This is a genomic window from Paenibacillus sp. 01T424 (assembly GCF_056398745.1).
The window spans coordinates 1-96,156 of record NZ_JBFTPZ010000029.1; the positions used below are offsets into that span (position 1 = coordinate 1).

A 96,156-nucleotide genomic window follows, 5' to 3' on the forward strand; every position below is an offset into this window, starting at 1 on the left:
GTATCACTGTATCACTCTGCATGCTCGTTTTCCATCAAAAAAAATAGATAATTCGCATAAAAATACAGTTAGTTGAATACAACAGTTTTATTATTATGCACGATTACACGATCTTCAATATGCCATTTCACAGCTCTTGCGAGAACGACCCGTTCAATTGTCCGACCGATTCTTTTCAAATCATCGACGTTGTCACGGTGGCTGACGCGTTGAACATCCTGCTCGATAATCGGCCCGCCGTCTAATTCTTCTGTTACATAATGCGCTGTCGCGCCGATAATTTTTACGCCGCGTGTATATGCCTGCGCATAAGGCTTGCCCCCAACGAAAGCGGGTAGGAATGAGTGGTGAATATTAATGATCCGATTTGGAAATTGTTCAATGAACTTAGGCGAAATGATTTGCATGTAACGCGCCAATACAATGATATCCGCTTTATCTGCAACAACTTCCATTTGCTTGCGCTCGGCTTCTTCTTTTGTAGTCGCTGTAACTGGGATATGGTAATACGGAATGCCAAAGGATTCGACCAGTTCGCGCATATCAGGGTGGTTGCTTATAACCATTGAAATGTCGGCATCAAGATCCCCTGCCTTCCACTGCCAAAGCAGCTCTAGCAAGCAGTGATCCTCTTTCGAAACGAACACAGCAAGACGTTTCTTGCGGCTGGCACGGAATGTATGCCATTTCATATCAAATCGATCGGCTACTCTGGTGAAGTCCTCCATAAGAAGTGGAAGCTCCTTGTCCAGATCAACTAGATCAAATTCAAAACGGATGAAAAACATTCCGCCTTCCGGGTCCATCGTATATTGATCCGATTGAACGATGTTAGCCCCGTGCTCATATAAGAAATGAGAAACAGCAGCTACGATGCCCGGGCGGTCCGGACAAGAAATAAGCATGCGCGCACGCCCGCTCTTTCCACCTGCTTCAACGGTTATTTCAGATGGGGTGGATGGTGATGACATGGACTTCAAACTTCCTTTCGCAATGATCTATATGAATTAATGTTAACTTTAATTAAAGTCTAGCAAGCAGCTCTTTGCCGCCAAACCAAGCCGTAATACGCTGATTGATTTGTTCTTCTGTTAGTCCTGCCGGCAATGCTTCGCCTGCCATTACAAGATCGTACAGACGCTCCATCGGCTCGCGCGGATCTGCTTTTTTTGCTTTTGCGTCATTTTTTAGCAAATCCCAAGTAGAGAGTACAAAACCTCTGGAATCAATTTCTTGCTTGCCGAAGAAATGATGCAGGCGCTCCACATCTTCAAAGAAGCTTTCACCTAAGCGAGCTCTGCCATTGCCGCTCAGCAAAGCGATCTCCGCTTCATACATCGGACGTTCAGTCTTGTCTTCCTTGCCAATCCAAGGCGTTTCCAGTATAAATGGACGCCCCTTAAGGCCCTCATGTTCAACGATTCTTTGAATGGCATCGTGACCAAGCCAGCCTGCGCCAACTGGAGCATGTCTGTCTTTACCAGCACCGCGTGAGTTCTTGCTATCGTTCACGTGAACAACGGCAACGCGGTTTAATCCAACAACACGATCGAACTGCTCAAGAACGCCGTCCAGATCATGAACAAGGTCGTAACCAGCATCATGCATGTGGCAAGTATCCATACATACAGTTAACCGTTCGTTATCCTGAACTTTGTCAATAATCGCCGCAAGCTCTTCGAAGCTGCGGCCAATTTCTGTGCCTTTGCCTGCCATCGTCTCTAGGGCGATGTTAACATTCGTTTCTTTTGTGCCTGCAAGCACTTCATTCAAGCCTTCAGCTATACGAGCGATGCCATATTCTGCATCCTTGTCCGTATAGGCACCTGGATGAAGAACAATATTACGTACACCGATGTAATCGGTACGGCGAATTTCTTCTTGTAAAAAAGAAACCGCAAGCTCGTACGTAGAATCCTTATATGAGCCAAGATTCACAATATAAGGCGCGTGAACCACGATCTCATTAATACCGGATTGCTCCATAAGCGCTTTTCCTTCTTCAATATATAACGAATCGATCGGCTTCCTTCTTGTATTTTGAGGTGCGCCGGTGTAGATCATAAATGTACTTGAGCCATACGATACTGCTTCTTGTGCTGCAGTGAGCAGCCCCTTGTCCGAAAATGATACATGGGAACCTATTTTCAACATAAATATTACGCCCCTTTCGGTTGATCAAACCTTATTTTACAAGGAATGTCGAAATAAATCTAGGAATACGGTATAATTCATTATTGAGGTGAAAGACACGTATGAAAGTTGCCCCCGACTGGTTTATGTATTTTATCGTTTTTTGGGCGGTCGTCATGGTTGCGGCTATGTCGATTGGCGGATTTTTCATGTTTCGAAAATTTCTCAAGGTGCTTCCGATGCGAGACGGCAAGTCTAAGCTCGATTGGCAAAACTACTGGGTAGATCGCAGTCGCAGCATGTGGAATGATGATTCCAAAAGTTTGCTGGACGAGCTTGTTTCCCCAGTGCCAAGCGCTTTTCGTGATATAGCTAAACATTCTATCGCAGCCAAGATTGGTCAAGTGGCGATTGAACATGGCGCATCATCCGTTACGCGCGAGCATTGTATCGAAGGTTACATACGAGCAACTCCTAAACGTGATTACCGTAGTCTTGTTACTTTTCTTGACCGTCAAGGAATCGACTATACTCCCTATAAGCATCTACTTAATAAATAAGTTTAAGCCGCATCAGTGCGGCTTAAACTTATTTATATTTAATCATCAATTAATGCCCCCCTTAAATACATGCTTCATACTCGTATTTTATGGTTATATATAAAAATGTAACCTAATACTCATCTATTTCGTTATTAATTACAGGAGGTGGTTCTCATGATGAACTCATCGAAGCGAAGAAGAAACAAAAAAGCAGCTACAGCAGGAGCCGTTCTTCTCGCTGTTATGCTCGCAACATCCGCATGTGGCGGTGGCAATACTAATGCAGGAAACGAACAGCAAGGCAGTCCAACCGACGGACCAGTTATTACTCAGTTGCCAGAAGATAATGGTGTCATTGATCCTGATCTTTCTTCACCGGAACCGACAGATACTGCAACAAACAATAACGGTACGATCGAGGATCCAGCAGCGCCAAACAAAGTGAATGAAGGTATTTATAGCGGTCTAAGCGACTCGCACTCTATAGAAATAGAAACAGCTGCCGGTGCAATTGCACTTCAAGTAACAGATGACCAAAAAAGCACGTTAGAAGCATTACCGGACGATGCTAAAGTGAAATTTGAGTATTCGGAAAAAGCCATTGAAGGTGAAGCGACCCTCAAACAAAATTGGTTAGTTAAAATTGAAGAAATAAAGTAATCAATGAACTGAAGTAATGGGTGAATTGAAGGAGCGAACGAGGATGCGGGTTGCAATAGCTGGAGGAACTGGGTTTATCGGAAGTGCGCTTACCAAGGCTTTGCTTGAGAGAAATGATGAGGTATGGATTATTTCCAGAACTAGTTCTAAAAATCAATCCAATCGCACTGGGTTTAACCAATTAACTTGGGATGAACTCGAAGTTGCTCCTGCTTTGCTGGAAGGCATAGATGCCATAGTCAATCTCACAGGTGAATCCATTAATCAAAGATGGAATCAAGCTGCCAAGAAGCGTGTCATGGACTCAAGACTAACAGCAGCCGCCCGCATCTCAAAGCTTGTACAATCGCTCGAGCACAAGCCGCCGCTTGTCATTAATGCATCCGGCATTTCTGCGTATGGCATATCAGCAGACGGTATTTTTGATGAATCAAGCCCGACTAAAGTTACCGATTTTTTATCCGAAGTCGTTCAGAAATGGGAACAGGCCGCAGACAGCATACCAGCTGAGCGGCTTGTTAAGCTTCGTGTGGGCGTTGTTCTAGACAAAAAGGAAGGCGCTTTTCCTTTAATGGCTATGCCTTATCGCTTGTTCGGCGGAGGTAAGATCGGCAGCGGCAAACAATGGCTGTCTTGGATTCATCTCGAGGATATGATTCGGCTAATCCTATTTATTTTGGACAACAACTTTATTGATGGACCCATCAATGCTTCTTCACCTGAACCTGTAACAAATGATTCATTTGGTCGAGCCATTGGCAAAGCAATGGGCCGGCCTCATTGGTTCCCGGTTCCAGCTTTTGTGATGCGAACTTTATTTGGTGAAATGTCCACACTTCTATTAGACGGACAGCGAGCTTTGCCAAGCAGAGCGCTTGAAAACGGGTTTGTGTTCCGCTATCCAACGGTAAATAGTGCAATGGAAGAACTTGTAGGACAAGGTTAGCTTCATTTCTTATTCCGATTTCAGCACATACGCTGGTCCTTGCTCGCCTGCAAGATGGATGACATCTCCTATCGATAGCTTATAGCTTTTATAAGGGATCATCATTTGTCCATTTAGCAGGCTTCCATTCCGGGAACCTAAGTCTTTCGCTTTATATTCACCCTCTAAGATTTCAATTTCCAAATGAAGCCGCGATATACCGCTTGCCCCCTCTGCATAACTTACCTGCTCTCCCGAACGCCCAATTTTAAAGCTTCCTTCTTGTAATTCTATCCTGTTCTCCTGACTCTTCCACCTCCTTTGGAGCCATACTGACGATTCACCTAAACCCTCCAATGACTGATTATTTCCTAGCAATACTGTTGGTTCTGCTATATGAGAAACGGGATTTGCTGCAACAACATGCAGCGAGGCCGCCGACTGAGACTCGAATAATTCGCTCTGATCCTCTGGCGGTTTAATAGCTGGCGCCTCGACAGAATCATCATTTGCATGAGCACGATTAAGCCCTGGAAATAGTCCAGAGTGGAACGATGACTCTTCTATCATTTTTTCCGATTCGTCGTAGTCTGCTTCGTCATTTGTTTTCTTTTTCCAAACTAGCATAACGGCTGCTAATAACAGCAAGGAAATGCCCGAGCTGATCAATAAGCTCTGCCTACCAGCAGCTTCAAAATAAACAAATCGCCAAACACATGCAAGTGCTACGACAATAATTGCTGTTCCGATCCATTTTTTCTTTGTTTCCGGTTCATCGTCTTCCCTATCCAAAGGGTCAGCATACTGTTTTGAAAATAATTCATGATCCTTAAACTCTTCCATTATAGGGGCGGAGTATGAACGCAATGAAGGGTTTGGTATTTGAACCCGCCCTTTTTCATCGCTATTCGTCAACTCAGATCGCTGCTGCCAATCTAATAGTGGATTTTTTTGCGTTGGAGCAGGTTTTGCTGCTTGCTGCATCTCCGGCTTCTCTATTGCCTCGTATCGCTGGTTCGATGAAGATGAAGCTTCCCCTATGAGTTCCAACAGCGTCGCCCGCAGCTCTTCAAGAGGCCATCTCTTGCCGAAATGCTGAAGCACACGCTTTAATCCTTCCCCATCAATGCGGTCTACATAAGAGGTGAAACGCACAATTAACGCCAAGAGATCGCCCGCTCCTTTTGTTTGTTCAGCAGTCCCCTCCATTATTGGAATATAAGCAAGCCGTATATCATGAAGCTTTTCTCCAATAAAAATATATTGTTCATCAAGCAGACAGCCCTCTGGCCGCAGCATATAATGCCTGCATTCGAATAACGCATCCGCAACGCCTAATATTAGCATGTAGTATTGCTCCATCGAGAGCTGCTGTTGCTGCAGCCTGTGCAAAAGCATTCTCATTCCTGAAAGCTTGTATCGGAATGTAACCTTGCTATCCAGCTCGAACCAATCAATAGGCAGCAGATAGGGAATTCGTTCGCTATGAAGCATATGAAGCTCAATTTCATCAAGTTCGCTTCTATACAAGCCACTCTCTCGATCAATAATCATCTCATGCGACTGATCCATAGCAAAATCAATCCGAAAGCTTTTCATTTCTCAAATTCCCCCCTTGTAACATGAAAACTTAGCTGAAAATGGACCATACGGTAACAGCAGCGGGTGCAACCGCCAACATAAACGGAAATTTTTTGCCTGATTCCGCCCATTGCAGCCACTGAAGCTTCCTATACCCTGCCACTGGCACGACAAATGCGGTTACATCAGCAGCCATTCTTTTCCCGAATGCACGATTTACAATGACAAGAAACACGCCAATTGCACCAGCATATAAGATGGCATAAAACATCATCTGCAACACCAACCATACTCCCACCCAAGCTCCCAATGCGCCAAACAGCTTTACGTCGCCAGCACCTATTCCTCGGGCAAGATGAAGCAGCAGCAAAGGAATAAATCCGGTTAAAGCGCCAACTGCTGCAATTGCAGCTCCTTCCAAACCGCTGATAGCAGTATGATAAATAAATGCAGCGGAGAAAAAAGTCACAGTCAGCCAATTCGGTATAATTTGAGCCTTTAAATCCGTATAGAGAGCAATCATTAAAAACACTGCAACAACAGCTATTACAATAAACTCCATGGCGACTCCCCTCCAAGGCGGCTAAGTCTTTCCTTACTTTCTATCGCTGCTCTTCTCAACGACAAAATGCATCGACACTTGATTGTTTTCCTTATTCACCTCTGAAGCTTTAAGCTCCCATGTGCCAGGAGTTGTATTTCCGGATACATGCCAGGTCCATTTGATATAGCCATCTGGATCGGCAACTGCTTCACCAAGATGTTTCGCTTTGCTTGAGCCGCTTTTATAAGTAACACCCAAAGAAATCGCAGCACCCGGCAGCGTTTTCACTGTAACGGCAGCTTTCTTGCCAGGTCGGAGCGGATTTGGCTCAATAGAAACGATTTGTATCGGAATGTTTTCTTGATCATTTTTGTTTTCACCATATCTTGCTGGTGCGGCGTCACTTATCCAAACACGTTCGGAGGCTTGCTCTTTAAGGACAATCGGTTTACCGTAAAAAGGCAGCTTTAACGGAAAGTCATATTCCACCTCGATAGCTAGATTCGGCTCATGCTCTTTATTTAGATCCGGAAGCGATAACCAGCTCAGCCTTATCTTCTGGGGATCAATAATGGCTGCATCAGAAAGTTCACTTATTAACGGCTGAATAACAGATCTGCCTATTTCAGTAGCGGCCATATTTTGAATCGGACGAAAATCTCCTCGCAATGTAGATGAAACCAAAGCTCCTGCGGGTGAAGGCAGCCATTCAGCCGCTTCTGCGGCAATCTCACTCCATGAAGATAAAGGAATATTTCCTTTGGAAGGCAGCGGAACGACGGCTGATGCCTGCTGCCAAGCAAGTTCTACTGGATAGATATGTGCCGCCATTTGCCTTACGGTCTGAGAAGCAGCAGAATGCAGTGCCAACTGTACCGCACATAAACGAATGAGCATGACGAAGACTAGCAGCACAACAATAACCATAGGCATAACTAATGCAGCTTCTACGACTATCGAACCTTGTTCCTGCTTAAGGCGTCGACATTTAATAAGACCAGCCCATCGTTTGTGTCGTTTCATAACGGTTGCCTACAACCTTTCCTTCCAGAAGTCCGACTGCTCCCAGCGTCCGAATTAATCCGGGTATGAACCAAAGCTCCATCGAAACGGCTGCTTCTCCTGTCACTCCGCTCGGGACTGCAGAGAGAATCGTCCCACTGTTTAGTTCGATGGCTGCAATCATCCGGGCCAGACTTGCCCCATCATCGGCACCATGCATCAGTATAAAAAGACGTAAATAATCCGTATATGAAAGCTCTACTTTTATGTATTTGGAAAGTGGGGCAGACCCTCGTTCAGTGAAAGCAAGCATATCCTCGATCGATTTCTCTAATCCATAAATAAGCGCAGCTGATAAGATAAGCAATGGATGGCCTAATGATTTGCTTTCAAGCAGCCCCTCCATCGTTCTCACAGCCAGTCGAGCCGCAAATAATTCACCATATGCAGCAGCTATATTCCCTACTGGATTGTTGAAGCCATAAATAATATATTCCGCTTCCTGATTATGAAATGAAATGGCATGTGACAACTCTGAAATTTCTCCTCCAGTCATCATCGAACGTAAATGCTGAGGAGCAAAAGAAGTGAAGCGTTGAATAACGTATTCACCAAAGTATAATGAATCTCTCGTTTTCTCTAGCATCCCGGCCATACCTGAGAACAATCCACCCATAAGCGTATTAGACTGCTCTGCTGCCATATGCGCATCACTTGCCTTCTCCATGTCGACAGTCTCTATTGCTACATCAGTCTGCTCATTGAATAATAGGTTATCGTTATAACGAAGCTGTACCTGTTCGAACACCTTTTGATGTTCTTCCATTTGCGGGATACTTGTCAGTCCATGCAGCAAGCTGCGTGCCTGATTCCAGAGAGAACCGGCTTGCTCCTTTTGCTGTTTAAGCTGTTTCGATATCTGACCCTGATCGAGTGCTTTCTGTCGATCAACGATGATACTAGCAGGTCGAATATATTTCTGTTCATATGCCCCATAAGCAAGACGCAGGCTTGTGACGCTTTCAAGCAATGTATCAGCAGTTATGCTCTTAACAGGCTTAACTATAGAGGCAAGGCTGCTGGACTGATATGCCCCTGCTTCCATATCGATTGAAGCAGCAGACGAGCCCTGCGCCTCCACCTCCTGACGGTACTCCGTGAACCATCCATCCGTCTTTACAAGCTCATCCGCAGCTTTCCTTACCTGCTCAATGTCGGAAGCAGCATCAGCGGGAACCTGATGCTGTTCAGTATTTGTTGCCTTATGCTTGGACACCGTATCATATCCACTATGCTGAGGCTGTTGATTAGCTTGTTGAACAATTCTCAGCATATCGTCATTAAATGCTCTTGCAGCTTCCAGCTCCTGTATTGCTTCTCCCTGAAGCTTCACATGCTGTCTATGTATTTCATCACTCACTTTGCGCAGCTCCATAGCAAAAGCTCTCACTTTCTCCTCGTATGCTTCTATTTCAGCTGTATACATTATTTTCTGCCCGGCAGTTAACGATTGATTATATATAACTTTGGCTGCATATGAGCTGTATTCCCCCGCAATGCTCAGAGCAGAATTCCCCTCTATTGCTACTACATCTGGCTGGACAGGAATTAACATAGAAATACTGCTTCCACTTATCGTCGAAGCCATCTGCTTTTGCAATTGAAGTACATTCGCTAGATGAATTTCCCGTTTCTCATAAAGCTTCCGCATACTCTCCAGCAAACTTATTGCAATCGATGCCTCCTTCATTGCACCTGCCATAGGTACAAACCTTGCTGCGAGATCCAATGTAAAATCTACTGGCGCCTTATACTTCATTTCTTCGAGCACCTGTCTTGAGAATACATTATGGCTGCCTAGAAACGTCGCTGCGTGCAGTGCGGCAGCATCTGACTTAGCGCGAACCAGCTTTATCCCTGATCGACCCGAGTCATCTGCTGTTTCTGTATTCGCCGTCATCATTTCCTCGAATATGATTTGACCGTCTGTACCACCACGGCCGAATAAACCATATCGCTCATATAGAACAGCATCATAAGCAGAGAGTACAGATCTTACGCTTGACCTTACAGCATCCTCTGTTAACTTATGCAGAGCCGCAATTCGGGCATAATCAATAAGCAAAGAGAAAAACAAAAGCAGCGAGGATAAAACAATAACCGAAAACACGGTCACTGCCCCATTTTCTCGAAAGAAAAGCTTGCAAACAAACTGCCGATAACGATGCTTCAAATCTTTTTTTATGCTCACTGCTGCCTGCACCTCCATCGGAACCTTTCAAGCCTTATCTGTTCCGCTACATTATGGCTTTGTCGCCTTCCCCTTACCTTTATAAGTATCCAGCACTTGACCAGCCTGAGACTTTGCTTGCCCCGCTCCTCCAGCCCGATTTGCAAACCTTGATGAATAATAGCGTACGAGATTAACACTCCGAATAAACTCAGTTGGATCAACAACCGTGGAAGAGGCTGCACTTTTGGGTTCACGCTTCAACCAGCTTTTCTCAATGGATTCAGCCGATAAAGGCTCCTTCAGTTTGACTTTGATCACTCTTCTCAGAATGCTGCTTGAATAGCTGATTTCTCCTTCGTATGTTAGGCCTGCTTGTCCCAACCATCTAGCAGACTGCTCTATTTTCCGAATAGCTAAAGCATTCTTTTCTCCATCACCCGTCTCTGCAAGTGGGAGCACGACTTTCGCTGCATCATTTTCTCCTCTCAGTCCAAACAAGCTGCTGAGCACGCCATCCTCGCCAATACGCCAATATAAACCATCATAACTTGGCTCATTGAGCATGCCACTTCTTGCATCTCGATTACTGTTATCCCAGCTGAAAGCCGCACGCTCTGCTGTTGAAGACGCTGCATAATAGACAATGACCTTCTCGTACATGTACATTCCAAATAAAATAAACAACAATATAAGCCCGAACAGCATTGGAAATACGATCGTAGACTCCAGCGTAAAGCTGCCTTGCTCCTTCTTAAGCAAGCGAAGCAGCCCTGCATTTATTCGCAATCTGTTCAAAAGCCTCACCCGCTAACTGAAAATTTTGTCCGCCTCGTCATCTGCTTTGCCCATCAAGCGCTCAATCAGCTCAATAATCCAGTCTTTAAACAACAGTGCAATAATGATGACAACCGCAATAATCAAAATAATTTCAAGCGTCCCTAAACCATCCTCCTCTTTCCAAAATGAACGTAGCGATTGGCTTATTTTTCTCATCCTTCATCTTCCTCCCTAATTTAAGTTAAGACATGAGCAGTACTGCGGGTGCAGCTACCAAAATCATGAGTACTAACAAAATACCTACAAGCGGAAATACAAGCTTTGAGGAGGCTTGCTCCCCGCGCGATCTAGCGATTGCCTTGCGCTTCTCCCATAAAGTGTAAGAGAGCTCTCGCAATGCAAGAATAAAATGCTCTCCACCGCGGCGATAATTCAATAAGAGCACCGTTGTAAAGATCGAAACCTCCTGCACCGCACATCTTCTATTAAACCGCTCCATTACCGTACTGAACGATTGACCGTTGCGAAGCATAGATACCGTCTCTCCCCATTCCTTGTAGAGAGGATGCTCGGTAGCCTCCTTTCCCTCCAAGCATCTTGCTAGCGCTTGCTGTACTGTCTCACCGGCACCGACCAGCAGCATTAACTTGCTGAGCATAACGGGGAGCTCCATAATGATTTGCTGCTTTCGTTCCTCAACTTGCCGCCTTGCATCTACGAAAGGGCGTATCGTTAGCACGATGCTGAACACTACCCCCATGACTAACAGTGTAGGCTCCTGTCCAAGTAAACTCATCCAAGCACAACCTGTTAAAGCAGCATATCCCGTACCTAGAGCAGCAGTTGCTTCACCTTTTGTCCGCTCGATTGACCAGCTGCTATCCTTCAATAAGAGGAGCTTCATATGGTAGCTGCCCATAGGCAGATGCAGCGTATCAAAAAGCTTGAACCGTTCTATCACACGCATAAAAGGGTCAATCAAACTTAGCTGCATAAGCTGCTGCCGCGTTTGGTCATTCGTTTGTTTTCTACCCATTAGCTGACGCCATATGGCATACAATGCTCCTTTTCCTGCCAAGTACACCCAAATCACCGTTAAAGTAACCGGTGCAATTGCCGCGAGCATGCTTTGTCCCCTTTCATCTTACATTCGGATACTCATCATCTTTGCCATCAACCAAAAGCAGAGAAGCAAAAGCAGCAGCGCTCCCGTCAATAGCAAATATCCGATTCCTCCATATAAAGGAGCCATATAGTCGGGTGCAGCTAAGCTTAAAAACGCTAAAAAAACAAAAGGCACCGCCATCATAATTCGACCTTCGAATTTTTTTTGAGCAACCATAACTGCAATTTCCTGCTCAATTTCTAGTTTCTCTCCAATGATGATCGAGGTTTGTTTCATCACCTCAAGCAAATCTCCTCCAGAGCGCTTGCAAGCAGCTAATGCATCAACGAACTGAGTAATCTCATCAATTCCTGCACGATTAGCAAAGTTGCGCAGCGCATATTCTAAGGGCTCGCCGTTATCTAGACGAAAGTGAATGATTTGAAACTCCAGCAGCAGCTCCGTTCGAGCATCAGGGTAAATTAGCTTCAAATCATCGTGAGTAGATAAAAATGCATTTTCAAGAGAGCGCCCTGCTGCAAGCGAGGATGTCAGTGAAAATAAAGCTTCTTTAAATTGCAGCTTCAGTCTCTCCTTGCGCTGTTCCAGAAGAAATTTTCGTCTAATTCTAGGAGCGAGTATACCGAAGCTTGCCGCTGCAAATGAAAGGAACACAGAATGATAAAATAAAAAGACAGCACCATAGAAAATCACAGCTGCGATTAAGGACGTAGTGATAAACTGGTTTCGTTTAAGTGGGTATTGTTCATAATTGGTAAGGGTTCGGCCAGCTCGAAGATTCGCTAGCGTCGCATCGCTTTCCCAGCCGCACCATAAGAGCATTCTCTCTATCCGTCCCCCATGCTGACGATGAAGGCTGCTGCTTTTATTCACGCCGCTTGAATTGTTCATATCGCCACTCCTTCGACCGTTCTTTTCCCAGCAAGCGTCAATTTGTCCATTCTCATTACCGGATTCGCTGTACGTTTTAGCCCGCCAAGCACTCTGCCATTCCGCTCTCCCTCCTCCTCAAAAATAAACAGTGGATTAAGCAATATTTCTCCATCTTCAACGCCAATGACCTCGCATATCTCCGTCACTTTGCGGGTGCGATCACGGAATCTTGATAGATGGATAACAATATCGATGGCTGAGGCGATTTGCTGGCGAATAACGATCACTGGCAATTCTGCTGCACTTAGCACCATCGACTCCAGCCGAGCCATCATATCCTTCGCGCCATTACTATGGCCCGTTGACATGCTTCCGGCATGGCCGGTATTTAATGCCTGCAGCATATCAAGAGCCTCTCCTCCCCGCACCTCACCGACGATAATGCGATTGGGACGCATCCGAAGCGAGGCACGTATGAGGTCGCGAATCGTAATCTCCCCTTTCCCCTCCGTATTCGCATTGCGCGTTTCCATCGCTACTAAGTTAGGAATGGAGCGAATTTGCAGCTCAGCAGAATCCTCGATCGTAACAATCCGCTCATCCGGCTGGATAAACTGCGACAATGCATTTAAAAAAGTTGTTTTGCCTGTTCCTGTTCCGCCGCTAATAAACATATTGTATTGAGCCCCGACGAGCTCTTTCAAAAACGATGCCGCTTCTTGCGAGAGCGAATGGAAGGCTACTAGCTCCTCCATCGTTAGAGGCTGATCTGGGAACTTCCGAATGGTCATGCATGGTCCTTTGAGCGCAACCGGCGGCAATACAACATGTACCCTAGAGCCATCCTTCAGACGGGCGTCAACAATTGGCGTAGATTCGTTAACGACACGATTCACACTCGCAACAACAGTCTGGATCAGATCCTCGAGCCGTTCTCTGCTTTCAAAAGAAACCGGCAATAGTGTCATTCGCCCTCTTCGTTCCACAAATATTTCCGCATGATGATTAATCATAATTTCACTAATGGAGGCATCCTCCATGAGCGGCTGCAAAATATCAAGACCTCGAAACGAATGGAACAGCCTCCGTACAAGCTTCACTTTCTCGGTTGCGGTAAGAGGATGAAGATCGCACCATTCGAAAACGATTTCTTCTGCTATTCTCATCAGGCTATCATCTGACAGTGATCCGCTAAAATCAATTTTGGCTCGTACCTTGTTGCGCAGCTCAAGCACCGTTTCATCGCTCAGCAATTGATCCGCCTCCTTCCATATAAAGCTGCTTGAATAATTGATCTGCAGCTGCTCGGTATAACGGCGATGACAGCAGAGCAACATGGCTTGCTCCTCGCCATTCTGGAATTTCCGGCAGCCCCACCTTAGCGCATGCCATGCCATCAATCTCGTTATGAACGGTTTGCTTCGGATTAACCACATGGTTTTTTACGCATTTGAATTTATTGGACAAAGAGCTAAAGCGATCACTCCACTTTTGCGCTCCATAACGCAGGGCCATTTTTTGTTTATCCCTCACAGACGGATTATCGCTTGCAACCCAAAGCACATGATTTGATCGTTCAAAAATAGCAAGGTGCAGCTCATCCAGACCGCCCTCCAAATCAACAATAATGAGATCATACTGCCCGCTTCGAGCAATCGTACTCACTATTCCCGCCGCATCTTCCTCATTAAGCGTCAATCTATCCTCCAAATTGGTGCACGGGGCTAAATAATCACCCTTAAGCTGCGAATCCCGTTTTCGATGCTCCATAAGCCAATTGACCGACTGCCCCGGCTGTGCCTTGAGTCCATAAAGCAGTTCTGACAACCCCTCCTCTCTCACCCCTCCTTCACTGAGGCCATCTGTATATTGCTGGTTGTGCAGCCAAGCTTCAGAAGAGTTCCACCGCTCAAGGTTCAGATAAAAGGTACGACATTGATGCACACTTGCAGCATGTACCAAATGCAGCGCCAAAGCCGTCTTCCCAACTCCCCCCGATGCCGAATAAACAGATATAATATTCATGCCAGACGGCCTCTCGTAAGCGCCTGACGAAGAGGCCGCATGTCCTATCGCTTGGGAATGAATCTCCGAAAAACGCTTCAGCAGCTGGGGAATGGGTTGATATTGCAAAAGCTCATGCTTCTCCTTGCTCTCTCCCAGCTGTAGTACTAGAGCAATTACAGGAATACCCGCTTGCTCTGCATCCATTTCTGCAAGCAGCTCAGGCTGAGCAGCCACTAAGTCAATCTTGTAGCCTTGCTTCACATAGAGCTTCCAAGAATCTGCGTGCGTGAACGCGATAATCTGCCATTGCTCGCCAAGCTTGCTGCCTTGCATATAATCAGCCAGCCGCTTCAAGTATTCCGGCTCTCTTACCGCCACAGCAAGTTGATATTTATTCAGCCCCTTCACCTTCCTTCCGCTTAGAAAACACAAAAAAAGCACCGTAGAAGGCGCAGATATCTGCGTCCTTATACGGTGCTTCCGTGTTTGATCATTAACTTTGTTTAAAATTTACCATACCCATATTCCATTCGTCAACTAAGGAATTTTCTGCTGTTTATCTTATTTCTTTAACTTACAATTCCGTTGACTATTGGAAAAAGTTTTTGATCTCGCGCTCTGCGCTTTCGATAGAGTCAGATCCATGAATAATATTGCTAGCTACATCGATTGCAAAATCTCCACGGATTGTACCTGCAAGGGCTTCAGATGGATTCGTTGCGCCAATAAGACTCCTTGCGTTTTTAATAGCGTCTTTGCCTTCCCATATCATAGCAAATACAGGCCCCGAAACGATAAAATCGACCAACTCGTCAAAAAACACTTTTGAGCGCAAATGCTCATAATGTGTCTCGGCTTGCTCTCTTGAAAGGCGCATTACCCTTGCATCTACTAGTTTAAAGCCCTTCTCTTCAAATCGAGCAACAATACGACCTACTAAACCACGCGCGTAACCATCTGGCTTTACCATTACAAACGTTTTATCCATGTTGAATCCCCCTTTGTCTCTATCGGTATAGCCATTTATTTGTTAAGCCATTCAGTAATAATACCTGCAGTCTCTTCAATAGCACGATTTGTAACATCTATAACAGGACAATTCAATGATTTCATGACGGACTCTGCATAATCAAGCTCTTCTTGAATACGCTCGGTTGTCGCATACTGCGCAGATGCCGGAAGTCCCAGCGTCTTAAGCCGTTCAGAGCGGATCTCCAGAAGATGCTCAGCTTGCATCGTTAAACCTATAATGAGCCTGCCAGGTGCAGGCTTCAATTCTTCGGGAGGATTAACCTCGGGCATTAACGGCAGGTTAGCCGTCTTAATTCCTTTATGGGACAAAAAGATGCTCAGCGGCGTCTTCGACGTTCGAGATACGCCAATCAGGACGACCTGCGCTTGTACAAATCCTCGAGCATCCTTGCCGTCATCATATTTCACAGCGAACTCAATAGCATCCATCCGGCGATGGTAAGCATCGTCAATGGAGTGCAGCAGCCCCGGCTCACGCTTCGGGAAACTCCCAAACGTATCAACGTATGCTTGCATCATCGGTCCCATGACATCAACAGCTCTAACTCCAGCTCTAAAAGCCTCTTCCTTCATTTGCTCCCGAAGCTCCGGCTGGACGAGCGTGTAGCTTATAAAACCGCCAGTACTAGCGGCCTCAGCCACGATACGAATAATTTCATCCTCGGATTTAATATGGCCGTAACGCTTTATTTTCACTTGTTCTGAGGAGAATTGACGTAAAGTCGCCTTTGCAACTGCTTCCGCCGTTTCTCCAACAGCATCGGAGCATACATAAATGATCTGCTGTTTCATAACTCTGGCTCCCCCAATTTCCCATCCATCGCGATGTCCGCCATAAGACGTATAATGTTCGACTTCGATACCCAGCCAGTAACCTCTGGATCAGTCACCTGATCCTCGCGCGGAATGATAACTGGTAAACAATCTACTTGATGAAGCGACATTTTGCGAATCGCTTCCATCACAGATTCGTCGGGCATTAGCGTCACAATATTAGGATAACGGGTCATCACCATACTGATAGGAATAGATGCAGCACCAGCGTTGCCAAGCGTTATTTTCAGCAAATCCTTCGGTGTTACGATTCCTACAAAACGTTTCTGCTCATTAACGATCAGAAGAGTATCTGCATTTTCAGTAAATAACGTAATAACAGCGTCATGCACGGACAACGAGTCCGGAACATTAACGGGAACACCTTGTACTTCTCTCACCTTCATATTGTTCAATTGCTGCAAAGGCTCGCTGCTTGAGCGATAGGTGTTGCCTAGAAAATAACCAACTTTGGGCTTCGCATCAAGCAATCCAAGCATGACGAGAAGTGATAAGTCCGAGCGTAGTGTGGGCCTGCTGACACCTAGAGATTCTGCCAACTGCTCACCTGTAATCGGCGCATGCCTCTTCACAAGCTCAAGAAGCTCCAATTGCCGCGAAGATAATTGAATCGCACTCTCCCCCGTCCTCTATATGAGTCATACTTGTATTATATAGTACTATTATTTAAAAATAATATATCATATTAATAATTAATGTACAATATATGGTCGTCCTACTCGTTAAAAATAACTTTATATAACGCTTGTGTACCGCTATTTTCTTCACCAAGTGAAATAAGTTGCTCATATAAAGAACGAGCTAACGCTAGTCCTGGCAAAGGAAGACCCATCTCATCAGCTGACTCGATGGCGATTTTAATATCTTTCACAAAATGTTTTACGTAAAAGCCCGGAGCAAAATCTCCATTGATAATGCGTTGTCCTAGATTGGACAAGGACCAGCTTCCCGCAGCACCGGCTTCAATGCTTTTCAATACTTTGCTAGGTTCGAGCCCCGCTTTTTTGGCATAGGCAAGAGCTTCGCTCACGCCAATCATATTGGATGCAATCGCGATTTGATTACACATCTTAGTGAATTGACCCGCCCCTGCTTCACCTTGATGAACGATGTTTTTACCTATGAGCATAAATAATGGCAATATCGCATCATAGGCTTGCTCCGAGCCTCCAACCATGATTGACAGTCTAGCCTCCTTCGCGCCTACATCGCCGCCAGAGACTGGGGCATCCAGCGCCATAAGCCCTCTTGTGCCAGCCTCTGCTTCTATGCGTTTGGCAAGAGCAGGACTTGAGGTAGTCATATCAATAAGCACTGCACTGGACCTAGCATTTTGCAATAAACCATCAGCTCCAAAATAAACCTCTTCCACGTCGGCCGGATAACCTAGCATCGTAATAATAATATCCGATTGCTCCGCAACCAACTTCGGCGAATCCTGCCAAACAGCCCCCTTTGATACCAAGAGGTCTGCTCTTGATTTCGTTCGGTTAAACACATTCACTTCATATCCGTGATCAAGCAAATGGCCCGCCATGCTTGCGCCCATAATACCCGTTCCAATAAATCCGACAACTTTTTTGTTTGCTTGCTCTTTCAATTTCATTCCGCCTCTCTGTGTTTCTCAATAATCGAACATAATCTTATTATAATATAATCTGCCTCGCTTCCCGCAAATCAAAGAAATGCACTCCTGTTTTACAGAAGTTTTTGCAGTAGCTAGAATACTATCCATCCCAATTCCATATAAAAAAAGCCGTAGACCAATGGTTTCCCATGCCTACGGCTACTGCTAATGCTACTACAGCACTTCTGAAGAAGCGCTTTACTTGTTTGTCATTTCGATGAACTGATCTACATCAACAGCTGTCAATGCAACCGCCTCGCGCCAGAAGTCCATCTCTTCCACATTTACGCCAAGATGCTCTTTTGCAAGCTGCTCTACGGTCATGCGGCCAGTGTCACGAAGCAATGCAACATACTTGTCTTTGAAATCTGAACCTTCCTTCAGTGCCCTTGCATAAATACCCGCGCTGAATAGATAGCCGAATGTATAAGGGAAGTTGTAGAAAGGAACATCCGTTAAGTAAAAATGTAGCTTCGATGCCCAGAAATGAGGATGCACCTCACCTAGCGTATCGCAATAAGCTTCCCGCTGTGCATCTTCCATTAAGGAATTAAGCTCTTCAACGGATACTAAACCTTCGCTGCGACGCGCATAGAAACGAGTCTCGAATAAAAAGCGCGCATGAATGTTCATAAAAAATGCAACAGACCGCTGAATTTTATCTTCAAGCAATCCAAGCTTCTCCTCGTCCTCCGTTGCTGTTTTAAGTGCTTGATCCGAAACGATCAGCTCTGCAAACGTCGAAGCGGTCTCAGCTACATTCATCGCATATTCTTGCGACAACGCTGGCAGATCGTTCATGACATGCTGATGGTAAGCATGACCCAGCTCATGCGCAAGCGTCGAAATATTCGAAGCCGTACCTGAATACGTCATGAATACACGAGTTTGACCACTCTTTGGAAAAGCGGTGCAGAAGCCGCCTGGACGCTTCCCTGGACGATCCTCAGCCTCAATCCAGCCATCTTTGAAGGCAAGCTCCGAGAATTCCGCCAGATCGGGACTAAACGTCTTGAACTGCTCGATTATAAAAGCTGCCGCTTCGTCATAAGGAATTGTTTTTGTCGCAGCTCCGATTGGCGCTTCTACATCATGCCAGTCCAGCTTCTCCACACCAAGCAGCTTCGCTTTACGATCTAAATAACGAACTAGCACCTGTTTGCTTTCTTGGATTGCAGACCACATCGCTTGCAGTGTAGCTTCGCTCATCCGGTTCATTTGCAGCGGCTCCTGCAGCACCGAATCCCAGCCGCGCTTGTCGTACAGCTTTAAACGAAAGCCTGAAATTCGGTTTAACGTCTCTGCACATAAATCCGCCTGCTCTGCCCATTCCCTCTCCCACTCTGTGAATGCAGCCTTCCGAACATTGCGGTCTCCATCGGATAAGCGGTTATGCATTTGACCAGCGGATAAAACTTTTTTCTCCCCGTCTTTTCCTACATCGTTAAATTTCGCTCTGGATACAATGACGTTGTAATAATCGCCCCAGCCATGGTAACCGTCTACCGCTAAATCTCCAGCCAACGCTTCCAGCTCAGGAGCCATTTTCTGCTTTGCAAGCTCGCGGCGTTCAGTTAGGCTGAACGCTACCTCAGCGAGCTGTGGGTGCGTCAGCAGCTTTTCCCATTCACTATCATCAAGACCTCGCAGTACGTTGTCAAAGCGGGTAAGCACCCCTAGAAACTTCGCAGCAAGCGTCTTTACGCGATCGCTTTGTGAGTTCGCGGCTGTGTCTCGCATATTCTGAGCCAACAAGCATGAAACAAACGACTCTGTTTCACGCAGCCTAATGATGATGCTTTGCAGCAGCTCCGTCATCGCCGCAATTTCAGAAGCTCCAATGCTTGCTTCCGTTAAAAGTGCGGCATCGAGCTTCTCAATGTCCTCATCCATGCCCTTCAGCTCCTGCAAGAACGCTGCTGAGCTTGAGCCACCCTCATAAAAAACTTCTAAATCCCAACTTTGCGGATATCCCGTATTCATTGCTCTCATCCTCTCTTCCATAAAAAAAGCCAAGATGCGGCCGCGTTTTTATTTGCGCAAACCTTCTCGGCAGTGTATAACTTAATTATATCCAGATTGGAGGAATTACACCATGTCTAAACCGTTGCAGATTTCTGCTGATACAGCTGTTAAGCTTTCCGAGCAGCTTGGCGTCCCAATAGAGCACTTAATGCATATGCCGCGCCATATATTATTGCAAAAGCTCGCCGAGCTTGCTAAGCCTAACGCTGCACCTGAGAGCGAAAACAAATCATGATTCCGTTCGAAAAAGCATGGCCTTATGACATTATTATGGGCGACCTTTATGTATCGAGCTGTCCCTTCTGCCATGCAGAAAACGTGCTGCTTCCAATAAAACCAGAAGAGCTCCAAGACATACAAGACGGTACGAAACGATTGCTCGTTTTCCCTTGCTGCCATAATAAAGTGACTATTGTTGATGCAGACCGCGATTATTTGCTGACAAACCGTGTTCTAAAAAAGGCGCTCCGCTAAGCGGAAGAAGAGACCGACTGCTTCAATAAATCTGTGCCATCGTCAGGAGAAGTGTTGCCGGATGCATGTTTCGATCTGGCTTCCATCTCCTCGCGTATAAGCTGCCACTGTTCGCGGCTCGCACGAATCATTGCAGCATCCACGATTTTTTTATCATTCACCACGCGGGAAAACCAACGTACAGCATCGTTTAATTCTCCGATACGACGATTCAGCTCCCCTATTAAAAACATTAGCTTCGCATTGTTAAGCGCAACACCCTCTGCCTCATATACACGAATATAGGCTTGAAGTGCAAACGTAAGAAATCGTTTCTCGTCTTTCTGATTGTCTTCATAACGATACAGCCAAGCAATGTGATGCAAAATACCAGCAAGCACGCGATCCTTCTCGTCAATGGCTTGGGCTGATAAAAGCGCTAGCTTGTAGCTGGCCATCGCCTTCTTCAGATCGCGCTCCCCGCCATAATCTTGATTGTTCCAATGCATTCCGATTTCATCATGATATTTCTTTTTTTGCCGATCATTCAACCGCTCCATCCCGTTCTCAGTTGAGGCAAAGCCGCAATTAGGACAAACCCGTACAACATAATAATCAGGGTTTACGTCCGTTTTATAATATCCGCAAAAGTCAGAGTCCATTCTAGCTGCTCTTTTGAAGCTTGGTCTAACGCGCGAAGTCATAAAAGTCTTTTCACAGCAAATGCATATGATTTTGGATAGGTAGAGCGGTTCCATACAATCACGTCTCCTCTTCAGATGTGTTTACAAAGTGGTGTGCAGGTCCGGATAGTCTGTTGATAACGATCTCTTGCAGCTCGTCATTTATGCCTACCTCTTGCAATGCTCTTTGCATGCAGTCAAGCCATGCGCCAGCATGTTCAGGGGTTATTGGAAAATGCATATGTCTTGCTCTCATCATTGGATGTCCATATTCATCAGAATATAAAGAAGGCCCGCCAAAAAATTGCGTCAAAAATAAATATTGTTTTTCTATAACAGGATCAATATCTTGCGGGAACAAAGGCCCAATTAACGGATGGGCTTGTACCTTAGGATAAAAAGAGTTAACAATCAGCCTTAAAGTCTCAGATCCACCTAAAGCCTCATAAAGGCTTATATTCCTATTCATCGTCAAATTCATCTCCATTGTGTAGGTATTTAGTATTATATCACAAATAAAAGTACGGACTTAACAAAAAAAAGCCCGCKGGATGCTTATCCGGGGCTCATCATATAGTGCGTATTACCCATCAACCTTCATAGTCCTCTTCCCCTGGTGCTGTAAGAGATTCTCGAATGACATAGACGAAAGCACAGACCAAGATGCCAGCGATTATACTCATACCCATCACTCCAACCGTTTCAAAGGTAATTCCATTGTACCATAAAAAAAACAGGAATCCAGCGTTTTGCAAGCGTTTTCTTTGTCAAACTTAATTATTTTTAAAGCATATCCAGTGATGGATATCCTTATTCCTACATATACGTTTAGGAGGGGTTGTACAGCATCTTATGGCATCTGCTCGGCTCCCCTTTCTAATTATTTGAGGAGGCGGTCTATCTGCTGCGAACGATCATTCATCCCTTATCTATAACCGCGCTTGGCGCAATTATAATCATGCTTTTAATGACTGTCTTTCCTACAGAAACCCTTCACTCCTCGCTCCGTGGGCTATCTATTTGGTGGGAGGTGCTTTTTCCAGCGTTGTTCCCTTTCTTCGTCATATCGGAATTGCTGCTCGGCTTCGGTATTGTACATTTTTTCGGCAAGCTGCTTGATCCGCTCATGAGACCTATATTTCGGCTTCCCGGCATCGGGGGTTTTGTCGTGACAATGGGTTACATTTCCGGTTATCCGGTAGGCGCAAAGCTAACAGCACAGCTCTTTGAGCAGCGGCTCGTTAACCGAGCAGAGGGTGAGCGGCTTGTTGCCTTTACGACTACTTCTGATCCTATTTTCCTAATTGGTGCCGTGTCCGTTGGTTTCTTCCAAAATGTAGCGATTGCTCCTATACTCGCTGCTGCGCACTACGGAGGCGGTCTTCTTATCGGTCTTCTCATGCGCTTTCACGATAGACATGCCCCTTCATCTGGAACCAAAAAAACGGTGATTGCAAGGGAGGGGTTCAGAAAACGACGGCCCTCTCGCATCTCCGAAGCACTCAAGGCGATGCATGAGGCTCGATTGCTGGATGGGCGCGGACTAGGACGGCTGCTGCAGGATTCAATTCAATCGGCGCTGCGGCTAATGATCGTCGTTGGCGGACTCGTCGTTTTTTTCTCCGTCGTGATGGAGATGCTGACGCATGCAGGCATCATTGAGGCGATGGCTGAAGCTCTGCGATTTTTGTTTGGTTTAATCGGCCTGCCTAAGCCGCTTGCAGACGCTGGGATATTCGGATTGTTCGAGGTCACATTAGGCTCTCGTTCGGCAGGTACAGCTGGTACTGGACTCATGCATCAAGCTGCAATCGCTGCTTGGGTGCTCTCTTGGGGCGGCTTATCAGTCCATGCCCAAGTAGCAAGCCTGCTCAGCAAAACAGATTTGCGCTATCGTCCTTTTTTTATAGCTAGAATGGTTCATGGTTTAATTGCAATGACTCTCGTTTACTTGTTATGGGGGTGGCTTGGGCCATGATTAGAGCCGCTCATTGAATTTAAACACAATTTCCTTTATCATCTTAAGTACTATGGAGATCGGAAGGAGATTTACTTTTGAAGTATGCGGTAATTGATCGAGGCGATGATCTATCTAAATCGTTAGCAGAAAAATTTCATAAACTAGCCGGGGAGCGAGGCTTCACTCGGAATGATGAATCACCGGAAATCGTTATATCCATCGGAGGTGACGGAACACTGCTCCTCGCTTTTCATAAATATGTAGATCAAATTACGAATGTTGCATTTGTCGGCATTCACACCGGCCATCTTGGATTTTATGCCGACTGGAAGGCAGACGAGCTTGAAGATCTCGTCGCAATGATGGCAGAGGAAACACCACGAATCGTTAGGTATCCACTTGCCGAGATTGAAGTTGAGACACCAAGCGAGACCCGTCATTACTTATCATTAAATGAATTCACATTAAAAGGCGTTGACGGAACGCTCGTCGCCCAAATCAATATAAATGATGAGATGTTTGAAATGTTCCGCGGTGACGGCATTGTCATTTCGACCCCTTCGGGAAGCACCGCGTATAACAAAAGCTTAGGTGGAGCGATTGTCCATCCATCGATAGAATCGCTGCAAATTGCGGAAATCGCTTCGATCAATAATCGTGTATATCGTACACTTGGATCATCCGTGCTGCTGCCGCAGCATCATCACTGCGATATTATCTCTAAGAAAGAGCAGCGGCTGCAGCTCGCAATTGATCACATCAGCATCATGAGCAGCGATATTCGTTCCATCCGCTGCAGTGTATCCAGCCGTAAAGTAAGCTTTGCACGATATCGGCCGTTTCCTTTCTGGAACCGAGTACGTGAAGCATTCCTTGGTTACGACGTCCGATAAGATTTGTTACCATCATTTAAAACCAAAAAAAGACACAGAGCGTATTATACGCGCTCTGTGTCTTTTTTGTTTGGTCGATTCGTTTCTGCAGATGAAGCCGCGGTTTCATTGGCTGCAAGGCGGAACGGTTTCTTGGAGCGGTTATCGTTATTGCCTTTATAGCCGCCTTTACGCTGCTGTTGCTGCTCACGTTTCCCACTGCCCTGCTGCTGCTCGCTGCTATTTTTACCTTCGCCAGCACTATTCGCGCTGTCGTTGCCTTTATCCGCGTCGTTTTTATTGCGATTGGAGCTTCTATGGSGATTTTCCCTTGTGTGATTGCGAGTATGCCTTTCATGTGTTGGAGCGGCGCTTTCTTCCTTTGCACTCGCAACCTCATCATGTTCAAGACCTTCAGAAATATCCACAAAACCGGCAGCTGCTGCAAGAAGATCAGCTGCTTCTATACGCGGACGCTCTTCGTCTGCATCCAAGTCATAGTCGTCTGGCTCACGAACGGTACTGTTTGTTTTTTCTAAAATAAAATAAGCGCAGCCAAAGTTGCAATACTCATTGATGTAATCCGGCATGCCAGATAGATTGCTTTCCTTCGTAGCTTTCTGATGGCTGTCACGAAAAAAACCTTTCAGCCGCAGCTGGCTATAGCCCCAGTCACCAACAATATAATCGTAGCGCTCAAGTACTTCGCTGTATCGATCACGAAATGCTTCAGGATTCCAGCCATTCCTATTTTCAAGCACAATTTCATAAGATTTTCCGCCGATATGAATCAAAGCCATATTTTCCACCTCATCTTGAGCGTCAGTTACAAGCTGCTCGAGCAAGCACCGGAAGAAATCTCACGGCTCGCTTCGGCTTCCGCTGCCATTGCTGCGTGTGCCGAATCGGTCTGCTCATGTGCATGATAAGAGCTGCGTACTAATGGTGCCGATTCTACATGCCTAAAACCGCGCTTCAGCCCTTCTTCTTTTAGTTTTGCAAATTCGTCTGGGTGGACATAACGTACGACCTTTAAATGTTTCGGCGTTGGCTGCAAGTATTGACCTAATGTCAAAATATTTACATCGTTTGCGCGAAGATCATCCATCGTCTGCAAAATTTCATCCCATTCCTCACCTACGCCAAGCATAATGCTCGATTTGGTTGGAATCTTAGGCTTCATTTCTTTGGCGCGCTTCAACAGCTCCATCGTACGGCTGTATTTGGCTTTGGCACGAACACGATCCGAAAGCCGCTCCACCGTTTCGACGTTATGATTTAGAATATCCGGATTTGCATCCATTACAATTTGAAGCGCATCTTTATTTCCCAAGAAGTCAGGAATAAGCACTTCAACTCGGCAAAACGGCATACGTTTGCGAATCGCATGTACAGTAGCTGCAAATATGGATGCGCCGCCATCCTTAAGATCGTCACGAGCAACCGATGTAACAACACAGTGCTGAAGATTCATTTGCTCTGCTGCCTCTGCTACCCGTTCTGGTTCGTCCAAATCCAGTTCAGTCGGCATACCTGTCTTAACCGCACAAAAACGGCAAGCGCGCGTGCAAATATCACCCAATATCATAAATGTGGCTGTTCGATTCGACCAGCATTCATAAATGTTTGGGCAACGTGCTTCCTCACAAACCGTATGTAGCGTTTTTGAGCGCATCATATTTTTAATTTCGGCAAAGTTACCGTCTGTCGCTAATTTTATTCGAAGCCAATCAGGCTTTTTGAGTGTTTCTTGTTGTTTCATTAGGGATTACCTGCTTTCAAGTTCATTTATAATTCCTAAACTCATGCGTTTATTATAACATGTTTCGTATAAAAACCAATGATTTGCAAAACATAACGTTATAACCGTCATGCTTTTGGAAGGGTGAGACGTTTGAAACTGACTATTCCTATTGTTGCAGCAATAACCGCAGCTTCTCTGTTCATTGTCACGCCCGTCAGTTCTGTAAGAGCAGCTCCTGCTGTCAAACAACAAACTGATAAGGCCCATGAGCAAACAGTCAATGCTGAGACCGATCCCTTTTCCGTTAGAAGAGGGTTGTATGACAAATTAAGCTTATTTACCGAAGTGCCTTGGTTCTGGATCGCAGCCATCGATCAGTATGAGCGATCCATGTCTAAAGCACGTCCAAAGGCTCGTCCAATGCTTGGTAACACCGTTGGCGTGTTTATCGACCAGGAACGCTGGGTCGGCCCGCTCAATCCGAATACGGATGACAGCTCGCCGGTATCGATCAACTTTTTTAACGGGATTGGCCGTGATGGTGACGGGAATGGACAAGCGGAACGAACAAGCGACATCGATCTTCTCTATTCACTTGTTAGCCGCGTTGCCGCGTACGGTATCTCCAATGATGATTTCGCAATCGGACTTTGGGAGTATTATCAAAATAATCGTTCAGTGCAGCGCATCCAGCAGTTCGCCCGAATCTATGAAGCATTTGGCCAGCTTGATTTGTTCGAGCATGCATTCCCGCTGCCTATCAGCACTCATTATGCCTATAACAGCACCTGGGGAACCGGGCGAAGCTGGGGCGGCAGGCGTACCCATGAAGGTACCGACATTTTCGTAAGGCATGGTGTCCCTGTTCGGAGCACCTGTTATGGCATTGTTGAGGTGCAGGGCTGGAATCCATACGGCGGATGGAGAATTGGCATTCGTGATCTAAACAATTTTTACCACTATTACGCACATTTGTCCGGCTTTGACAAAACCGTTAATATAGGCGATGTCGTAAAGCCTGGACAGGTTGTTGGATGGGTAGGAAGCTCTGGTTACGGCAAACCCGGGACGCAGGGAAAGTTTCCTCCTCACCTGCATTATGGCGTATACAGCGACCGCGGTTTAATTGAATGGTCGTTTGATCCATATCCGATGCTGCGCCGCTGGGAGCAAGCCGAGCGTAAACGAATGCGTTCCGGAAATTAAAGCAAAAAATATAAAACGACTTTATCGTCCTCTTTGCTGAAGACAATAAAGTCGTTTTTATATGTATGCTATTCAGAGGATGAATTGCCCGAACTATTTGATCCTTGGTTAGAACCTTTAGAATGATTAGTGCCTTCGTTCGTTGCTTCTGTTGACGGTCCTGTATTAGAGGCTCCAGTGCCTGAAGACTCTCCATTATTGTTGTTTTGCGGACTGGATGTAACTCCGCCTCCCGCACCTTCGCCGAGCGGAACCGAAATGTTTGGCGCCTGCGCAGCCGACTCGCCTACAGGTTTGCCCGTATTGTCGTAATAGTACATCGGCACGTCGCCAACTACTAGCAAATATGAAATCGGGATATCCGTTTCGACCAGCTCCGGCTCGGTATCAAACGGAATAATGATCGTAACCTCCGCTATTATGCGAATGTATACCTCAACCAAAATCATATTGATGCCGGCATCCTTCTGACGTGTGCTAAGATCTACCTTAACAGCCCCAACCGGCTCGAATTTGACGGGTACTCTTGGTCCGTATGAGGAAATAATTGCACTATTGAGCGCATGCCCGATCGGAATATGCTCCGGTATATCCTTCATTTCATTTAATGTATTTTGTACGGTGTTTATCGTTTGCGATGTAATTTTCATATGCTCCGCGTAATTAAGCATGAAACCAGATATTTTCCCATTGCTGTTCATCTTCCAGTCAATAAGGTTACTGCTGTCCGATCGGCTCGCTACCTGCTCGGTTATCGCTTTATTGATAGCCTGCGTGGCGATTTGCTTTACTCTGATTTTCGCTATATTCATCAGCGGCGGCCGCAAATTTTTCTCAATATAGACAAAGGATTGGATCGAAAAAACCATAAAAACAAGCAGGGCTATAATAAAGATTGTGCGTCGTCTTATACGAGGCTTTGCAGGGCGAGAGCCCCAAATGCCGCCTGATCCGCCATTGCCGCTGCTTCGGCTGCTGCTGTATTTTACTGCTGGACGCCTAATGCCCCATTTTCCGCTGCTTGCGCTTGAACGAGCTCCTGAACCCCATTTCTTTGGTGCTGGCCTTGATGAAGCTGAGCTCCCACGACTGCCCCAAGTGACTGATTTTACTTTAGAGAATGGACGGCCAGACCAAAGCTGCATACGGCTGCCGCCAAATCCTCGAAAATGCCAGCCTCGCCTTCCCCATTTCGCCAATCCGATCCCCTCCCGCACCAAGCTGCACACTCTTTATTACCCATACTTATGCAGAACTTGGTCAAAAAAGAAGACGACCTCAGCAAGTTGCAGCCTTATTGACATTATGGAAACGATATACATAATTGTAACTAAGGGAGATGAATCTAGTTGAGTGAACGCAATATTAGCACAACCGTTTCAGGAGATTTAATTGTTACTCGTCTGATTGGAAAAATAAGCACAGATGACGTTAATGACTGGTTTAATGGTTTCGAGCAGGTGTGTCAGCCATTCATTAAAGAGGGGCGAAAATACCGTTTGTTAGTGGATCGAAAAGGCTATACACCCGACCATTTTTCGGTTCAAAAAGCATGGAAAGATAAATTTTTTAATGAAAGCATTTTGAGTCATAGCAAAGCCATCGCATTCCTCTTGGAAGATGGTGAAATTCTGAATCACTTGCAGCAAACCAATACCAAACCGTCTGTACAATTTTTTAGTGATGCTGAACAAGCCTTCCACTGGTTAAATAATTAAATAACTATAGCGTACCGGAATAGTCTATTTAATCCGTCTAAATCGTGAGCCGATACCCTGCGCCCCAAATGGTTTCAATATATTGCGGATTCGAAGGATCCGCTTCTATTTTTTCTCTTAACCTGCGAATATGAACGGTTACCGTCGCAATCTCGCCCAGTGAATCCATCCCCCACAGCTGCTCAAACAGCTCTTGCTTGCTGAATACATGATTGGGGTTCAACGCTAGAAAGGACAGCAGATCAAATTCCTTTGTCGTGAACTGCACCTCTTGGTCGTTGACGTAAACGCGCCGGGATGAGGTATCAATCTGCAAGCCGCGTATTTGGATCTTATTTGAGGCTTTGGTATCGCGGTTTCCCATCAATCGCTTGTAGCGCTGCAAATGTGCTTTCGCCCGGGCGACCAGCTCACTTGGACTAAACGGCTTCGTTATATAATCATCCGCCCCTAAGCTTAACCCGCGAATTTTATCGATCTCTTCTTTTTTGGCAGATACGATAAGGATAGGAACCTCCTTTACTGCACGGATTTGACGACAAATCTCATACCCATCCATGCCTGGCAGCTGCAAATCTAGTACGATCAAATCATATTCACCTTCTACAGCAGCGCGGAGCCCCTCTGTTCCTGTTAAGCATATGTCCGCAGAAAAACCATGCAGCTCAAAATAATCCTTTTCCACCTCAGCTATCGACACTTCATCTTCAATAATGAGAATTCTCGTCATGTTCGTCCTCCTATGCTCCTCGCGAGCGGCAGCTTGATGATCATACTAGTTCCTGCTCCAAGCTTGCTCTCAGCATGAATGCTGCCGTTATGCCCTTCGATAATTTGTTTCGTAATCGCAAGTCCTAGGCCGCTTCCACCAGTCTGCTGGCTGCGTGAGAGATCCTCGCGGAAAAAACGTTCAAAAATAAACGGGAGAGCTTCCTCCGATATTCCTGAGCCGCTGTCGCTAATCATTAATCTAACAAAATCAGTCTCCACACTAAGCGATATCGCTATTTGCTTTGGCTCGTCCAACATAAATTTCATGGCGTTGTCCATAATGTTGGTTAGTACCCGCTTCAGCTTATCTCGGTCGGCAAGCACATTGGTAGATTCCGAATGAACAATGTCCCAGGTCAGCGCAACGCCTTTGTCTTGCAAATCAAAATGCAAATCCTCGGCATAGTCCTCTATGAATTGCCCCAAGCTGATTTCCTCGAATGTAAATGGCAGCTGCTTCAAATCAAGCTTCGAGTAAAGAAACAGCTCGTCAATCAGTTGATCCATATGCTCGGCCTTCGTCAAAATCGTATTCACATAACGCTCCATCTTTTGCTTCGTATCCGGTACACCGTCCCGAATGCCTTCAATGCTTGCTTTAATCGAAGTAATCGGCGTTTTCAGATCATGCGTAATGTTCGCGACAAGCTCCTTGCGATTTTGCTCATATTGCAGCTGCTTCTCTACCGATTGCTTCAGCTTCATTCTCATATCTTCAAAGGCTTCGCTTAACCTTGCAATCTCATCGCTGCCTACCGCTTGCAGCTCAAACTCCAAATCGCCTTCCTTAATACGCTCTGTCGACTTCCGAAGCAGATCAAGCGGCTTAATAATACTGCGCGTCAAAAAATAATAAAGCAGCATATTCATGAGCAAAAGCACGATAAACAGCACGCCTAATATAATAGGCAAAAGTGTACGAACAACCTCTGCAAATGGACTGCGCTCCCTTACAACGAGCACGCTTCCCTTGGATTGATCTGGAAAACGAAAATCAAATTTCGCATAAGCATAAAAATGGTCCCCTATTTGCAGGGTGTTGCGGATTGCATTGTTTTCCATCTCATAGTCAGGCAAAAACGTGATGAATTGGGGCTGTTTTACGGACAAGGACGAATATATCGCCTCGTCGCCTTTTCTTATAACCAGCTCCGCTTGTACCGAACGAAGCTTGTAATTATATTGATCGAGCAGTGTAGGATCAAGAAGCGAGTCGGGTTCATTTTTCGCCAAATACTTTAGATCAAGGAAAATCGTTTCCTCCTGCTCAGACAATGGATTAACGGAATAATGAATATTGTAAAAGTCCTTTACGCTTCGCACATCGCCTGTTATCGCTACCACAAAGAGCAGAGCAGCGGCAAGAAACAATACGATCGTAACGATAAGTATACAGCTGTAGGACAATAGCAGCCGAACGCGGATGGACATACTCGTATCTCCTTCTCCTTTTGACAATTCGTTTTTCGTGAATACAATGTAACATAGGTTGCCCTGAGGGGACAAAGAGAAACAAAGACAACTTTGCAACACGATCTAACATGGGATAGACTATAAGAAATCATTTTCCGTATTAAAGGAGTATATATGGCCATTAATCGACGACTCAGCACCGATCAGGACTTTGAAGAGGTTATCGAACTGCAGCAGCGCATTCGCGTGTTTCAAGACAATCAGCTCATCGATGCCAGCTCGCTGGTTGTGCGGTTTGATGATAGCACGATTGTGACCCAATCGGGGGTAAGCGATATTGCCTATCATAACCGAAAAGAATGCGAGTTTTTTCTACTTAGAAAACGCTAAGTTATACAAAAAAACGGTGTCGCCCTGTTAGCCCTCGCGGGACAGGTTGACACCGTTTTTCATTGCATATTACTTATCCAGCAGCTCTACGAACTGCAATAACCGTGTGATCATCGTTGCTGCTTCGGCGCGGCTTGCTAGATCTAGAGGCAGGAATGATTGATTCCCTTTGCCCTCCAATATACCTGCTGCTGCAACCCGAGTAACCGCACCAAGCGCCCAGCCATGTATAGCTGCTTCGTCTTTAAAGCTGACAGCTTCATTAACTTCTTTCTTGACATTAGCTCCTGCTGCTTCCGCAAATTTTAATGCGCTTGCTGCCATTACTGCCATTTGCTCGCGCGTAATGGTCGTATTCGGACGGAAGGTTCCGTCCTCGAAGCCTTTAATCAGTTCAAATCTTGCAGCTGTTGCAATCGCATCCGCATACCAAGCGCCCGGCGCAACATCGCTGAACGCCGACGCCTGCTTGCCTCCACTATTTTGAAGACCAAGCGCTCTTACAAGCATTGCCGCAAATTCGGCGCGCGTAACTGTACGGTTAGGAGCAAAGCTCGACGCCGTTGTACCACTCACAATTTGTTTGGAAGCGAGCAGCTCAATATTCGATTTTGCCCAGTGGCTGCTAATGTCTGCAAAAGTTTTGGGATTTAAAGCGACTACATAGCTGCTGTTGCTAGTACTCAAAATGGTGACAGTTGTTTTCCCTTCAGCTGATCGGAACAAAGCCGGAACGTAACGGAAAGCTCCCGTTGCCGGATCAAATACGAGCGCTGTTGCTGTTTTGGCATCCAGTTTACGGTATACTGTCATCGTACGCTTCACATATTTGCCGCCAAAGCTGTGTACTTCTGCTGATGTGCTTCCATCCGAGACGGAAATAATAAAATCAACAGGATCACCTGCAAGCTCAAAGCCTGCGGCTTTGGCTTTAGCTCGAATGTTATCAAGCACCAGTTGACTAACCGGCTTGATTGAGAAAGTTACAATTAGCTTGCCGTTATTCGCAAGCTTTGCCTCCTCCAGAACGCCGTTTACAAGCGCCAGCGGGAACTCATACGACGCTGTACCCTGCTCCATGACGACTACCGCATTTGGACTGCTCTTAAGCGCGTCAAGAAGAGCTTGTGCGGAGAAGGAGAGTTCTCCATTAGATGTTAACACACCTTTGGCGAAGATGATCCGCTCAAGCTTGCTTGCGGCATCTGTCTTCAGCTTGCTGTCATTTTGCGCTGTATTAATCGCACCGCCGATTTGGCCTGAACCTAAACCGCCAGTGCTGCCTTCATTTCTTTCCTCTGGCACAACGACCGCCTTCACTTCCAGCGTATAGATTCTGCTTTGCGAACCATGAGTCACAGTAAATGTCGTCTGGCCGATCTTTAGCGCACTAAGCTGTTTATCTTCACTAATTGCTGCAATGTCTGATTGGGCCATCGTTATGATCGCATCCGCTGTGACATCGACGCCTGCTTGATCAAACACCTTTATGGCTTTTGTATCACCCACAGTCAACGACAGCGGTCCTCTATCGCCATTCTCAAGAGCTATGCGGAATGGCTTCGGACGATTGGCAAAACCTTCATTTTGCTCGGTGAACGATAATTGATCATTTGAGCTTGCTAGTGTCGCTATCCGCTCACCACGCACAATCACATTGTCCACCTGAATATTGCCCGACACCCCGCTTGTCACATCTATTCCGTTTGTACCCATTCCGTCAAGCACGATATTTTGCAGCTTCACATGAGCAATGCTGAATCCGCCGCCGTGTACAATTAAACCGGCATACGTACTGTCGAGTGCGACGTTGTCCCGTACAATGACCTCGCCGTTCAAATCCTTCTCGCCAGCAAAAATCCAGATCGCACCTAGATTAATGTTGTACGCAGAGTCAGCGCTGCCTGTACGAATCAGTGTATTTCGCTCCACTACCGTTGTGCCGCTGAATGCCACAGGATTAAAGCGTGTCGATACGGCAATGCCCGCTCCGTTCGTAATTGTATCTGTACCGATGTTATCTTGAAGCTTATTGTCTTGCCCGCCAAAAATAACGAAGTTATCGGCCAGCCAAGGCAAAGCCACCGTATTAAAACGCGCCGTATTGTTAATGCTTGCGCGCCCTTCTGCCGACCACATCGCCAAACCATCGTCACCTGGATAGCGGATATCCGATTGCTCCATCACACTATTGCTCGTGCCTACGGAGAAGTTGATGCCATCGGCCATCAAATTGCGCAAACGAAGGCCAACCATATGCAGGCCATCCGTTATTTCGTCGCTGCCCCTTACCTTGGACAGCCATAACCCTGTTTTTGAATGCTCGACCCAAACATTCTGAATGACCGAGCCTTTGCCGAAGCCGCCATAAAAAGCATGGGTCAACGCTTCATCATCACGGATATTCAGGTCGCCGTCGATGAGTAGATCATATACGCCAATATTAGCGCCTTTGCCAATAAACCTCGCACCGATCAGCGATGTATACCACATCCCTGCACCGCGAATTGTGATTTGATCCAATTCAATCACATCAGTCTTAAGCTCAAATACCCCTTGAGGGAACCATACGCCTTTCCCTTGTTCTTTGGCTGCATTCATTGCAGAATGGAACGCTGCCGAATCATCAATGCCATCGCCAGGTACAGCTCCGTATTCGGCAACTGACAGGAATCCATCAGGCTTTGCAAACGGACCTTCCACCTGCTCCATATCGACAAGGTCAATAACATAATAATCTGCCGCATTCTCCGCATTCTTCTGCAGACGGATCGTAGCTCCTGCGGGAATATCACCGATCAAAGCATGTATTTCATCGAAGAAACGATGTGCATTGCCCTGCTTTGGATCATTAGACCATGGATAGCTGCCGTACTCCCAGCCATGCTTCGAGCTGAGTTCTAAATTTTGCTTAAATTCTCCGTTTACGTAGAGGCCTAACGTTTCGTTTCGACCAGCCCCGTCTGCGCTGTCTGGGATGACATAACGCAGCACAAGTGAATTAGCCGCCTTTGCTAATGTAAATTGTACATAATCACCTTCATCTACCAGCTTAACCGCCTGCCTGCCCGATGCCTCAGAAGCGATTTCACGGTAGCTGCGCGACGGTCCAATCAGCTCACTGTTCGTTAATCCATGTTCCGCTTCATAGGTAATGTATGGAACTGTCGCTCCGCGGTAAGCAATGCCGATGCTTTGTCTGACTAGAAGGCTACCCAGCCATACTTGCCCTGAATCCGCTGAATCCTTTTGCAGCGTAATCGTATTAATTCCGCTGCGCAGCTGCATTTCAATAACCGCTTCGGACCAGCTTTGTTTTTCTCCAGCTGCATTAAACGCCACTTGTTTGATCCGTATGCCATTCACATACAGGCTAAGCTGGCTTGGCGCATCGGTGACGTTCAAGTAACTAAGCTCCGTTAAATAGCTGCCTGCTGCCCCAGCATGAACGGTAAAGCTGATTTTATCTCCTGTTTCAGTGAAGTTCCCAGCGTACCCAGCACCTTTAAAGCCTGTTAACTCCTTACTTACTTTAATGCCGCCAGACATAAAAGCGTTCTCTGCTTCATATCGCTGATTGGAGGCAACAGGCTCAAACTGCCAAAGTGCCTCATCCGCTTGACTCGGCGTACCGTATTGCAGCTTGCCAGCCGTTAGCAGCAGCAATCCGTCTTTCTGCGTAGCATTTATAATCCGTTTATAGCCAGCACGATCCTCAATCGTCCATTGTGCCGCATCAATGCCTCTAGCCTCACCTGCGATTGCCGCCAGACCATCTGCATGTAGCGTCAATAAATGTCCGGTAGCTTTGTTTTTCAACAGCCTCCGGCCGTTGAAATCCTGAAGCAGCCATTGGGAGCTCGCGTTATCTGCCCTCACTGAGCCGCTGAGCACCTTGCCGCTGTTTTCATATAAATACCCTGTGCCTGACTTTTCTTTAATACGAATATAGTTCGTGTCGTCAAATGTTGGGGTAGCCGTGTCATTCGTCTTCTCCTCGCCCATTGGCGGCGTCTCGAATTGCTCCGACGCACTCTCAAACGTCCACTGCACCGATCCAAATGATGCTGGGTACAATCCACGTTCTGCGTAGCCTGCATTATTTTGAACATGAATGAGCTCATCATCGTATTTCCCATTCAAGCTGCGAATCATATATTCCGCACCGCTCGGCGTGCTTTCAACTGCCCACTCTAAGAACGCATCGCCTTGAATGGCTTGCTTGCTCTCAATAAAGGCATAATCCCCGGTCATTGTCATGTAATGTCCTGTAGCACGGTTTTTCAACCTTTGTTTCCCGCCCTCTGACTCTATAATCCAATGACTGTAGCCGTTGTTCTCTGCCAAGTTGCCATAAAGAACAATTCCTCCATTGTTTTCATATAAAAATTGGCCGTTCGCCTTGTTTTTTATACGAATCGGAGCCTCTGGCAAAGGTTTCGCTGGAAGTGCTAGCGGCTCAACTGCATATTGTGCGCTATCCGAATCAGCAACAAGCTTACTCACTTTCGTATATCCCTCACCATCTGAATATAGAAAATGACGAGCCCACCCACTCCGCAGCACTACAAATTTATCAGAAGATCCAGGCTCCATGTTCCACTTCACGCTGCCCCAGCTCTCGTGAATGCCGCCTTGTGCAATAATTTGCTGAGTCGGGGCATCCTTTTCAACATCCCCGCCTACGTGCTCCATTGACACATAGTGGCCAGTCTTGAGGTTTTTCAGCCGCACCGAGGTCGGTCCATCGCCCGTGCGCTCCAAAAACCAAACTGAGCTAAGATCCGTTTCTGGAAGATCACCATACTTAACCTTGCCTTGATCATCACCCTCAGCGGTCACTTCATACAAATAACTGCCGGTTTGCTTGTTCTTAAGTCTTACATTCGTTAACGCCGCGTCTGTCACAGGTATAAACTTCCATTTAGGGCTTCCCCATCCTGGATTAATTACGCCGTATTCCGCGTATTTCGTCAGATTTTGCAAGCTAATATACTTTTGTTGTCCAATAACATCATTAGCATCCTGCAAGCTGTGAATGAGCTTTGAGCCGCCGGCATCTTCGATGACCCAAATCGCACTCGTCCAGTCATCAGCTACCTCAGTCACATCAATGCGTCCATCCTTCATATTTTGCAAATTAATGTAGTGGCCTGTTGCTCTATTCTGGATGCGTTTGCGACCGTTAAAACGTTCAACTAACCATTGTCCCTTATAATCGCCTTCAGAGACATTGCCGTATTTCAGCTGTCCTGCTGCATCCTCATATAAGAAGAAATTTTGCCATTCATTCTGAATTCGAATATATTGCGGCGAGCCATCCCCGCTAAATGCCGGGTCTTCAAACAACCATTGCGCCGCATTCTCATTTGGCTGAATTGCACTTGCTTGGGCTGCGCCCGTATTGTCTTGAATATGCAAATATTCGCCTTGACCAACATAGCTCTGAATGCTTTGATAGTCATCATAAATGGCTGATTTGCTAAAGGACCATTGATCCTCTGCAGAGCTTTCCGTTAATGAAGATACCTTAAGCGGATCACTGATCTCATTAACTCCTGCACGCGTAACATAATGACCAGTTGCTAGGTTGCGCAGCCGTTTTTTGCCGTTAAAATCTTCCCTTACCCACTGGTAAAATGACTTCTGGCCTGCCTGTGTTGTCAGTGCGCCAACCTTTGCCAGCCCAGCATCTTCATACAAATAAGCAGTACCTACCTTCTCATTTGTAAAATTCACGATACGGTATGGCTGCGTATCCGGCGCCAGCTCTATTCGCCAGTGTGCATTGTCTCGATCCAGGACGGACCAACTGTTCGAGCGTACATGTTTGTCATCAGGAAACTGCGTATTCAATACGTAAATGGTCGAAGGAACCTCCTGATAAGCTGCAACGTTCTGAAAGGTGATAAAATCTCCACCCGCTGTGTTAGCTACCAGCCACTCGCTTTTATTCGTATTGTCCAGCCCTATCGCTTTAATAGGCTCTTTGTCTATTCCTTGCGTAATGTAATGACCAGTTGCACGGTTTTTAATCCGATAGGAATCCGGCGTTGCTCCCGGGACAAGCACCCAATGAGATTTGCGATCCGCAGCAGGCACCTCGCCAAAATCAACGAAACCATTAGCTCCCTCGTACAAATATTGTCCTGCTCGGAACTTGTTGGCAAGACGAATTGGAGCAGCAGACTCCACCGGCTCGAGCGCCCACTGCGGACTCTCGAATGTTATATTGATGTCATTGCTTACTTCTGCAAAGCCGAGCAAATCCTCTTGATGAATAACGAGATTGGCATTCTCCGGCACAGTTGCACTTTTAATGACCACATAACCCTCGCGGCTGGACGCATGAATGGTCCATTGGTCTGCAAGCGTACTCTCCGTTATCTCGCGGCTGGTCAGTGCATCGCGCCTCTTCCCAACCTCTGAGACCGTAATGTAATGTCCGGTTGCACGGTTTTGAATTCGCTTATTGCCATCATGCTCCTCGATGAGCCATTGCGAGGACTCATCTTCATAGCTTGGAAAACCGTACCGTACGATACCATTTTCATCCTCATACAAATAATTGCTTTGCCATTTGTTCTGGATACGAACATAGGTTGATTCCGTTACGGATGACACAGCCGCCTCGGGCTGCCCCCCGCCTTCCGATACCACTGCCAACTCATCCGCATAGACCGGAACCGCCATAAGCATAAGCAGCAGCGCCAGCATGAATGCCAATATAGACCTTGCACGTTTCATTGCACAAACCTCCCCAAAGGTATACAAGTGCAAACGCATCTCGGAAGCACTCGCTTATGTAAATCCTTCATTCTCTTTCATCATAATTTGGAATCGCTTACATATCGATGTGCATTTCTAGAAATAATAGGTGTTATATTACGAAGTGTAGAGGCATGCAAAAACCCCTCTGTCTTAGACAGAGGGTTTCTATACTTATATGGGTAACCTGCTGATGGCTGTGAAGCACTCGCCTTCTAATCGAATGGTATACTATTCTTCTTCTACTACGCCAAGCTCCCGATTTTTCTCCTTAAAACGCTCGTTATGAGAAGAAACATAAGCCATCTCTGGAGCTTCCGGATCCATATACAGCTTCGCGCTGTTGAGTGCCAAGACGCCATCCGTAAACGTTCCTGCAATAAGTCCAACCTTGCTGCCAAAACTCGCGAAATCGCCTGCGCCGAAGATGCCCGGAATATTAGTAGTCATCCGCTCCCCAACGTTCGCATTCCATACTCCCATATCAAGACCCCAATCACGGATAGGTCCAAAATCACTCTTCATTCCATGATTGACGATGACAGCATCGACTTCAATCTGCTTGCTTTCCTCCGTTTCCATATGTGCAATCGTTACCTTCTCGATACTTTCCCCATTACTGCTATGAAGCGCAAGCACTTGATATGGCGTAAGAACATTTACAGAGGATTGTTTCATCCTGGAAACATTTCTCTCGTGCCCGCCGAAGCTGTCGCGGCGATGCACGACCGTTACGCTGGCTGCAATGGATTCCAGCTCATTAGCCCAGTCTACTGCGGAATCGCCGCCGCCAGAAATGAGCACTCGCTTATCGCGGAATTTTTCCAGCTCCTGTACGGTGTAGTACAAGTTCGTTACTTCATAGCGGTCAGCCCCTTCAATCTCCAGCTTCGCTAATTTTTTTATTCCGTAACCGATTGCCATAATGACCGTTCTTGTATGATGCTTCTCGCCAGTTAATGAAGTCAGCATAAAAGTTCCATCAGCCAATCGTTCATAGTCCGTAATTTGCTGTCCGAGCACGATCGTCGGGTCAAAGGTTTTGGCTTGTTGGATCAATTGCGCAATTAATTGTTCGCAGCGAATCGGTGTTACCCCGCCTACATCCCAAATAATTTTCTCAGGATAAGTGAGCATTCGCCCGCCGAGTTGATCCTGCGCTTCAATTAATTTCGTTTTTAAATCGCGCATGCCGCTATAGAAAGTGGTATATAACCCACCTGGGCCACCACCAATTATCGTTACATCATAGAGTTCCAATTGTTCGTTCATCGTTTGCCTCCAAACGTCAGTCATGATCAATTTATTTTTGATATTGATTATCACTATCACTTATTAAAGTTTAGGATACCATCCTCATTGTGACAATGGACAAAAGTCACCATTTTTTTGTACAAAACTGACTTTTGTTATCTCTATCAATGCTATCAACGATTCGTTTATTTCGCACCTGCGAGCCAATTAGCTAGTTCCTCTGTCTGTGATAGCGTAGCAATCGGATCAAAATACCATGAGCGTTTCTTACTCCAAATATAGACGCGATCATTTTTAACTGCATCAATCAGCTTCCAAATCGGCTCGGTTTTCAAATCTGCAAGCGTTAGCGTATCAGACGTTAATATAATATAATCGCCAGCAAAGTCAGACAGCTTCTCTCCAGAAACCTCAACAATTTGCTCCTTCATCAGCTGCTCCGCTACTTTAGCTGGCGGCTTAAGCCCAAGTGCTTGATAGACTGCTTGTCCGCCCCTGCCGAAATTATCGCCGAATACGCCCGTATTCCCTTCCCAATCCTGCATGACTGAAAACACAGCATCGCTTGGAATGGCACTTTCAACCTTTGCTTTGGCTGCTGCAATACGCTGGTCGTAATCAGCTAACCATGCTTCCGCTTCTGCCTCTTTCCCTAACAATTTGCCGAAATAGGTCAATTCTTCATGCGTATTTTTTAGTTCGCCATAAGGAACAACGATCGTCGGAGCAATTTTGCTATACAGCTCATAAGCTGCTTCATTTCCTGTAACGATCATATCCGGCTGCAAATCTATTATTTTCTCTAGCGATACACTCTCGTATTCTCCAATATTCTCCACACCTGCAAGCGCCTCTGAAAAATACGGATTTTTCAAATTCAATTCTGGTGTTCCGATTGGTTTGACATTAAGTGCAATAAAGCTGCCCAAGTACAGATCAACAACGATCCGTTCGGGATGCGAAGGAATTTCGATATCACCTTTTATCGTTGTGATTACTCTAGTCTGAGCTTCTGTTTGCGGCTTATTGGAAGGAGCTGCTTCCCCCTTCGTCGTTAATTTTGATTCCACGGTTGCCGTATTTGTATTTAACGCCCCCGTAGAACATGCACTCATAAATAAAGCAAAACAAAACAACAGGGTTGCCGCCATTGATAATTTCAATCCTTTGTACATGGGCAATTGATTCTCTCCTTTGTATTGATAATGATTATCATAACGATACACATTGTAACGCCGGAGCCTCCCTGGAACAATGGACGATCGGCTCGATTTATATAGACGATCTGCGCCGCTTCTAGTATTTTTCAAACGGTCCTTATACCTGCCTGGCGAAACGCCAGCAACCTTTTTGAATATCCGTGTGAAATATAAGCGATCGGAATAACCAACGCTTTCCGCAATTTCCTGAATGGTCGCGCTTGTATTTTTCATTAGCTCCTTCGCATGATCAATTCTCACCTGAATGACATAATCAATGAGACTATGCCCTGTTTCCTTTTTAAACACCTTGGACAAGTTTTTGGCGCTATAGCTTAAGGTCTGCGCCAACTGCTCGAGCGTAATCGGCTCCATATAATGATCATGAATATAACGAAGCGCTTGAGCTGCTAGGTCGGGCTTCGATAGAGATATGTCTTGCTTTTGCAGCTGAATGAATACCTCATAAACAAATTGATGAAATAACGTATTGACATGAAACCTCTCCAAAGAATGCGATATTTGCCACTCTTGTGCCATTACGTTAACAATTCGAAACAGTGGGATCGGGTATTGCGGGGCGAAGCCATATTGCATATGGAACGGGTTGTTATTTTCAATAAGAGATAAAATCTCTTGCCTGCAAGGATGCGGGATAAGTGCTTTATAGAAGATTAAGTAATAATCAAAATCCTCCTCCAGCCTGTCTATATCCAAGCACATTCCTTTGCCCCCATGCAGCACATGAAATCGCTCCGCCTTATATGGATGACCGTCCAAACATACATTTGAGCTGCCAATTGTCGTATATAAAAATCCGCTTGCTGGAAGACGGTAGGATTGCAGCCTATCGCCAAGTTTCATCCTATGGTGACGAACATCCAACACCTTAATTGAGGCGTGGTTCCAAAGCCTAATAAGATCATTCCACTCCACTTTCCGAGTTCAGCTCCTCTAGCGTTTACTTTGTGCTGCTCACAGATCGACCGAAGAAAAAGCCGACTACTTGATCATGATGGTTCATCCTTTTATGTATGGTTCCTTGCAGAGCATATTAACAAGCATTCTAATGATAACCATTCTCATTGTCAATTCCTTTCTTACTAGTACCTGGTACTACAATAAGTTGGTACTTTTGCGTTTTGGCATATGATGTAAACTAAAGACATGAACAACAAATCGATTCGGGAGGCTTTCTCAAATGGAAAAAATGGAAACGATGCAAGTACGCAAACCAGCAAATTTTTATCGCCGCCGCAATACCCCAACGTATACCTTCATGGCTTGGGCAGCTTTTCTTATAGCATGTGGCTTCGAATTCATCGGTATTTACACGCTTAAACAACCAATGTCTGTGCAAGGGTATTACGCTGTAACCGGCATACTTTTAATTATCACTTCATTTCTTCTGCAGAAGGTTGCGCGCGACAACGACGAGGATAAGTTTCTCAAAGACTACAACCCGGGCTACAGAAGCCGCAATACCTCCGCCTTTTCATTCATGGCTTGGGCCGGCTTTATCATTGCCATTCTTGCTCAATATATAGGTATTTACACGCTTGAGGAGCCGCTTTACGTCAAAGGCTACTACGCGATTGCCGGTGCTTTCTTAATCGTTTCTTGCCTCGTTTTGCAAAAGACCATTCGGGATAATGAAGAAGACAGCGTGCATACGAAAACAGAAGATTTAGAAAGCTAGAAAATAATAAAAAGCCTCCCCATTAAAGATGAATTGGGGAGGCTTTCTTTCGATCAATCCGTTTAGCTATTCGACTTTAATAGAATCAAAATACTTCTCTTGCACGACCTTGGCAGACTTGTCGAGCAAGCCTTGAAGATCTGAACCTTTTTTGGAGAAAACCTCTTGCAGCACATTCGTTACTTCGCCGTAGTAATCCTGCGTGTTGTATTGCGCTTCAGGTTTGCCGTCAAGCAAAGAATCGGATTCTGCGTTATATTTGTAGACGTTATCGTATTTATCAAATATAGCCTGTGCTTTTTGTCCATATTCCGATGAAGGGCTGTAATAGTTCATTTGTGGCGGAATATAATACTTTCCTTCTGTTTGGCGTTTTTGAATATCGGTTTCAAGAGACTCTAGACCTTTATCGGTAAAGTAATCGAATGTAATATAGCGGAAAGCAATTTCTTGTTCGTCCTTCGTCGCATTTGGATTGATGACGAGGTAATCGCCGCCAAGCACGCCTGTATGCTTGCCGCCTTTCTCTGCTGCCGGCATCGGGAATGTCAGTACATCCTCTGGCTTCAAGCCGCCTTGGTTGAGTGCCTGCTCAAGTACACCCTCAGCTCCCGCTATAACCATAGCCGTACGGCTTTGTCCGAAAGCGCCGACAGCATCGCCCCATCCAAGTGCCCAGTCCTGCGGAATTGCATTTGCTTCCCATCTAAGCTTGTTGTAAAACTCTAGCGCCTTCAAGCCTGCCGCAGAATTAAAGGCTGCTGTTACTTTGCCGTCAGCGATCGTCTGAACATCGCCGCCTGCCTCAAACAAGAAGTTGGTCCAGTTCCAGCCTGCTTCTGTACCTTTGCCCATTGGCGCAATACCTGCAATGCCTTTCTTCGGATCAGCTACTGCTTTCGCAGTGTTGTACATATCGTCCCATGTCCAGTCATACGATGGAATCGGTACACCTTTCTCGTCAAGCAGCTTCTTGTTTACAACCGTAGTTGTAACATAGGCTTTCTGGGATACCCCGAACACCTTGCCGTCAATGATAAATTGGCTTTGCAGCACAGGGTTGATTTGATCCTTGAATGGATAACTGTCCCACAGCTCCGTAATATCGGCTACCCAGCCGCGCTCCTGCAAAAACTTAGCTTCTGTTGCCCAAGTGTTGAAAAATGTCGGCGCTTCGTTTGCTGCCATTTTGATGCCGATTTCGCTTGGGTTGTAGTGCCAGTCGCTTTTTACGATTTCCACATTAGGATAAACCTCGTTAAAACGTTTGATTTTGTCATCTTCCAGCTTGCGGTTCTCAACCTGATCCGGCAATGGATAATAAATGCTGATCGTAATTTTTTTGTCTTTAATATCTTCCTTCGGAGGGTCTGTTTCCTTGCTGCCTGCATTGTTTGTCGCTGCATTCGTTGGTTTATCGGTTTCTTTTGGATCGTTGGTCTCCTTGCTGCCACCGCTGCAAGCTGCAAGAATTGAGCATATCATGACCAAACAAATCAACACTGCCACGTTTTTCTTTAGCATCGATATTCCCCTTCACCATTCGTATTTTCACTACATCCTCATCATAAAGGAGACGTTTTCATTTGGGCGAGGTGTATTCTTATTCTGATCATGTGTATGTCTACGAACTGCTTATCCCTTAACCCCGCCAAGATGAAGTCCGCGCATAATGAACTTTTGGAACGCCAGAAACACGAGAATCGGCGGCAGCATCACCATCGTAAGGATAGCGAAACGAATATTCAGATTGAGCCTTTGCGCACTGATGACGTATTTATATACGGCTGTCGCAAGCGGATATTTCTTATCGCTGTGCATCACAAGCGAAGGCCAGAACCAATCGTTCCATGCCGTTGAGAAAACAAATATTGCGAGCGTGGAGAAAATAGGAATGGAAAGCGGAATCGCGATAAGGCTGAAGCATTTCCAGTCTGACGCACCGTCGATTCGAGCCGCTTCAATCATTTCATGATGGATACCATCGAAAAAATTTTTAAGCAGCAGCAGATAGAATGCACTCGCACTGGCAGGCAGCCAGAAAGCCGCATACGTATTAAGCAAACCAAGATCCTTCAAATTAAGAAAGTTTGGAATGATATAAGTGCTCGGCGGTATGAAAAGAGTAATCATGAAAAAAAAGTAGATTCCCTTCTGATACGGAACATTAAGCTTGGATAGGCTAAAGGCTGCTAAACCGAGCACGACGATGGTCATAATCATATTGCCGCCAAAAATCATAAGCGTGTTTTTCAAAAACTGCGGCAGGTTAATAAAATTCCAGCCTGTTCGGTAGTTGTCGAAATGCCACTCCGAAGGCAAAAAGTGCGGTGGAAACGAGTTCACTTCGGTGTTTGCTTTCAAACCGTTAAACAATGCAGTAGCAATGGGATAAAGCATCGAGGCAACCATTGCAATAATGACAAGGATAATAAGCAGAAAACCTACCTTGTTTTTATTTCTGCGCAAATCGTGACTGGATAATATCCCTCTGTCTAAGCTCTTCATCACTTGCTCGCCCCCCTGTTGTTCAGCCTGAATTGTAACAGTGCCAATCCGCCAAGGACGACGAACATAAGTACACCCAGCGCAGAAGCTACCCCGTAATCAAGCTTCGTAAATGCATATTTGACGATAAACAGCGAGTAAGTGAGCGTTGCTTTGTTCGGACCGCCGTCAAGCAAGGCCAGCTGAGATTGGAAACCTTGCGTCGTTGCAATCAACTGCAAGAGGAACAGAAGCAGAATCAAGCCGCGAATCGACGGAAGCGTAATATGCCAGATACGGCGGAATATGCCTGCGCCATCAATTTCTGCTGCCTCATACCAGTCCCGCGGGATACTAAGAACAGCAGCCAAATAAATGAGCATGCCTGAACCGAACTGCTGCCATGTTTCCATGACGACAAGCGAAATCATCGACCAGCTTTTATTCGTTAGGAAGGCTATTTGATCAAGCCCCGCTTCCGTCAGCAATCCGTTAATCGGACCTACCGGATCATAGAACCATCTCCATAAGCCGTATAACACAACAGCAGGCACGACGTTCGGCAAATATGCCGCCACGCGAACGAAGCCTTGAAAGCGACGCAGCTCTGATATCGCGATTGCAAACAGAATAGGAACCCAAAAGCCGATAACCATACATAAAAACATGTAGTACAGCGTATTTTTCACACCAATCCATACATCAGGATCGTTAAAAATCGTCTTGTAGTTATCAAACCCCACGAACGTATTTCCCTTTACAAAATCGATCGTATAGAAGCTGTAAATAATGCCTTTCGTTATCGGCACCCACAAAAATAAAATAAAAATGATAGCTGCGGGCAGCAGAAACAAATAGCCCGAAATATGTCTTTTCCACCTGCCAGCCTTCCTCTGCACCTTGCTATCGAGCGGCTCGCCTACTACAACGGATTGTTCCATCTGAGTTTCCCTCATTTCTTTTCTATTGCTCTATACCATTCTAGAAGCAAGGCGGCTAACTGGTAATGTGCAAATCTAAGACAATGATAGCTATTTTTACTTCTTCTTATTTCTTGTCGTCCTTCTTAAGCTCGCTTGGGCTCATCCCATAATATTTTTTAAATATTTTGCTAAAATGCTCAGGAGATTCATAGCCGACACGCTCCGAAATCTCGTATCTTCGCAAATCGGTAAACAAAATAAGCTTCCGACTCTCCTCCATTCGAAGCTTTATTACATACTCCCATAAGTTATAGCCTGTATCCTTCTTGAACAAATAGCTTAAGTAATTCGGGCTGACATGATTTTTCTGTGCGACCTCATGCAGCGTCAGTCCCTTTTGAGCAAAGTTGCGATCGATATATGCYTTCGACTTCTCTACAATGAGGCTATTTTGTTCGCTTAGCTCTTCGGCAGTAGGATCCTGCGTATAGGTGCTCCAATTAAAATCACCGTAATAAAAAACATAATGATCACGATGCTCACGGTTCCACAAGATCGCTTTGCGCGCTTGTTCGCTGAGCATGCCCACGAAACCAATGCCTCTCACAATTTGACTAATGCCTATGACACAGTGCAGCCCGATAAATTTATGAATGTTGTAATGGAGGCTGCGCCCGATCATATCCAATTGATTAATTTTGTTGACACTAGCTTCTCCAAACTCGTTCTCGTCCCATTGAATTAGTACACTAATCTCCTGATTGGGGGAATAGAAGGCCACATGATTCCATTCCTTATCCAGCAGCTCGTTCGCAATGTTCAATGCAGCATATTGCAGCAGCAGTGCATCCCTATTTGGGATCTGCCGATCCTTATCCGATAAATTCAGGCGCAGCTTAATGACCGCATAATAAGGCCCGTTCAGCTTGATTGCGTAGCGCTCATACAGCTTCTTCGCTATTTCCTCGGGTGTCTCCTCGGAGCCTGACAGCAGCTGATTAAACAGCTCCGTTCGCTTCGGGAGCGGCTCCTCCATATGGAAATGCTCTTGCAGCTTGGATAAGAACTGATCCTCCGTTGCCGCAGGCTTATTCATTTTGAGCAGTACATTTCGGACGGAATCCAGAAATTGATCGTTATTAAGCGGTTTAATCATATAATCCTTTGCACCGAGTCGTATCGCCATTTGAGCATATTGAAAGGTTTCATATGCGGAAATGATGATCGTCTGAACCCAAGGCTTCAGCAGCTTAGCCTGATGCATTAGCTCAATTCCATTCATCGAACCCATTTGAATATCTGTGATCAGCAGGTCAATTTCTTCAATTCTCAAATAATCGAGCGCTTCATATCCGCTGTGCGCCATATAAACATTTGCTAAACTAATGCCGGAAGCAGACAATAAACTGCATAAACCCTCACATATTAAAGGCTCGTCATCTACGATCAATATATTGTACATTTATAATCCTCCCCGTCCGCATCCCAATGCTCACTTTGTCTCATCATAGCTCGTTGGCAAAATAATCGTCACCGTCGTGCCGCCGTTGTCTCCGCGCTTGTAGCTCATTCCATATCCATTGCCAAAATGAAGTTGAATTCGTTGTTGGATGTTACGAATCCCATAACCTAAACTATGATCCGACTTGTCATTGCTTAATAAACGCTCAATTGAGGCATAATCAACTTCCTTATGTCCGTTGTCCTCCACCTTGATCGTAACCCGCTCGCCCTCAACTACGGCCGAAATTTGGATTTCGCCATCCTCGCCCATAAATTTAACGCCATGGATAATCGCATTTTCGATAAGCGGCTGCAGCGATATTTTCGGAATCATAATCATTCTTGCGGCATCGGAAATGTTCCAGTGCACTTGAAACTCATATTTGTATCGCTTTTGCTGCAAGCTGACATAAGCGGATGCATGCTCAAGCTCCTCGTCCAGCGGAATGAGCTCTCTTCCTCTGCTTAGGCCAATTTTCATCAGCTTCGATAAGTCCTTAATCATTTCTGCGGATTCCGTATTTCCTTCAAGCGAGCTCTTCCAGTAAATACTCTCAAGCGTGTTGTACAGTAGATGTGGATTAATTTGCTGGTAAAGCAGCTGAAGCTGCGACTCCTTCTGCTTGATGTCCATATGGTATTTATAATGAATAAGCACATTCAGCCTGCGGGCCATGTCATACAAAGCGGCAAAGAGTACGCCGACCTCGTCATTCCGGCCTTTTCCCGGCGTCTCCGGCACTAGCCTTCCTGGCTCATAGGTGCGAACAAATTGCGCCAGCTTCTGAAGCGGCGTCATAAGCGATCGCCAGAAATAAACAACAACGACGCAGCCGAACAATATATAAGCTATAGAAATGAGCTGGATGACATGCTTGAGCTCGCTTTGCTGCTTTAATAACGAGCTGATCGGAATTTGATAGACAAGTTTATTGTTCAAGTTGCGGTTATAATTGACCACATAGATGTAATCAGAGGTCATGACATCAAAAGTGCCCACCGCTTCCATCCCATCCTTAATCTCTGTTGCAGGCGGCAGTACATACGTCTTCCCCATCAGACTTGAATCAGTCGCTGCGAGCACGCGGTTCGACCAATCCATAAACATGATCTTGCCGTCTGGCAGTGAAACGGATTTCAGCGATTCGCTAATTTTCATATCCATCTTTGTTGCGACCAAAACGCCAATGATACCGTTTCCAATAGATACATTGCTAACGGCACGAATATAAGCAAGCGTGCTGATCTGCGATAACCCTACATTTGAATCAATAATTTCCATGTAACCTTTGCTCTTATAACTGACCGCATCATCGTACCAGCTTGGCTTCTCTGCATCGGAGAAAAAATAAACCCCGGTTTGTGTCAACTGACGCTTCGGTGCAAAAAAATAGTAATCATTCGGGTCATAAATATACAGCGAATAATATACGGCTTCTCCTCCATTAAGAGGAATCGAATTACTCGCAAGCAGCTTGTCGACCTTATCGTATTTCCGTACTCTCTCAATCACCGTTTCTGCCCCTGTAGGGACAAGCTGCTGTGTAATTGGATTTTGAATAATCGTCGTCGTTATTTTGCTGATCGTATCCATGTCACGATTAATGACGGTATCGTTTTGTTTGATGAGCTCCACATATGCGCTCGTCACATGGTTTTTGAGCAAATGCTCTGCTTTCATATTGCCGTACCAATGCAGTAGAAAAATCGGACTCACCATCACGAGAAACAAAAGTATCAATTGCTGCTTTATGTTCAATTTTGTCAAAGGATTGCTAAGACCCGATCGCATGCAGGCACCTCCGGTTAATAATTGTACTATAGCAAAAAAAACAGCCAAACAGAGTGGCTAGATCTACCCTTTTCAAAAGGGACAATGGAGCAAAATCGTAGAAATACACATACTTCATACAAAAAAAATGCTGCTAGTCAACAGATGTTGGTTAGCAGCACTTAGGATGGTATATTTTAAGCGATAATTGATTTGATATGTATATTTCTCTCCTGGCTTAAATCCAAGAAATAATCTGCCAGCTTGATAAGAGGCGTCTCAATATTGTGCGGATTGATGTACACGACCTCGCCTTCTCGGCCATCCGTCAGAAGCACTTGTTTGCCGACTAATCGCTTCATCAGGTTTTCAATAAATACCGAGATAATTTGCGGGTTAAGAACGCCAAACTTCCCATCTGTCATCTGATTTACAATTTCATGAAAGGATAATGGCTCGTGATAAGGACGCTTGGAGGACATCGCATGAAAAATATCCGCAACTGCTACGATAGAGCTGAATAAATCGATATTTTCCTTTTTCAGTCCGAGTGGATAGCCGTTCCCGTCCTCGCGTTCATGATGCTGAAGCGCAACACGAGCGATTCGCAGGCTTAAGCCCGTCGTACCCTTGAGCAGCTCATAACCGTAAATGGTATGCTTCTTAATTAATTGAAATTCAACCTCATTCAGTTTGCCCGGCTTGTTTAAAACCTCTAGCGGAAGCTTTACTTTGCCAACATCATGCAGGGTAGCAGCAAGTGACAAAATCGAAAGCTCTGAATTGTCCAGATTCATCCATCTTCCGATAAGCGTCGATATGACGCCCACACCTACGTTATGCTCATATACATAATCATCCTTGGCTTTCACCGCTTCGAATAATTCGAAAATATCCTGATTTTTGGATAGCTGCAAAATAGCTGGCAGCACCTCATTGCGAATCTCCATTAACGGGACCTTACGTGATACTAAGATCGATTCAAACAGCTCTTTTGAGATATTAACCGTTTGCTGAACAAGCTCACCAATTTGAATGCTTGATTGCTGAATCGGCTTATGCTCATAAGCAAGGGCAATCGATGATAAATCTATCCGATGGTTTATTAATATTTGTATTGATTCACTAGTCAGAACAGAGTCAGCTGGTACAATCGTAACGCCATATGCGTTCAAAATATCATATTTCATTTTTTTCCCGATCAACTGTTCCATGACTTCACTCCCTCGGAATTGACGTTTCCAACATTTAGTTTACCATATCTTATTTAGGAAGGGTCTATTAAAATTAGAAAGATGAGAATACATAGAAAAGGCCAACGGATTAGAAAGGCTAATCGGTTGGCTTTTTCAGAATCAAGTCCTGTACAGCTATCTTAAAATCCAGCATAAAACATTAAATATTGATCTGTATTCGCTTTCCAATAATTACGATCATGGCCGCCAGATGAGGTATGAAATTGTACATCAATGCCCTTTGCTTTAAGCTTTGCATATAATTGATCGGTAGAATTAATAACATGCATCATATCTTTATTACCATAATCCAAATAAACCTTTAGATTTTTCAATTCCAGCTGATCTACAAGATAAAGCGGATCTGTCTGCTTTCTCATTTCTTCATCTTTGAATAACCAGCCTAACTTCTCTGTAGAGTCCATAAACATGGCTGGACTATGTCCACCACTTTTGCTGAATAAATCCGGGTGCGTAAATGCTAAAAACAACGCTGCAAAACCGCCCATAGAGAGTCCTCCAATATATCGACCTTCTCTATCGGCGATCGTACTGTAATGGGAATCCACATAACCGATCAAATCCTTGGTCAAGTAATCCTCATATCGCCCGTATTGACGTCCATCCTTGGAATACGTTTGATCAGCGTAATTCGTGCCGTAACTGTTGTCATACTGAGGCATAACTATAATTAATGGCTTGATTTTCTGGTGCTTGATCAATTGAGTCGCCTTATCGGACAAGCTCATATCTTTATTCCACGTTTTCTCATTACCTCCTCGACCATGCAGCAAATAAAGGACAGGATAGTCAACGGTTTCCGTATATCCAGCAGGTAAATAAACTTGCAGTTTCATATCTTTATGTAATGCTTCACTATTCATCGTCATTTTTTCCACACGCGCTGCTGGAAGAGCTTTCGAGGACAATGCTTTATTTTCGCTAGTGGCTGCAGTACAGCCGGAATTCGTTAAAACACTGCACAATATCATACTCACAAGTAATATATTCGAGATAAACCTTCTTTCCTTTATTACCATTTTCCACCTACTTATCCTTATTTATATAGCAAAATAATCATACAACCCGTAACTTTGATTAACAATACGTCTAGCGACTGAAATCGTGAACGCAGCTAGCTGCACATAGAAAAAGAAATAACCCAAGGGAGATTCTCGTAAAATGGTGTACTACAACCATTACAAAACAAGAATCACACCATGGGTTACACATAACAGCATGTTATATTAGCATAACGGCATTTTATGAATTATAGTTCCAACCATACTTCCATTAGCTGATCCAGCTGCTTTTGGCGCTCCTCCTGCATATTCCAAATGGATTCAAGCGCAGCTGGATCACCCATTGCCGCGATTTGCTCCATTTCCATATTGCCCTCTAGCAGACTAGCTTCAAGCCTCGCGATCTCTTGTTCCAGCTGTTCCTTCGTACGCTCCACTCTTCCACCATGTTTCGGCTTGGTATGCTCAGCTAATTGCCTCGGATCTCGCACAACATGATCTGTTTTAACGGTAACATTGTTCTCGTTCGTTTTATAAGGCTTCCGCTTCGACTTAAAGTCATCGTAATTGCCCAAGTAAGTGTGAATGGCTCCCTCATTAAGCTCCCAAACTCGTTCAGCCAGCCGATTGATAAAATATCGATCATGCGAGATCGCCAGCACCGTTCCATCATAGTTTTCCAATGCTTCCTCCAGCGCCTCGCGGGAGCTGACATCAAGATGATTCGTTGGTTCATCCAGCAGCAATAAATTCGGTTTTTTGCGAATAAGCAGCGCGAGCCGAAGTCGTGACCATTCCCCGCCTGACAGCAAATGAAGTGGTTTAAATACATCCGTTCCATAAAACAAATAGCTGGCCAGTATATTCCTTGCCTCGCCTTCCTCTAAACCGCCCTCCGTTTTAAAAAATTCAAGTACGCTGAGCTGCTTATCGTCAACCTTCTCTTCTTGAGCCAAATAGCCGATATGAAGACGGGCTCCTAGGACTAGCTGTCCATCATCTGGCTGAAGCTCGCCAAGCAGCATCTTAAACAACGTCGTTTTGCCTGAGCCATTGTCCCCGACCAGCACAACCTTCTCACCATAGAATAAGCTGCCCTCAGCTTTATCCAAAATAACCCGATCACCGAATTGTTTAGTTACATTCTCAAAGGTAATCGCCTTACGTCCAGAGCGATCAAGCGCTGTAAGCTCGAAATCAGCGGTCTTCGGATCAAGAACCGGTCGTTTAATCATTTCCAACTTTTCCAAAGCTTTGCGCATGGAAGCGGCGCGTTTAAAAAACTTCTCATTGTCGCCGATACGCCCCCATTCCTCCAAGCGCTTAATCGTTTCCTTCATCTTCTTTATCTGTTTCTGCTGCTCTTGAAAATTCGCAAACTGCTGCAAGAGAAGCTCCTCTTTCTCCTTCACATATCCGCTATAGTTTGTAAGAAAGGTTTGTGCTGTACCATCCTCAAGCTCAATTATTTTGGAGCACACCTCATCAAGAAAATAACGATCATGCGATACGATGACACATGCGCCATCATACTGCTGAATAAATTGCTCCAGCCACTCCATCCCCCGCAAATCCAGATGGTTCGTGGGTTCATCAAGCAGCAGCAAAGCCGGTCGGACAATCAACTGGGAGGCAAGTGCAATCCGCGTTTTCTCACCGCCGGACAGGCTGCCAAAGCTTCGTGAATAAACAGCTCGGTCGATACGCAAGCCCGTTGCGACCTGCTCAATTGCCGTATCCATCTCATAACCGCCGCTTCTCTCGAACCTTTCCTGAGCCAGCGAGTATGTTTTCAGCAAACGCTCTAAAGCAGCTGAATCAGCAAGCATTTGCGGACTCGACATCTCTATTTCCATCTGCGTCATCTGATGCTTGCACGCCATTAAGTCTTGATAGCCATAAGCCAAAACTTCATACACGGTCAGCTTATCAAATTCGGCAGGTGTCTGCGGCAAATATCCGATTGCCAGCTCCTTCTGTACTGTAAGCATTCCCTCATCTACCTGATCATGACCTGAAATTAGGCGAAGCAATGTCGATTTTCCGCTTCCGTTGCGGCCAATCAACCCGATCTTTTCGCCTGCTTGTATTTGCAGCGTAAGTCCATCAAATATCAGATTCGCGGCGTGGTATTTCTTTATTTCCTGTATATTAACAATAATCATGTGAAGAGCCTCCTGTTAGATGAAGACCCTGACTCTTAAACACAACAAAAAAAGAGCCGCAGCAACAAGCCTGCGACCCTTCGGATGGTAAAGCTATCCGTAGTGGTTAAAGTAGGCGTCTTCTCGCGAATGGTTTAATCGTATGAGCATAATTGGACAGACCTCTCCCGTTCGCGGAAAATGTATGAACAATGCCAGCCATAGCAATCGGCAGCTGGCTAATACGGTTATTGACCATTTCGTGATTCACCTACTTCACCTCCCTTTCATTCATTCCTTTTAAAATAACATAAGGGCAAGTATTCTTGCAATAGCCAAACCAAATTTTGTATTTACAAGGAGTAAGCGTACATGATGTCGAAGATGACATTGTGAAGGAGGCTTATATATGGATAGATTTACACATCTTGGGGTTTACGGCATCTTGAAGAAAGACGATAAAGTATTGCTCATCAAAAAAGGCAGAGGGCCGCATACAGGGAAGTGGGATTTCCCAGGAGGGTCGATTGAATTTGGAGAAGAGCCTTATCAAACACTCATTAGAGAGTTTGAAGAAGAGACAGGAATTTCAGCGTTAACTGGCACCATCAAAACGACATTGTCATATACGCTGATCTGGCCCTTTAAAGCGGATAAATTAGAAGAGATGCATCATATCGGCATTATTTATGATGTAAAACTAGTAGATGATACATTTAATTTAAGAACGGATGGCGATGGTCAAGACTCGTTAGGCGCAAAGTGGATTCCTATGCGTGATTTAATAGATATGCCCGTAACTCCGTTTGTAAAAAATATATTTGGCTAGCCGTACATTCCTTATTATTAAACGGAAAGGTGGTATTCAAGTGGAGCTTTATTTTAAAGGCAACTTCTTTAATGCTGGAGAAACAACGATTATGGATGCAAATGGAGCCTCTGCTGGAACTATAGACTTACAAAGCATGTTCAGTGCGATGCTTTCTGTTTATGAATCCGACCTTAGACTCCTCTACAGTGGAAAATTCCGTCTTTTCTCTAGTAAATGGGAAGTTCGTGACGCCGCAGATTCAATCATTGGTGTGCTGAGAACCAGATTTACTTTTTTCAGCAAACGATATGAATACGACGCTGGGGAGCGTGGTCTTTTTCAAATTGAATCTCCTGCCTTCTCTTATGTTTATTTGATCATGGATACGTCAGGGAAAGAGGTTGCTTCCTTTGAAAAAACGAGCACTTGGCTCCAGTCGGGAGCCTTCCGTCTCCACAATCTCTCAACCGTGCTTAATAGCTATGAGCTTATTGCAGTCGTGATGGGTGTTCATAGCATTCAGAAGGCTGCGACAAACGCAGCAGCTACATAGTATTCTTCTTCGTATGAGTAGTTTTACAGCTTTTTGATCATTTTAAAATTGTTTAATTTCACACCTCTCCGTTCCACAACTTGTGACTCGACTTCCCGGTATTCATGACGTTCAAAAAATGGTTTTGCTGTTATGCTCGCATCTGTTTTTATCTCATTTACCCCTAGTCGACCAGCTTCAGCTTCAATTTTTTTCAATAGGGCTGAAGCTACGCCTCTTCTCTGATAATCCTTATGGACATACATTCGATCCAGTTCCCCTCCATATGTCATATCAGCAAATCCTACAATTTGACCGCTGTTCTCAGCGATAAAAGTAATATTTCGATCCATGGATTCCTTCCAAGCTTCGATTTTTTGGTCTGTCTCATCTTGTGGAGCCCAAGCGTTAAGCTGATCTTTTGAATAATGTTGTTTGTTTACTTCATGCACCGTTTCATAGAATAGGGAAACAACCTCACTAATATCCTCTTCAAGGAACCTTCTAATATTCATACTCATTCCTCCAGCTGGATTTTTATGTATAAAAGTAATCGTTTTGCACACTATAAACATATTGCCGTTTTCTATGCGGTCAAAAACAAAAACATGATGAATGGGAGAATACGATGAGAAAAATATCTATGTTAGTCTGTTTGCTATTCCTGACCCAAACATTTGGAATTGTATCAGCACATCCAAATCCAAATGCTGAACCTGCTGGAGTACTTGTCACTATAATTAACAGCGAAGGCCAACATATTGGATCCGCTCAGCTCACCCAAAAAGCTGACAAAGTATATTTGCACATTGAAGCGGAAAAGCTTCCTCCAGGCAAGCATGGTATTCACTTTCACAGCGTGGGCAAATGCGATACTCCTGATTTCAAAACAGCTGAAGCTCATTTCAATCCAGTGAATAAGCAGCATGGCTTTAACAATCCAAAAGGCTACCATAACGGAGACCTCCCCAATATTACGGTAGGTGCCGATGGCAAAGTGAAGGCTGATATCGTAAGCAGCGATGTGACGCTCTTGAAAGGCAACCCAAATTCCTTATTAAAGGACGGCGGCACATCCATTATCATCCATGAAAAAGAAGATGATTATGTTACCGATCCATCTGGAAATTCTGGCAATCGTATCGCTTGCGGAGTTATCCAATAAGCTAGCGTGAAAAACGAGAGGCTGTCACAAGGAAATAACCTTGTAACAGCCTTTTTTTGATCTCGATATTTATTTGTTGTAAGCCCGCTGACGCAAGCTTTCGTACAGCAAAACCGTTGCTGCCATCGCTACATTTAACGACTCTGCTTGTCCAACCATCGGAATAATGACCGTTTCATCCATGAGTGCGCGAACTTCAGGAGACAGCCCTTCTGATTCGCTGCCCATCAGCAGCCATGTTGACTGTGTCCAGTCGTAGCCATAGCAGGTATGCTCTGCTTGTAGGCTTGTCCCAATAAGCTTCATGCCTTTTTCTTTCGCTTCGGGCAGAAGTTCTTTTAAATCCGCTTCTATAATAGGCAGATGGAATAAAGAACCCATCGTAGATCTTACGGTTTTCGGATTGTAGAGGTCCACGCAGCCTTTGCCCAAAATAACAGCATCTGCGCCAACCGCATCCGCGCTGCGGATGATCGTTCCCGCATTTCCAGGATCTCGTACGCCGTCAAGCACAACGACAAGCCCGTTTTTGCGATATAATGCCTCTTTATGTACGGACAGCTTTGACAAAATAGCAAATACAGGCGGAGGCGTATCCGTTCCTGTGCATTTTGACATGACCGATCGTGAAGCTTGAACCCACTCCAAACCGAGTGTTGCCTCCGTATCATTCGTTTCTCGCTCCAGCTTAAGCTCTGCGGGAATACCACGTTCTGCATCATAAACAATCGTCGTTACTTTAGCTGTACCTCTCAGCGCTTCCAATACGAGATGAACGCCTTCAATCAGAAATTGGCCGCTGCGATCACGGTATTTTTTGTCTAGCAGCGATGCCCACTGCTTGACTCTGTCATTTTGTACAGATGATAGCAAAGAATCAAAATTTTCATTCATAGTTTGATTTAACCTTCCGAATATGCAATTTCTAAATTTGTTAGATCTGAGTTTTTACCTACAATAACAAGAATATCATCCCTGCCAATTAAATCGTCCGCATATGGAGCGATGTTCATGGTAGAGCCTGTTTTGATAGCCATAACATTACATTTATACTTCGCCCTAATATCGAGCTTCTTCAAGCTTTGTCCAATCATTGGCTCGGGAGCTTTAATTTCAATGATGCTGTAATCGTCTGATATCTCGATATAATCAAGAATGTTAGGCGACACAAGATGATGTGCAACGCGCAGCCCCATATCCCGTTCGGGGAAAACGACCTTATCGGCACCAATTTTGCCTACAACTTTACCATGAAGCTCGTTTTGAGCTTTGACGATTAACGTTTTTACTCCTAAATCCTTCAAAATGAGCGTCGTCAAAATGCTTGACTGAATGTCTTGTCCTATGGCAACGACGACAACATCAAAATTCCGAATACCGAGCGCTCGAAGCGCTTCCTCATCCGTTGAATCAGCGGATACTGCATGAGTTACAAAATTAACGACTTCTTGTACTCGCTGTTCGTTCGAGTCAATAGCTAATACCTCAAAGCCCATATCTGTCAAAGCTTTTGCAATGCTGGAGCCAAAACGCCCCATTCCAATTACTGCGTATTGCTTCTTTGCCATCGATACATAATCCTCCTTACGCGGATGATTGCTGCAGTTATTTAGACAGTATACCATAGCTTGCTCATTCGGATGAAAGAAGCATGCACTGGACATAGTAAATAAGTAAATCCCAATGGGCAGGAGGCTGTTTAGTTTGAAAGAAATTGATCTGCGTCAAGCAATCGTTATGCGTGTGCAGGATAACTCTGCGAAAGATCTATCAGAAGTAATTGAAGACTCAATTGGCGCGGATGAGCGTGCTTTGCCGGGGCTTGGTGTACTTTTTGAGATGATCTGGCAGCAATCCACTGAGCTAGAGCAAGAGCGAATGGTTGATTCCTTATATAGGCATCTTCATCATTCTGAGCATGCTAATCCGTCTCAGTAACGCACAGCTGCAGAATAAACAATTTGGCCTCCGATAATGGTAGCTGTTACCCAAGGCAGGCCATCATAACGATCCACAATAATTAAATCCGCTGCTTTGCCAAGCTCTATGGAACCAATGTCACCATCCACGCCCAATGCCTGCGCTGGATGTAATGAGACCATCCGTACCGCAGCTGGCAAAGCGGCAATCCCTTCATCTGCAAGCTTAAACACAGCTGACAGCATAGAAGATGGATGATAGTCTGAGCATAAAATGTGGGCAGCACCAGCAGCAATTGCGTCAACCGCCTTTAAATTGTTGTCATGAGACGCGCCTCTTACAACATTAGGAGCACCTACACAAACATGAAGCCCTCGATTAGAAGCATATTTTGCCGTAACCATATTAATTGGAAACTCACAGACAGAAACCCCATAATCAAGCGACTCATCTACCTTCTCCACCGAATCATCGTCATGTGAGGCAACGGCTATGCCAGCTTCAGCTGCAAGTTTGCTCAGATTCTTCAAATGATCACCGTTTACCAGTTGCCTTTGCTGAATGAGATTATCAACAATTGCACGTACCTCTACAACGCCTACACCCTGATTCTTCATTACATAACGCTCAAATGAGCCGTGTTCACGATATTGGCCTTGCCCGGGTGAATGATCCATAAACGATAAATAATCAATCGCTTTCTCATTCAAGAACCTTTCAACAATGGGCATACCTGCCAGATGTGAAACCTCAAAGCGCAAATGTATACGATTGCGAATCATCGATCGTTTATTGCGATAGCTGTTAATATGCTCAATCATCCCCGTTAGCAAATGATCTCCTCGCAAACTAAGCCCTACGCCAAGCGATAATGAATGATACATCGTAGTTATGCCATGCACCGGAAGCTTCCGTTCAAACTCCAGCAATGCCATATCCAAAGGAAACAATGTATTGGGACGCGGCTGCACTTCTTTCTCAATCGCATCGCAATGAATGTCAATTAGACCTGGAAGTATGTATTGCTGCTTCGCATCTATGTTTATAGACTGGGGGTGCAGCTTTATCCAATTGCTGATTGCCAATTCATCGTGCAGCACAGCAGTTATTCGCCCATCGATAATAGCAATTGCCCCATCAGCCATTTGGCCAGGCAAAACGATCTTTCCGTTCGTAATGATCATAGGCTCAGTGCTAGCTCTCATGCGATTATCCATCGATATACACTTCCCCCGCACTAAAATGATTGTAATGATTTTACCATATTTTACTTAGAAAAACATACCTAGGAGTTAGATCCTTGATATTTGTAAAAAATACATTAATTCCTCTTTTATACAGATCCAAAGCTTCTATATTATGCTCGAAACAAGCAAAAAAACCGCAAGAATAATTCCTCGCGGCTTTGAAGCATAATAAAGGCAAGAAGCGTTGCCTTTCGTTTCTCATTTTATTCTTCAAGAGGTATTAGCTTGTAAATATCTCCATTTTCAAAAGAATCGATTAAACGATCCAGCCATTTGTAATATTTTAAAGCCTCATCAATCTTTTGTGTATCATTATCAAGCACATCCAGGAAAGCTTGTTCACTTTCGTATTGAAGCTTTAGAGCATCGATTTCCTTCATTGATCGGTTTAGGGCACTCATATTTTGCTCGACAGCTTTTCTCCATTTAATGGAGAAGTAGTCCGTAAAGTTTTGATGCCAGTTCGGCTCTACTTCATATAAGTCTTTTCTTGAGCCTTTACCCCATACTTTATTTATCATCTTCAGATCATGCAGCGTACGCATGCCAGTACTCATTGATGTCTTGCTCATGCCCATCGTCTGGCTCATCTCATCAAGTGTAACTGGCTCACGATTAAAGTACATATTGCCGTACAAATGACCAATGGATAACGTAATGCCGTACAAATCCATGTTTTCACCAATTGATTCAATGACGCGGCGCCTTGCTTTATGCAGCTTGTTTAGCTGCTCATCTGTTAATGCTGCAAGCTCATTCATGTCGTTCCTCCTGAGGAGTGTCTTTCCCCTATCATTCTTACATCAATTATTGTAATCAAATGACCATCCATATGTAAAGAACACGTTTGATACGAAAAAGGGAGTTATCCAGAGTATACAGTATGTAAAGTTCGTAAAGTTATAACTGTACGTAGTATACAGAGTCTCACGCCTTTTGACCATAACAAACATAACCAACTAAACTTATGGGAGTCGAAATATTCCAAAGGGGGCACAACATGGCGATTATAGAAGCCAAGAGGCTGACCAAAATTTTCGGAACAGATCCGAAAAAGGCGATCCCGCTGCTGGATAAAGGATGGTCTAAAGAGAAAATTTTTGCAGAAACAAAACTTACGGTTGGGGTGAACCAAGCCAATTTCTCGATTGAAGAGGGACAAATATTTGTTATTATGGGCTTGTCGGGTAGCGGTAAGTCGACACTTGTACGTCTTCTCAATCGATTAATTGAACCTACTTTAGGTCAAGTCCTGTTTAACGGGACAGATGTACTTAAGATGTCACCAGAGCAGCTGCGGCAATTTAGAAGAAAAAATGTAGGTATGGTATTTCAGAAGTTCGCACTGTTTCCGCATCGCACCGTTATTCAAAACATTGAATATGGACTAGAGGTACAGGGCATCGATAAGAAAAAACGCAGAGAAATGGCGATGCATTCGCTAGAGCTTGTTGGATTGAAAGGATGGGCAGACAGCTATCCTGACCAATTAAGCGGCGGTATGCAGCAGCGCGTTGGACTCGCAAGAGGACTTGCTAACGATCCGGATGTTCTGCTTATGGATGAAGCATTTGGCGCACTCGATCCTTTAATTCGGAAGGATATGCAGGATGAGCTGCTTGAGCTTCAATCCAAAATGAAGAAAACAATTGTTTTCATTACCCATGACTTAAACGAAGCACTGCGGATCGGTGATCAAATCGCTTTGATGAAGGACGGAAGCATCGTCCAAATTGGATCACCTGAAGAAATATTGATGCAGCCAGCGAACAAATATGTTGAGCGTTTCGTCGAGGACGTTGATTTATCCAAAGTATTTACAGCATCACATGTCATGATTAAACCTGAAACGATAACCATCGAGAAAGGTCCGCGTGTTGCTTTGCAATTTATGCGTGACCGCGGAGTATCGAGCCTTTACGTTGTCGACAAAGGTATGCGCCTGCTTGGCGTTATAACGGCAGAAGAAGCAGCGAATGCAATTAAAAACGGCCAAAAGCTTGAAGATGCAATGGAGCGAGAAGCACCATTCGCACAGCCGGATACGCTGCTTAATGAGTTGTTTGAATTAATGAGTAATTCGAAATTCCCCATTTCCATTATTGATGCAAACGGGCGCCTTAAAGGCATCGTCATCAAGGGCGCGGTTCTAGCCGCATTAGCTGGAAATTCCGTATTAGAGGCTGGTGAACGTATTGAATCTACCTAAAATCCCATTAGCTGACTGGATCGAATGGCTGGAAGCTTGGTTTGAAGCTCATTTCGACCCTTTTTTCAAATTAATACGCACAGTTGTCGGCGAAACTGTAAATGGCTTGGATGTCGCTCTCAATTGGTTTCCAGCGCTAGTGCTTATTTTGATATTCACTATTTTGGCTTGGCTTATCGGCAAGTGGAAAATGGGAATATTCACACTTATCGGATTGCTAATCATAGAAAACCTCGGCTTATGGAGCCAAACAATGCAGACACTAGCCCTCGTTTTGACTGCAGCTTTCATATCCGTGCTGATTGGCGTTCCTATTGGAATTTTGTGTGCTCGCTACACCAATTTCCAAAAAATCATTACACCATTGCTTGATCTTATGCAGACGATGCCAGCCTTCGTTTATTTGCTCCCAGCTGTAACGTTCTTCTCCTTGGGTGTTGTTCCTGGCGTGATCTCTTCGATTATTTTTGCAATCCCGCCAACGATACGATTAACGAATCTTGGCATTCGCCAAGTCCCTGCCGAATTAGTAGAAGCAGCAGATGCCTTCGGCTCTACGCCAACGCAAAAATTATTCAAGCTGCAGCTTCCTATTGCCATGCCAACCATTATGGCCGGCATTAACCAGACCATTATGTTGTCACTATCGATGGTTGTCATTGCATCCATGATTGGTGCTCAAGGTGTAGGAGCTTATGTATATCGTGCAGTGACGCAAGGAAATACCGGCGTTGGGTTTGAAGCTGGTCTTGCCATTGTTATATTAGCCATTATTTTAGACCGACTGACCCAACAAATTATTCGTAAAAGCAAAACCACTTAAACTAATTTATAAACGTTAAGCGCATGCTCAATGCTAGTTTGCTGCGTTAAATTTGAGCGCATGCTTACGAAGTATTTTGCTGCGCAAAATTTAAGCGTATGCTTTCGATGTTAGTTTGCTGCGCAAACTTTAAGGAGTGATTTTTTGAAATTTAATAAAATGAGTGTAATTGTTGCTGCTGTTATGACCATGGCTTTAGTCGCTGGATGCTCTTCGAACAATGAAGGCGCAAAGAAAAAAGTAACGCTTGCTTATGTGGCTTGGGATTCTGAGATAGCAAGCACGTATGTTGTGAAGGAAGTACTTGAGCAGAAGCTTAATTACAAAGTTGATATGATGCAAGTTGATGCGGGGCCTATGTGGGCTGGTATTTCTGACGGCAGTGCAGATGCGATGGTAGCTGCATGGCTTCCTACAACACATGCATCGTACATCGAAAAATATAACGGTAAATTTGATGATCTAGGACCAAATCTTGAAGGAACAAAAATTGGTCTAGTCGTCCCTAAATATATGGATGTTAACAGCATTGACGAGCTTAACGATGCCGTTGGCGCAGAAGTAGATCATACGATTATCGGTATTGAGCCGGGTGCTGGTCTTATGATGTCGACAGAAAAAGTATTAGATCAATATAATCTGCGAGATAAATGGAAGCTGCTTGAAAGTTCCTCCGCAGCGATGACTCAGCAGCTTGAGAAGGCTTATGCTAACAAAGAGCCGATTGTTGTGACAGGCTGGACACCGCACTGGATGTTCGCCAAGATGGAGCTGAAATATTTGGCAGATCCTAAAAATGTATATGGCGGAGATGAACAGATTCATACAATCGCCCGTCAAGGCCTAAAGGATGATCTTCCTGAAGCTTATGCATTCCTCGATCAGTTTAATTGGACGCCAGATGATATGGCTTCCGTTATGATCAAAATCCAAGAAGGCGAAACGCCAGAAGCAGCTGCTAAAGCTTGGGTTGAGCAAAATCCTGACAAGGTTGCCGCTTGGATAAAATAATAGCCAACATTCGAAAGAAGCTGTCTCAAAAATATTCAGATCGATGGATCAATAGCTCACTTTGGACAAAATGTTGGAGAGCATGAAAAAATAGTACACCAAAGGCTATTCCCGGCGGATTCAATTATTGGTCTCGCCGACATTGCATAATAACTTAATCATTTCTCTAGCGAACTGTATCATACTTATTATGCAGAAAACGACTCTTCTTTCATTTTAACGAACCTGATAAACGTTATATCATGATATACATGGTGTTCCGAGCTATTTTTCTCGAAATAACGATTCTGTAGTTCATTACAATTTAAATCTATTACGAATGGTTTGAATAAGACCTGCTGGGTTCGTTAGCTATAAGATTGTTAAAGTGAGAACATCGTCCGGCCTATGTTTCATCAAAAAAGCAAGAGCTGTTCCAATCGTAGATACATCTACTTTTGGGACAGCTCTTTTTTAAAATGACTTTACATTCTAGCCGTTAATGCTCTTCAGCCTTTCTTAATCCAAGCAGAATGGCTGCAAACCAAGCGGCAATGGCGCTGGGCGCTCACAAGTGCTTTTCATAACATAATGCACGCCTTGTTCCGACGCGTCATGGAAGCCATGCATAGCTTCGAGTACATGATAAGCAAGCTCGCCATTAGCGCGATGCTTACGACCGGTTTGAATCGCTTTGGCCATATCTGCTGCACCGACACCACGAGCGTTCTCTGTGTATCCGTATGCAAGCGGAATATCTGACCATTCATTTGAGCCCGCACGCCAAATTTTAATTTGTCCGCCAAACCCATTTGGATCTGGGACAAGAAGTGTGCCCGCGCTGCCGTATATTTCGATTCGCGGAAGCGTTGAGCCGCCTTTCACATCAAAGCTTGTGAGCAATGTTCCGATTGGACCAGACGCAAAGTCCATTACTCCAGCGATATGAGTTGGTACTTCAACCTCTACCTGTTGGCCGTATTTCGGTTTGCTTGTAATCGTTCTCTCTGGGAAAGAGATACGTGCCGAACCCGTTACACGAGTGATCGGTCCAAGAAGCGCTACAAGCGCGGTTAAATAGTATGGCCCCATATCAAACATCGGGCCGCCGCCCTTTTGATAATAAAATTCAGGAGCCGGATGCCATGATTCATGCCCGCCGCACACCATGAATGCAGTCGCGCCAATCGGCGTACCGATCCATCCGTCCTCAAGCAGCTTAATGCTCGTTTGGATGCCGCCGCCAAGGAATGTATCCGGCGCGCTTCCAACATAAAGACCTTTTTTCTCAGCAAGCTCAAGTACCTGCTGCGCCTCTTCACGAGTAACTGCAAATGGCTTCTCAACATAAACATGTTTGCCTGCTTCAAGAGCTTGCAAGCACACCGAAGCATGCGCTTGTGGGATCGTCAAATTGATTATCATTTGAACTTCCGGATCAGCAAGCAGCTCCTCAACCGAACAACCGCGAACGCCAAACTGCTCGCCTTTTGCTTTGGCTCTCTCCACATCTAAATCTGCGCAAGCTACAACCTGCAAGGCATCAAAACGATTGCCGTTTTCAAAATAGATGCCGCTAATATTGCCTGTTCCTATAATGCCTGCTTTGATCTTTTCCATAATCTCTTGTCCCTCTTCTCATATCCTAAGATTATTATAATTGCGATTTACAACTGATTATCTGCCATACCGCTATAAGCAGAAGCTGTTTTGCCTGCTGCCAGCGCATTTGCTTTACCTTCCGCACACCACAAGAAGCCGCGTCTCATAAGCTCTTTCACCGCTTCAATCTCGATAATATTAGCTTGATGACCAAGCGAGTTGTAATATACGCGTCCAACACCCCAGCGCTTCGTCCATACAACCGGCATATCGACTGCCTTGTTGAGGGAATGCGGTCCCGGTGTCAGCGGAAAACGTGTTGTCGCCAGCACTTCAACTGCCGGATCCACATRCAAATAATATTGCTCAGAGCTGACAACAAAATCTTCAATTCCTTCTGTCAGCTGACTGGATGAATTATTAATATTAACCGTGTATTCAACACCGTCATTGCCTGGGTGAGCTACCCATTGTCCGCCGGTCATAAACTGCCAGTCTACATTTTCACGGAACGCATCGCACATTCCGCCATGGCATCCTGCCAAACCTACGCCGCTTTGAACAGCTGCAGATACATTATCGACAAGCTTCTGCTCGATCCGTGCCATCGTCCATACGGGTACGATGAGATCAAGTCCCAACAGTTTTTCTGCATCTGCAAATGCTTCCAATGTATCGGATACCTCTACCTCGAAGTCCTCAGCTGCAAGCACCTCACGAAAAATTTCAGCTACCTCTTTCGGCTGATGTCCATCCCAGCCGCCCCATACGATTAGTGCTTTTTTCATTACCTTCTCCTGCCTCTCTCCAAGCGCTAAGTAATCTCCTAACTAATACCCTATATGGCTTACGATAATTCGCTAATTGCTACCCAGCGGCGTTCTGCAATCGAACGATCTACCGCCTCCAGAACCTCTTGGCATTTCACGCCATCTACAAAGTTCGGAACGGGCTGACGATCTTCAGCAAAAGCTTGCATCAGCTCATGCATTTCATGTGTAAACGTGTGCTCGTATCCAATGGTATGTCCAGCTGGCCACCAAGCGTCCATATACGCATGCGATGGATCGGTTGCAAGTACGCGGCGGAAGCCTTGAACATCCTCGGCATCATCGGTGAAATAAACTTGAAGCTCATTCATCCGCTCAAAATCAAACTTGATGCTTCCTTTACTGCCGTTAATTTCAAAAGCGTTCGTACAGCGATGGCCGGCTGCGAAGCGAGTCGCCTCAAAGCTGCCCAGCGCGCCGTTAGCAAAGCGTGTCATAAACATGGTTGCATCATCCACTGTTACTTCTCCGAGCGGTCCACCCTCGCTTCCCTTTGCGCTAAGGCCTGTCATAGCTGAAGCAATCGGACGCTCTTTAACGAAAGTTTCGCTCATGCCGATAACCTCATTGAATTCTCCAACGAGAAAACGCGCCATATCTATCAAATGTGCTCCTAAATCACCATGTGAGCCGGAGCCTGCAATTTCCTTCTGAAGACGCCATACGAGCGGGAAGCTCGGATCGATAATCCAATCTTGCAAAAACACAGCGCGGAAATGATAGATTTCACCGAGCCTGCCATCTGACACCAATTTTTTGGCAAGCTGTACAGCAGGTGCAAATCGATAGTTAAAACCTACCATATGCTTCACGCCTGCTTTTTCTGCAGCATCAAGCATTTCACGGGAGTCTTCAAGCGTAAGCGCCAGCGGCTTCTCACAAAAGATATGTTTGCCAGCTGCCGCTGCTGCTAGAGCGATAGCCTTATGTGCATCACTTGGTGCATTAATATCGATTAAGTCGATATCCTCGCGGTTAACGAGCGCATTCCAATCCGTTTCAGCACTTTCCCAGCCGAATTGTGACCGTGCTTGCTCAACACCTTCTGAATCACGTCCGCAAATGGCCGTCATCTCCGGTTTAATCGCATTCGGGAAAAACATCGGAAGCGCGCGGTATGCGTTGCTATGTGCCTTCCCCATAAACTTATAACCAACCATGCCAACTTTTACTTTATCCATAATAATCCGCCTCTCTTAAGCGTAAACGCCTTATGCTGCCTCTAGCGATAAGATCGCGTCCCGCAATTGAAATAGAATGGAGCAGAAAAACTCGTATTCAGGATTTAACGTTTGAGTCTTGACGTTTCTCTTGTGATCAGGCTGACCGGTAAAACATCTGTTTGTGAATCTGACGTTTCCGTTTTCTGATCCGGGTCCAGCAATCTAGCAGCTGCAAGCTTACCCATTTCATAGAAAGGAACAGCAACGGTTGAAAGCCTTGGACTAATGATGCGCGAGCCGTCTGAGTCATCATATCCAACTAGCGCATAATGCTCGCCAGCTTCAACTCCCAGTTCCCGCAAGCGCTGCATCAGGCCGATTGCCATTCGATCATTAGCCGCAAATACCGCATCGATATTGCCTTCTTTAATTTGTTCCGCCAATTGCTCCGCGAGCTCCGCTCCGCTCTTTCGGCTGTAATTACCGTGATAGATTAGACTAGGCTCATAAGCAAGTCCCGCTTCCATTAGAGCCGCTTTGTAGCCTTCCTGCCTATCGGCACTATTGGAATATTGCAGCGGGCCGTTAACAAAAGCAATACTGCGGCTGCCCTGACTCAACAAATGCGATACGGCTGCCTTGCTGCCTGAAACATGATCAGCATCGACAGTACGATAATGCTCCGCATCAAACCGCTGATTCACAAGGCAGAAAGGAAAGTTTTCAGCCTTCAGCTCAGCAAGGGCGGCTCTTTCTTCAGGCACATTTTGTGAGCCTAAAACGATGCAAGCATCAATCTTATGCGTGCGAAATAGCTTAGCGTAATCTCTCGCCCCATCCGGTTCTCTAAAAATAAGAAGCAGGTCATAGCCGCAGCGCTTCGCTGTTTCACCAATTCCACTTAATATTTCCGAAAAATAGTAAGTGGAAAACAAATGAACCTTTGGCACGAATGGCAATATGACGCCAATATTCCCGCTCTTCCTTCGAGCAAATTGCTGAGCAAGCGCATTCGGTACGTATCCAAGCTCAGCCGCGGCTTGTAATACACGTTCACGCGTTTCCTCTTTGATAGGGCCGACGCTGTTCATCACTCTCGAAACAGTCGCCTCTGAAACACCAGCTAGTTTCGCAACTTCTTTCCTGCTAATAATCATTTTCCTCCTGAAAAACTAATATGCTAAGTTGTCATTTCATTTTAATGTACACGCGTACATTATTGCATGAAAACGTTTTAGCGTCAATAAACTTTTTGCATATTTTTCTATCGTTGCCCTCATTACAAAAAAACGATCCAGAACGCTTGCATCGGCGTCCCAGATCGTTTTTTCTCGTTGTCTCTTGCAGTTACCTACTTCTTCGCTATTTCATTAATCCATTCAAAAACAGCGGACAGCGCATTTGCTTCCTCACTCATGTTCATCCTATCAATATAGGATTTACGGTTTTGGTACAAACGCTCGACACTCTCAACAAGAGTGCTTGCCGTCAGCTTCTCTTCATACAATACGTCGGCATAACCCGATTTCTCAAACGACTGGGCATTCAAAATTTGATCTCCTCGGCTCTGTTCCCGTGTTAGAGGAATAAGCAGCATCGGCTTCTTTAAGGATAAAAACTCAAATATGGAATTAGAGCCTGCTCGTGAAATCACAAGGTCCGTCATCGCCAATACATCCGGCAATTGCTCATTCACAAATTCGAATTGCTTATAGCCAGGCATAGCAAGCGACGGGTCAACTTGATTTTTACCGCAGAGATGAACGATTTGAAAGCTTTTGGTAAGGCTTGTTAATGACTGTCTGACCGCCTGATTAATTTTGCGTGCACCCAAGCTTCCACCCATAATCAAGATGACAGGTTTGTTTTTGGTAAATCCGCAAAAGGTTCTGCCTCTATCCGCGTTGCCCTGCTTCACTTCCTCACGTATAACTGCTCCTACATGCCTGCTTTTATCAGCCTTCAGCATGCTGCCCGTCTCAGGAAAAGTCGTACATACCCCTGTAGCAAAAGGGATCGATAACCGATTCGCGAGACCTGGCGTCAGATCGGATTCATGAATAAGCAGCGGCACCTTGTTTAGCCATGCGCCAATAACGACAGGTACGGATACAAATCCGCCTTTGGAGAAGATGACATTCGGTTTATTTTGCTTAATGAGGCGATAAGCTTGATAAAGGCCTTTTACTACCTTGAACGGGTCCTTAATGTTCTGAATATCCATGTACCTTCTCAGCTTTCCCGTCGATATCGGAAAATACTTAACCTCTGGAATCGTTGCGATAAGCTGCCTTTCAATACCGCTCTCCGATCCGATATATTGGACTGACCAGCCCTCTTCCAAAAAATGCGGGATCAAGGCCATATTAACGGTAACGTGTCCGGCTGAGCCTCCCCCGGTGAACATGATTGTTTTCATGAATGACTAGCCACCTATCGTTTTTTATCCATTTATTATACGGGTAAAGATTCGTTTTAGCACTGAAATTCAAGGAGATGGATATAAAAAGCATCCCCAGCCGCAAGCGCTGCTGCGCGATTGGCCGAGGATGCTTTAAACGTGCCTATATCCCTACCCTTAAGGCGCAGTTTCCAGAAACTTAGACGTTGGATTCTTGTCTACTGCCGTACGCATCGCATATTCGTTCTCGAACAAGACGACAAAGTTGCCCTTCTTGTCCTTTACGAGCGTCGTATTGATTCGGAATTTGCTAGGGTCAATATTATCATCAACGATCCAGCGGGCAAATTGGAACTGCATCCGGTGCAATTGAATATCTACGCCGTACTCCGCTTTCATTCGATGCTCAAATACCTCAAATTGCAAATGACCAACAACGCCGAGAATCGTCTCGTCGAAGTTGCCTGTGGAGTGGAACACTTGAATCGTGCCTTCCTCCGTGAGCTGATCAATGCCTTTTTGGTACTGCTTGTGCTTCAACGCATTTTTAACGGTTACTTTAGCAAAAATTTCAGGCGAGAACGTTGGAAGCTCATCGAACACAACTTCGCCGCCTTGTGATAATGAATCGCCGATTCGGAAAATGCCTGGATCAAACAAACCGATAATATCGCCCGGATACGCCGTATCCACGATATCACGGTCTTGCGCTAGAAACTGCTGAGGCTGCGCAAGCTTAATGTCCTTGCCATTACGCACATGACGAACGCTCATTCCGCGCTCGAATTTGCCGGAGCAAATCCGAAGGAAAGCAATTCGGTCACGATGGGCCGGGTTCATATTCGCTTGAATTTTGAAAACATATCCCGTAAATTTCTCATTCGTCGGTTCAATCTGACCTGTCGTGCTGTTGCGCGACGTCGGCTTAGGAGCTAGTTGAAGGAAGTTTTCTAGAAAAGTTTGCACGCCAAAGTTATTAACCGCGCTTCCGAAGAAAAGAGGCGTCAATTCACCCGCTTGCACTTTCTCAAAATCAAATTGATCACCAGCGACATCCAGCAGCTCAAGATCACCAATAAGCTGATCTGTTAAATAATCTCCAGCCATCTCACGAATAACAGGATCATTATAATCGCTAACGGGACGAACCTCGATTGTCGAGTGGTCATTTCCTTGGAAAAGCTCGACCTGTGTTTTCATTCGGTCATAAACACCGCAAAGCTCACGTCCCATGCCGATTGGCCAGTTCATTGGAACAGCGCGAATGCCTAAGACACGCTCAAGCTCCTCCATTAATTCAAATGGACTTTGCCCTTCACGGTCCAGCTTGTTAATAAAAGTGAAAATCGGAATGCCGCGTTTGCGGCAAACCTGGAACAGCTTGATCGTTTGTGCCTCGACACCTTTGGCAACGTCAATAAGCATGACGGCGCTGTCGGCTGCGGTAAGCGTACGATATGTGTCCTCACTGAAATCTTGGTGACCAGGCGTATCAAGAATGTTAACGCGATGTCCCAAATAATCGAACTGCATTACGCTGGACGTTACCGAGATACCGCGTTGTTTCTCAATTTCCATCCAGTCGGATGTTGCATGACGGCTCGCTTTGCGCGCCTTAACTGACCCTGCAAGCCGAATGGCTCCTCCGAATAGGAGGAGCTTCTCAGTGAGGGTCGTTTTTCCTGCATCCGGGTGAGAGATAATCGCGAATGTGCGGCGCTTATCTACTTCCTGTTTAATTTCTTCACTTAACGATTGGCTCATGCTTGTCTTCCCTTCATTACGTAAGGTATGCGGCAGCGATTATTTCCCGCTGTTCGAAACCCAAATGACGTTATCTTCCTCTTGTCCGTTAACCGGCCACCAATGGAAACCATCTTCTTTTAGCATTTCATCCGCAGCTTCTGGACCCCATGATCCCGCTGGATACAGCTTCAAATCGCTTTTATCTTCACGCCATGCTTGTGCAATTCGATCCACAAACGCCCATGCTTGGGAAACTTCATCCCAGCGAGTGAAGTAAGTGGAGTCGCCGCGTGCCGCATCATGAATGAGGCGTTCGTACGCTTCAGGCGTATTTAAGCCGATTTGGCAGCTTTGGCAGAACTCCATGGCGACTGGCTGTACCGAATTGTTTTGACCAGGTGTCTTTGCGTTTACTTTAATATATATGCCCTCAAGCGGGTTTACGCGAATAACGAGCAAATTCGGCGCCAAATCATGACGCTGCGCAAATAGAACATTTTGCGGCATCGATTTGAACTCGATGACGACCTCCGTTGTTTTTACAGGTAGACGTTTGCCCGTTCTAATATAGAAAGGCACGCCAGCCCAGCGGAAGTTGTCCACTAATACTTTGGCAGCAAAATAAGTTTCAGTCGTGGAGTCCTCGCCAACAGAATCCTCTTGGCGGTAGCCCATAAGCTCTTTGCCATGATGGCTGCCTTCGCTGTATTGACCGCGTACGACGTGCGAGCGAACCTCATCACTGGACGTATAATTACGCAGTGAACGAAGCACCTTTACCTTCTCATCACGAATATCTTCTCCGTGCAAGCGGCTTGGCGGCTCCATAGCAATCATCGTAAGCATTTGCAGCATATGGTTCTGACCCATGTCGCGCAAAGCTCCCGATTTGTCGTAATAGCCTCCGCGATCCTCAACGCCAACCGTTTCGGATAATGTAATTTGAACATTGGCAATATGGTTATTATTCCACAAAGGCTCAAAAAAAGCATTAGCAAAACGAATAACTTGAATGTTTTGAACCATTTCCTTGCCTAGATAGTGATCGATACGGTATATTTCTTCTTCCTTAAACACTTGGTTAATCTGTTCATTCAGCTTCTGAGCCGATGGAAGATCGTAGCCAAATGGCTTCTCGATTACGACGCGATGCCAACCGTTTGATTCAAGCAATCCGCCGTCGCGCAAATTGAATGATACCGGACCGAAAAGTGAAGGCGCAAGGGCCAAGTAAAAAAGACGGTTGCCGGGAATGTYGAACTTCACGTCAAGCTGCTCAGACAATTTGCTAAGCTCGCGGAAGCCTTCTACATCGTTAATATCGAGTGACATATATACGAAATGTTCTGCAAAACGATTCCAAAGTTCAGCATCGTCCGCTTTGTAACGACAAAACTCTACAATAGATTCATAAAGGTCAGCACGAAATTGTTCATTCGTACGAGGACGTCTTGCTAGACCAACGACGGCAAAGTTTTCCGTGAGCTTGCCTTCTTTATATAAACTGAAAAGGGCTGGAAACAGCTTGCGCCGAGCCAAATCGCCCGTTGCTCCGAAGAGGTAATATACAGCACCTTCTGCAGAGACGGATTCAAGATTATTATTATATGTCATTTGCCTCATTCTTTCCCTATGTATTTTTATACAACTTTACATGATATGTAGTTTAGCATATTCAACTTTAATTCGCTATTCAACATGTCATAAAAAATACTGATAAGATCCGTTACTAATTCTAATCAAAGTATACCCATCTATGGGCTTGCCGTCGCATTGGCACTGTATTCACCCGTAATGACAGGCACACCGATCGTCAATGCCGTTTGATCTGAATTTGTCTCTTTATGCAAAGCGATTTGAAGATTGGCTGTTTTCCCATTTTCAACGGTGATGGCTGAATGCAGCTTTCGGGTATAAAACATGTCGCTTGTCGTGCCTTTATCTTCATAATGATCCACTGCTTTGGCATCTGTCAGCCTAACCAAACGCTCAATGGCTTGACTATTTTTCGTATAACCTTGTACTTTCATACTCGTCGTAAACGCAGGGGAAATACGTGCGATCTGTGCGGAAACTTCTGCTGTCACTTGCAGCAGCTTATTTTTTTTGGTCATTTCTGTTGGCTTAGTTTCCAATATAACCATAAGCTGTTCGCCATTGCTGTCGATCTGCGTGAGACTAATTGAAACTTGTCCGCCGTATGACGGGATAACGCCAGTGACTGTTTTGCCCTCATTCTGGTTCTGCACCAGTATGCTGCTAGCTTTTCCCGGTTCCTGTGAAAACATTTGCTGAGTAAGCTCCTCCATGGCTCCTTCCTTGCCCGTTACATTCCATCGAATCGACCACTGCGCTCCCTCAGAGCTGCTTTTCATTTGGTCGTCGCTCCATAACCACAGCTCTCCCAAATCATGCTGAAGAAGCTGTTCCGCTGAAGTTGCTTCCTTCGGTTCCCTGTCGGCCTGCCACATCGCCCATGCTGCACATATCAAAATCACGAGCATCGCTAGCATGATTCCAACCTTCGTTTGTTTGGCTCGCTGCTTTGCTGACATACGGTGGCGAGCGGGAGGTGTGTTTTTCGGAATATACATTATTATTCACTCCTGTCCTCTTCCAAATGGGTAAACATCCATACACGTTTGCCTGTAGGTGAATACACTGGTTGCAGGAATGCTGGAATAAATGCTTTGAGTCTAGCCTCTCATAGCAAAATGCCAAAACAACACGCTCAAGCGCTTTATTCCCATTACACTTTGGAGGTGTCATCAGCAAATGGAACGCATTTATCCATTGCACGAAGAAGTCGTCAGTCGTTTTTGCGGGTATCCAGTATGTGTGATTATGAATGACGGCATGCGCCACTTTGGCATACTTAGCTCCTGCGAAAGCGGCAGATTGCATTTAAACGCAGGCTCCGGCGAAACGGAAGCCGCGACCGCAAATGCAAAGCCGCAAGTTTCAAAAAACAAAAAAGGCGGTAAAGGTAAAAAAGAGATGGCTCATAAATCCGCTTCAACGCAAGTTCAAACGCAAGCTTACCCTTATGATCCTTACTATTATGGAGAACGGCCTTATTATCCATGGGGCGACGCGCTCGCTCTTGATTTGGCTTCAATCGCATTCTTGTTTCTATTGCTGTAAATGGCAAAGCGGCGAGCTCAGCGGAGATGCGCCGCTTATTTATTTTATTGATGCTGCTGACAGCTTTCGCCAGTCTTTTTAATCACCGTATAGTACGCTGACACAACATATACCAATGGAGTGAGAAAGGAGTTTTCTAATGAGCACATCGATACGTTCCATTCGAGGCATTGAACGATCCTATGCATACTCCACCGTACAAGCCATTAGCCCTTATGCTTATTATCCTTATCGGGATGGCGAAGCTCAGCAAGCCCCAGAATATAACAAGAGCTTAACGCGCGATTTCCAGCAAGCTGCTAACAGTGCTGCTTCTTGGCTTAATAAGGCTAAACAAGCTCAGTACGACATCGAGCAGATAAACAAGCAATTAAGTAACGAATTGTACACGGACAAGCCAATTGCAGGCAGTTTGCATCGCCTTACTGCAATGCTCAATCAGTTGGAGGATCATTACAGAGCACATGCTGATGATTTGAAACCAGAGCTGTGGGAAAGTATTGAGCTGGCTTTGAGGCATCCCGCAGCGGAGGAGATCGGACTGCGACGCAGTACAACAGACGGCAAGTGGATTGCGGATTCTACCTATAGCATTTCATCAGAAAATAGAGATCGAACAGCTAGCCTTATTTCTGTTCAGAACGAAATCAGCAAGAGTTTGCTGCCAACTTCCATCCATATGGAGCAAAAACAAAAGCTGTCGTACTCTTCCAGCCGTATGCAGAGGCTAATGCTTGGATCAGAAGGTATGCTTACTGGCATAAAATATGCACTTACCTATGCCGAGCAGCATAAGGCCGTTGATCTGCTCCAGTCACCTCTAACATCAACTCTTCCTTACGCTGCTTACTACAGTTCTATGCAAACCTACTCGCCAATTCCATATGTTGGATTAGTCTTGAATCGGTTCCTTTAAAGTTAAATCCGAAAGGGCATGCCACGTTCGCAAAGCTGCTTCTTGTCACTCTATGTAAGTGATATATTCGGCTCCGTACCGACTATATCCTCCCGTTTTATATAATAAAAACCTTTATTTTCACTAAATTCCATGTTAAGGGATAAGAACGACCTCAATGATATCACCCGCTTCTGCTCCTCTCGAGCCTGACGGAATGATTGCTAATCCTTCTGCATCCGGAATGGAAGCCATCATACTCGATTTGGAATAGGCTAGCGGGTCAGCATCCAAGCTTCCATCTTCCGTGCTGATGAGTGTTGTGCGCACAAAACGATCATGGGGACTTGGCTTATTCACAGCTGTCCGCAGTTTTGCTTTTACTTTACGAGGCAATGCTTCACTTGCTCCCTGCAATCGCAGCAGCACCGGACGAACGAATAATTCAAATCCAACAAAACAAGCACCGGGATTGCCGGACAAGGCGAGCAGCAGCTTGCCGTTAAGCATTGCCGCTGACGTTGGACTGCCCGGTCTCATCGCAACTTTGTCGAAGAACACTCGGCTTGCATCTTCGCTGCCAGATACACTATTGTTCTTTATCGACCTTATGATGTCTGACATGACATCAAAGTCCCCTACAGATACACCGCCTGTTGTGACAATCAAATCAACATCATCCCATACACTCGCCAAAGCAGCCTCAACAGCATCAGGCTTGTCTTCCAATGATCCGCACATAACCGCTACTCCGCCGCTCTGCTCCACCATAGCAGCGACCATAAAGCTGTTGCTGTCGCGGATCTGCCCCGCCGCCAGCGGAGCCTCGACCGCCAGCAATTCGCTGCCGGTCGCAAATATCGCTACGCGCGGGCGCTTGCCAACCGCCACCTCGGCATAGCCGAAGGTGGCTAGCAGCGCAATATGTCCCGGTCGCACAAGCGTCCCGGGACAAGCCAAAACGCCCCCAAGGCGAAACTCCTCGCCTTGGGGCGCAATGTGCTGGCCTGCCGCGGCGGCGTGCTTAATCAGCACCGCCGGCGAGCCATCAGCCAGCATCGCTTCCGCGGTCTGCTCAAGCATGACGACCGCGTCAGCCCCCATAGGCACAGCCGCGCCAGTCATGATGCGCACGGCAGTGCCCTTCTGCACGGTCGCAAGGGCGAGCTCGCCCGCTGCAACCGAATCAACCACGCGCAGCGTCGCCGGCGTACCTGGCGACGCTGACGCGATATCTGCCGCGCGCACGGCGTAGCCGTCGAGGCCCGAGCGCGCGAAGGGCGGCCAGTCGCTTGTCGCAGCTATCGTCTGCGCAAGCCATCGGCCGCCGCTAGCCCGCAGCGGCACAAGCTCGCTGCCGAGGGCTAGCCCATCCGCAGCAGCAAGCAGCCGCTGCTGCGCTTCTTCCACCTTCACAGCCTGCCGTTTGAACCGGCTCATCTGTTTCCTCTCATTCGCCTCAATGCGATTAGCATTATCCCTACTTCCGCTCACCTCAATGCGATCAGCCTTATCTATGCCCTCATTCGTCTCACCGCGATCAGCCTTATCCATGCCCTCACTCGCCTCACCGCGATTAGCCAYATCTCTACTCCCACTCGCCTCAACGCGATCAGCCTTATCCCTACTTCCGCTCGCTTCGCCACTCTCAGTCATATTCAACCTCCGCTCATCTCGCCGCCTTACGTAACCTTCGGCAGCTTGTTCAGCATCCATTTTACAATGTATGTTAAACTATTGGCAATTACGGTCATCAAGCGCCATGAAGGAGAAGCCCATGCCATTAATCGTTCAAATTGTTGGATACAAAAATACCGGCAAAACCACATTGGTTTGCCGGCTAACAGAACGCTTCAAACAAGCAGGATATAAAGTTGGGACAATCAAACGCGACGCGCATGATTTTCAGATCGATACACCAGGAACGGATACATGGAGGCATCAAGAGGCAGGGGCTGATATAACAGCTATCACATCCTCAAAGCGTACAGCCATTATGAAACAGCATGCCGAACCGCTTCAGCTGTTAATTTCACAAATGAACGAGGCCGACGTAATTCTTATCGAAGGATTCAAAGATGCCTCCTACCCAAAAATCATTATGATTCGAACTGCGGATGATTCCGAGCTGCTCCACAGCGTACCCAACCCTCTTGCAGCCGCGGTTTGGAATGATGCCAACAGTGGAACAATAGTTCCCCCGTCCATCCCAGTAATCGATGTAGATGATATCGAGCAGCTATACCAAAAAGTATTATCGATATCCGCTAAGCAGTAGTCCTACACTTATTCGGCAATTCCTTGTCTATGTGCATAAATGGCTGCTTGCGTGCGATCATCCACATCAAGCTTATTAAAAATATTCGTAATATGAAACTTCACTGTTTTCACACCTATAAACAGCTCGTCGGCAATTTCTTGATTGGAGCGTCCCTGTGCAACCCGCTTCAATACATCCATCTCGCGCTCAGTCAGCTCATCATGCAGCGGAGCTTGCTCCTGCTGCTTTGGCTGCCGGAAGCGATTCATCATTTTAGCTGCTACCTGCGACTCCAGTACCGATTGTCCGCGAGCAGCGGCCCTTATCGCATCCGCGATCTCGGTCGCTCGCGACGTCTTCAGCAAATAACTGAATGCGCCTGCTTCAATAACAGGGTAGAGCTTGCTATCATCCAAATAGCTCGTCAATACAATTACCTTACATTCCGGGTACAGCTCGAGCAGTTTTGCTGTCGTCTCGACACCATCCATGCCATCCATAACTAAATCCATAAGTACAACGTCCGGTCTGTATGCCTGTGCTAATCGAATGCCGTCCATGCCGTTGCTCGCTTCACCGACAACCTCAATTCCATCCTCGGTATCAAGCACCGCTGCAAGTCCGATGCGCACCATTTCATGATCATCTACAAGCAGAACCTTTATAGGCCGACTCAATTGCTGGGTTGCTTCCACACCTTACACCGCCCTCATTTTTTCGTAAAGCTCATCATTATCTCTAATTATATTACATTCTCTTATGAAACATCAGTGGGCACCCAAATTTCAATGATAGTTCCCTCGCCAGGTCTTGAAATCATCTGCAAGGAGCCGCCAATTTCAATTACCCGCTCTTCCATAGTCAGTAAGCCATAGGACGTTTGCTTCTTCGCCTCAAGATCAAATCCAACGCCGCTATCCTTTAGACTCATGTGTACTTGATTGCCGAATTGAAGCAATTTGATATCCATGCTTTCCGCTTTCGAATGCCTGAGCGTATTCGATAATGCCTCCTGAGCGATGCGGAATAAATGATCCTCAGCATTAGGAGGAAGCAGGATCGTATCATCAACCTCAAGTGTAATCTTCATCGGTACTTTCTGCTTCAGCTCATCCACTAGAACAGTAAGCGCCTGCCCCAGATTTTTTCCGTCCAAGTGGACGGGCCGAAGATGTAGCAGCAACGCACGCATTTCTGATTGAGCAACGGCAGCCATTTCCTCAATAAGCTGTACCTGACGTTTGGCTCGCTCCCAATCTCGCTCAATCGTTCGACTAACAGCAGTCGCTGTCATCGATATGGCGAATAACTGCTGGCTTACTGCATCATGCAGCTCGCGCGCAAGCCGCTGGCGCTCTTCGATTACTGCGGTGAACTTGACCTTCTTCGCCCAGTTAGGATCAACCTGCTCTTGTTCTGAAATTTCGTTTTCCGTCGTCTCCCCATTGCTTAGCGTAACTGTAAATCGACGTTTTTTTTGCTGCTCGGTCAGCCGCTTCAGCGATTCCTTTAGCTTGGAGTTTTGCAAATAACCGTTTAATGTAGCAGCCGCTAAACCTGCGCCAACGAAAGCTAGTCCGATAATTGCCCATTTCCCTTGAAGCGTGAAGAGATCAACATAACCGATTCCTTGCAATATGATAACAACCAAGCTGACAATGATCAGCAGCCACAATATCGTTTCCGTTACCAGACGCTTGCGGGCCGCATGATTCGAATGGTCGCTCTTATTGCCTTGCTCCATACGGCTCACTTCCTTCTCTTCGCTATTTTAACCACGATGAAGCAAAAAACATATGAAAGAGCAGACCGCAAAACGGTCCGCTTCCTTCATAGCCTATAGTCTTATTCTTCAGTCGGAGCCTTTGTTAATGAAGTTGTTGGGTTTAGCTTGTTTTTAAGTGCTTGCAGCTGCTCATCCACTTTATTTTTTTTCTCAGCATCTGCTGCATTAAAGCTGTTCGAAGAGCTGTTATAGGAGTAAGGCGTGCGCAAAACATCTGCTTCAGCCTCTAGCTGCATAATTTTCTCTTCCATCCGGTAGAAGCCGCGTGATGCCGAACCGCTATCAATCGTGTTGTTTGTAGTCAATTGCGCCATTTGCTTTTGAGCTTTTGCTACTTGTGCACGGGAAGCAAGCTCATTGCGCTTGTTGCGAAGCTGGTAGAACTCTTCTTTCATTGCGTGCAGCTGTTGCATCAATTCCTCAGCCTGAGTCTTCGATTGTGCGTGCAAATCAGTATATTCTGTTACCTTTTGGTCAAAATAAAGCTTCTCTTCAAGCAGCTTGCGCGTATGTTCTTCTTGTCCAGCTCTTAGAGCCGCTTCTGCTTTTGATTCACGATCTGCCGCGCTGCGTACTGTTTCTTCCAAGCGCTGCTTCATCCGGCGCTCATTCGCCATTTGTTTAGCTACTGTTACTTCAGCTTGATGAATTTCAGATTCCATGTCACGCAAGTATTGATTCAACATAATAATCGGATCTTCAATTTTGTCCAATGCCTCATTTACCGATGCCTTAGTCATGTCTTTCATGCGTTTGAAAATTCCCATATTAAAAATCCCCCTTCTCGTATTTAGCAATTTTGGCTTTCAATTCTTCAATTTCACGACGTAGTGCTTTTTTCTCCAAATCATCCATCATGCTATCGAACTGTGACGATGTTGTAGGCTGGGATGAAGGTGCCGGTGCACTCCAAGAGCCTGGCGCTTGCGGCGGGTTTTTGTAAGGACCGCCGAAAGGCGAATTTGTATGTTGATCGAATCCAGGGTTATAACCTCCGCCATAACCGTTTCCGTTTCCGTTACCAAAGCCGTTTGGACCAAAGCCGGAGTAGACCGGCGGTTCTTTAGGAACAACCAAGCCTGCAATAATATAGATCAGAATAACAGCTCCGCTTGTGAAGATCGTAACGACTATAAGTAGAATCCGCAGCAGCGTCGCATCCACATTCAACATTTCTGCTAATCCACCGCAAAGACCGAATAATTTTTTGTCTCGAGAAGATCGATACAGTTTTTTCAAGACGACCATCCCTCTTTCTCAAGCTTACGTTTCAGCTGCTCAAGCTCTCGTTCAATAACTGACTGCAATGTGTTGCCCGCTTCGGATACGAATTCTTGACCCATTTTGCGAATGTCGCGAAGACTCTTTGCTTCATGCTCCATGCCGCTTATACGATCCTCCAGCTTTCTAAACACAGAACCCGATTGAATGCCTTGATCACCGAAGCCGCTCGTATATCGAGCGTTCATTCGTTGTTGAAGCCTTAGTGATTCCATACGAGCTGCATAATATTCACGCTTGTCATATACCGATTGGTATTCGCTGCGCATCTCGCGCAGCTGTTCTTCAAGATCAAGCGTGTTTTGACGGCTTTGCTCGAACAGCTCACGGTATTGAATTGAACGCTCTTCGCAGCTAGCTTTCTCATGCAATGCGATTCTTGCCATTTGCTCCTCGCCAGCCTTCAGAGCTGTCAACGCTTGATTCTCACGGCGTTCCTTTTGCTCTTCAGCTTGCAGCCATTGTGCTTTCAGGTGATTGCTATGTCCTGCATACTGCTGATACAACTTCTCAGCTTGGATAATATCTTCTCTTGTCGACCAGAGGAATTGATCAATCAACCGTACTGGATCCTCTGATTTCTCAAGCCGTTCATTTAATGTAGCGACAGTAATGTCGCGAACTCGCTTCATAATGCTCATTCAATGTCCTCCTTAACGTTTTGCGGTGCAAAACCAGCTTCATCTATCTTTACATTTTATAATGATTCGCAGCAACTAGAATGCTCTGCGTTTGTCTTTCTTAAAGAGGCTCACACCAGCAACGATTAAGCCGATTGCTAGAAGCAGTAAGATGATACCGCCGAGTTTACCGAAAATCATCATGCCGCCGATTGCAATAAGTATTCCGCCAATCCATTTCTTATTGTTCGACCAACCGACAACCCCCAATCCGATTAGTATGAACGGGAGCAAAAATCCGAATATTGCACCAAAATGAACTCCGACAAAATTAAGTACCGCGATACTGCCGACGATGACAAGCAACACGCCCAAAGCGCTTTTTCCATTCATCTCCATTTCCAACTCCTTTCGACTATTAGAATTTATTCATTTTTCTTTTCTTGCCTTACGTGTGTTGCTCTTGCTTATGTACTTAGTTTAGATCAATTTCTCCTTTTATAAAACGGACTTTCGGCGGTTTTCTCACTAGACTTAGGTCGAGTGGGCAGCCCGCCTCTAGGGTCAAATGCGGGTTAATACCCATATTTTACAGCTTAAACTACTAATATCCCTGTGTTACGTTATTATCACACAGGAGGTGTATACGCTGCCAATGAAAAACTATTCCATTAAGAAACTCATTGTAGCTGGCTTTTTGACTACCGTATTATTAAATACTGGGACCATTCCTTTCCAAACAAATGGACATGTCTATGCAGCATCATCATCGGTGGAGAAAATAATTGCAACAGGAATGAAATACTTAGGGACACCCTATGAGTTCGGCTCTGATCGAAGCACAACGAAAACATTTGATTGTTCAGATTTCACCAAACACATATTTGAAAAAGCAGCGGGCGTAACGCTTCCTTCTACCTCTGCTCTGCAAGCAGCTTATATTAAGAAAAATTCAGCGATTCAAACAGACTGGAAAAACCTAAAGCGCGGTGACCTCATGTTCTTTATGTCCTATCACGGAAGCAGTACGGCAGGTTATTCGCGTTTAACGAAGTCAAAACAAACGATTACTCATGTAGGCGTTTATTTAGGCAACGGAAAAATGCTGGATACTTATTCTAAGGAAAGCGGCGGTGTACGAATCGACAACATCGACAATACGCATTGGGAGTACCGTTTTGTTTTTGGCGGAAGCGCTCTCTAGCCGTTTTCTTATCATTAAAAAGTGCCGGTCCAGCAACGAAAGCGCATGGCCGGCACAATTTATAAGCTTTGAAGCTTATTTGCTTGTAAGAAATTGATCGAATTGCTTTTGCTTCTCCGCTATTATTTTCTCGATACCTGCCGCTTTCAGCCTCTCGATATACTCGGGCAGTATTTTATCCACATCTACAGATCCTGTTTCAAGCGCAGTTTGGTACTGCCTATCCACATTGCCGACCGCAGCTACTTCAGCCCTTACCGTATCTCCATTAAATACGAAGCCAAGACCTGGTGAAATTTTTGCCTCTTGGTTAAATTGTTTGAAGCTATTCCACTTCATTGGGTCTTCACTTTCCCATACATAATTTAAAAACTGATTGCCGAACATCCAAGTGGTTCCTGGATTATAATTTTGCGTATACTCCGTAGGCCTAATCACATTCTCACTAACCTTTATATAATGCCTGCCTTCAATTCCGTAGTTCAATAAATTGTTTAAGTAAACATCCGTATGCAGCAGATTAATAAACATCATCGCTCGCGCTGGATCTTGTGAGGTCGAAGAGATAGCCAGCATGGCCCCCGCGGTCTCTGACGTTGCTATCGTCTTCACATTTAACGGCAGCTGTGCAAGCTTTCCAATCATACCCGTCTGAATCGCCAGCTCTTCACTTTTGCCGGGCTTCAATGCGCCAGTTATTGAAAAAACATCGCCGGATCTCAGCGCCTCGCTGTTCATCGTCTGATTCGTAGCCGCATCTTTATTAATGTACCCTTTTTGAAAAAACTTGCGTGTTATGTGCAGTGTATCTATATAACGTCCCACTTCATAGGCAGGCAAAACCTTAGTGCTTTCTCCATCCTTCAAAATGACCCCAGGAATCGATGTATCTCCTAATGCATCAAAATTCCCAATGTAATGTGTATTAAATGATTCCCCCATCTTCAGATAAAGGGGGGTGATCTCCGGCTTTTTCTCTCGGACAATCTGATAAACTTCATCTAAATCTTCTATACTTTTCACTTTAGTCATATCTATTCCAAGCTCTTCAGCTATATCCGCGCGATAGATAATGCCTCCCTGCGCAGCAAGCTCCTTGTTTGTTGGAACGGCATAATTATGTCCCTCAATCTTGGCGCCTGCCAGAAATACAGGGTCAAGCGATTGCAAAATGCCTTGGCCATACTGATCTAAAAGCTCATCAACGACTAAGAAAGCACCTTTTGACACATTAATCGCGTGTTTATTCCATTGCGCTGTAAATAAAATATCAATCTTTTCACGTGATGCGATCATCAGATTGACTTTATCGTCCCACGGTCCCCAGTCAATTGGAATAAGGTCTATTTTTGCATTTATTTTCGTTAATAAGTAGTCATTCATGGCCGCTTCTATTTCTTCTTCATCTTTCTGCGGTGCACCTGTATATACAAACTTAAGCGTATACGCTTTTAATTGATGAATGTCAGAGTTATCAGCTTCATCCATTTCTCCCGTATCTAATGAAACGCTTTCATTATTGATTTCAAGTTGGCTCTTGGATTCACTGTTGCTCCATTCCGGTTCTGTGCCTGATTCATTTGAACAAGCTATGACTAGAAAGAAGCAGGTCAGCAGGAGCATCCTTGCACGCATCAAATGGTACATCGATCGAGTCATACCCGCATAGCCCCCTACTGCATGGATGAATTGCATTTGTTAGCTTAATTGTAAGGAATACACAAAAAATTGCAAGCAAGAAAAACCCGCGCCTTTAGAAGGCGCGGGTTTCATTGATCGTAACAACAGGTTGTTTACTTACTGGCTAGGAACGCATCAAATTGCTTTTGTTTCTCCGCAACCACTTTATCAACGCCTGCTTCCTTCAATTTCTTATCATATTCAGCTAACGTTTTATCGACGTCGACCGAGCCTGTTTCAAGCGCTCTTTGATATTGACGGATTACGTTTSCCAATGCTCCAACTTCCGATTTCACTGGCTCGCTGTCGAATACGAAACCAAGGCCTGGAGAAACCTTCGCATTTTGGTTGAACTCTTTAAATTTGGCCCACTTATCTGGGTCCTCTGTATTCCAAACATAGTTCAAGAACTGACTGCCGAACATCCAAGCCGAGCCTGGGTTATAGTTAGCTGTATTTCCTGTAGCTGTTATGATTTCTCCACTGCGTGTATAATGGTCGCCTTCAATACCGAAGTTAAGCAAGTTATTGATTTCCTTGTCAGTATGAAGCAAATTAATTAACATCATCGCACGGTCTGGGTCCTTAGAAGTGGAAGAGATTCCTAGCATCGAACCAGCAGTTTCAGATGTGGCGACTGTTTTTTCTGTCATCATGATTTGAGCAAGCTTCCCAGTCAGGTTAGAAGCGCTTGCAATCTCTGCGTCCTTGCCTGGTTTCATTGGCTCAATTGTAGAGAATACGTTGCCTGCCTTCCAAGCGTCTGCTGAAGCAACTTGTGTAGTCGCAGCATCTGCGTTAATGTAACCTTTCTTGAAATAGTCACGAGTCAGATTTAAATATTGCTTGTAGCGGTCAAGCTGCTCCATAGGCATCACTTTAGTATCGTCTTTATCTTTAAGAATGGCGCCAGGAATCGTTGAATCGCCCAAGAAGTCGTAATTGGCGAAGAAGTGCGAGTTGAAAGCGCCTGCCGTTGTATACAGCGGAATTAATTCCGGCTTTTTCTCCTTAACGACGGCATATACAGCATCAAGATCTTCTGGTGTTTTCACATTGCTCATATCAATGCCGAGCTCATCGGTAACATCTTTGCGGTAGACGATTCCGCCAGCAGCCGCGAGTTCCTTGTTCGTTGGAACACCGTAGTTTTTGCCGCTAATTTTTGCCCCCTCCAGAAACGCAGGGTCTAATGAATCTTTAATGCCTTGACCGTATTTATCAATCAGGTCACCTAGATCCAGAAATGCGCCTTTGGCAACATATTTAGCATGACCATTCCACTGCGCCGTGAACACAATGTCCACTTCTTCCCTCGAAGCAACCATCAAATTGATTTTATCATCCCATGCACCCCAATCAATTGGCCTGAGATCAATCGTTGCGTTGATTTTTTCAGTAAGCAGCTTGTTGAGTGCTTCTTCTACTTTTTTCTCATCCGTTTGCGGTGTGCCAGGATATACGAGAGAAATCTGATATGGCTTCAAATCTGATGCTGGCGGCTCTTCATCCTTAGTGACTGGTTTATCTGTTTCGGCAGCTGGCGCTTTTGTTGGCTCTGCGTTGTTTTTCCCGTTGTTTCCTGAACATGCGGATACAATCAGTACGATGGACATCAGCATGAGAAGAAGCATCGATGTTTTTTGTTTAACTTGCTTCATAGCGGGTGGACCTCCCTCAAAAATTTGGATTATATGCTAAATCGGCGTTGCCGATTACAGCCGTATGATTGCTGATAGCCATGAATTCAACCTTTTACAGCGCCGACAGTCAGCCCTTTTACAAAATATTTTTGAAAGAACGGATATGCAAAAATGATAGGACCGATTCCAACAACAACCATTGCCATACGAACCGTCTCGCTCGGAAACTTAAAGGTGCCTCCAGCCGCAATAATAGCCGCCGCCGCCGTACTGTTATTAGCTAAAAACTGAATGTTCAGCATCGTCTTATACATGAGGTATTGAACAGTTATGTTCGATTCCTTCGTTATGAACACAAGGCTGAGGAACCAATCATTCCAATACGTTAACGTCTGGAAGAGTGCTACTGTGGCAAGTACCGGAAGCGATAACGGCAAAACAATTTTGAAAAAGATCGTCAGCTCTCCCGCTCCATCAATTTTTGCAGACTCCAGAATGGCAACAGGAATGGTCGTTTGGAAAAACGTTCGAATGATTAGAACAAAAAACGCAGCAACTAAAAGCGGTACAATAAGAGCCATTATCGTATCCTTCAAATCGAGCATTTGAACATATACGAGATACCAAGGAACTAAGCCCCCTGAGAAAAGCATCGTAAAAAATACGAAGAAGGTAAAAAACTTGGCATGAGGAAAGTCTGATCTGGATATTGGATAAGCGTACAGCGCCATGATCATTAAGCTAAGTGAAGTTCCGACAATCGTTACAAAGATAGAGATACCATAGGATCGAAAAATTTGGGTCGCATCCTTAAATAGGAACTGGTACGCTGCCAAATCAAACTTTGATGGAATAAATTGATACCCTTCCCTGACAACTGTACTTTCATCGGAGATCGAAACCATAATAATTAAAATGAGCGGTACGATACAAAGCAACGAATACACTATAAAAAATATATTGATGCCTAGAGAAGCCGGAAGTGATAATTGGTTTTTGATATTAGATCCGGAAGGTATTTTCTCAATCTCAGCTGCTTCCATAGGATCACCTCCAAACAAAATTTTCGTAAATATACTTCGATTGCACGACTCTAAAATAACGCATTATCTTTATTAATTCGGCGGACCACCCAATTCGAGAAAAATACTAATGCGAAGCCGATTACGGATTGCAGCAACCCTGCCGCTGAGGATAAGCCAATATCACCAACCGTTAGGAATGTGCGATAAACATAGGTGTCGATAACATTCGTTACCGGGAACAACACACCCGATTCTCTTGGCACTTGGAAAAACAAACCGAAATCCGCGTTAAATATTTTTCCGATCTGGAGCAGCGTCATAATCGTAATGATCGGCATGATGAGCGGGATCGTAATACTCGTCATTTGCTTCCACTTGCTTGCTCCGTCTATGGTTGCGGCTTCGTAATACTCATCATCTATGCCAATGATGGCTGCCATATAAATGACGGTAAAGTACCCCATGCTTTTCCAGGTGTTAACGATTGGCAAAATGTAAGGCCATACTTCCTGAGTGAAATACCATTGAACCTGTTCAAGTCCAAGCGCCGGCAGCAGCGAAGTGTTCAAATACCCATGCTGATCGCTCAAGAAGCCATAGACCAAATAACTAATGACGACCATCGATAAAAAGTAGGGCAGGAACATAATCGTTTGATGAAGCTTAGCGAGAAAACGGCTTCTGATTTCATTAAGCATGATTGCAAAAGAGAGCGGGAATACCAAGTTCAATACGATAAAACCTGAGTTGTACAGCAGCGTATTCCTTGTAATGATCCAAGCGTCTGACGTTTTGAACAAATACTCAAAATTTCTTAACCCGCTCCAGGCGCTTCCAAATATTCCATCCGCGTAATTAATGTTTTTGAACGCAATTATGATTCCGAACATCGGAATGTAATTGTTCAGCAGCAGCAATACGATGGCTGGCAGCATCATTAGGTAGAACATCCAATACTTGCGAAAAATACGGAGTTGAGACATTTTTTTCATTGAACTCTTCGGAATATAGGCAGCTGTTGTTATCGCTTCCGACGTATGTTTCGCCAACGCCTTCCCCCTCCTCTTTCTAAAACTCTTGTGTTTCATCTAGGTATAATTGTATAAAAAAAAGACGCCGACATCTGTCGGCGCCGTGACCATATTAACGGTACAGTGACTTTTCAATCATACATCCTGAAAGTTTTTACGATACTCTTGCGGTGTAAGCCCTGTCGTTTTCTTAAACAGCTTAGAAAAGTGCGAGAAATTACTATATCCCACGTTTATGGCAATATCACTTATTCGGTTATTTGTTTTTTCAAGCTCGATTCTCGCCTTAGCTATACGCATTCGAACCAAATAATCCGTTAAAGAGTAACCCGTTTCCCTTCGGAACAAACGAGATAAATAAGCTGGATTCAAATAAACAGACTCTGCCGCTTGCTCACGACTGAATTCCTCTCCCATATGCTCTTCCATGTAGCGCTGAACCTTCTCCACAACTTGTGACACGTCCTTGCCGTTTTGGTTGGCATAGTCCGTTATCTGCTGGCTCAATTGCTGTGTCCATGTTCGCATGCGCGGCAATGATTTGAGAATGTTCTCGCCTACCTCCCATTCTCTATGTACAAACACGTCCGTCATTTGTACCGACTTTTTATTCAACCATTGGAACACCATATTCATATATCCATAATAAAACGATGCCATATGGGTATAATCAACTTTCAGCTCTAACATCTGGTCGAAGCATTCATCTATTCGCAAGGACAACTCCGTCTGCTTGCCGGACTCCAGCAATAGTGCCCAGTCAGCGAAGGGGGCTTGCTGAAGTGTATTCAGTCCTTGCTTCTGTGTATGATCACGCTCCATTATAATCGCACAAGTATTGCTGACGTTGCTTCTCTCTAAGGTAAGCAGCGTTTGTATTGTAGTACGGAGCTGCTTCACTTCCGCTGCTTCACTTATATAACAGGATAACGAGCAATTCAGCATCGTTTTACATTGATCAATAAATGTTTTGCATCTGGCATGCAGATCATTATTGCCTTGCTTGTCATCGAACACTCCACTATAAAATATTGCATATAAAATCCCGCTGCCATCTTGAACAATATGGCCAGATTCACCTTGAAGCACGATCTCTTCAGCTGCATTCTTAATACCATATGTCATGATCTCCTCATCACGGGCCGACCATTCCTCCCGCCACTGCTCGATGCTGATAAGCACGACGCGAATCAAACTGTCCGATTCAAGCGGTAAACCATAGGTTTGCAATGAGAAATTGAGCTGCTGCGATGCCGCTGATAAACGATAGTGAATGATATCTTGCCAGAACCGCTCAATTAATATAGGCTGCTGCTTGCTCCATTGCTCATAAAATAAGTTGTAAGTCCCGCGAATTTTTGCCAGTTGCTCCAAATCACGAGCTTTTTCCAGCGCCTCATTCACACATGCTTTTAGAGCGTTATGATCAATCGGCTTGAGCAAGTAATCGAAGCAGTCAAGCTGAACCGCCTGCTGCGCATATTTAAAATCCGCATGACCGGTCAAAAAGATTGTTACGCTGGAAGGGGAATGCTCATTCGCCCACTCTAGCAATTCGATTCCGCTTTGATTTGGCATATCAATATCCGATATCATAATGTGAATCGTATGCGCAGTCAGCAACGCCTGGGCCTCTTCCGCATCTATAGCCGTATAAATACTCGCAATCGGCAGCGTTGACCAGTCTATGCCATTCACGATGCCTCGAATTGCTATCTCCTCATCATCTACAACCAATAAGTTATACAACTGCTTTCACTCCCTCAGTAAGCTTAGGAAATACGATAACGACAATTGCTCCAGTGCCCTCCGCTTGATTGCGGAAAGTAATTGATGTCCGCTCGCCATACAGCAGCTGTAGTCTATGAATAACATTCATGATGCCTAAGCTGCTCGATTCCCCTTCCTGCAGCGGTTCTTTGTTTTGCAGCTTCTCCAGCACCTCAGGACTAAAGCCCGTACCATTGTCGCTGATCGATAACGTAAATCCATGCTCGGAGTCCATTTCCGCACATATTTTGATTTGGAAAAGCTGCCGCCTGTTTTTGAACCCATGAATGATGGAGTTTTCTACAAAAGGCTGAATGGTTAATGCAGCAATTGGATAATGCAAAATGTCATCGATTCCCTCATAGGTACATTGCAGCTTCTCAGGGAACCTAATCTTTTGAATCGTCATATAGTTTTCGATATGCATTAGTTCTTCCTTAAGTGTAATCGTGTCCCGATTGGCTTTCATAATAAATCGGAAATAATCAGCGAGATGCAGCGACATCTTTTTCACCGATTCCGTATCGCCTAATGCTGCTAAATTATAAATAATATTTAAGCTGTTCATATAAAAATGCGGATTAATTTGCGCTTGGAGCTGCTTAAGCTCTCCTTGTTTTACGCGGAGCTGCTCCTCGTAAACATCAATTTTCAAGGTTTTAATTTGTTCAGCCATGATGTTGAAGGTGTTTCCTAGAAACTCAAATTCAAGCGATTTGTTTTTCTTCAATCTAACATCCAGCATTCCTAAAGAGATTTTCTTCATTCCTAGAATAAGCTCATGCAGCGGCTTAAACAGCATATTCCTCATAAAGAACAAATAAATAAGCAAAATAGCTAGAAACCCAATTGGAGCAAACAACGTCGCATTTCTAAAAAATAATAAATTACGCAGCAGCGTCCGCTCTGGTATAACGACTCGATAAGCGATATCCACCATTTCGCTCATTCTATTCATAACAAGATAGGTTTCGCCTGTATTTCGATCAGTTAGCGATTCATACGGTTTCTTCGATATTTTATAGCTGAGTTCCAGCGGCGCTAAGTTTTCCGTCAATGACTGAACAAGTTGATCGCCAGCGCGTAAATAAATGCCGTTATGGCCGATATCTCCGTCACTCCATTGAATCGATAACATTCTGTTTATATCCTGTACTTTAATGATTGCGCCGACGTATAAATCATCTGACACCTTAATGAAATTAATCAAAAAAAACTTCCCTGGCAACCGCTCATCTGCTCTGACCTCCCATAAATGTTGATCATTCATAAGCAGATTTTCTTCCTTTGTCATTGAATCCATATGCGTCTTTATTATTTTTTTTGTATCGTTATATACGCTTTTTGTTCCAAAAATAATATCTTTATCGTGATATAGAAATACAGCATCAATCAGATTATAGACACCAACGTCGCGATTTAGCTTCCCATCAATTCTAATTTTCGTTAACGTATAACCGTCACTATCCATAGGGAAGGACATTAGCAAACCTACGTCGGTATCAAGCACTGACATTTTATAAAGATAATCATTAATCTGCAATAGATTTTGATCCGTTTGTCCCACGTAAATATCGAGTGTGTTTCGATAGGTCTCAGATACTTTCTCTCGAACGATCTCACGTGAGTAACTGTTGTTAATGAGCATATAAATAACTACCGGCAGCATAACTGCCATAAACCCAATAATAAGACGAGTTCTAATCGATTTACCGAACCTCACGCTCCGCTTCCCCCTAATATCGATTGAATCATAATCATATTACCATTTAAAGCGTTTTCTTGAAATCACTTAAAATCGATATGCCTACCCTTTTTTCAAATCTATTTAAAACATAAAAAAGCGCATATAGGATTTTCACCCCACATGCGCCAACGTCATTCTTTTTTAAATCTCGACTTTCTTTTTTAACAAATAAATCATTAGAAACAAGTAACCTAAAGTAAACGCTAAATCCAGTAAAAATGGTCCGAATAAAAAATCCACATTAAATGATGAACCAAAGGTTACTGATCCGCTATTCGATTGAGGTACATTGACTGAAACTATACCCATCATACCTTCTCTTTGGTCAAATAACTGATACGTTAACCAAGAAGCAATGCTTTGTACTCCAAAGAAAAAGACAATCCCGATCCATGTAGAATGCTTCACTCGGAAGCTGCGTGCCACTGTAATGGAACATAGAATCGAGAGCATAAAGGAGGTGTACATCCAAATATAGCTTATTACCATTCCGAATAAAGCGCCGTTCTCTAAAGAAACATGTTCTTTAAAATATTGAATATCCATATCCGAAAAAGCAATGAAGATCGCGATATGAATAGCTGCTATAATCAAAACGAGCAGCATGATGATCCAGCCTAGAAGGATAGCAGCACCTATTCCATTGATTGGGTGCAGCGGCAGTAAGCGCCGGCTGTAGGATTTAATGTTTCGTTCAAACGTCCGACAGCAATGGATGAACAACAAGATAAAGACCATTACATAGCCGAAAATACTAAACGCAGTAATAAGACCTTCATCCCAGTTGCGCGTCAATCCCGTAATACTGAACGCTGCTTCTAGTATGATAAAGATTGCAAGCGTGCTGAGGATACCATCGTTGCTTCGCTTCCAATCGTATTTCAACAGCTTAATCATTCCCCAAACACCGCCTTAAACATTTCATCAACGCTTTTACCGTGAGTCAGTCGTATATTTTCTACCTCATCCTGCAATACAATCTTACCCTCGCGTATGAAAACAACTTCATCGAAGATCCGCTCAATATCGCGTACAAGATGGGTTGAAATGATTAAGCTGCTTTCTTCGTTATAGTAGTTAACAATCGCATCCAAAATTTTCGTTCTTGCTACTGGATCTACGCCTCCGATTGGCTCATCAAGCAAATACAGCCTCGCATTTCGTGATAATACGAGTGTAAGCTGAAGACGTTCATTCATCCCTTTAGATAACGCGCTTACCCGATCGCGTTTATTCAAATTCATGAAAGCAAGCATTTCATCTGCTTTCTTATGATCAAAATCGGCATAAAAATCCTTATAAAAATCTATTGCGTCCTCTACGCGCATCCAACTCTCTGTGAGCGGTTGATCCGGCATAAAAGATGTAATTGCTTTTGTCTCGTTGCTTACAAGTTGCCCGTTAATCGTTACCGTGCCTGAACCTGGATGAATGAGTCCTGCAGCTATTTTCATCAATGTGCTTTTGCCACTGCCATTGCTTCCTAACAGACCAACAATCTTGCCAGGCGCCAACGTGAGTGATACTTGGTCTAACGCCTTTTTGCCGGCGAATGACTTTGATACCTCAGTCAGCTTCAAAATGCTTTCCACAGTCCTATCACTCCTTTTCTTTATCTTCTTCTTTTACGGCTTGTGAAACGATCGTTATGATATCGTTATTTGCAAAGCCCAGCTCCTGCATCCCTTGAATAAAGCGACCTAGCAAATCTCCTGCCATTTCTTTTTTGATATCCATTATTTTCGACTCCTCACTAGTGACATATCGGCCAAGCCCGCGCTTCGTTTCGACGATTTGTTCTCGCTCAAGCTCCTGAAAGGTTCGTTGTATCGTATTCGGGTTGATTTGTAGCTCTAATGCAAGTTCTCGTACCGCTGGTATTTTATCCCCAGCCTTCAACTTGCCAATGACAATTTCTTTCTTAATATAATTCATGATCTGCAAGTAGATTGGCAAATTATTATCAAATTCTATGCTCACAATATGTCCTTCTCCCCTCAACTGCCCACTCGAAAACGTTGCATGTTAGGCAATATCCCGTTTTTTAAACGTAACAAAGCTAATGACCAAAAACAAACACACATATGCTGCACACACAACACTCGGGAATAACATTCCGCCAGATGACGATTCATTACCTGTAAACAACGATAGATCTGTATTCATAAATAGTAGATATTTGGAGAAATCGTAGCTTGATAATAACATTTTCATTAAGCCTTCCAATAAGACAGCAGTCATGCCTATTCCTATTGTCGCTCCAGATGATCTTGTTAAAATGCCGAACATAAACGTTAAAGTTACATAGATGGTTGTATAAACCGTTTGAAATAACATTGATTTCGCAACATCCAACCAGGATACTTCCCCTGTCGCTTCAAATCCAAATGCGATTCCTCCTGCCGCAAGAGCAGCAGCTATTGTGAAAATGATGAGGGAACAAACAAACAATATAACTGCTGTATATTTTGATGCTAAAATTTTGCTTCTACCATGAGCTCGTATGAGCAAAAACTTAACTGTTCCTAATTGATGTTCCTTTGCGACAATACCAGCTGTGAAAATAATGGCTATAATCGTTACGATCTGTCCGACTCCATTTGTTGCCATGATCGATCCAGCAAATTCTAGCATAGTTGGATATTGATCGCCAGACATTTTCCATATTAAATAGGTGAAACCTACAATCGTAAGGAGCATTACTGCGTATGCAATGAAGAAGCTGCGTTTCTTTGACATTTTCAACCATTCGTTTAATACTAGTCCGTTAAAATTAAGCAATGCGACTACCCCCAGTCCATTTCAAAAACTCGTCTTCCAGTGATATCTTCGTTTCAGTAATTCGATAAATTTTAATATTGTCTTCCCCTAGCTTGCTTACAACCTGAGGAATAAGTTCATTCTGAAGAGCTAATACAAGCTCGCTGCTATCTTTTAAAAGCTGAATAACCTCAACCCCATCTATACTTGTAGAAATCTGGCTTGCTCGCTCAATATCATCTACACGAACAACAACGGATAGTTGCTTGGATTGCTCTTCCTTATCGCTTAGTGAACGATGAGTCACATATTTACCTTCTTGAATAACAACGACTCGGCTGCACATGAGCTCCATTTCAGAGAGCAGATGACTCGATACAAGAATCGATATCCCTTCTTGGACTGCTATTCTTTGCAAATATTGTCTCATTTCACGAATGCCTGCTGGATCTAAGCCATTAGTTGGTTCATCCAGTATTAACAACGATGGATTGTCTAATAGTGCTTGTGCAATGCCTAGACGCTGCCTCATTCCAAGAGAGTATGCTTTTACTTTCTTGTTCATTGCTGCCTCTAAACCTACCAGCTCCGTAACTGCTTTTATCCGTTCTTCCGTAATGCCTGATGACATTCTCTGATATTGCTTTAGATTATCATACCCTGTCATATATGGATAAAACTCGGGATTTTCTATAATAGCTCCGATATGCCTAATGGCTCCTGTAAAATCATTACGTATGCTTTTTCCTTGAATAAGCACATCACCCTCGGACATTTGAATCAAACCAACAATCATTCGGATTGTCGTTGTTTTGCCTGCACCATTTGGCCCAAGCAACCCTACGATTTCTCCCTTGTGAATATCAAATGACATTCGATCTACGATTGCTTTGCCTCCAATACGTTTGGTTACATTTTTTAAAGAAAGTACGGGGATTGTTCCCTTTATTTCAGAAGATGATTTCATCATTTCCTTACCTCCATCGTCTTAGTGTTCTAGTTAAATAGTACACTAGGTCTAAACAGATGTAAAGGGGAAATTTTCAGGTCGATTTTACCTATTATAAAACTAAAACACAAAAAAACTCTTAAGATCATAATGATCTTAAGAGTTTGTGTTAGAAAAGTTGGTGCCGATGAGAGGACTCGAACCTCCACGGTTTCCCTCACGATTTTGAGTCGCGCGCGTCTGCCATTCCGCCACATCGGCATTTCAGTAAAGATGGCGTGCCCTAAGAGATTCGAACTCCTGGCCTTTTGATTCGTAGTCAAACGCTCTATCCAGCTGAGCTAAGGGCACATATTTGTTGCAAAGAGAAATCTGTGGAGGCGCCACCCAGACTCGAACTGGGGGTAGAGCTTTTGCAGAGCTCTGCCTTACCACTTGGCTATGGCGCCAAATAAATGGAGCGGAAGACGGGAATCGAACCCGCGACCCTCGCCTTGGCAAGGCGATGCTCTACCGCTGAGCCACTTCCGCATATAAATGGCTGGGGATTCAGGGATCGAACCTGAGAATGACGGAGTCAAAGTCCGTTGCCTTACCGCTTGGCTGCAGCAGGAATTGAACCCACACCAAAGGTTTTGGAGACCTTTGTTCTACCTTTAAACTATGCCCCTAAGGTAAAAAATGGTGGAGGATGATGGATTCGAACCACCGAACTCAGAGAGAGCAGATTTACAGTCTGCCGTGTTTAGCCACTTCACTAATCCTCCATGTGGTGCCGTCGAGAGGACTTGAACCCCCAACCTACTGATTACAAGTCAGTTGCTCTACCAGTTGAGCTACAACGGCATATTCACTTGTGTTGCTTGTACTGCATCAATGGTGGCTCGGGACGGAATCGAACCGCCGACACGAGGATTTTCAGTCCTCTGCTCTACCGACTGAGCTACCGAGCCTGATGTTGTTTTTAAGTGGCGGAGCTGACGGGATTCGAACCCGCGGTCTCCTGCGTGACAGGCAGGCATGTTGGGCCACTACACCACAGCTCCACATCATGTTCTCGGAAAGTTCCGAAAGGTAAAGAATTTGGTTGCGGGGGCAGGATTTGAACCTGCGGCCTTCGGGTTATGAGCCCGACGAGCTACCGGGCTGCTCCACCCCGCGTCATTATTATTGATTAAATGGTGGAGGATGACGGGATCGAACCGCCGACCCTCTGCTTGTAAGGCAGATGCTCTCCCAGCTGAGCTAATCCTCCATGTTGAGCGACCTTTATATCTTATCATAGGTCAATCTTTTTTGTCAATCTTTTTTTAAAAGAAAAGTTGGTGACCCGTAGGGGACTCGAACCCCTGTTACCTCCGTGAAAGGGAGGTGTCTTAACCACTTGACCAACGGGCCTTGCTGGCAGAGAGGAAGGGATTCGAACCCTCGAGACCCGGTTAGAGCCTACACGATTTCCAATCGTGCTCCTTCGACCACTCGGACACCTCTCTACAATGGCTCCCCGAACAGGACTCGAACCTGTGACAACTCGATTAACAGTCGAGTGCTCTACCAACTGAGCTATCAGGGAATATTAAGCATTCAAAGCAAGTTGCGCCCTGAAAACTGGATACGAAAGATTAGGCTTGCTGAAGCCTTTTTAGCTGCTGTCTACTGGATGTATGGGTCACAGTAAACGTGTTTAGGATAAGCCCTCGACCGATTAGTATTCGTCAGCTACACACATTGCTGTGCTTCCACCCCGAACCTATCAACCTCGTCGTCTTCAAGGGGTCTTACATAC

Annotated in this window: 89 protein-coding genes, 14 tRNA genes, 1 rRNA gene and 1 pseudogene; 23 read left to right on the plus strand and 82 right to left on the minus strand. The window is 45.0% G+C overall.

Going from position 1 to position 96,156, the window contains the following annotated elements; genetic code table 11:
• Nucleotides 1-68 precede the first annotated feature (68 nt).
• A complete protein-coding gene (gene purU, locus AC1DPK_RS21240; RefSeq protein WP_339207517.1) occupies nt 69-971 on the minus strand; it encodes a formyltetrahydrofolate deformylase in 903 nt (300 codons plus the stop codon).
• A gap of 52 nt (nt 972-1,023) precedes the next feature.
• On the minus strand, nt 1,024-2,154 hold the full coding sequence (locus AC1DPK_RS21245) for a deoxyribonuclease IV (protein WP_477511550.1): 1,131 nt from the start codon (nt 2,152-2,154) through the stop codon (nt 1,024-1,026).
• Nucleotides 2,155-2,255: 101 nt separating this feature from the next.
• Here AC1DPK_RS21245 and AC1DPK_RS21250 point away from each other — a divergent pair, with 101 nt between their 5' ends.
• The 3 genes from AC1DPK_RS21250 to AC1DPK_RS21260 all read left to right on the plus strand — a co-directional run bounded on the left by AC1DPK_RS21250 (nt 2,256) and on the right by AC1DPK_RS21260 (nt 4,281).
• Nucleotides 2,256-2,693 carry a DUF2621 domain-containing protein gene (locus tag AC1DPK_RS21250; RefSeq protein WP_076271042.1) on the plus strand — a complete coding sequence of 146 codons (438 nt, stop codon included), beginning with the start codon at nt 2,256-2,258 and terminating at the stop codon, nt 2,691-2,693.
• A gap of 156 nt (nt 2,694-2,849) precedes the next feature.
• Nucleotides 2,850-3,335 carry a hypothetical protein gene (locus tag AC1DPK_RS21255; protein ID WP_339207515.1) on the plus strand — a complete coding sequence of 162 codons (486 nt, stop codon included), beginning with the start codon at nt 2,850-2,852 and terminating at the stop codon, nt 3,333-3,335.
• A gap of 43 nt (nt 3,336-3,378) precedes the next feature.
• The gene (locus AC1DPK_RS21260; RefSeq protein WP_477511551.1) at nt 3,379-4,281 is read left to right on the plus strand and encodes a TIGR01777 family oxidoreductase; all 903 of its coding nucleotides are present in this window, start codon (nt 3,379-3,381) and stop codon (nt 4,279-4,281) included.
• Between the two features lie 9 nt (nt 4,282-4,290).
• On the opposite strand, the gene AC1DPK_RS21265 is transcribed toward AC1DPK_RS21260, so the two are convergent.
• The 15 genes from AC1DPK_RS21265 to AC1DPK_RS21335 form a co-directional block, all read right to left on the minus strand.
• Nucleotides 4,291-5,859 carry a DUF6382 domain-containing protein gene (locus tag AC1DPK_RS21265; protein WP_477511552.1) on the minus strand — a complete coding sequence of 523 codons (1,569 nt, stop codon included), beginning with the start codon at nt 5,857-5,859 and terminating at the stop codon, nt 4,291-4,293.
• A gap of 31 nt (nt 5,860-5,890) precedes the next feature.
• The gene (locus AC1DPK_RS21270) at nt 5,891-6,403 is read right to left on the minus strand and encodes an A24 family peptidase (protein WP_477511553.1); all 513 of its coding nucleotides are present in this window, start codon (nt 6,401-6,403) and stop codon (nt 5,891-5,893) included.
• 33 nt (nt 6,404-6,436) lie between these two features.
• Nucleotides 6,437-7,408, minus strand: coding sequence for a TadE/TadG family type IV pilus assembly protein (locus AC1DPK_RS21275; RefSeq protein ID WP_477511554.1), 972 nt, complete (start codon nt 7,406-7,408; stop codon nt 6,437-6,439).
• A complete protein-coding gene (locus AC1DPK_RS21280) occupies nt 7,374-9,638 on the minus strand; it encodes a hypothetical protein (protein WP_477511555.1) in 2,265 nt (754 codons plus the stop codon). Before AC1DPK_RS21280 ends, AC1DPK_RS21275 begins: the two co-directional genes overlap by 35 nt.
• Before the next feature lie 51 nt (nt 9,639-9,689).
• Complete coding sequence (locus tag AC1DPK_RS21285) at nt 9,690-10,415, minus strand: TadE/TadG family type IV pilus assembly protein (protein ID WP_477511556.1); 726 nt, start codon at nt 10,413-10,415, stop codon at nt 9,690-9,692.
• Between the two features lie 12 nt (nt 10,416-10,427).
• On the minus strand, nt 10,428-10,613 hold the full coding sequence (locus AC1DPK_RS21290; protein ID WP_441879304.1) for a Flp1 family type IVb pilin: 186 nt from the start codon (nt 10,611-10,613) through the stop codon (nt 10,428-10,430).
• A gap of 25 nt (nt 10,614-10,638) precedes the next feature.
• A complete protein-coding gene (locus AC1DPK_RS21295; RefSeq protein WP_477511557.1) occupies nt 10,639-11,523 on the minus strand; it encodes a type II secretion system F family protein in 885 nt (294 codons plus the stop codon).
• Between the two features lie 18 nt (nt 11,524-11,541).
• Entirely contained in the window at nt 11,542-12,414 is an 873-nt protein-coding gene (locus AC1DPK_RS21300) for a type II secretion system F family protein (protein ID WP_477511558.1), read from the minus strand.
• Complete coding sequence (locus tag AC1DPK_RS21305) at nt 12,411-13,646, minus strand: CpaF family protein (RefSeq protein WP_477511601.1); 1,236 nt, start codon at nt 13,644-13,646, stop codon at nt 12,411-12,413. The genes AC1DPK_RS21300 and AC1DPK_RS21305 overlap by 4 nt, the downstream gene beginning before the upstream one ends.
• Complete coding sequence (locus tag AC1DPK_RS21310) at nt 13,636-14,811, minus strand: P-loop NTPase family protein (protein WP_477511559.1); 1,176 nt, start codon at nt 14,809-14,811, stop codon at nt 13,636-13,638. The genes AC1DPK_RS21305 and AC1DPK_RS21310 overlap by 11 nt, the downstream gene beginning before the upstream one ends.
• 181 nt (nt 14,812-14,992) lie before the next feature.
• Entirely contained in the window at nt 14,993-15,391 is a 399-nt protein-coding gene (ndk, locus tag AC1DPK_RS21315) for a nucleoside-diphosphate kinase (protein WP_076271032.1), read from the minus strand.
• Nucleotides 15,392-15,426: 35 nt separating this feature from the next.
• Nucleotides 15,427-16,227 (minus strand): pyruvate, water dikinase regulatory protein, encoded by an 801-nt coding sequence (locus tag AC1DPK_RS21320; protein WP_076271031.1) that lies wholly within the window; start codon nt 16,225-16,227, stop codon nt 15,427-15,429.
• The gene (locus tag AC1DPK_RS21325; protein WP_076271030.1) at nt 16,224-16,859 is read right to left on the minus strand and encodes a CBS domain-containing protein; all 636 of its coding nucleotides are present in this window, start codon (nt 16,857-16,859) and stop codon (nt 16,224-16,226) included. The genes AC1DPK_RS21320 and AC1DPK_RS21325 overlap by 4 nt, the downstream gene beginning before the upstream one ends.
• Before the next feature lie 125 nt (nt 16,860-16,984).
• Entirely contained in the window at nt 16,985-17,869 is an 885-nt protein-coding gene (locus AC1DPK_RS21330; protein WP_477511560.1) for an NAD(P)-dependent oxidoreductase, read from the minus strand.
• Between the two features lie 225 nt (nt 17,870-18,094).
• Nucleotides 18,095-19,879: a M3 family oligoendopeptidase gene (locus AC1DPK_RS21335; protein WP_477511561.1), complete on the minus strand. Its 1,785-nt coding sequence runs from the start codon at nt 19,877-19,879 to the stop codon at nt 18,095-18,097.
• Between the two features lie 112 nt (nt 19,880-19,991).
• On the opposite strand from AC1DPK_RS21335, the gene AC1DPK_RS21340 reads away from it, so the two are divergent.
• Complete coding sequence (locus tag AC1DPK_RS21340) at nt 19,992-20,156, plus strand: YycC family protein (protein WP_076271027.1); 165 nt, start codon at nt 19,992-19,994, stop codon at nt 20,154-20,156.
• Nucleotides 20,153-20,395: a hypothetical protein gene (locus AC1DPK_RS21345; protein ID WP_441879317.1), complete on the plus strand. Its 243-nt coding sequence runs from the start codon at nt 20,153-20,155 to the stop codon at nt 20,393-20,395. Before AC1DPK_RS21340 ends, AC1DPK_RS21345 begins: the two co-directional genes overlap by 4 nt.
• Here AC1DPK_RS21345 and AC1DPK_RS21350 read toward each other — a convergent pair.
• Both AC1DPK_RS21350 and AC1DPK_RS21355 read right to left on the minus strand, forming a co-directional pair.
• On the minus strand, nt 20,392-21,132 hold the full coding sequence (locus tag AC1DPK_RS21350; protein WP_477511562.1) for a DUF2225 domain-containing protein: 741 nt from the start codon (nt 21,130-21,132) through the stop codon (nt 20,392-20,394). The genes AC1DPK_RS21345 and AC1DPK_RS21350 overlap by 4 nt on opposite strands.
• Before the next feature lie 4 nt (nt 21,133-21,136).
• Complete coding sequence (locus tag AC1DPK_RS21355; RefSeq protein ID WP_076271024.1) at nt 21,137-21,526, minus strand: globin domain-containing protein; 390 nt, start codon at nt 21,524-21,526, stop codon at nt 21,137-21,139.
• A gap of 489 nt (nt 21,527-22,015) precedes the next feature.
• Here AC1DPK_RS21355 and ylbJ point away from each other — a divergent pair, with 489 nt between their 5' ends.
• Both ylbJ and AC1DPK_RS21365 read left to right on the plus strand, forming a co-directional pair.
• Nucleotides 22,016-23,035, plus strand: coding sequence for a sporulation integral membrane protein YlbJ (ylbJ, locus tag AC1DPK_RS21360; protein WP_477511563.1), 1,020 nt, complete (start codon nt 22,016-22,018; stop codon nt 23,033-23,035).
• Nucleotides 23,036-23,112: 77 nt separating this feature from the next.
• Nucleotides 23,113-23,910, plus strand: a complete 798-nt coding sequence (locus AC1DPK_RS21365; RefSeq protein WP_076271022.1) for an NAD kinase — start codon at nt 23,113-23,115, stop codon at nt 23,908-23,910.
• Nucleotides 23,911-23,954: 44 nt separating this feature from the next.
• Here the strand turns inward: AC1DPK_RS21365 and AC1DPK_RS21370 are convergent, their stop codons facing one another.
• Together AC1DPK_RS21370 and lipA are read right to left on the minus strand one after the other, a co-directional pair.
• Complete coding sequence (locus tag AC1DPK_RS21370) at nt 23,955-24,689, minus strand: YutD family protein (protein WP_477511564.1); 735 nt, start codon at nt 24,687-24,689, stop codon at nt 23,955-23,957.
• A 26-nt stretch (nt 24,690-24,715) separates the two neighbouring features.
• Nucleotides 24,716-25,651: a lipoyl synthase gene (lipA, locus tag AC1DPK_RS21375; protein WP_076271021.1), complete on the minus strand. Its 936-nt coding sequence runs from the start codon at nt 25,649-25,651 to the stop codon at nt 24,716-24,718.
• Between the two features lie 132 nt (nt 25,652-25,783).
• On the opposite strand from lipA, the gene AC1DPK_RS21380 reads away from it, so the two are divergent.
• A complete protein-coding gene (locus AC1DPK_RS21380) occupies nt 25,784-26,839 on the plus strand; it encodes a M23 family metallopeptidase (protein WP_477511565.1) in 1,056 nt (351 codons plus the stop codon).
• A 68-nt stretch (nt 26,840-26,907) separates the two neighbouring features.
• On the opposite strand, the gene yunB is transcribed toward AC1DPK_RS21380, so the two are convergent.
• Complete coding sequence (gene yunB, locus AC1DPK_RS21385) at nt 26,908-28,038, minus strand: sporulation protein YunB (protein WP_477511566.1); 1,131 nt, start codon at nt 28,036-28,038, stop codon at nt 26,908-26,910.
• A gap of 150 nt (nt 28,039-28,188) precedes the next feature.
• Here yunB and AC1DPK_RS21390 point away from each other — a divergent pair, with 150 nt between their 5' ends.
• Nucleotides 28,189-28,557, plus strand: a complete 369-nt coding sequence (locus AC1DPK_RS21390; protein ID WP_477511567.1) for a SpoIIAA family protein — start codon at nt 28,189-28,191, stop codon at nt 28,555-28,557.
• 37 nt (nt 28,558-28,594) lie between these two features.
• Here the strand turns inward: AC1DPK_RS21390 and AC1DPK_RS21395 are convergent, their stop codons facing one another.
• A complete protein-coding gene (locus tag AC1DPK_RS21395; RefSeq protein WP_477511568.1) occupies nt 28,595-29,287 on the minus strand; it encodes a response regulator transcription factor in 693 nt (230 codons plus the stop codon).
• Nucleotides 29,284-30,759 (minus strand): sensor histidine kinase, encoded by a 1,476-nt coding sequence (locus AC1DPK_RS21400; RefSeq protein ID WP_477511569.1) that lies wholly within the window; start codon nt 30,757-30,759, stop codon nt 29,284-29,286. The genes AC1DPK_RS21395 and AC1DPK_RS21400 overlap by 4 nt, the downstream gene beginning before the upstream one ends.
• Nucleotides 30,760-30,915: 156 nt before the next feature.
• Here AC1DPK_RS21400 and AC1DPK_RS21405 point away from each other — a divergent pair, with 156 nt between their 5' ends.
• Nucleotides 30,916-31,131, plus strand: coding sequence for a hypothetical protein (locus AC1DPK_RS21405; protein WP_339207486.1), 216 nt, complete (start codon nt 30,916-30,918; stop codon nt 31,129-31,131).
• 69 nt (nt 31,132-31,200) lie between these two features.
• Here AC1DPK_RS21405 and AC1DPK_RS21410 read toward each other — a convergent pair whose 3' ends face one another.
• The 3 genes from AC1DPK_RS21410 to AC1DPK_RS21420 all read right to left on the minus strand — a co-directional run bounded on the left by AC1DPK_RS21410 (nt 31,201) and on the right by AC1DPK_RS21420 (nt 41,288).
• Entirely contained in the window at nt 31,201-37,878 is a 6,678-nt protein-coding gene (locus AC1DPK_RS21410; RefSeq protein ID WP_477511570.1) for an S-layer homology domain-containing protein, read from the minus strand.
• 252 nt (nt 37,879-38,130) lie between these two features.
• On the minus strand, nt 38,131-39,171 hold the full coding sequence (locus AC1DPK_RS21415) for an NAD(P)/FAD-dependent oxidoreductase (protein WP_477511571.1): 1,041 nt from the start codon (nt 39,169-39,171) through the stop codon (nt 38,131-38,133).
• A 167-nt stretch (nt 39,172-39,338) separates the two neighbouring features.
• Nucleotides 39,339-41,288 (minus strand): AraC family transcriptional regulator, encoded by a 1,950-nt coding sequence (locus AC1DPK_RS21420; RefSeq protein ID WP_477511572.1) that lies wholly within the window; start codon nt 41,286-41,288, stop codon nt 39,339-39,341.
• 283 nt (nt 41,289-41,571) lie between these two features.
• Here AC1DPK_RS21420 and AC1DPK_RS21425 point away from each other — a divergent pair.
• Nucleotides 41,572-41,793: pseudogene (locus AC1DPK_RS21425) on the plus strand (YiaA/YiaB family inner membrane protein); the annotation flags it as partial.
• 60 nt (nt 41,794-41,853) lie between these two features.
• Nucleotides 41,854-42,051, plus strand: coding sequence for a YiaA/YiaB family inner membrane protein (locus AC1DPK_RS21430; RefSeq protein ID WP_256711064.1), 198 nt, complete (start codon nt 41,854-41,856; stop codon nt 42,049-42,051).
• Between the two features lie 66 nt (nt 42,052-42,117).
• Here AC1DPK_RS21430 and AC1DPK_RS21435 read toward each other — a convergent pair whose 3' ends face one another.
• From AC1DPK_RS21435 to AC1DPK_RS21475, 9 genes are all read right to left on the minus strand, one after another.
• On the minus strand, nt 42,118-43,575 hold the full coding sequence (locus AC1DPK_RS21435) for an ABC transporter substrate-binding protein (RefSeq protein ID WP_477511573.1): 1,458 nt from the start codon (nt 43,573-43,575) through the stop codon (nt 42,118-42,120).
• A gap of 111 nt (nt 43,576-43,686) precedes the next feature.
• Nucleotides 43,687-44,559 (minus strand): carbohydrate ABC transporter permease, encoded by an 873-nt coding sequence (locus AC1DPK_RS21440; RefSeq protein WP_076271011.1) that lies wholly within the window; start codon nt 44,557-44,559, stop codon nt 43,687-43,689.
• A complete protein-coding gene (locus AC1DPK_RS21445; protein WP_477511574.1) occupies nt 44,559-45,479 on the minus strand; it encodes a carbohydrate ABC transporter permease in 921 nt (306 codons plus the stop codon). Before AC1DPK_RS21445 ends, AC1DPK_RS21440 begins: the two co-directional genes overlap by 1 nt.
• A gap of 106 nt (nt 45,480-45,585) precedes the next feature.
• On the minus strand, nt 45,586-46,923 hold the full coding sequence (locus AC1DPK_RS21450; protein ID WP_477511575.1) for a response regulator transcription factor: 1,338 nt from the start codon (nt 46,921-46,923) through the stop codon (nt 45,586-45,588).
• A gap of 30 nt (nt 46,924-46,953) precedes the next feature.
• The gene (locus AC1DPK_RS21455; RefSeq protein WP_339207479.1) at nt 46,954-48,756 is read right to left on the minus strand and encodes a sensor histidine kinase; all 1,803 of its coding nucleotides are present in this window, start codon (nt 48,754-48,756) and stop codon (nt 46,954-46,956) included.
• Between the two features lie 176 nt (nt 48,757-48,932).
• Complete coding sequence (locus tag AC1DPK_RS21460; protein WP_477511576.1) at nt 48,933-49,949, minus strand: HD-GYP domain-containing protein; 1,017 nt, start codon at nt 49,947-49,949, stop codon at nt 48,933-48,935.
• Nucleotides 49,950-50,110: 161 nt separating this feature from the next.
• Nucleotides 50,111-51,010 carry an alpha/beta hydrolase gene (locus AC1DPK_RS21465; RefSeq protein WP_477511577.1) on the minus strand — a complete coding sequence of 300 codons (900 nt, stop codon included), beginning with the start codon at nt 51,008-51,010 and terminating at the stop codon, nt 50,111-50,113.
• 230 nt (nt 51,011-51,240) lie between these two features.
• Nucleotides 51,241-53,157, minus strand: a complete 1,917-nt coding sequence (abc-f, locus tag AC1DPK_RS21470) for a ribosomal protection-like ABC-F family protein (RefSeq protein WP_477511578.1) — start codon at nt 53,155-53,157, stop codon at nt 51,241-51,243.
• 106 nt (nt 53,158-53,263) lie between these two features.
• Nucleotides 53,264-53,407 (minus strand): hypothetical protein, encoded by a 144-nt coding sequence (locus AC1DPK_RS21475; RefSeq protein ID WP_179089924.1) that lies wholly within the window; start codon nt 53,405-53,407, stop codon nt 53,264-53,266.
• A 138-nt stretch (nt 53,408-53,545) separates the two neighbouring features.
• On the opposite strand from AC1DPK_RS21475, the gene AC1DPK_RS21480 reads away from it, so the two are divergent.
• Both AC1DPK_RS21480 and AC1DPK_RS21485 read left to right on the plus strand, forming a co-directional pair.
• The gene (locus tag AC1DPK_RS21480; protein WP_477511579.1) at nt 53,546-53,965 is read left to right on the plus strand and encodes an NUDIX hydrolase; all 420 of its coding nucleotides are present in this window, start codon (nt 53,546-53,548) and stop codon (nt 53,963-53,965) included.
• 40 nt (nt 53,966-54,005) lie between these two features.
• Nucleotides 54,006-54,500 carry a hypothetical protein gene (locus tag AC1DPK_RS21485; protein ID WP_477511580.1) on the plus strand — a complete coding sequence of 165 codons (495 nt, stop codon included), beginning with the start codon at nt 54,006-54,008 and terminating at the stop codon, nt 54,498-54,500.
• Between the two features lie 23 nt (nt 54,501-54,523).
• On the opposite strand, the gene AC1DPK_RS21490 is transcribed toward AC1DPK_RS21485, so the two are convergent.
• Nucleotides 54,524-54,994, minus strand: coding sequence for a GNAT family N-acetyltransferase (locus AC1DPK_RS21490; RefSeq protein ID WP_477511581.1), 471 nt, complete (start codon nt 54,992-54,994; stop codon nt 54,524-54,526).
• Between the two features lie 113 nt (nt 54,995-55,107).
• Here AC1DPK_RS21490 and AC1DPK_RS21495 point away from each other — a divergent pair, with 113 nt between their 5' ends.
• Entirely contained in the window at nt 55,108-55,644 is a 537-nt protein-coding gene (locus tag AC1DPK_RS21495) for a superoxide dismutase family protein (protein WP_477511582.1), read from the plus strand.
• 69 nt (nt 55,645-55,713) lie between these two features.
• Here the strand turns inward: AC1DPK_RS21495 and AC1DPK_RS21500 are convergent, their stop codons facing one another.
• Together AC1DPK_RS21500 and AC1DPK_RS21505 are read right to left on the minus strand one after the other, a co-directional pair.
• On the minus strand, nt 55,714-56,538 hold the full coding sequence (locus tag AC1DPK_RS21500) for a TrmH family RNA methyltransferase (protein ID WP_477511583.1): 825 nt from the start codon (nt 56,536-56,538) through the stop codon (nt 55,714-55,716).
• 8 nt (nt 56,539-56,546) lie between these two features.
• Nucleotides 56,547-57,269 (minus strand): potassium channel family protein, encoded by a 723-nt coding sequence (locus AC1DPK_RS21505; protein ID WP_076271060.1) that lies wholly within the window; start codon nt 57,267-57,269, stop codon nt 56,547-56,549.
• Between the two features lie 79 nt (nt 57,270-57,348).
• Between AC1DPK_RS21505 and sspI the strand changes: the two genes are divergently transcribed.
• Nucleotides 57,349-57,582 (plus strand): small acid-soluble spore protein SspI, encoded by a 234-nt coding sequence (sspI, locus tag AC1DPK_RS21510; protein WP_144376885.1) that lies wholly within the window; start codon nt 57,349-57,351, stop codon nt 57,580-57,582.
• On the opposite strand, the gene AC1DPK_RS21515 is transcribed toward sspI, so the two are convergent.
• Together AC1DPK_RS21515 and AC1DPK_RS21520 are read right to left on the minus strand one after the other, a co-directional pair.
• Nucleotides 57,576-58,781: an alpha-D-ribose 1-methylphosphonate 5-triphosphate diphosphatase gene (locus AC1DPK_RS21515; RefSeq protein WP_477511584.1), complete on the minus strand. Its 1,206-nt coding sequence runs from the start codon at nt 58,779-58,781 to the stop codon at nt 57,576-57,578. The genes sspI and AC1DPK_RS21515 overlap by 7 nt on opposite strands.
• A gap of 233 nt (nt 58,782-59,014) precedes the next feature.
• Complete coding sequence (locus tag AC1DPK_RS21520; protein ID WP_477511585.1) at nt 59,015-59,572, minus strand: GbsR/MarR family transcriptional regulator; 558 nt, start codon at nt 59,570-59,572, stop codon at nt 59,015-59,017.
• A 239-nt stretch (nt 59,573-59,811) separates the two neighbouring features.
• Between AC1DPK_RS21520 and AC1DPK_RS21525 the strand changes: the two genes are divergently transcribed.
• The 3 genes from AC1DPK_RS21525 to AC1DPK_RS21535 all read left to right on the plus strand — a co-directional run bounded on the left by AC1DPK_RS21525 (nt 59,812) and on the right by AC1DPK_RS21535 (nt 62,854).
• Nucleotides 59,812-61,020, plus strand: coding sequence for a quaternary amine ABC transporter ATP-binding protein (locus AC1DPK_RS21525; protein WP_441879374.1), 1,209 nt, complete (start codon nt 59,812-59,814; stop codon nt 61,018-61,020).
• On the plus strand, nt 61,007-61,843 hold the full coding sequence (locus AC1DPK_RS21530) for an ABC transporter permease (protein ID WP_076270998.1): 837 nt from the start codon (nt 61,007-61,009) through the stop codon (nt 61,841-61,843). Before AC1DPK_RS21525 ends, AC1DPK_RS21530 begins: the two co-directional genes overlap by 14 nt.
• A 144-nt stretch (nt 61,844-61,987) precedes the next feature.
• Nucleotides 61,988-62,854, plus strand: a complete 867-nt coding sequence (locus AC1DPK_RS21535) for a glycine betaine ABC transporter substrate-binding protein (protein ID WP_305953912.1) — start codon at nt 61,988-61,990, stop codon at nt 62,852-62,854.
• 498 nt (nt 62,855-63,352) lie between these two features.
• Here the strand turns inward: AC1DPK_RS21535 and AC1DPK_RS21540 are convergent, their stop codons facing one another.
• The 8 genes from AC1DPK_RS21540 to AC1DPK_RS21575 all read right to left on the minus strand — a co-directional run bounded on the left by AC1DPK_RS21540 (nt 63,353) and on the right by AC1DPK_RS21575 (nt 73,169).
• Entirely contained in the window at nt 63,353-64,453 is a 1,101-nt protein-coding gene (locus tag AC1DPK_RS21540; RefSeq protein WP_179089922.1) for a Gfo/Idh/MocA family protein, read from the minus strand.
• Nucleotides 64,454-64,500: 47 nt separating this feature from the next.
• The gene (locus AC1DPK_RS21545) at nt 64,501-65,223 is read right to left on the minus strand and encodes a ThuA domain-containing protein (protein WP_477511586.1); all 723 of its coding nucleotides are present in this window, start codon (nt 65,221-65,223) and stop codon (nt 64,501-64,503) included.
• A 59-nt stretch (nt 65,224-65,282) separates the two neighbouring features.
• Nucleotides 65,283-66,446: a Gfo/Idh/MocA family protein gene (locus AC1DPK_RS21550; protein ID WP_477511587.1), complete on the minus strand. Its 1,164-nt coding sequence runs from the start codon at nt 66,444-66,446 to the stop codon at nt 65,283-65,285.
• A 104-nt stretch (nt 66,447-66,550) separates the two neighbouring features.
• Nucleotides 66,551-67,585, minus strand: coding sequence for a LacI family DNA-binding transcriptional regulator (locus tag AC1DPK_RS21555; RefSeq protein WP_441879381.1), 1,035 nt, complete (start codon nt 67,583-67,585; stop codon nt 66,551-66,553).
• Between the two features lie 194 nt (nt 67,586-67,779).
• Complete coding sequence (locus AC1DPK_RS21560) at nt 67,780-68,847, minus strand: undecaprenyldiphospho-muramoylpentapeptide beta-N-acetylglucosaminyltransferase (protein WP_441879383.1); 1,068 nt, start codon at nt 68,845-68,847, stop codon at nt 67,780-67,782.
• 159 nt (nt 68,848-69,006) lie between these two features.
• The gene (locus tag AC1DPK_RS21565) at nt 69,007-70,593 is read right to left on the minus strand and encodes a peptide chain release factor 3 (protein ID WP_441879385.1); all 1,587 of its coding nucleotides are present in this window, start codon (nt 70,591-70,593) and stop codon (nt 69,007-69,009) included.
• 39 nt (nt 70,594-70,632) lie between these two features.
• Entirely contained in the window at nt 70,633-72,189 is a 1,557-nt protein-coding gene (zwf, locus tag AC1DPK_RS21570) for a glucose-6-phosphate dehydrogenase (RefSeq protein ID WP_477511588.1), read from the minus strand.
• A gap of 140 nt (nt 72,190-72,329) precedes the next feature.
• On the minus strand, nt 72,330-73,169 hold the full coding sequence (locus AC1DPK_RS21575; protein ID WP_477511589.1) for a YwmB family TATA-box binding protein: 840 nt from the start codon (nt 73,167-73,169) through the stop codon (nt 72,330-72,332).
• A 181-nt stretch (nt 73,170-73,350) separates the two neighbouring features.
• On the opposite strand from AC1DPK_RS21575, the gene AC1DPK_RS21580 reads away from it, so the two are divergent.
• Nucleotides 73,351-73,719 (plus strand): hypothetical protein, encoded by a 369-nt coding sequence (locus AC1DPK_RS21580; RefSeq protein WP_477511590.1) that lies wholly within the window; start codon nt 73,351-73,353, stop codon nt 73,717-73,719.
• A 139-nt stretch (nt 73,720-73,858) separates the two neighbouring features.
• A complete protein-coding gene (locus tag AC1DPK_RS21585; protein ID WP_441879393.1) occupies nt 73,859-74,635 on the plus strand; it encodes a hypothetical protein in 777 nt (258 codons plus the stop codon).
• Nucleotides 74,636-74,770: 135 nt separating this feature from the next.
• Here AC1DPK_RS21585 and AC1DPK_RS21590 read toward each other — a convergent pair whose 3' ends face one another.
• Complete coding sequence (locus tag AC1DPK_RS21590) at nt 74,771-76,270, minus strand: molybdopterin molybdotransferase MoeA (RefSeq protein ID WP_477511591.1); 1,500 nt, start codon at nt 76,268-76,270, stop codon at nt 74,771-74,773.
• Between the two features lie 121 nt (nt 76,271-76,391).
• On the opposite strand from AC1DPK_RS21590, the gene mobB reads away from it, so the two are divergent.
• Nucleotides 76,392-76,892, plus strand: coding sequence for a molybdopterin-guanine dinucleotide biosynthesis protein B (gene mobB, locus AC1DPK_RS21595; RefSeq protein ID WP_477511592.1), 501 nt, complete (start codon nt 76,392-76,394; stop codon nt 76,890-76,892).
• A gap of 8 nt (nt 76,893-76,900) precedes the next feature.
• Here mobB and AC1DPK_RS21600 read toward each other — a convergent pair whose 3' ends face one another.
• The 6 genes from AC1DPK_RS21600 to AC1DPK_RS21625 all read right to left on the minus strand — a co-directional run bounded on the left by AC1DPK_RS21600 (nt 76,901) and on the right by AC1DPK_RS21625 (nt 80,954).
• A complete protein-coding gene (locus AC1DPK_RS21600) occupies nt 76,901-77,551 on the minus strand; it encodes a response regulator transcription factor (RefSeq protein ID WP_076271056.1) in 651 nt (216 codons plus the stop codon).
• An 80-nt stretch (nt 77,552-77,631) separates the two neighbouring features.
• The gene (locus tag AC1DPK_RS21605; RefSeq protein WP_477511593.1) at nt 77,632-78,618 is read right to left on the minus strand and encodes a sensor histidine kinase; all 987 of its coding nucleotides are present in this window, start codon (nt 78,616-78,618) and stop codon (nt 77,632-77,634) included.
• A 101-nt stretch (nt 78,619-78,719) separates the two neighbouring features.
• Nucleotides 78,720-79,427, minus strand: a complete 708-nt coding sequence (locus tag AC1DPK_RS21610) for a PspA/IM30 family protein (protein WP_076270985.1) — start codon at nt 79,425-79,427, stop codon at nt 78,720-78,722.
• A gap of 1 nt (nt 79,428) precedes the next feature.
• Nucleotides 79,429-79,908 carry a PspC domain-containing protein gene (locus AC1DPK_RS21615; protein ID WP_441879401.1) on the minus strand — a complete coding sequence of 160 codons (480 nt, stop codon included), beginning with the start codon at nt 79,906-79,908 and terminating at the stop codon, nt 79,429-79,431.
• The gene (locus tag AC1DPK_RS21620; protein ID WP_076270983.1) at nt 79,896-80,582 is read right to left on the minus strand and encodes a PspA/IM30 family protein; all 687 of its coding nucleotides are present in this window, start codon (nt 80,580-80,582) and stop codon (nt 79,896-79,898) included. Before AC1DPK_RS21620 ends, AC1DPK_RS21615 begins: the two co-directional genes overlap by 13 nt.
• A 75-nt stretch (nt 80,583-80,657) precedes the next feature.
• Nucleotides 80,658-80,954, minus strand: a complete 297-nt coding sequence (locus AC1DPK_RS21625) for a LiaF transmembrane domain-containing protein (protein ID WP_076271055.1) — start codon at nt 80,952-80,954, stop codon at nt 80,658-80,660.
• A 262-nt stretch (nt 80,955-81,216) separates the two neighbouring features.
• On the opposite strand from AC1DPK_RS21625, the gene AC1DPK_RS21630 reads away from it, so the two are divergent.
• Nucleotides 81,217-81,765 carry a C40 family peptidase gene (locus tag AC1DPK_RS21630; protein ID WP_076270982.1) on the plus strand — a complete coding sequence of 183 codons (549 nt, stop codon included), beginning with the start codon at nt 81,217-81,219 and terminating at the stop codon, nt 81,763-81,765.
• Nucleotides 81,766-81,840: 75 nt separating this feature from the next.
• Here the strand turns inward: AC1DPK_RS21630 and AC1DPK_RS21635 are convergent, their stop codons facing one another.
• The 26 genes from AC1DPK_RS21635 to AC1DPK_RS21760 form a co-directional block, all read right to left on the minus strand.
• Nucleotides 81,841-83,424, minus strand: coding sequence for an ABC transporter substrate-binding protein (locus AC1DPK_RS21635; RefSeq protein ID WP_477511594.1), 1,584 nt, complete (start codon nt 83,422-83,424; stop codon nt 81,841-81,843).
• Nucleotides 83,425-83,558: 134 nt separating this feature from the next.
• Nucleotides 83,559-85,106: an ABC transporter substrate-binding protein gene (locus AC1DPK_RS21640; protein WP_477511595.1), complete on the minus strand. Its 1,548-nt coding sequence runs from the start codon at nt 85,104-85,106 to the stop codon at nt 83,559-83,561.
• A gap of 86 nt (nt 85,107-85,192) precedes the next feature.
• The gene (locus AC1DPK_RS21645) at nt 85,193-86,131 is read right to left on the minus strand and encodes a carbohydrate ABC transporter permease (protein WP_076270979.1); all 939 of its coding nucleotides are present in this window, start codon (nt 86,129-86,131) and stop codon (nt 85,193-85,195) included.
• Between the two features lie 50 nt (nt 86,132-86,181).
• The gene (locus AC1DPK_RS21650; protein ID WP_076271054.1) at nt 86,182-87,105 is read right to left on the minus strand and encodes an ABC transporter permease; all 924 of its coding nucleotides are present in this window, start codon (nt 87,103-87,105) and stop codon (nt 86,182-86,184) included.
• Between the two features lie 174 nt (nt 87,106-87,279).
• Nucleotides 87,280-88,893 carry a helix-turn-helix domain-containing protein gene (locus AC1DPK_RS21655; RefSeq protein ID WP_477511596.1) on the minus strand — a complete coding sequence of 538 codons (1,614 nt, stop codon included), beginning with the start codon at nt 88,891-88,893 and terminating at the stop codon, nt 87,280-87,282.
• Nucleotides 88,886-90,637 carry a sensor histidine kinase gene (locus tag AC1DPK_RS21660; protein ID WP_477511597.1) on the minus strand — a complete coding sequence of 584 codons (1,752 nt, stop codon included), beginning with the start codon at nt 90,635-90,637 and terminating at the stop codon, nt 88,886-88,888. The genes AC1DPK_RS21655 and AC1DPK_RS21660 overlap by 8 nt, the downstream gene beginning before the upstream one ends.
• 165 nt (nt 90,638-90,802) lie before the next feature.
• The gene (locus AC1DPK_RS21665; RefSeq protein WP_477511598.1) at nt 90,803-91,558 is read right to left on the minus strand and encodes a hypothetical protein; all 756 of its coding nucleotides are present in this window, start codon (nt 91,556-91,558) and stop codon (nt 90,803-90,805) included.
• Complete coding sequence (locus AC1DPK_RS21670; protein WP_477511599.1) at nt 91,555-92,253, minus strand: ABC transporter ATP-binding protein; 699 nt, start codon at nt 92,251-92,253, stop codon at nt 91,555-91,557. The genes AC1DPK_RS21665 and AC1DPK_RS21670 overlap by 4 nt, the downstream gene beginning before the upstream one ends.
• Nucleotides 92,254-92,260: 7 nt before the next feature.
• The gene (locus tag AC1DPK_RS21675; protein WP_076270974.1) at nt 92,261-92,641 is read right to left on the minus strand and encodes a GntR family transcriptional regulator; all 381 of its coding nucleotides are present in this window, start codon (nt 92,639-92,641) and stop codon (nt 92,261-92,263) included.
• Nucleotides 92,642-92,686: 45 nt separating this feature from the next.
• A complete protein-coding gene (locus AC1DPK_RS21680; RefSeq protein ID WP_477511600.1) occupies nt 92,687-93,442 on the minus strand; it encodes an ABC transporter permease in 756 nt (251 codons plus the stop codon).
• Entirely contained in the window at nt 93,435-94,391 is a 957-nt protein-coding gene (locus AC1DPK_RS21685) for an ABC transporter ATP-binding protein (RefSeq protein WP_083682591.1), read from the minus strand. The genes AC1DPK_RS21680 and AC1DPK_RS21685 overlap by 8 nt, the downstream gene beginning before the upstream one ends.
• Before the next feature lie 158 nt (nt 94,392-94,549).
• Nucleotides 94,550-94,631 (minus strand) — tRNA-Leu (locus tag AC1DPK_RS21690).
• 13 nt (nt 94,632-94,644) lie between these two features.
• Nucleotides 94,645-94,721, minus strand: a tRNA-Arg gene (locus AC1DPK_RS21695).
• 24 nt (nt 94,722-94,745) lie between these two features.
• A tRNA-Cys gene (locus AC1DPK_RS21700) sits at nt 94,746-94,819 on the minus strand.
• A 7-nt stretch (nt 94,820-94,826) separates the two neighbouring features.
• Nucleotides 94,827-94,901 (minus strand) — tRNA-Gly (locus AC1DPK_RS21705).
• Between the two features lie 69 nt (nt 94,902-94,970).
• Nucleotides 94,971-95,038, minus strand: a tRNA-Trp gene (locus AC1DPK_RS21710).
• Between the two features lie 14 nt (nt 95,039-95,052).
• Nucleotides 95,053-95,137 (minus strand) — tRNA-Tyr (locus AC1DPK_RS21715).
• Nucleotides 95,138-95,140: 3 nt separating this feature from the next.
• A tRNA-Thr gene (locus AC1DPK_RS21720) sits at nt 95,141-95,216 on the minus strand.
• A gap of 31 nt (nt 95,217-95,247) precedes the next feature.
• A tRNA-Phe gene (locus tag AC1DPK_RS21725) sits at nt 95,248-95,323 on the minus strand.
• 16 nt (nt 95,324-95,339) lie between these two features.
• Nucleotides 95,340-95,416: transfer RNA gene (locus AC1DPK_RS21730), tRNA-Asp, on the minus strand.
• Nucleotides 95,417-95,454: 38 nt separating this feature from the next.
• Nucleotides 95,455-95,531: transfer RNA gene (locus AC1DPK_RS21735), tRNA-Met, on the minus strand.
• A gap of 18 nt (nt 95,532-95,549) precedes the next feature.
• Nucleotides 95,550-95,625, minus strand: a tRNA-Val gene (locus AC1DPK_RS21740).
• A 68-nt stretch (nt 95,626-95,693) separates the two neighbouring features.
• Nucleotides 95,694-95,768, minus strand: a tRNA-Glu gene (locus tag AC1DPK_RS21745).
• Nucleotides 95,769-95,772: 4 nt separating this feature from the next.
• A tRNA-Ser gene (locus AC1DPK_RS21750) sits at nt 95,773-95,863 on the minus strand.
• 4 nt (nt 95,864-95,867) lie between these two features.
• A tRNA-Asn gene (locus tag AC1DPK_RS21755) sits at nt 95,868-95,943 on the minus strand.
• 112 nt (nt 95,944-96,055) lie between these two features.
• A 23S ribosomal RNA gene (locus tag AC1DPK_RS21760) occupies nt 96,056-96,156 on the minus strand; the annotation flags it as partial.

Excerpts from the sequence above, each read along its gene's own strand:
- AC1DPK_RS21560 (WP_441879383.1), bottom strand. The coding sequence starts at position 68,847 with ATGAAAACAATCATGTTCACCGGGGGAGGCTCAGCCGGACACGTTACC.
- AC1DPK_RS21440 (WP_076271011.1), bottom strand. The coding sequence starts at position 44,559 with ATGAAGAGCTTAGACAGAGGGATATTATCCAGTCACGATTTGCGCAGA.
- AC1DPK_RS21335 (WP_477511561.1), bottom strand. The coding sequence starts at position 19,879 with ATGAATACGGGATATCCGCAAAGTTGGGATTTAGAAGTTTTTTATGAG.
- AC1DPK_RS21455 (WP_339207479.1), bottom strand. The coding sequence starts at position 48,756 with ATGCGATCGGGTCTTAGCAATCCTTTGACAAAATTGAACATAAAGCAG.
- AC1DPK_RS21505 (WP_076271060.1), bottom strand. The coding sequence starts at position 57,269 with ATGGTATACTGTCTAAATAACTGCAGCAATCATCCGCGTAAGGAGGAT.
- AC1DPK_RS21395 (WP_477511568.1), bottom strand. The coding sequence starts at position 29,287 with ATGACGAGAATTCTCATTATTGAAGATGAAGTGTCGATAGCTGAGGTG.
- AC1DPK_RS21605 (WP_477511593.1), bottom strand. The coding sequence starts at position 78,618 with ATGGAGCAAGGCAATAAGAGCGACCATTCGAATCATGCGGCCCGCAAG.
- AC1DPK_RS21260 (WP_477511551.1), top strand. The coding sequence starts at position 3,379 with ATGCGGGTTGCAATAGCTGGAGGAACTGGGTTTATCGGAAGTGCGCTT.
- AC1DPK_RS21320 (WP_076271031.1), bottom strand. The coding sequence starts at position 16,227 with ATGAAACAGCAGATCATTTATGTATGCTCCGATGCTGTTGGAGAAACG.
- purU (WP_339207517.1), bottom strand. The coding sequence starts at position 971 with ATGTCATCACCATCCACCCCATCTGAAATAACCGTTGAAGCAGGTGGA.
- mobB (WP_477511592.1), top strand. The coding sequence starts at position 76,392 with ATGCCATTAATCGTTCAAATTGTTGGATACAAAAATACCGGCAAAACC.
- AC1DPK_RS21255 (WP_339207515.1), top strand. The coding sequence starts at position 2,850 with ATGATGAACTCATCGAAGCGAAGAAGAAACAAAAAAGCAGCTACAGCA.
- AC1DPK_RS21630 (WP_076270982.1), top strand. The coding sequence starts at position 81,217 with ATGAAAAACTATTCCATTAAGAAACTCATTGTAGCTGGCTTTTTGACT.
- AC1DPK_RS21290 (WP_441879304.1), bottom strand. The coding sequence starts at position 10,613 with ATGAGAAAAATAAGCCAATCGCTACGTTCATTTTGGAAAGAGGAGGAT.
- AC1DPK_RS21415 (WP_477511571.1), bottom strand. The coding sequence starts at position 39,171 with ATGAACGAACAATTGGAACTCTATGATGTAACGATAATTGGTGGTGGC.
- AC1DPK_RS21245 (WP_477511550.1), bottom strand. The coding sequence starts at position 2,154 with ATGTTGAAAATAGGTTCCCATGTATCATTTTCGGACAAGGGGCTGCTC.
- abc-f (WP_477511578.1), bottom strand. The coding sequence starts at position 53,157 with ATGATTATTGTTAATATACAGGAAATAAAGAAATACCACGCCGCGAAT.
- AC1DPK_RS21265 (WP_477511552.1), bottom strand. The coding sequence starts at position 5,859 with ATGAAAAGCTTTCGGATTGATTTTGCTATGGATCAGTCGCATGAGATG.
- AC1DPK_RS21615 (WP_441879401.1), bottom strand. The coding sequence starts at position 79,908 with ATGGTCGTCTTGAAAAAACTGTATCGATCTTCTCGAGACAAAAAATTA.
- AC1DPK_RS21610 (WP_076270985.1), bottom strand. The coding sequence starts at position 79,427 with ATGGGAATTTTCAAACGCATGAAAGACATGACTAAGGCATCGGTAAAT.
- AC1DPK_RS21650 (WP_076271054.1), bottom strand. The coding sequence starts at position 87,105 with ATGAAAAAAATGTCTCAACTCCGTATTTTTCGCAAGTATTGGATGTTC.
- AC1DPK_RS21355 (WP_076271024.1), bottom strand. The coding sequence starts at position 21,526 with ATGAATAGGAATATAAGCCTTTATGAGGCTTTAGGTGGATCTGAGACT.
- AC1DPK_RS21550 (WP_477511587.1), bottom strand. The coding sequence starts at position 66,446 with ATGGATAAAGTAAAAGTTGGCATGGTTGGTTATAAGTTTATGGGGAAG.
- AC1DPK_RS21620 (WP_076270983.1), bottom strand. The coding sequence starts at position 80,582 with ATGAGCATTATGAAGCGAGTTCGCGACATTACTGTCGCTACATTAAAT.
- AC1DPK_RS21300 (WP_477511558.1), bottom strand. The coding sequence starts at position 12,414 with ATGAACAATTCAAGCGGCGTGAATAAAAGCAGCAGCCTTCATCGTCAG.
- AC1DPK_RS21515 (WP_477511584.1), bottom strand. The coding sequence starts at position 58,781 with ATGGATAATCGCATGAGAGCTAGCACTGAGCCTATGATCATTACGAAC.
- AC1DPK_RS21465 (WP_477511577.1), bottom strand. The coding sequence starts at position 51,010 with ATGGTAATAAAGGAAAGAAGGTTTATCTCGAATATATTACTTGTGAGT.
- AC1DPK_RS21460 (WP_477511576.1), bottom strand. The coding sequence starts at position 49,949 with ATGGAACAGTTGATCGGGAAAAAAATGAAATATGATATTTTGAACGCA.
- AC1DPK_RS21430 (WP_256711064.1), top strand. The coding sequence starts at position 41,854 with ATGGCTTGGGCCGGCTTTATCATTGCCATTCTTGCTCAATATATAGGT.
- lipA (WP_076271021.1), bottom strand. The coding sequence starts at position 25,651 with ATGAAACAACAAGAAACACTCAAAAAGCCTGATTGGCTTCGAATAAAA.
- AC1DPK_RS21340 (WP_076271027.1), top strand. The coding sequence starts at position 19,992 with ATGTCTAAACCGTTGCAGATTTCTGCTGATACAGCTGTTAAGCTTTCC.
- AC1DPK_RS21495 (WP_477511582.1), top strand. The coding sequence starts at position 55,108 with ATGAGAAAAATATCTATGTTAGTCTGTTTGCTATTCCTGACCCAAACA.
- AC1DPK_RS21275 (WP_477511554.1), bottom strand. The coding sequence starts at position 7,408 with ATGAAACGACACAAACGATGGGCTGGTCTTATTAAATGTCGACGCCTT.
- AC1DPK_RS21445 (WP_477511574.1), bottom strand. The coding sequence starts at position 45,479 with ATGGAACAATCCGTTGTAGTAGGCGAGCCGCTCGATAGCAAGGTGCAG.
- ylbJ (WP_477511563.1), top strand. The coding sequence starts at position 22,016 with ATGCTTTTAATGACTGTCTTTCCTACAGAAACCCTTCACTCCTCGCTC.
- AC1DPK_RS21565 (WP_441879385.1), bottom strand. The coding sequence starts at position 70,593 with ATGAGCCAATCGTTAAGTGAAGAAATTAAACAGGAAGTAGATAAGCGC.
- AC1DPK_RS21555 (WP_441879381.1), bottom strand. The coding sequence starts at position 67,585 with ATGATTATTAGCAGGAAAGAAGTTGCGAAACTAGCTGGTGTTTCAGAG.
- AC1DPK_RS21350 (WP_477511562.1), bottom strand. The coding sequence starts at position 21,132 with ATGGAACCGCTCTACCTATCCAAAATCATATGCATTTGCTGTGAAAAG.
- AC1DPK_RS21250 (WP_076271042.1), top strand. The coding sequence starts at position 2,256 with ATGAAAGTTGCCCCCGACTGGTTTATGTATTTTATCGTTTTTTGGGCG.
- AC1DPK_RS21405 (WP_339207486.1), top strand. The coding sequence starts at position 30,916 with ATGGCCATTAATCGACGACTCAGCACCGATCAGGACTTTGAAGAGGTT.
- AC1DPK_RS21645 (WP_076270979.1), bottom strand. The coding sequence starts at position 86,131 with ATGGAAGCAGCTGAGATTGAGAAAATACCTTCCGGATCTAATATCAAA.
- AC1DPK_RS21540 (WP_179089922.1), bottom strand. The coding sequence starts at position 64,453 with ATGGAAAAGATCAAAGCAGGCATTATAGGAACAGGCAATATTAGCGGC.
- AC1DPK_RS21490 (WP_477511581.1), bottom strand. The coding sequence starts at position 54,994 with ATGAATATTAGAAGGTTCCTTGAAGAGGATATTAGTGAGGTTGTTTCC.
- AC1DPK_RS21665 (WP_477511598.1), bottom strand. The coding sequence starts at position 91,558 with ATGATTAAGCTGTTGAAATACGATTGGAAGCGAAGCAACGATGGTATC.
- AC1DPK_RS21480 (WP_477511579.1), top strand. The coding sequence starts at position 53,546 with ATGGATAGATTTACACATCTTGGGGTTTACGGCATCTTGAAGAAAGAC.
- AC1DPK_RS21585 (WP_441879393.1), top strand. The coding sequence starts at position 73,859 with ATGAGCACATCGATACGTTCCATTCGAGGCATTGAACGATCCTATGCA.
- AC1DPK_RS21580 (WP_477511590.1), top strand. The coding sequence starts at position 73,351 with ATGGAACGCATTTATCCATTGCACGAAGAAGTCGTCAGTCGTTTTTGC.
- ndk (WP_076271032.1), bottom strand. The coding sequence starts at position 15,391 with ATGGATAAAACGTTTGTAATGGTAAAGCCAGATGGTTACGCGCGTGGT.
- AC1DPK_RS21525 (WP_441879374.1), top strand. The coding sequence starts at position 59,812 with ATGGCGATTATAGAAGCCAAGAGGCTGACCAAAATTTTCGGAACAGAT.
- AC1DPK_RS21410 (WP_477511570.1), bottom strand. The coding sequence starts at position 37,878 with ATGAAACGTGCAAGGTCTATATTGGCATTCATGCTGGCGCTGCTGCTT.
- AC1DPK_RS21500 (WP_477511583.1), bottom strand. The coding sequence starts at position 56,538 with ATGAATGAAAATTTTGATTCTTTGCTATCATCTGTACAAAATGACAGA.
- AC1DPK_RS21270 (WP_477511553.1), bottom strand. The coding sequence starts at position 6,403 with ATGGAGTTTATTGTAATAGCTGTTGTTGCAGTGTTTTTAATGATTGCT.
- AC1DPK_RS21625 (WP_076271055.1), bottom strand. The coding sequence starts at position 80,954 with ATGAATGGAAAAAGCGCTTTGGGCGTGTTGCTTGTCATCGTCGGCAGT.
- AC1DPK_RS21400 (WP_477511569.1), bottom strand. The coding sequence starts at position 30,759 with ATGTCCATCCGCGTTCGGCTGCTATTGTCCTACAGCTGTATACTTATC.
- AC1DPK_RS21345 (WP_441879317.1), top strand. The coding sequence starts at position 20,153 with ATGATTCCGTTCGAAAAAGCATGGCCTTATGACATTATTATGGGCGAC.
- AC1DPK_RS21435 (WP_477511573.1), bottom strand. The coding sequence starts at position 43,575 with ATGCTAAAGAAAAACGTGGCAGTGTTGATTTGTTTGGTCATGATATGC.
- AC1DPK_RS21520 (WP_477511585.1), bottom strand. The coding sequence starts at position 59,572 with ATGAATGAGCTTGCAGCATTAACAGATGAGCAGCTAAACAAGCTGCAT.
- AC1DPK_RS21635 (WP_477511594.1), bottom strand. The coding sequence starts at position 83,424 with ATGACTCGATCGATGTACCATTTGATGCGTGCAAGGATGCTCCTGCTG.
- AC1DPK_RS21685 (WP_083682591.1), bottom strand. The coding sequence starts at position 94,391 with ATGATGAAATCATCTTCTGAAATAAAGGGAACAATCCCCGTACTTTCT.
- AC1DPK_RS21295 (WP_477511557.1), bottom strand. The coding sequence starts at position 11,523 with ATGCTCGCGGCAATTGCACCGGTTACTTTAACGGTGATTTGGGTGTAC.
- AC1DPK_RS21575 (WP_477511589.1), bottom strand. The coding sequence starts at position 73,169 with ATGTATATTCCGAAAAACACACCTCCCGCTCGCCACCGTATGTCAGCA.